The 115,343-nt window shown below is 64.3% G+C and carries 102 protein-coding genes, 1 pseudogene and 2 riboswitches (2 of these 105 cut by a window edge); of the genes and pseudogenes, 61 read left to right on the top strand and 42 right to left on the bottom strand.

Annotated features, from left to right (window positions below; genetic code table 11):
• Positions 1-80 carry the beginning of a C40 family peptidase gene (locus tag QYS36_RS09145; RefSeq protein WP_308839170.1) on the bottom strand. The gene continues 463 nt to the left of window position 1, outside the view, so 80 of the gene's 543 nt are visible here — the first part of the coding sequence; the start codon lies at positions 78-80; its stop codon lies beyond the left edge, outside the window.
• Between the two features lie 254 nt (positions 81-334).
• Between QYS36_RS09145 and choX the strand changes: the two genes are divergently transcribed.
• Positions 335-1,261 (top strand): choline ABC transporter substrate-binding protein, encoded by a 927-nt coding sequence (gene choX, locus QYS36_RS09140; protein WP_308839169.1) that lies wholly within the window; start codon positions 335-337, stop codon positions 1,259-1,261.
• Positions 1,262-1,306: 45 nt separating this feature from the next.
• Here the strand turns inward: choX and QYS36_RS09135 are convergent, their stop codons facing one another.
• From QYS36_RS09135 to QYS36_RS09120, 4 genes are all read right to left on the bottom strand, one after another.
• The gene (locus tag QYS36_RS09135; RefSeq protein ID WP_308839168.1) at positions 1,307-1,573 is read right to left on the bottom strand and encodes a PilZ domain-containing protein; all 267 of its coding nucleotides are present in this window, start codon (positions 1,571-1,573) and stop codon (positions 1,307-1,309) included.
• A 96-nt stretch (positions 1,574-1,669) separates the two neighbouring features.
• Entirely contained in the window at positions 1,670-2,557 is an 888-nt protein-coding gene (locus QYS36_RS09130) for a lysophospholipid acyltransferase (RefSeq protein WP_308839167.1), read from the bottom strand.
• A gap of 87 nt (positions 2,558-2,644) precedes the next feature.
• Positions 2,645-3,259 (bottom strand): pyridoxamine 5'-phosphate oxidase family protein, encoded by a 615-nt coding sequence (locus QYS36_RS09125; RefSeq protein ID WP_308839166.1) that lies wholly within the window; start codon positions 3,257-3,259, stop codon positions 2,645-2,647.
• The gene (locus QYS36_RS09120; RefSeq protein WP_308839165.1) at positions 3,256-3,819 is read right to left on the bottom strand and encodes a DNA-3-methyladenine glycosylase I; all 564 of its coding nucleotides are present in this window, start codon (positions 3,817-3,819) and stop codon (positions 3,256-3,258) included. Before QYS36_RS09120 ends, QYS36_RS09125 begins: the two co-directional genes overlap by 4 nt.
• Before the next feature lie 452 nt (positions 3,820-4,271).
• Between QYS36_RS09120 and glyQ the strand changes: the two genes are divergently transcribed.
• From glyQ to QYS36_RS09070, 10 genes are all read left to right on the top strand, one after another.
• A complete protein-coding gene (glyQ, locus tag QYS36_RS09115; protein ID WP_308839164.1) occupies positions 4,272-5,219 on the top strand; it encodes a glycine--tRNA ligase subunit alpha in 948 nt (315 codons plus the stop codon).
• A complete protein-coding gene (gene glyS, locus QYS36_RS09110) occupies positions 5,216-7,270 on the top strand; it encodes a glycine--tRNA ligase subunit beta (RefSeq protein ID WP_308839163.1) in 2,055 nt (684 codons plus the stop codon). Before glyQ ends, glyS begins: the two co-directional genes overlap by 4 nt.
• Positions 7,271-7,313: 43 nt before the next feature.
• Positions 7,314-7,844, top strand: a complete 531-nt coding sequence (gene gmhB / locus QYS36_RS09105) for a D-glycero-beta-D-manno-heptose 1,7-bisphosphate 7-phosphatase (protein ID WP_308839162.1) — start codon at positions 7,314-7,316, stop codon at positions 7,842-7,844.
• Positions 7,845-7,879: 35 nt separating this feature from the next.
• A complete protein-coding gene (locus tag QYS36_RS09100) occupies positions 7,880-8,656 on the top strand; it encodes a lysophospholipid acyltransferase family protein (RefSeq protein WP_308839161.1) in 777 nt (258 codons plus the stop codon).
• Positions 8,657-9,084: 428 nt separating this feature from the next.
• The gene (locus QYS36_RS09095) at positions 9,085-9,702 is read left to right on the top strand and encodes a CDP-alcohol phosphatidyltransferase family protein (protein ID WP_308839160.1); all 618 of its coding nucleotides are present in this window, start codon (positions 9,085-9,087) and stop codon (positions 9,700-9,702) included.
• 10 nt (positions 9,703-9,712) lie between these two features.
• Positions 9,713-11,614, top strand: a complete 1,902-nt coding sequence (locus QYS36_RS09090; RefSeq protein ID WP_308839159.1) for a bifunctional alpha/beta hydrolase/class I SAM-dependent methyltransferase — start codon at positions 9,713-9,715, stop codon at positions 11,612-11,614.
• Positions 11,614-12,963 carry a phosphatase PAP2/dual specificity phosphatase family protein gene (locus tag QYS36_RS09085; protein ID WP_308839158.1) on the top strand — a complete coding sequence of 450 codons (1,350 nt, stop codon included), beginning with the start codon at positions 11,614-11,616 and terminating at the stop codon, positions 12,961-12,963. Before QYS36_RS09090 ends, QYS36_RS09085 begins: the two co-directional genes overlap by 1 nt.
• Positions 12,953-13,408: a hypothetical protein gene (locus tag QYS36_RS09080; RefSeq protein ID WP_308839157.1), complete on the top strand. Its 456-nt coding sequence runs from the start codon at positions 12,953-12,955 to the stop codon at positions 13,406-13,408. The genes QYS36_RS09085 and QYS36_RS09080 overlap by 11 nt, the downstream gene beginning before the upstream one ends.
• A 10-nt stretch (positions 13,409-13,418) precedes the next feature.
• Positions 13,419-14,039 carry a lysophospholipid acyltransferase family protein gene (locus QYS36_RS09075; protein ID WP_308839156.1) on the top strand — a complete coding sequence of 207 codons (621 nt, stop codon included), beginning with the start codon at positions 13,419-13,421 and terminating at the stop codon, positions 14,037-14,039.
• A gap of 1 nt (position 14,040) precedes the next feature.
• Positions 14,041-14,973, top strand: coding sequence for a phosphatidate cytidylyltransferase (locus QYS36_RS09070; RefSeq protein ID WP_308839155.1), 933 nt, complete (start codon positions 14,041-14,043; stop codon positions 14,971-14,973).
• Between the two features lie 74 nt (positions 14,974-15,047).
• Here QYS36_RS09070 and gyrB read toward each other — a convergent pair whose 3' ends face one another.
• The 4 genes from gyrB to dnaA all read right to left on the bottom strand — a co-directional run bounded on the left by gyrB (position 15,048) and on the right by dnaA (position 21,348).
• A complete protein-coding gene (gene gyrB / locus QYS36_RS09065; RefSeq protein ID WP_308839154.1) occupies positions 15,048-17,465 on the bottom strand; it encodes a DNA topoisomerase (ATP-hydrolyzing) subunit B in 2,418 nt (805 codons plus the stop codon).
• The gene (recF, locus tag QYS36_RS09060) at positions 17,462-18,571 is read right to left on the bottom strand and encodes a DNA replication/repair protein RecF (protein ID WP_073263649.1); all 1,110 of its coding nucleotides are present in this window, start codon (positions 18,569-18,571) and stop codon (positions 17,462-17,464) included. The genes gyrB and recF overlap by 4 nt, the downstream gene beginning before the upstream one ends.
• Positions 18,572-18,709: 138 nt before the next feature.
• Positions 18,710-19,813 (bottom strand): DNA polymerase III subunit beta, encoded by a 1,104-nt coding sequence (dnaN, locus tag QYS36_RS09055; protein ID WP_111462960.1) that lies wholly within the window; start codon positions 19,811-19,813, stop codon positions 18,710-18,712.
• A 35-nt stretch (positions 19,814-19,848) separates the two neighbouring features.
• A complete protein-coding gene (gene dnaA / locus QYS36_RS09050; protein WP_308839153.1) occupies positions 19,849-21,348 on the bottom strand; it encodes a chromosomal replication initiator protein DnaA in 1,500 nt (499 codons plus the stop codon).
• Between the two features lie 522 nt (positions 21,349-21,870).
• On the opposite strand from dnaA, the gene rpmH reads away from it, so the two are divergent.
• The 22 genes from rpmH to QYS36_RS08940 all read left to right on the top strand — a co-directional run bounded on the left by rpmH (position 21,871) and on the right by QYS36_RS08940 (position 43,056).
• On the top strand, positions 21,871-22,005 hold the full coding sequence (rpmH, locus tag QYS36_RS09045) for a 50S ribosomal protein L34 (RefSeq protein ID WP_003213577.1): 135 nt from the start codon (positions 21,871-21,873) through the stop codon (positions 22,003-22,005).
• Positions 22,006-22,020: 15 nt separating this feature from the next.
• Positions 22,021-22,422 (top strand): ribonuclease P protein component, encoded by a 402-nt coding sequence (rnpA, locus tag QYS36_RS09040; RefSeq protein ID WP_308839152.1) that lies wholly within the window; start codon positions 22,021-22,023, stop codon positions 22,420-22,422.
• Positions 22,415-22,660, top strand: coding sequence for a membrane protein insertion efficiency factor YidD (gene yidD / locus QYS36_RS09035; RefSeq protein ID WP_075929009.1), 246 nt, complete (start codon positions 22,415-22,417; stop codon positions 22,658-22,660). Before rnpA ends, yidD begins: the two co-directional genes overlap by 8 nt.
• Before the next feature lie 2 nt (positions 22,661-22,662).
• A complete protein-coding gene (gene yidC, locus QYS36_RS09030; RefSeq protein ID WP_308839151.1) occupies positions 22,663-24,402 on the top strand; it encodes a membrane protein insertase YidC in 1,740 nt (579 codons plus the stop codon).
• 73 nt (positions 24,403-24,475) lie between these two features.
• Positions 24,476-25,843, top strand: a complete 1,368-nt coding sequence (mnmE, locus tag QYS36_RS09025; RefSeq protein ID WP_308839150.1) for a tRNA uridine-5-carboxymethylaminomethyl(34) synthesis GTPase MnmE — start codon at positions 24,476-24,478, stop codon at positions 25,841-25,843.
• A gap of 731 nt (positions 25,844-26,574) precedes the next feature.
• Positions 26,575-28,467: a tRNA uridine-5-carboxymethylaminomethyl(34) synthesis enzyme MnmG gene (gene mnmG / locus QYS36_RS09020; RefSeq protein ID WP_308839149.1), complete on the top strand. Its 1,893-nt coding sequence runs from the start codon at positions 26,575-26,577 to the stop codon at positions 28,465-28,467.
• A complete protein-coding gene (gene rsmG / locus QYS36_RS09015; protein WP_374990431.1) occupies positions 28,467-29,111 on the top strand; it encodes a 16S rRNA (guanine(527)-N(7))-methyltransferase RsmG in 645 nt (214 codons plus the stop codon). Before mnmG ends, rsmG begins: the two co-directional genes overlap by 1 nt.
• A gap of 13 nt (positions 29,112-29,124) precedes the next feature.
• Positions 29,125-29,913 carry a ParA family protein gene (locus tag QYS36_RS09010; RefSeq protein WP_308839148.1) on the top strand — a complete coding sequence of 263 codons (789 nt, stop codon included), beginning with the start codon at positions 29,125-29,127 and terminating at the stop codon, positions 29,911-29,913.
• 11 nt (positions 29,914-29,924) lie between these two features.
• Complete coding sequence (locus QYS36_RS09005) at positions 29,925-30,797, top strand: ParB/RepB/Spo0J family partition protein (protein WP_308839147.1); 873 nt, start codon at positions 29,925-29,927, stop codon at positions 30,795-30,797.
• A gap of 157 nt (positions 30,798-30,954) precedes the next feature.
• Positions 30,955-31,347, top strand: a complete 393-nt coding sequence (locus QYS36_RS09000; RefSeq protein WP_308839146.1) for a F0F1 ATP synthase subunit I — start codon at positions 30,955-30,957, stop codon at positions 31,345-31,347.
• Positions 31,348-31,378: 31 nt separating this feature from the next.
• Positions 31,379-32,248 carry a F0F1 ATP synthase subunit A gene (atpB, locus tag QYS36_RS08995; protein WP_308839145.1) on the top strand — a complete coding sequence of 290 codons (870 nt, stop codon included), beginning with the start codon at positions 31,379-31,381 and terminating at the stop codon, positions 32,246-32,248.
• A 152-nt stretch (positions 32,249-32,400) separates the two neighbouring features.
• Entirely contained in the window at positions 32,401-32,658 is a 258-nt protein-coding gene (gene atpE / locus QYS36_RS08990) for a F0F1 ATP synthase subunit C (RefSeq protein ID WP_003097235.1), read from the top strand.
• A gap of 58 nt (positions 32,659-32,716) precedes the next feature.
• Positions 32,717-33,187 (top strand): F0F1 ATP synthase subunit B, encoded by a 471-nt coding sequence (locus QYS36_RS08985; RefSeq protein WP_070884868.1) that lies wholly within the window; start codon positions 32,717-32,719, stop codon positions 33,185-33,187.
• A 14-nt stretch (positions 33,188-33,201) separates the two neighbouring features.
• A complete protein-coding gene (locus QYS36_RS08980) occupies positions 33,202-33,738 on the top strand; it encodes a F0F1 ATP synthase subunit delta (RefSeq protein WP_070884869.1) in 537 nt (178 codons plus the stop codon).
• A gap of 21 nt (positions 33,739-33,759) precedes the next feature.
• The gene (gene atpA / locus QYS36_RS08975; RefSeq protein WP_111462949.1) at positions 33,760-35,304 is read left to right on the top strand and encodes a F0F1 ATP synthase subunit alpha; all 1,545 of its coding nucleotides are present in this window, start codon (positions 33,760-33,762) and stop codon (positions 35,302-35,304) included.
• 50 nt (positions 35,305-35,354) lie between these two features.
• Positions 35,355-36,215 (top strand): F0F1 ATP synthase subunit gamma, encoded by an 861-nt coding sequence (atpG, locus tag QYS36_RS08970; RefSeq protein WP_308839144.1) that lies wholly within the window; start codon positions 35,355-35,357, stop codon positions 36,213-36,215.
• Positions 36,216-36,242: 27 nt separating this feature from the next.
• Positions 36,243-37,619 carry a F0F1 ATP synthase subunit beta gene (gene atpD / locus QYS36_RS08965; RefSeq protein WP_073263617.1) on the top strand — a complete coding sequence of 459 codons (1,377 nt, stop codon included), beginning with the start codon at positions 36,243-36,245 and terminating at the stop codon, positions 37,617-37,619.
• Positions 37,620-37,661: 42 nt separating this feature from the next.
• Complete coding sequence (locus QYS36_RS08960; protein ID WP_070884871.1) at positions 37,662-38,090, top strand: F0F1 ATP synthase subunit epsilon; 429 nt, start codon at positions 37,662-37,664, stop codon at positions 38,088-38,090.
• 198 nt (positions 38,091-38,288) lie between these two features.
• On the top strand, positions 38,289-39,653 hold the full coding sequence (gene glmU, locus QYS36_RS08955) for a bifunctional UDP-N-acetylglucosamine diphosphorylase/glucosamine-1-phosphate N-acetyltransferase GlmU (RefSeq protein WP_308839143.1): 1,365 nt from the start codon (positions 38,289-38,291) through the stop codon (positions 39,651-39,653).
• A 133-nt stretch (positions 39,654-39,786) separates the two neighbouring features.
• Entirely contained in the window at positions 39,787-40,560 is a 774-nt protein-coding gene (locus tag QYS36_RS08950) for a DeoR family transcriptional regulator (RefSeq protein ID WP_308839142.1), read from the top strand.
• A gap of 10 nt (positions 40,561-40,570) precedes the next feature.
• Positions 40,571-42,409 carry a glutamine--fructose-6-phosphate transaminase (isomerizing) gene (gene glmS, locus QYS36_RS08945; RefSeq protein ID WP_308839141.1) on the top strand — a complete coding sequence of 613 codons (1,839 nt, stop codon included), beginning with the start codon at positions 40,571-40,573 and terminating at the stop codon, positions 42,407-42,409.
• Positions 42,409-43,056 carry a YitT family protein gene (locus QYS36_RS08940; protein ID WP_111462945.1) on the top strand — a complete coding sequence of 216 codons (648 nt, stop codon included), beginning with the start codon at positions 42,409-42,411 and terminating at the stop codon, positions 43,054-43,056. Before glmS ends, QYS36_RS08940 begins: the two co-directional genes overlap by 1 nt.
• A 69-nt stretch (positions 43,057-43,125) precedes the next feature.
• Here QYS36_RS08940 and map read toward each other — a convergent pair whose 3' ends face one another.
• Positions 43,126-43,893, bottom strand: coding sequence for a type I methionyl aminopeptidase (map, locus tag QYS36_RS08935; protein ID WP_308839140.1), 768 nt, complete (start codon positions 43,891-43,893; stop codon positions 43,126-43,128).
• Positions 43,890-44,099: a ParD-like family protein gene (locus QYS36_RS08930; RefSeq protein ID WP_308839139.1), complete on the bottom strand. Its 210-nt coding sequence runs from the start codon at positions 44,097-44,099 to the stop codon at positions 43,890-43,892. Before QYS36_RS08930 ends, map begins: the two co-directional genes overlap by 4 nt.
• Before the next feature lie 415 nt (positions 44,100-44,514).
• Between QYS36_RS08930 and QYS36_RS08925 the strand changes: the two genes are divergently transcribed.
• Positions 44,515-46,407 (top strand): PhoX family phosphatase, encoded by a 1,893-nt coding sequence (locus QYS36_RS08925; RefSeq protein WP_308839138.1) that lies wholly within the window; start codon positions 44,515-44,517, stop codon positions 46,405-46,407.
• A gap of 11 nt (positions 46,408-46,418) precedes the next feature.
• Here QYS36_RS08925 and QYS36_RS08920 read toward each other — a convergent pair whose 3' ends face one another.
• From QYS36_RS08920 to zwf, 4 genes are all read right to left on the bottom strand, one after another.
• Complete coding sequence (locus tag QYS36_RS08920; RefSeq protein ID WP_308839137.1) at positions 46,419-46,967, bottom strand: pilus assembly protein; 549 nt, start codon at positions 46,965-46,967, stop codon at positions 46,419-46,421.
• 8 nt (positions 46,968-46,975) lie between these two features.
• Entirely contained in the window at positions 46,976-49,051 is a 2,076-nt protein-coding gene (locus QYS36_RS08915; RefSeq protein ID WP_308839136.1) for a pilus assembly protein TadG-related protein, read from the bottom strand.
• A gap of 2 nt (positions 49,052-49,053) precedes the next feature.
• Positions 49,054-49,515: a TadE/TadG family type IV pilus assembly protein gene (locus QYS36_RS08910; protein ID WP_192426842.1), complete on the bottom strand. Its 462-nt coding sequence runs from the start codon at positions 49,513-49,515 to the stop codon at positions 49,054-49,056.
• A gap of 242 nt (positions 49,516-49,757) precedes the next feature.
• Positions 49,758-51,212: a glucose-6-phosphate dehydrogenase gene (gene zwf / locus QYS36_RS08905; protein ID WP_308839135.1), complete on the bottom strand. Its 1,455-nt coding sequence runs from the start codon at positions 51,210-51,212 to the stop codon at positions 49,758-49,760.
• Between the two features lie 155 nt (positions 51,213-51,367).
• Between zwf and hexR the strand changes: the two genes are divergently transcribed.
• From hexR to QYS36_RS08890, 3 genes are all read left to right on the top strand, one after another.
• Entirely contained in the window at positions 51,368-52,240 is an 873-nt protein-coding gene (gene hexR / locus QYS36_RS08900; RefSeq protein WP_249909953.1) for a transcriptional regulator HexR, read from the top strand.
• A gap of 93 nt (positions 52,241-52,333) precedes the next feature.
• Positions 52,334-52,522 carry a PA3496 family putative envelope integrity protein gene (locus QYS36_RS08895; protein WP_111462933.1) on the top strand — a complete coding sequence of 63 codons (189 nt, stop codon included), beginning with the start codon at positions 52,334-52,336 and terminating at the stop codon, positions 52,520-52,522.
• Between the two features lie 85 nt (positions 52,523-52,607).
• A complete protein-coding gene (locus tag QYS36_RS08890; RefSeq protein WP_308839134.1) occupies positions 52,608-54,791 on the top strand; it encodes a patatin-like phospholipase family protein in 2,184 nt (727 codons plus the stop codon).
• A 51-nt stretch (positions 54,792-54,842) separates the two neighbouring features.
• Here the strand turns inward: QYS36_RS08890 and QYS36_RS08885 are convergent, their stop codons facing one another.
• Positions 54,843-57,557 (bottom strand): AAA domain-containing protein, encoded by a 2,715-nt coding sequence (locus tag QYS36_RS08885; RefSeq protein ID WP_308839133.1) that lies wholly within the window; start codon positions 57,555-57,557, stop codon positions 54,843-54,845.
• A 233-nt stretch (positions 57,558-57,790) separates the two neighbouring features.
• Here QYS36_RS08885 and QYS36_RS08880 point away from each other — a divergent pair, with 233 nt between their 5' ends.
• Genes QYS36_RS08880 through QYS36_RS08870 form a run of 3 tightly spaced genes read left to right on the top strand, consistent with a single transcriptional unit; the run spans position 57,791 to position 63,341 of the window.
• Positions 57,791-58,897, top strand: coding sequence for an efflux RND transporter periplasmic adaptor subunit (locus QYS36_RS08880; protein ID WP_308839132.1), 1,107 nt, complete (start codon positions 57,791-57,793; stop codon positions 58,895-58,897).
• Positions 58,894-61,980, top strand: coding sequence for an efflux RND transporter permease subunit (locus QYS36_RS08875; RefSeq protein WP_308839131.1), 3,087 nt, complete (start codon positions 58,894-58,896; stop codon positions 61,978-61,980). Before QYS36_RS08880 ends, QYS36_RS08875 begins: the two co-directional genes overlap by 4 nt.
• Positions 61,977-63,341, top strand: a complete 1,365-nt coding sequence (locus QYS36_RS08870) for a TolC family protein (protein ID WP_308839130.1) — start codon at positions 61,977-61,979, stop codon at positions 63,339-63,341. Before QYS36_RS08875 ends, QYS36_RS08870 begins: the two co-directional genes overlap by 4 nt.
• A gap of 49 nt (positions 63,342-63,390) precedes the next feature.
• Here the strand turns inward: QYS36_RS08870 and QYS36_RS08865 are convergent, their stop codons facing one another.
• Positions 63,391-63,780 carry a response regulator gene (locus QYS36_RS08865; RefSeq protein ID WP_308839129.1) on the bottom strand — a complete coding sequence of 130 codons (390 nt, stop codon included), beginning with the start codon at positions 63,778-63,780 and terminating at the stop codon, positions 63,391-63,393.
• Positions 63,781-63,825: 45 nt separating this feature from the next.
• Positions 63,826-64,041: a Flp family type IVb pilin gene (locus tag QYS36_RS08860; protein ID WP_308839128.1), complete on the bottom strand. Its 216-nt coding sequence runs from the start codon at positions 64,039-64,041 to the stop codon at positions 63,826-63,828.
• A 391-nt stretch (positions 64,042-64,432) separates the two neighbouring features.
• Here QYS36_RS08860 and cpaB point away from each other — a divergent pair, with 391 nt between their 5' ends.
• The 8 genes from cpaB to QYS36_RS08820 are packed head-to-tail and all read left to right on the top strand — an operon-like array spanning position 64,433 to position 72,512.
• A complete protein-coding gene (gene cpaB / locus QYS36_RS08855) occupies positions 64,433-65,383 on the top strand; it encodes a Flp pilus assembly protein CpaB (RefSeq protein WP_308839127.1) in 951 nt (316 codons plus the stop codon).
• Between the two features lie 19 nt (positions 65,384-65,402).
• Positions 65,403-66,638 (top strand): type II and III secretion system protein family protein, encoded by a 1,236-nt coding sequence (locus QYS36_RS08850; protein WP_308839126.1) that lies wholly within the window; start codon positions 65,403-65,405, stop codon positions 66,636-66,638.
• 9 nt (positions 66,639-66,647) lie between these two features.
• A complete protein-coding gene (locus QYS36_RS08845; protein ID WP_308839125.1) occupies positions 66,648-67,814 on the top strand; it encodes a pilus assembly protein in 1,167 nt (388 codons plus the stop codon).
• Positions 67,814-69,055: a CpaF family protein gene (locus QYS36_RS08840; RefSeq protein ID WP_192426871.1), complete on the top strand. Its 1,242-nt coding sequence runs from the start codon at positions 67,814-67,816 to the stop codon at positions 69,053-69,055. Before QYS36_RS08845 ends, QYS36_RS08840 begins: the two co-directional genes overlap by 1 nt.
• Positions 69,056-69,085: 30 nt before the next feature.
• Entirely contained in the window at positions 69,086-69,967 is an 882-nt protein-coding gene (locus tag QYS36_RS08835) for a type II secretion system F family protein (RefSeq protein WP_192426881.1), read from the top strand.
• Positions 69,967-70,857 (top strand): type II secretion system F family protein, encoded by an 891-nt coding sequence (locus QYS36_RS08830; RefSeq protein WP_308839124.1) that lies wholly within the window; start codon positions 69,967-69,969, stop codon positions 70,855-70,857. The genes QYS36_RS08835 and QYS36_RS08830 overlap by 1 nt, the downstream gene beginning before the upstream one ends.
• Positions 70,854-72,197 (top strand): tetratricopeptide repeat protein, encoded by a 1,344-nt coding sequence (locus tag QYS36_RS08825; RefSeq protein WP_308839123.1) that lies wholly within the window; start codon positions 70,854-70,856, stop codon positions 72,195-72,197. The genes QYS36_RS08830 and QYS36_RS08825 overlap by 4 nt, the downstream gene beginning before the upstream one ends.
• A 36-nt stretch (positions 72,198-72,233) precedes the next feature.
• The gene (locus QYS36_RS08820) at positions 72,234-72,512 is read left to right on the top strand and encodes a DUF3613 domain-containing protein (protein WP_308839122.1); all 279 of its coding nucleotides are present in this window, start codon (positions 72,234-72,236) and stop codon (positions 72,510-72,512) included.
• A gap of 102 nt (positions 72,513-72,614) precedes the next feature.
• Here the strand turns inward: QYS36_RS08820 and QYS36_RS08815 are convergent, their stop codons facing one another.
• Together QYS36_RS08815 and QYS36_RS08810 are read right to left on the bottom strand one after the other, a co-directional pair.
• Positions 72,615-73,337 carry a response regulator transcription factor gene (locus QYS36_RS08815; protein ID WP_230125384.1) on the bottom strand — a complete coding sequence of 241 codons (723 nt, stop codon included), beginning with the start codon at positions 73,335-73,337 and terminating at the stop codon, positions 72,615-72,617.
• 161 nt (positions 73,338-73,498) lie between these two features.
• Positions 73,499-73,969, bottom strand: a complete 471-nt coding sequence (locus QYS36_RS08810) for a prepilin peptidase (RefSeq protein WP_308839121.1) — start codon at positions 73,967-73,969, stop codon at positions 73,499-73,501.
• Between the two features lie 100 nt (positions 73,970-74,069).
• Here QYS36_RS08810 and QYS36_RS08805 point away from each other — a divergent pair, with 100 nt between their 5' ends.
• Positions 74,070-76,802, top strand: coding sequence for a PAS domain-containing protein (locus QYS36_RS08805; RefSeq protein ID WP_308839120.1), 2,733 nt, complete (start codon positions 74,070-74,072; stop codon positions 76,800-76,802).
• A gap of 1 nt (position 76,803) precedes the next feature.
• Positions 76,804-77,109, top strand: a complete 306-nt coding sequence (locus tag QYS36_RS08800) for a hypothetical protein (protein WP_308839119.1) — start codon at positions 76,804-76,806, stop codon at positions 77,107-77,109.
• Here QYS36_RS08800 and cobM read toward each other — a convergent pair.
• From cobM to QYS36_RS08780, 4 genes are read right to left on the bottom strand one after another with little or no spacing between them, the layout of a single operon-like run.
• Complete coding sequence (gene cobM / locus QYS36_RS08795; RefSeq protein ID WP_308839118.1) at positions 77,072-77,845, bottom strand: precorrin-4 C(11)-methyltransferase; 774 nt, start codon at positions 77,843-77,845, stop codon at positions 77,072-77,074. The genes QYS36_RS08800 and cobM overlap by 38 nt on opposite strands.
• Positions 77,846-77,895: 50 nt before the next feature.
• Positions 77,896-78,303, bottom strand: coding sequence for a cobalamin biosynthesis protein (locus QYS36_RS08790; protein WP_308839117.1), 408 nt, complete (start codon positions 78,301-78,303; stop codon positions 77,896-77,898).
• Positions 78,300-79,013 carry a CbtA family protein gene (locus QYS36_RS08785; RefSeq protein ID WP_308839116.1) on the bottom strand — a complete coding sequence of 238 codons (714 nt, stop codon included), beginning with the start codon at positions 79,011-79,013 and terminating at the stop codon, positions 78,300-78,302. The genes QYS36_RS08790 and QYS36_RS08785 overlap by 4 nt, the downstream gene beginning before the upstream one ends.
• Before the next feature lie 10 nt (positions 79,014-79,023).
• The gene (locus QYS36_RS08780) at positions 79,024-79,209 is read right to left on the bottom strand and encodes a CbtB domain-containing protein (RefSeq protein WP_111462915.1); all 186 of its coding nucleotides are present in this window, start codon (positions 79,207-79,209) and stop codon (positions 79,024-79,026) included.
• 95 nt (positions 79,210-79,304) lie between these two features.
• Positions 79,305-79,507, bottom strand: a riboswitch (cobalamin riboswitch).
• 71 nt (positions 79,508-79,578) lie between these two features.
• Positions 79,579-79,770, top strand: a riboswitch (cobalamin riboswitch).
• A gap of 96 nt (positions 79,771-79,866) precedes the next feature.
• On the opposite strand from QYS36_RS08780, the gene cobW reads away from it, so the two are divergent.
• The 3 genes from cobW to QYS36_RS08765 all read left to right on the top strand — a co-directional run bounded on the left by cobW (position 79,867) and on the right by QYS36_RS08765 (position 86,896).
• A complete protein-coding gene (gene cobW, locus QYS36_RS08775) occupies positions 79,867-80,916 on the top strand; it encodes a cobalamin biosynthesis protein CobW (protein WP_308839115.1) in 1,050 nt (349 codons plus the stop codon).
• 12 nt (positions 80,917-80,928) lie between these two features.
• Positions 80,929-84,657, top strand: coding sequence for a cobaltochelatase subunit CobN (gene cobN / locus QYS36_RS08770; protein ID WP_308839114.1), 3,729 nt, complete (start codon positions 80,929-80,931; stop codon positions 84,655-84,657).
• A gap of 628 nt (positions 84,658-85,285) precedes the next feature.
• Positions 85,286-86,896, top strand: a complete 1,611-nt coding sequence (locus QYS36_RS08765; RefSeq protein WP_308839113.1) for an ATP-binding cassette domain-containing protein — start codon at positions 85,286-85,288, stop codon at positions 86,894-86,896.
• A 91-nt stretch (positions 86,897-86,987) separates the two neighbouring features.
• Here QYS36_RS08765 and QYS36_RS08760 read toward each other — a convergent pair whose 3' ends face one another.
• The 3 genes from QYS36_RS08760 to QYS36_RS08750 all read right to left on the bottom strand — a co-directional run bounded on the left by QYS36_RS08760 (position 86,988) and on the right by QYS36_RS08750 (position 89,236).
• Positions 86,988-88,076, bottom strand: coding sequence for a 3-deoxy-7-phosphoheptulonate synthase (locus QYS36_RS08760; RefSeq protein WP_308839112.1), 1,089 nt, complete (start codon positions 88,074-88,076; stop codon positions 86,988-86,990).
• A gap of 271 nt (positions 88,077-88,347) precedes the next feature.
• Positions 88,348-88,479, bottom strand: coding sequence for a hypothetical protein (locus QYS36_RS08755; protein WP_308839111.1), 132 nt, complete (start codon positions 88,477-88,479; stop codon positions 88,348-88,350).
• Positions 88,480-88,657: 178 nt separating this feature from the next.
• Positions 88,658-89,236, bottom strand: a complete 579-nt coding sequence (locus QYS36_RS08750) for a TIGR00730 family Rossman fold protein (protein WP_308839110.1) — start codon at positions 89,234-89,236, stop codon at positions 88,658-88,660.
• A 122-nt stretch (positions 89,237-89,358) separates the two neighbouring features.
• On the opposite strand from QYS36_RS08750, the gene QYS36_RS08745 reads away from it, so the two are divergent.
• The 3 genes from QYS36_RS08745 to QYS36_RS08735 all read left to right on the top strand — a co-directional run bounded on the left by QYS36_RS08745 (position 89,359) and on the right by QYS36_RS08735 (position 92,421).
• Positions 89,359-90,369 carry an AAA family ATPase gene (locus QYS36_RS08745; RefSeq protein WP_308839109.1) on the top strand — a complete coding sequence of 337 codons (1,011 nt, stop codon included), beginning with the start codon at positions 89,359-89,361 and terminating at the stop codon, positions 90,367-90,369.
• Positions 90,351-91,043: a VWA domain-containing protein gene (locus tag QYS36_RS08740; RefSeq protein ID WP_308839264.1), complete on the top strand. Its 693-nt coding sequence runs from the start codon at positions 90,351-90,353 to the stop codon at positions 91,041-91,043. Before QYS36_RS08745 ends, QYS36_RS08740 begins: the two co-directional genes overlap by 19 nt.
• Before the next feature lie 67 nt (positions 91,044-91,110).
• A complete protein-coding gene (locus QYS36_RS08735) occupies positions 91,111-92,421 on the top strand; it encodes a leucine-rich repeat-containing protein kinase family protein (RefSeq protein ID WP_308839108.1) in 1,311 nt (436 codons plus the stop codon).
• Positions 92,422-92,429: 8 nt separating this feature from the next.
• Here QYS36_RS08735 and QYS36_RS08730 read toward each other — a convergent pair whose 3' ends face one another.
• The 13 genes and pseudogenes from QYS36_RS08730 to QYS36_RS08670 all read right to left on the bottom strand — a co-directional run bounded on the left by QYS36_RS08730 (position 92,430) and on the right by QYS36_RS08670 (position 106,400).
• Entirely contained in the window at positions 92,430-93,746 is a 1,317-nt protein-coding gene (locus tag QYS36_RS08730; protein WP_308839107.1) for an MFS transporter, read from the bottom strand.
• 424 nt (positions 93,747-94,170) lie between these two features.
• Positions 94,171-95,751, bottom strand: coding sequence for an aldehyde dehydrogenase (NADP(+)) (locus QYS36_RS08725; RefSeq protein WP_308839106.1), 1,581 nt, complete (start codon positions 95,749-95,751; stop codon positions 94,171-94,173).
• Positions 95,752-95,867: 116 nt separating this feature from the next.
• Positions 95,868-97,178 carry a TRAP transporter large permease subunit gene (locus tag QYS36_RS08720; protein ID WP_308839105.1) on the bottom strand — a complete coding sequence of 437 codons (1,311 nt, stop codon included), beginning with the start codon at positions 97,176-97,178 and terminating at the stop codon, positions 95,868-95,870.
• Between the two features lie 3 nt (positions 97,179-97,181).
• Positions 97,182-97,688: a TRAP transporter small permease subunit gene (locus tag QYS36_RS08715; RefSeq protein ID WP_308839104.1), complete on the bottom strand. Its 507-nt coding sequence runs from the start codon at positions 97,686-97,688 to the stop codon at positions 97,182-97,184.
• Between the two features lie 48 nt (positions 97,689-97,736).
• On the bottom strand, positions 97,737-98,789 hold the full coding sequence (gene dctP, locus QYS36_RS08710; RefSeq protein ID WP_308839103.1) for a TRAP transporter substrate-binding protein DctP: 1,053 nt from the start codon (positions 98,787-98,789) through the stop codon (positions 97,737-97,739).
• A gap of 141 nt (positions 98,790-98,930) precedes the next feature.
• Entirely contained in the window at positions 98,931-99,878 is a 948-nt protein-coding gene (locus QYS36_RS08705; RefSeq protein ID WP_308839102.1) for a dihydrodipicolinate synthase family protein, read from the bottom strand.
• 174 nt (positions 99,879-100,052) lie between these two features.
• Positions 100,053-100,157 (bottom strand): annotated as a pseudogene (locus QYS36_RS08700) (amino acid ABC transporter substrate-binding protein); the annotation flags it as partial.
• A 223-nt stretch (positions 100,158-100,380) separates the two neighbouring features.
• Positions 100,381-101,130: an AraC family transcriptional regulator gene (locus QYS36_RS08695; protein WP_308839101.1), complete on the bottom strand. Its 750-nt coding sequence runs from the start codon at positions 101,128-101,130 to the stop codon at positions 100,381-100,383.
• A gap of 641 nt (positions 101,131-101,771) precedes the next feature.
• Complete coding sequence (locus QYS36_RS08690; protein ID WP_308839100.1) at positions 101,772-103,031, bottom strand: FAD/NAD(P)-binding oxidoreductase; 1,260 nt, start codon at positions 103,029-103,031, stop codon at positions 101,772-101,774.
• On the bottom strand, positions 103,028-103,264 hold the full coding sequence (locus tag QYS36_RS08685; protein WP_308839099.1) for a (2Fe-2S)-binding protein: 237 nt from the start codon (positions 103,262-103,264) through the stop codon (positions 103,028-103,030). The genes QYS36_RS08690 and QYS36_RS08685 overlap by 4 nt, the downstream gene beginning before the upstream one ends.
• Entirely contained in the window at positions 103,257-104,372 is a 1,116-nt protein-coding gene (locus QYS36_RS08680; RefSeq protein ID WP_308839098.1) for an FAD-dependent oxidoreductase, read from the bottom strand. The genes QYS36_RS08685 and QYS36_RS08680 overlap by 8 nt, the downstream gene beginning before the upstream one ends.
• A complete protein-coding gene (locus QYS36_RS08675) occupies positions 104,369-105,442 on the bottom strand; it encodes a proline racemase family protein (protein ID WP_308839097.1) in 1,074 nt (357 codons plus the stop codon). The genes QYS36_RS08680 and QYS36_RS08675 overlap by 4 nt, the downstream gene beginning before the upstream one ends.
• A 244-nt stretch (positions 105,443-105,686) precedes the next feature.
• Positions 105,687-106,400 carry a murein L,D-transpeptidase catalytic domain family protein gene (locus QYS36_RS08670; RefSeq protein WP_308839096.1) on the bottom strand — a complete coding sequence of 238 codons (714 nt, stop codon included), beginning with the start codon at positions 106,398-106,400 and terminating at the stop codon, positions 105,687-105,689.
• A gap of 152 nt (positions 106,401-106,552) precedes the next feature.
• Between QYS36_RS08670 and QYS36_RS08665 the strand changes: the two genes are divergently transcribed.
• Positions 106,553-108,166 (top strand): L,D-transpeptidase family protein, encoded by a 1,614-nt coding sequence (locus QYS36_RS08665; protein ID WP_308839095.1) that lies wholly within the window; start codon positions 106,553-106,555, stop codon positions 108,164-108,166.
• A gap of 158 nt (positions 108,167-108,324) precedes the next feature.
• Here QYS36_RS08665 and QYS36_RS08660 read toward each other — a convergent pair whose 3' ends face one another.
• The gene (locus QYS36_RS08660; protein WP_374990434.1) at positions 108,325-108,981 is read right to left on the bottom strand and encodes a GntR family transcriptional regulator; all 657 of its coding nucleotides are present in this window, start codon (positions 108,979-108,981) and stop codon (positions 108,325-108,327) included.
• Positions 108,982-109,044: 63 nt separating this feature from the next.
• Positions 109,045-109,995, bottom strand: a complete 951-nt coding sequence (locus QYS36_RS08655) for a LysR family transcriptional regulator (RefSeq protein ID WP_308839263.1) — start codon at positions 109,993-109,995, stop codon at positions 109,045-109,047.
• A 187-nt stretch (positions 109,996-110,182) separates the two neighbouring features.
• On the opposite strand from QYS36_RS08655, the gene QYS36_RS08650 reads away from it, so the two are divergent.
• From QYS36_RS08650 to QYS36_RS08635, 4 genes are all read left to right on the top strand, one after another.
• A complete protein-coding gene (locus QYS36_RS08650; protein ID WP_308839093.1) occupies positions 110,183-111,598 on the top strand; it encodes an acetyl-CoA carboxylase biotin carboxylase subunit in 1,416 nt (471 codons plus the stop codon).
• Positions 111,599-111,608: 10 nt separating this feature from the next.
• Positions 111,609-113,420, top strand: a complete 1,812-nt coding sequence (gene oadA / locus QYS36_RS08645) for a sodium-extruding oxaloacetate decarboxylase subunit alpha (RefSeq protein ID WP_308839092.1) — start codon at positions 111,609-111,611, stop codon at positions 113,418-113,420.
• Between the two features lie 364 nt (positions 113,421-113,784).
• Complete coding sequence (locus tag QYS36_RS08640; protein WP_308839091.1) at positions 113,785-114,456, top strand: hypothetical protein; 672 nt, start codon at positions 113,785-113,787, stop codon at positions 114,454-114,456.
• 106 nt (positions 114,457-114,562) lie between these two features.
• Positions 114,563-115,343: the 5' portion of a YeeE/YedE family protein gene (locus QYS36_RS08635; RefSeq protein WP_308839090.1), read on the top strand. 434 nt of this gene lie beyond the right edge of the window; the window shows 781 of its 1,215 coding nt (coding positions 1-781); its start codon is at positions 114,563-114,565; its stop codon lies beyond the right edge, outside the window.

Below are 115,343 nucleotides of genomic sequence, written 5' to 3'. Positions count from 1 at the left end.
CGGAAGCTGGCGGATGCGTTGCCAGCTGCAGCACATAACAGGGTGCTGCCTAAAATCAGAGAGACGATAAATTTATTCAATTCGTTGACCCAGAAAAAAAGACTCAAGCCAAGCCGCCGCGAATCCCTTCCTGAATCAGCCACTTGCAACCTAAACAATGAAATATGAGAGTGCTCCGCACGTCCTGTGGACGGACAGCCCATGACAGCGATGGGTTCAATTCTGCTCATCTCAAGCGACGAACGGTATGCCCTCAGGGTGACCTGCCACGGTCGCAAAAATCACCCCTGCATCTGCTAGGGTTACAGCTTCCTCACGCACAAGGACACCGCCGATGAAGCCCTTCAAGACCGTGATCACTGCCAGTCTGCTGGCCCTGAGCGCCAGCCTGTACGCCCAGGCCGAAGACCCCAAATGCGCCAGCGTCAGCCTCGCCGACCCGGGCTGGAGCGACATCGCGGTCACCAATGGCATCGCCAGCCTGCTGCTCGATGGCCTGGGCTACAAACCGCAGACCCGCACCCTGGCCGTGCCGATCATCTTCGCCGGCCTGCAGAAAGGCCAGGTGGACGTGTTTCTCGGCAACTGGATGCCGGCCGGCCAGCACGACTATGACCGCTACGTGGCCAGCGGGCAGATCGACAAGGTGGTGGAAAACCTCGGCGGCACCGAATACACCCTGGCCGTGCCGACCTACGCCTACGAAGAGGGCGTGCAGGACTTCAAGGACCTGAACAAATTTGCCGCCCGCTTCGGCAAGAAGATTTACGGCATCGGCTCAGGCTCGCCGGCCAACGACTACATCCGCCAGATGATCGCCAATAACGAATTCGACCTGGGTGACTGGCAACTGGTGGAGTCGAGCGAGCAGGCCATGCTGGTGCAGGTAGGCCGCGCCGAGAAACGCGGCCAGTTCATAGTGTTCCTCGGCTGGACACCGCACCCGATGAACGTGCAGTTCGACATGCAGTACCTCAAGGGTGGCGAGAAATTCTTTGGCAGCACCGGCTCGGTGAATACCCTGGCGCGCAAGGGCTTTGTTGCCGAATGCCCGAACGTCGGCAAGCTGCTGACCAACCTGAAGTTCACCCAGGAGATGGAGAACACCATCATGGATGACGTGCTCAACCGCAAGGTGGCCAACGCCACGGCGATCAGGAACTGGATCAAGGCCAACCCCGAGGTGCTCGATGGCTGGCTGGAGGGCGTGAAAACCCGCGACGGTGGCGATGCGCTGGCGGCGGTGAAGGCCAAGCTGTAGGCACGACGAACGAGGCCGGCGGAGCAGGGCGCCGGCCGGTCGAGTTCAGTCTCGAATGAAGCGCAGCCCCACGCCCTCAGGGGTGACGCGCATGACTTCCATTTCCAGGATCGGCGCCTCGATGGGCAGGTCCTGCACCTGGCCGGTCACCCGCGTGCCAGGCTCGAGCCCAGCCAGCGCCTCGTGCTTGACGTACACGCCGCCATCGGAGAGATCGCGGGTCTGGGCGACCAGCTCACCGAAGCTCGGATGGCAGATCTTGATGCGGCACTTCATCGGTGTGCGCGGGTGCTGGCGCTGGTTGGCGGACATGTCCTGACAGCCTCGAGAAAGATGTGCCCTGTTAATAACTCAAATCGCCGAACCAGCGCCAGCGCAGCGGCGCCGTGTTGCGAGGCGCCGCCGGTTTCAGTACCAGCGCTCTTCGCCCTCGGGGCGTTTCTTGAAGCGCTTCATGCTCCACATGTACTGGCTGGGGTAGGCGCGCACGTACTTCTCGACCACGCCACTCATGGCCGCCACGGCGGTGTAGGTGTCGTCGCTGTACATGCCTTCCGGCGCGGCTTCGAGGATCACCTTGTAGCCGGAGCCGTCTTCCAGGCGCAGGGCATGCAGGAACACGCCGACGGCCTTGCCACCGGCGAGCATGCCCGGCACGAACTTGCTGGTCAGTGCCAGGGTGCCGCAGAAGGGCACGAACATGCCGGATGATAGGCTCGGCTCCGGGTCGGCCGGAATGCCCACCGCGCCGCCCTTGCGCACTTCCTTGATGACGCTGAGGATGCCTTCCTTGGTCGACGGCGCCACGCGGTTGCCCAGTTGCACACGCTGCTCGCGCAGCAGGTCATCGACCGCCTTGAGCTTCGGTGGGCGGTAGAAAATGATCGGTTTGCACTGCGAGCAGTAGAAATGGTTGAGCACTTCCCAGTTGCCCAGGTGGCTAGTGATGCCAACCACGCCCTTGCCGGAGGCGAGCGCGGCTTCGAGCACTTCCAGGCCCTCGACTTCGCGCACGCGGGCCAGCGACTTGTGGGCTGGCCAGACCCAGGCGCAGGCGCTCTCGGTCAGGGTGCGGCCGATGTCCATCAGGCTGCGGCCGACCAGCTTGTCGTGCTCGGCGGCGTTCAGTTCAGGGAAGCACTTGGCCAGGTTGATGCGCACGACTTCACGGGAGCCGTTGGGCAACTTCCACATCAGCCAGCCGATCATTGCGCCGAGCGATTGCACTGCCCGCCAGGGCAGGAGGGCGAACAAGCGCAGGGAACCGACCACCAGCGCGCCTTTGAGCTTTTCCACAAGCTGCTCCCATCGAAAAAGGGCGCACAGTGTAACCGTCCGGGGCCAGACTGGCTGTTACATACACGAGCAGAAACGACGAAACGTTCAATAAAGCCTGGTTTTCAGGCGCTCCTGCATCTCGCGCTCGTAGGCCTGCACATCGAACGATGGGTCCATGACCGACTGAAGGATCTCGCCTGGCGACGGCAGGCTGGCGCGCTCGACGCGCCGCTCGGGATCCCACAGCCCGGAGCGCACGGCCGCCTTGGAGCACTGGAAATAGCAGGTGTCGACGCTGATGCGCAGCACGCTGCGTGGCAGCTTGCCTTGCGCCTCGCACAGCGCCAGCAACTCGGGCTCCAGCGAGATGGTCGCGCGGCCGTTGACCCGGAAGCTTTCGCCCACCCCGGGGATCAGGAACAGCAGCGCCACGTGGGGGTCGTGGATGATATTGCGCAGGCTGTCGATGCGGTTGTTGCCCGGGCGATCCGGCAGCAGCAGGGTGCGTTCATCGACGATGCGCACGAAGCCCGGTGCATCGCCGCGTGGCGAGCAGTCCAGCCCGTCCGGGCCATGGGTAGCCAGCACCACGAACGGCGAGGCGGCGACCAGGGCCTGATAAGGCGCGCTCAGGTACGTCAGTTCCTTGCGCAGCGAGCGCTCATGGGGCACGCCATACAGCGCCTGGAGTTGTTCGAGGGTGTCGATGGTGGCGCTCATGGCTGCTTCTCCGTTTGCAGTTGTGCGTAGCGATCGCAGTCGCGGGTGTGGTCCATGACCATGCCGGTGGCCTGCATGAAGGCGTAGCAGATGGTTGGCCCGACAAAGGTGAAGCCGGCCTTTTTCAGCGCCTTGCTCATGGCTTCGGCCTCGGCCGTGACCGCCGGTACATCGCCGCGGCCGGTGAAATGGTTGATCTTCGGCTGGCCACCGACGAACGACCAGAGCAGCGCCACCGGATCGTCGAGACGCAGCCAGGCCTGGGCGTTCTTGCGCGCGGCCTGCAGCTTGAGGCGGTTGCGGATGATGCCGGGATCCTGCATCAGGGTTTCGATGTAGTCGTCGCTCATCGCCGCCAGGCGCTCGGCATCGAAGCCGAACAGCACTTCACGGTAGCGCTCGCGCTTTTTCAGCACGGTAATCCACGACAGCCCGGCCTGGGCACCTTCGAGCAGCAGCATCTCGAACAGGTGCTGTGGATCGCGTGACGGCACGCCCCATTCCCGGTCGTGATAGGCCTGATACAGCGGGTCGTCGTTACACCAGAAACAGCGGGGCATGGCAGTCGGCTCGGCGGTGGGCGAGGGCAGACTATAACCGCGGACTATCAGCGCCTGTAGCCTGGGTGAAACCCGGGAAGCGATATTGGCCCGACCGCCAGGTTTCCTGCCTAAGGGCTGCTGACGATTTCGCGCGCATGGCGCGTTCCCACAAAAAGCACCAGCTCCGTATAGCCGAAAAGCGGTATCGAGCCGGGCCGCCAGGATTTTTCGCCGAAATGCTGCTGACCGTTTTGTCCGCACGCCGGGCTCCCACAAGGGCCGGGGCGAGTCGCCGCTGGAGGGGCTCAGCACTCGCTGGCGATAGAGTCGGCGATGCCTCGACGATATCCACAACCGCATGCTCGGCGCTGCGCCACGTTTGTCAGTCAACACGGCGCTGCATGCGGCCTGCACCTCGCTTCGGGTATACTCCCCGGCTTTCTGTCGCAGCCCCAACAGGTGAATTTTTCGTGAGCCAGACAACGCCTGCCGTGCGCACCTTCCAGGATCTGATCCTCGCCCTGCAACAATACTGGGCCGAGCAAGGCTGTGTGGTACTGCAACCCTATGACATGGAAGTGGGCGCCGGCACCTTTCATACCGCCACTTTCCTGCGTGCCATCGGCCCGGAAACCTGGAACGCCGCCTACGTGCAGCCATCGCGCCGCCCGACCGACGGCCGCTACGGCGAGAACCCCAACCGCCTGCAGCACTACTACCAGTTCCAGGTGGTGCTCAAGCCCAACCCGGAAAACTTCCAGGAGCTGTACCTCGGTTCGCTGAAGGCCATCGGCCTCGACCCTGAAGTGCACGACATCCGCTTCGTCGAAGACAACTGGGAATCGCCGACCCTCGGCGCCTGGGGTCTGGGCTGGGAAATCTGGCTCAACGGCATGGAAGTCACCCAGTTCACCTACTTCCAGCAGGTCGGTGGTATCGAGTGCTACCCGGTCACCGGCGAGATCACCTACGGGCTCGAGCGCCTGGCCATGTACCTGCAGGGCGTCGACTCGGTCTACGACCTGGTGTGGACCGACGGCCAGTTCGGCAAGGTCACCTACGGCGACGTGTTCCACCAGAACGAAGTGGAGCAGTCGACCTACAACTTCGAACACGCCAACGTCGACAAGCTGTTCGAGCTGTTCGATTTCTACGAGAGCGAAGCCAACCGCCTGATCGAGCTGGAGCTGCCGCTGCCGACCTATGAAATGGTCCTCAAGGCTTCGCACACCTTCAACCTGCTGGATGCCCGCCGCGCCATTTCGGTGACCGCGCGCCAGCAGTACATCCTGCGCGTGCGCACCCTGGCCCGCGCCGTGGCGCAGAGTTATCTGCAGGCCCGCCGCCGCCTGGGCTTCCCGCTCGCCGCCCCCGATCTGCGTGATGAAGTACTGGCCAAGCTGGAGGCAGCAGAATGAGTGCGCTCGATTTTCTGGTTGAACTGGGCACCGAAGAGCTGCCACCCAAAGCCCTGAAAACCCTCGGCGAATCCTTTCTCGCCGGTGTCGAGAAAGGCCTCAAGGCCGCCGGCCTGAGCTACCGCGGCGCGCGTTACTACGCCGCGCCGCGGCGCCTGGCGGTGCTGGTCGAGCAACTGGCCAGCGAACAGCCGGACCGCACCGTCAACCTCGACGGCCCGCCCGTACAGGCTGCCTTCGACGCCGACGGCAACCCGACCCAGGCCGCCCTGGGCTTCGCCAAGAAGTGCGGTGTGGAGCTTGCGGCCATCGACCAGAGCGGGCCGAAGCTGAAGTTCAGCCAGCATATCCCTGGCCAGCGTGCCTACACGCTGCTGCCCGGCATCGTGGAAAACTCGCTGAACGAGCTGCCGATTCCCAAGCGCATGCGCTGGGGCGCGCGCAAGACCGAATTCGTCCGCCCGAGCCAGTGGCTGGTGATGCTGTTCGGCGACCAGATCGTCGACTGCGAAATCCTCGCCCAGAAGGCCGGTCGCGTGTCACGCGGCCACCGCTTCCATGCCAACCATGACGTGCGCATTTCCGCGCCGGCCATGTACGCCCAGGAGCTGCGCGCCGCCTACGTGATCGCCGACGCCGCCGAGCGCCGCGAGCAGATCGCCAAGCGCATTGAACAGTTGGCCGCCGAGCAGCAGGGCACCGCCATCGTGCCGCCGGCACTGCTCGACGAAGTCAGCGCCCTGGTCGAATGGCCGGTGCCGCTGGTCTGCTCCTTCGAGGAACGCTTCCTGGAAGTGCCCCAGGAAGCGCTGATCACCACCATGCAGGACAACCAGAAGTACTTCTGCCTGCTCGATGCCAACGGCAAGCTGCTGCCGCGCTTCATCACCGTGGCCAACGTCGAGAGCAAGGATCCGGCGCAGATCGTCTCCGGCAACGAGAAGGTGGTACGCCCACGCCTCACCGACGCCGAGTTCTTCTTCAAGCAGGACAAGAAGCAGCCGCTGGAAGCCTTCAATCAGCGCCTGGCCAACGTGGTGTTCCAGGCCCAGCTCGGCACCGTCTATGACAAGGCCCAGCGTATTTCCGCCCTGGCCGGCTTCATCGCCGGGCGCATCGGCGGCGACGCCAAGCGTGGCGCCCGTGCCGGCCTGCTGAGCAAGTGCGACCTGGCCAGTGAAATGGTCGGCGAATTCCCGGAGATGCAGGGCATCGCCGGTTACTACTACGCCCTGAACGACGGCGAGCCGGAAGACGTCGCCCTGGCCCTGAACGAGCAGTACATGCCGCGCGGCGCCGGCGCCGAACTGCCAAGCACCCTGACCGGTGCAGCGGTAGCCCTGGCTGACAAGCTGGACACCCTGGTGGGTATCTTCGGTATCGGCATGCTGCCCACCGGCAGCAAGGACCCCTACGCGCTGCGCCGTGCCGCCCTGGGCGTGCTGCGCATCCTGATCGAGAAGGGTCTGGAGCTGGACCTGGGCGCCACCGTCGAGTTCGCCGTGCGCCAGTACGGCGGCAAGGTCAAGGCTGCCGGCCTGGCCCCGCAGGTGCTGGAGTTCATCTTCGACCGCCTGCGTGCGCGCTACGAAGACGAAGGCGTGGACGTGTCGGTCTACCAGGCCGTGCGTGCGGTGAACCCGATGTCGCCATTGGACTTCGACCAGCGCGTGCAGGCCGTGCAGGCCTTCCGCACGCTGCCCGAAGCCGAGGCCCTGGCCGCTGCCAACAAGCGCGTGTCCAACCTGCTGAGCAAGGCCGACGGCCAGATCGCCAACAGCATCGAAGCCCATTACTTCGATACGCCGGCCGAGTTCGCCCTCAACGCCGCCATCCAGAAGGCCGACAACGCCGTGCAGCCCCTGGCGCAGTCACGCCAGTACCGCGAGGCGCTGGCCCAACTGGCCTCGCTGCGCACGCCGGTGGATGACTTCTTCGCCAACGCCATGGTCAACGCCGAAGACCCCAAGGTGCGTGCCAACCGCTATGCACTGCTGGCCCGCCTGCGTGGCCTGTTCCTGGGTGTCGCCGATATCTCGGTACTGGGCTGATGACCTTGCCCTCTCCACAAGGAGAGGGCACTGAGGAACATGCGTGAAGCTGATCATTCTTGACCGCGACGGGGTCATCAACCATGACTCCGACGCCTATATCAAAAGCATCGAGGAGTGGATTCCGATCCCCGGCTCCATCGAGGCCATCGCTGCGCTGAGCAAGGCCGGCTGGACCGTGGCCGTGGCCACCAACCAGTCCGGCATCGCCCGCGGCTATTATTCGCTGAGCGTGCTGGAAGCCATGCACGCCCGGTTGCGCGAACGGGTGGCCGAGCAGGGCGGTGAAGTCGGCCTGATCGTGCAGTGCCCCCATGGCCCGGACGATGGCTGCGAGTGCCGCAAACCCAAGCCCGGCATGCTGCGCCAGATCGGCGACCACTACGGCGTACCGCTGAGCGGCATCTGGTTCGTCGGCGACAGCGCCAGTGACCTGGAAACGGCGCGCGCCGTCGATTGTCAGCCTGTGCTGGTGAAAACCGGCAAGGGCCAACGCACCCTGGCCAAGGCATTGCCAGCGGGCACCCTGGTATTCGATGACCTGGCGGCCGTGGCTGCCCAGCTTCTTTCCTGATAGCGCAGGCCAGGCCTGCAACGGTAATTGCTCACATGTCGACAGTGCAGTTGTTCAGAACCTTCCTTTTCTACCTGTTGCTGTCTTCCAGCTCGTTCGTCTGGTGCATCATCAGCGTGTTCGTCGCGCCGTTCCTGCCGTTCCGTGCGCGCTATCGCTTCGTGGTACAGGCCTGGTGCCGCTGCGCGGTGTGGCTGGCGAAAGTGGTCGCCGGCATCAAGTACGAGATCAGGGGCGAAGAAAACATCCCCGAGCGGCCCTGCGTGATCCTCGCCAAGCATCAGAGCACCTGGGAGACCTTCTTCCTGTGCGCCTACTTCGAGCCGCTGAGCCAGGTGATCAAGCGCGAGCTGATGTACGTGCCGTTCTTCGGCTGGGCGCTGGCCATGCTCAAACCCATCGCCATTGACCGCAACAACCCCAAGGCCGCGCTCAAGCAACTCGCCCAACAGGGCCGCACGCGCCTGGAGCAGGGCGCCTGGGTACTGGTTTTCCCGGAGGGCACGCGCATCCCGGACGGCCAGATCGGCAAGTTCTCCCGGGGCGGTACCGCCCTGGCGGTGAACAGCAACCTGCCGGTGCTGCCGATTGCCCACAACGCCGGGCAGTTCTGGCCGAAAGACGGCTGGAGCAAGAAGCCGGGCGTGGTGCAGGTGGTGATCGGCCCCGCCATGTACGCGGAAGGCGAAGGCCCACGGGCGATCGCCAACCTCAACGAGCGGGCATTCCAGTGGGTCAGCCAGGCGCAATGTGAAATCGGTGCACTCAGCCCACAGGCCGAAGCGGTGGAAACGGCCAACGACTTGGCGTGAACCGGCGCATCTGTGGATAACCTGTTGAACAATTTCCTTTTTAAGTGAATTTACGCTCCCAATTTACTGATAAATAAGGATTTTTATCAGTACCTGATCTGTCGATAAATTGGGCATAAGTTTTTGCGTGGCACATGACGATGTTCACGTTGGCGTATCGCCTAGCAGGTGCCTGACCGGCTAAGCTGGCGCAACTTATTGCAGAACGTGTTCACAGCCTCGCGAACTATCGCGGTGCAAGGCAAACGCGGGCGAGGAAGCGACGTTTACTGCGGTAAATGAGCATGACTCGCTCCGCTCGCCCCTTCGGGGCCGCACTGAAGTGCGTTGGCCGCAGGCGGCTTTAAGCCCGCGTTTAACGCCGCAGCGCGGACGCGCAGCAGGCTGTGGCACGTTTTGAGAAACATGGCGAAACGGAGTTCGTATACATGCTTTCCATCTATCAGCTGAAACCGCGCTTTCAGAACCTCTTGCGGCCTCTGGTGCAGCGCCTGTTCGACCGCGGCGTAAGCGCCAACCAGGTGACGCTCGGCGCTGCCATCGTGTCGGTGCTGCTTGGCCTGCTACTGGCCCTGTTTCCCGACCGCCTCTGGCTGTTCGCGTTGATCCCGCTGTGGATGATTCTGCGCATGGCGCTCAATGCCGTGGACGGCATGCTGGCCCGCGAGTTCGGCCAGCAATCGACCCTTGGCGCCTACCTCAACGAGCTGTGCGACGTGATCGCCGATGCCGCGTTGTTCCTGCCGTTCGCCCTGCTGCCGGGCGTGTCTCCAGCGCTGGTGGTGGTGCTGGTGCTGTTTGCGCTGATCAGTGAATACGCCGGCGTCATGGGGCCGATGGTCGGCGCCTCGCGCCGCTATGACGGGCCGATGGGCAAGAGCGACCGCGCCTTCTGCTTTGGCGTGCTCGGTGCCGGGGTGGCGACCACGCTGCTGCCGCTGAGCTGGATCAACCCGATTCTCGCGGTGATCACCGCGCTGCTGCTGTACACGCTGTTCAACCGCGTACGCCAAGGCCTGGCGCAAGCGTCTTCTTCTGCGCAATAGGAATGCACTGATGATCGAAGTTCGCTCCAATACCTTCACGACCCACGACGGCGTCAGCCTGTTCTACCGCCACTGGCCTGCGGCCGATGTGCAGCCCGACGCAGGCCGGCGCGCCATCGTCATGTTCCACCGCGGCCATGAGCACGGCGGGCGCATGGCGCATCTGGTCGAGGAGCTGGGCCTGCAGGGCTTCGACTTCTTCGCCTGGGATGCCCGCGGCCACGGTGAGTCGCCGGGCGAGCGGGGCGACAGCCCGAGCTTCGCCACCAGCGTGCGCGACGTGCAGACCTTTATCGATCACATCACGGACAGTCACGGTATCGCCAGCGAAGACATGCTGGTGCTGGCGCAAAGCGTTGGCGCGGTGGTGGTTTCCACCTGGGCCCACGACTATGCGCCGAAGATCCGCGCGCTGGTGCTCGCCTCGCCGGCGTTCAAGGTCAAGCTGTACGTGCCCCTGGCGCGCCCGGGCCTGAAGCTGATGCGCGCCTGGCGTGGCAATTTCTTCGTCAACAGCTACGTCAAGGCCAAGTTCCTCAGCCACGACCCGCAGCGCATCGCCTCGTTCGACAACGACCCGCTGATCACCCGCGCCATTTCGGTGAACATGCTGCTGGGCCTGTACGACGCCGCCGAGCGGGTGGTCGCCGATGCCCAGGCGATTCAGATTCCCACCCAGCTGCTGATCTCCGGCAGTGATTTCGTGGTGCACCGCAAACCCCAGGAGCAGTTCTTCCAGCGCCTGGGCAGCCTGGACAAGGAAATGCACATCCTGCCCGGGTTCTTCCACGACACCCTGGGCGAGCGCGACCGGGCCCATGCGCTGAGCCGCATTCGCCGCTTCGTGCTGAAAGCCTTCGAGCAGCCGCTGCAGCGCCCCTCGCTGCTGGACGCCGACCGCCTGGGCTGGAGCTGCGCCGAAGCCGAAGAGCTGGCGGCGCCGCTGCCGAAGAACTCGCCGCGTGATCTCTACTGGCGCGCCACCCGGGCCAGCATGCGCCTCGGCAGCAGTGTTTCGGCAGGCGTGAAACTCGGTTTCGAGACCGGCTTCGACTCGGGCAGCACCCTGGATTACGTGTACCGCAACACGCCGACCGGCAGCTCGCCGATTGGCCGGCTGATCGACCGCAACTACCTGAACTCCATCGGCTGGCGGGGCATTCGCCAGCGCAAGGTGCACGCCGAGGAGTTGCTGCGCCTGGCCATGGGCAAACTCCGTGAGAGCGGCCGCCAGGTGCGTATCGTCGATATCGCCGCCGGGCATGGCCGCTACATTCTCGAAGCACTGGAGCAGGGCAGCGACAAGCCGGATTCGATCCTGCTGCGCGACTACAGCGACATCAACGTGCGCGACGGTGCGGCGCTGATCGAGCAGAAAGGTCTGGCCAGCATCGCCCGCTTCGTCAAAGGCGATGCCTTCGACAAGGCCGATCTGGCCGCGCTGGATCTCAGCAGGCCGTTGCAAAACGTAGGCGAGGCAGCCGATGCAAGGCAAAAAGAGGCGAGAGAGCGCAGTTTACAAGGGGTAAATGAGCATCTTGAGCCTGTTTTTAACGAAGCAGCGGCAACGCAGGTATTTTTGCAACAGCCTGCGAAACCGACGCTGGCGGTAGTCTCCGGCCTCTATGAACTGTTCGGCAGCAACCAGATGATCGGCGACTCCCTGGCAGGCCTGGCGGCAGCGGTGGAAGAGGGCGGTTACCTGATCTACACCGGTCAACCGTGGCACCCGCAGCTGGAACTGATCGCCCGTGCGCTGACCAGCCACCGGGGCGGCGAGGCCTGGGTGATGCGCCGGCGCAGCCAGGCGGAGATGGATCAGCTGGTCGAGGCGGCAGGCTTTCGCAAGCTGACCCAGCGCGTCGATGAGTGGGGCATCTTCAGCGTGTCCCTGGCACAGCGGGTGTCCTGATGGCGCCCGCCGCGGTCGTCCGCGAAAGCGGATTATGGAAGCGCGGCATCCTCTGGCTGCTGCTGCTCGCGCCGCTGTTCTTCGGCACCTATGGCTTCGCCAACTGGTTCACCGGCCAGCGTGACGACGTCGGCAGCCTGGTGTTCGGCTGGGAGCGACAGATTCCCCTGTGGCCGTGGACGATCATTCCCTACTGGTCGATCGACCTGCTCTACGGCCTGGCCTTCCTGCTGCCGGCCACCCGTGCGGCGGTGGATCGGCTCGGCCTGCGGCTGCTCACCGCCCAGGTGATCTGCATCAGCTGCTTCCTGCTCTGGCCGCTGCGTTTCACCTTCGAGCGGCCCGCGCTGGATGGGCTGTTCGGGATGATGTTCGACGTGCTGATGGGCTTCGACAAACCCTTCAACCAGGCGCCATCGCTGCATATCACCCTGCTGGTGGTGCTCTGGGCGTGCTTTGCCCAGCACGCCAGCGGCCTGTGGCGTGCAGTCGTGCATATCTGGTTCTGGCTGATCGGCCTGTCGGTGCTGACCACCTGGCAGCACCATTTCATCGACGTACCGACCGGCATGCTGGCTGGCTTCCTGTGCCTGTGGCTGTGGCCCAGCGAAGGGCGCAGCCCACTATTTACCTGGCGCCTGGCCCGCGACCCGCAGCGCTGGCGGCTGGCCCTGCGCTACAGCTTCGGCGCAGCCTTGTGCAGCGCCCTGGCGATCCATTTCGGCGGCTTCGCGTTGTGGCTGTTGTGGCCGGCCTTGTCGCTGCTGATGGTCGCGCTGAACTACGCACTGTTCGGTGCCAAGGGTTTTCAGAAGCGCGCCGACGGCCGCCTCAGCGCTGCCAGCAGCTGGCTGTTGGCGCCCTATCTGCTGGGCGCCTGGATCAACTCACGGGCCTGGACCCGCAACCATCCACAGCCTGATGAAGTAGCGGGCGGCGTCTGGCTCGGTCGCATTCCCGGCAAAGCAAAAGGGCAGGCTTTCGCAGCCATCGCCGACCTGTGTGCCGAGCTGCCATGCCGGGTGGAAGGCAAGGTCTACCGCGAACTGGCGAGCCTCGATCTGATCGCGCCGAGCCGCCAACAGTGCCTGCAGGCGGCCGTGGCCATCGAAGACCTGCGGCGCCACGGGCCGGTGCTGGTGTGCTGTGCCCTGGGCTATTCGCGCAGCGCTACCGCCATCGCCGCCTGGCTGCTGCACAGCGGCCGCTGCAGGAGCGTCGCAGAGGCGGTTTCGCTACTGCGACGGGCTCGCCCACAGGTAGTACTGGGAGAAGCGCATCTGCAGGCCCTGGAAGGCGTTTTAAGCCACTCGATAGTCACCGTGGGAGGCACATTACATGGCCAGTGAAATGCAACTGCAGCTGGTCGCCGGGCTGCTGCGCCGTGGCAAGTGCCTCGATCGCCTGTCGGGCGCGCTGAGCTTGCTCGCCTTGGTCATCGGCCTGGGGCCATTGCTCGGCTTCATGGCGCTCAGCACCGGCGCCGCCGTGTGCATCGCGCTGCTGCTCTGCGGCCTGATCCAGAAGTACTACGCCCTGCGCGTCGCCCTCGATGCCGAGCTGTTTGCCACCCTGGCCGCCGCCCCCGAACAGCTCGAGCGGCGCACCGCCGAGCTCGATCAGGCCTTGCTGTCGCTGGGCCGCAAAGCCGGGCCAGCGCGCTCCTGGGAACAACGCAGCCAGGGCGCCCTGCACCTGCTGCGTCTGCAGGGGCTGTGGCTGGTCCTGCAACTGCTGGTCGCCCTGGCGGCCATCGTGCTGATGCCGTGGCTCTCACACATTCGATTCGGATAAGGAACTGTCCATGCTCGCGTCCCTGGTCGCTTTTTTCATCACCTCCGGTGCGCGGCTGCTCACCGGTGCCCGGGCTCTTTGGCTCGGTAGCACCGCGCAGCCGGTACAACGCATCTACTACGCCAACCACAGCAGCCACGGCGACTTCGTGCTGCTCTGGGCATCGCTGCCCGCGGAGCTGCGCAAGCGCACCCGCCCGGTGGCCGGCGCCGATTACTGGATGAAGGGCGCGCTGCGCAGCTTCCTGATCCAGCGGGTGTTCAACGGCGTGCTGGTCGACCGCCAGCGCAGCGATCCCAACGCCAATCCGCTGCAGGCGATGCTCGATGCGCTGGGCGAGGGCGACTCACTGATCGTCTTCCCGGAAGGCACACGCAATTTGGAAGACGACCTGCTGCCGTTCAAGGCAGGCCTCTATCACCTGGCCAAGGCGCGCCCGGATGTGGAGGTGATCCCGGTATGGATCGCCAACCTCAACCGGGTGATGCCCAAGGGCCGAGCGCTGCCGCTGCCGCTGTTGTGCACCCTGAATTTCGGCGCGCCACTGGGCATGGGCGAGGAGGAGGGCAAAGAGGCCTTCCTCGAGCGCGCCCGCAGCACCCTGCTGGCCCTGGCCCCCGAGGAGGTTTGAGATGGATCGCAATACCTTGCTGTTGTTCGCCGGCATCGGCGGCATTCTGCTCCTCGCCAGCCTGATCGGCTGGCTGCTGAAACTGCGCGCCGGCCCTGGCCAACACGCGGTGATCGACAACCTCAACGCGCGCATCAATGCCTGGTGGGCGATGGTGCTGGTGATCGGCTTCGCCTTCCTGTTCGGCAATACCGGCGTGGTGGTGCTGTTCTACTGCGTATCGTTCTACGCCCTGCGCGAGTTCATGACGCTGACGCCAACCCGGCGCAGTGATTACCCGGCGCTGGTTGCCGCGTTCTACTTCGCGCTGCCCATGCAGTACCTGCTGATCGGCATCGGCTGGTACGGCCTGTTCGCCATCTTCATTCCGGTTTATGTGTTCCTGCTGCTGCCGATCCTGTCGTCCCTGGGCGGCGATACCACGCGCTTCCTGGAACGTACCTCGAAGGTGCAGTGGGGCCTGATGATTGCGGTGTACTGCATCTCCACCGTACCGGCGCTGCTGACCCTGGAGATCGCCGGCTACGAGGGCCGCAACCTGCTGCTGATCGCCTGGCTGGTGATCGTCGTGCAGATCTCCGACGTGCTGCAGTACGTGTGCGGCAAGCTGGCCGGCAAGCACAAGATCGCCCCCAACCTGTCGCCCTCGAAAACCGTTGAAGGCTTCTTTGGTGGCGTGGCCCTGGCCACCCTGGTCGGCGCCTCGCTGTACTGGATCACCCCGTTCGCCTTCTGGCAGGCCGGCCTGTTCGCCCTGTTGGTGTGCCTGCTCGGCTTTGCCGGTGGCCTGGTGATGTCGGCGATCAAACGCGACCGCGGCGTGAAGGACTGGGGCCACATGATCGAAGGCCACGGCGGCATGCTCGACCGCCTCGACTCGGTATGCTTCGCCGCCCCGGTGTTCTTCCATATGGTGCGCTACTGGTGGGCGTGATCGGCCTTTAAGCAATCGATCGGCAATAAAAAACCCGGCACCAGGCCGGGTTTTTCATGCACTGCGATAGGCAATCAAACGTCCAGGTTGGACACCGCCAGGGCGTTGGTCTCGATGAAGTCGCGGCGCGGTTCTACTTCGTCGCCCATCAGGGTGTTGAAGATCTGATCGGCGGCGATGGCGTCTTCGATACGCACCTTGAGCATGCGGCGCACTTCCGGGTCCATGGTGGTTTCCCACAGCTGGTCCGGGTTCATCTCGCCAAGACCCTTGTAGCGCTGGATGCTGTGGCGCTTGGTGCTCTCGGTCATCAGCCAGCTCAGCGCCTCCTTGAAGGTGGTGACCGGCTTCTTGCGCTCGCCACGCTGCACGTAGGCACCTTCTTCGAGCAGACTGTTCAGCTGGTCGCCCAGGCTGGTGACAGTCTTGTAGTCGTTGCTGGTGAAGAAATCACGGTTGAAGGTGATGTAGCTGGAGTTGCCGTGGGAGATCAGCTCGACCTCGGGCAGCCACAGGTGACGCTCGGTGTCTTCGCGCAGGCTGGTCTTGTAGGCCAGGCCGGAGCGATCCATGGTCTTCAGACGGGCATCGAACTTCAGGCGCCAGGCTTCCATGACATCATGGTCCGCGAGCATGTCCTGGGTCACGCCTTCGAGATAAACGAAGTGCTCGGTGATTTCTTCCGGGTACAGGCGCGACAGACGCTTGAGGGTTTTCATCACGGTACGGTAATCACCGACCAGCGCCTGCAGGGAAGCGCCCGACAGACCTGGAGCCGCTTCGTTGACGTGCAGACTGGCATCTTCCAGGGCCGATTGGGTCATGTATTCCTCCATGGCCTCGTCGTCCTTGATGTACTGCTCCTGCTTGCCCTTCTTGACCTTGTACAGCGGCGGCTGGGCGATATAGATGTAGCCGCGCTCGACCAGCTCCGGCAACTGACGGAAGAAGAAGGTCAGCAGCAGGGTGCGGATGTGCGAACCGTCGACGTCAGCATCGGTCATGATGATGATGTTGTGGTAGCGCAGCTTGTCGATGTTGTATTCCTCGCGGCCGATGCCACAGCCCAGGGCGGTGATCAGCGTGCCGACTTCCTGGGAGGAAATCATGCGATCGAAACGCGCACGCTCGACGTTGAGGATCTTGCCCTTGAGCGGCAGGATCGCCTGGGTCTTGCGGTTACGGCCCTGCTTGGCAGAACCGCCCGCGGAGTCACCCTCCACGATGTACAGTTCGGAGAGGGCAGGGTCCTTCTCCTGGCAGTCAGCCAGTTTGCCCGGCAGGCCTGCGATATCCAGCGCACCTTTACGGCGGGTCATCTCACGGGCTTTACGCGCCGCTTCACGGGCGCGGGCAGCGTCGATCATCTTGCCGACGATCAGTTTGGCTTCGTTCGGGTGCTCGAGCAGGAAGTCAGAGAAGAACTTGCCCATCTCTTGCTCGACCGCAGTTTTCACTTCGGAGGAGACCAGCTTGTCCTTGGTCTGCGAGCTGAATTTCGGGTCTGGCACCTTCACCGAAATGATCGCGGTCAAGCCTTCGCGGGCGTCGTCGCCGGTGGTCGCGACCTTGTGCTTCTTGGCCAGACCTTCCTGCTCGATGTAGTTGTTCAGGTTACGCGTCAGCGCCGAACGGAAGCCCGCCAGGTGGGTACCACCGTCACGCTGAGGAATGTTGTTGGTGAAGCACAGCAGGTTCTCGTTGAAGCTGTCGTTCCACTGCAGCGCCACTTCCACACCCACGCCGTCATCACGCTGTACGGAGAAGTGGAACACCTGGTTCACAGCGGTCTTGTTGACGTTCAGGTATTCGACGAATGCGCGCAGGCCGCCCTCGTACTTGAACAGTTCTTCCTTGGCGGTGCGCTCGTCCTTCAGGAGGATGCCGACGCCGGAGTTGAGGAACGACAGTTCGCGCAGACGCTTGGCCAGGATGTCCCAGCTGAAGTGAATGTTGGCGAAGGTTTCTTCGGACGGCTTGAAGTGGATCTGCGTACCGGTGGTATCGCTGTCACCCACCGCTGCGATCGGCGCCTGCGGCACACCGTGCACGTAGGTCTGCTCCCAGATCTTGCCGCTACGGCGGATGGTCAGCACCAGCTCCTTGGAGAGTGCGTTGACCACCGAAACACCCACGCCGTGCAGGCCGCCAGACACCTTGTAGCTGTTGTCGTCGAACTTACCGCCGGCGTGCAGCACGGTCATGATGACCTCTGCCGCGGAGACGCCTTCTTCCTTGTGGATATCGACCGGAATACCACGGCCATTGTCGCGAACACTGATCGACTCATCCGGGTGGATGGTGATGGTGATTTCGCTGCAATGCCCCGCCAGGGCTTCGTCGATGGAGTTATCGACCACCTCGAAGACCATATGGTGCAGACCGCTGCCATCATCGGTGTCGCCGATGTACATGCCAGGCCGCTTGCGTACGGCATCCAGGCCCTTGAGGACCTTAATGTTATTGGAGTCGTACGTTTGGTTTTCGCTCATGCTTCACTCCTGGTGGTCGAGGTCTGGGTGATACGTCCATGTTCCACGTGGAACATGGAAACCGGCGTATCCGTTTGCCAGCCATCGCTCAACAATTCATGGTCTACACAGGTGATGAATACCTGGCAGTTCAAATCTTCCAACAACCGGCACAATGCGCGGCGATGCTGCTCATCCAGTTCTGACGGCAAGTCATCCACCAGATAGATGCATTGGCCACGCTTGGCCTGATCAACCAAATGCCCCTGGGCGATCCGCAGGGCGCACACCACCAACTTCTGTTGGCCGCGGGACAAGATGTCCGCCGCGTTGTGGGCGCCAAGCCTCAGCCTGAGGTCCGCTCGCTGCGGGCCAGACTGGGTATGCCCAATCTGCTGATCACGCAACAACGACGACGTGAGCACTTCACTGAGGGGGCGCTCTTTATCCCAGCCCCGGTAGTAGCTCAGCGTCAGCCCTTCGAGCGCCACCAGCTCGCTCAGCGTCTGCTCGAATACCGGCTTGAGCTGCTGTATGTAGGACCGCCGATAACCATCAATTTCATCGCTGGCCAGGCACAACTCACGATCCCAGGCCGCTTGAGAAACGGCATCAAGTGTACCACGGCGCAGCCACGAGTTCCGCTGCTTGAGGGCCTTCTGCAGGCGCTGCCAGGCCGGCAAGAAACGAGGTTCCACGTGGAACACACCCCAATCGAGAAACTGCCGGCGAATCTTCGGCGAGCCTTCCAGCAGGCGGAAGCTGTCCGGATTGATCAGCTGCAACGGCAGGGTTTCGGCAAGCTGCGCCGCACTGCGCGCATTCTGCCCGTCGATGCGAATCTGGAAATCGCCCTGGCGATCGCGTGACACACCGAGATTGCTCTGCCGGCCATCCGCCAGGCTCACCTGGCCGAACAGGGTGCAGGTCTGCTGCTCGTACTGGATGACCGGCAGCAAGCGCGCGCTACGAAACGAACGGGCGAGACCGAGCAGATGAATACCCTCGAGCACGCTGGTTTTGCCGCTGCCATTCGCACCATAGAGAATATTGATGCGTGGTGAAGGCAGCAGCGTCGACGGCTGAAGGTTACGGACGGCAGTGAAATTGATGCGAGTCAGAGACATGAACTGGCCGGAGAAGAGGGCAGAAGTATCCACTGCCTTAAACGAAATCAGCCTTGGATGTTACGGATTGGAACTGCATCCGAACATACCAAGGCTGATTATCTGACGCTGGTTAGCTGCCTTGATCAGCAGCTGAAATTACAGGCGCATCGGCATGACGACGTAAGCGGAGTCATCATTGTCGGCTTCCTGTACCAGCGCACTGCTGTTGGAATCGGAGAGGATCAGACGCACCTGCTCGGTGGTCATCACGCCCAGCACGTCGAGCAGGTAACTGACGTTGAAACCGATTTCCAGCGCGCTGCCGTTGTAATCGACCGCGATCTCTTCTTCGGCTTCTTCCTGCTCCGGGTTGTTGGCCTGGATTTTCAGCAGGCCAGCGGCCAGTTGCAGGCGAATACCGCGGTACTTTTCATTCGACAGAATGGCAGTACGGCTGAAGGCTTCACGCAGGCCCTGACGGTCGGCGACCACCAACTTGTCACCGCCGCGTGGCAGCACACGCTCGTAATCCGGGAACTTGCCGTCGACCAGTTTCGAGGTGAAGGTGAATTCGCCGGTGGTGGCGCGGATGTGGTGTTGGCCGAGCACGATGGACACTTCACCATCCTGTTCGGTCAGCAGGCGCGCCAGCTCGAGAATCCCCTTACGCGGCACGATGACCTGGTGCTTGCCTTCATGCTCGATGGCAGCCTCCATGGAGCACATCGCCAGGCGGTGACCATCGGTGGCGACCGCACGCAGGATGCCGGTCTGCACTTCGATCAGCATGCCGTTGAGGTAGTAGCGCACGTCCTGCTGGGCCATGGCGAAGCTGGTGCGTTCGATCAAGCGGCGCAGTTTGCTTTGCACCAGGTTGAAGGTCAGCGAACCCGGGCCTTCCTCGACGGTAGGGAAGTCGTTGGCGGGCAGGGTGGACAGGGTGAAACGGCTACGCCCGGCCTTGACCAGCAGCTTCTGCTCGTCGACGCGAATGTCGATCAGTGCATCACTGGGCAGGCTCTTGCAGATGTCCATCAGCTTGCGCGCCGGCACGGTGATTTCACCGGGCTCGGCAGCGTCTTCCAGTGCCACGCGACCAACCAGCTCGACCTCCAGGTCGGTACCGGTCAGCGACAGTTGCTGGCCTTCGACGACCAGCAGTACGTTGGACAGAACCGGCAAGGTCTGGCGGCGTTCCACGACGCCGGCGACCAGTTGCAGGGGTTTCAACAGGGCTTCGCGTTGAATGGTGAAGTGCATGGTCTAGTCCCTTGCCTCGTGCATGGAGTTGCGTATCAAGTGGTCAGTGTACGCAGCAGGTTCTTGTAATCCTCGCGGATGTCCGCGTCGGATCCCCTAAGTTCAGCAATCTTACGACAGGCGTGCAACACAGTGGTGTGATCACGACCGCCGAACGCCACACCGATTTCCGGCAGGCTGTGGTTGGTGAGTTCCTTGGACAGCGCCATGGCCACCTGACGCGGCCTGGCGATGGAACGCGAACGCCGTTTGGACAACAGATCGGTGATCTTGATCTTGTAGTACTCGGCCGTGGTGCGCTGGATATTGTCGATGCTGACCAGCTTGTCCTGCAGGGCCAGCAGGTCCTTGAGAGATTCGCGAATCAGCTCGATGGTGATATCACGGCCCATGAAGTGCGAGTGGGCGATCACCCGCTTCAGGGCACCTTCCAGCTCTCGCACGTTGGAGCGAATACGCTGGGCGATGAAGAAGGCTGCATCATGGGGCAGATCGACCTTGGCCTGGTCGGCCTTCTTCATCAGGATCGCCACACGGGTTTCCAGCTCGGGCGGCTCGACTGCCACCGTCAGGCCCCAGCCAAAGCGCGACTTCAAGCGCTCTTCCAGGCCTTCGATTTCCTTCGGGTAGCGGTCGCTGGTGAGAATCACCTGCTGGCCACCTTCGAGCAATGCGTTGAAGGTGTGGAAGAACTCTTCCTGGGAACGCTCCTTCTTGGCGAAGAACTGAATGTCATCGATCAGCAGTGCATCCACCGAGCGGTAGAAACGCTTGAATTCGTTGATGGCATTGAGCTGCAGCGCCTTGACCATGTCGGCCACGAACCGCTCGGAGTGCAGGTAGACCACCTTGGCATTCGGATTCTTGGCCAGCAGGTGGTTACCCACCGCGTGCATCAGGTGCGTCTTGCCGAGGCCGACGCCCCCATAAAGGAACAACGGGTTGTAACCGTGCTTGGGGTTGTCGGCGACCTGCCAGGCCGCAGCGCGAGCGAGCTGGTTCGACTTGCCCTCGACGAAGTTGTCGAAGGTAAAGGTCCGGTTCAGATAACTGGTGTGCTTGAGGCCACCTTCTACCTGCACGTTGCGCTCGGTGCGCGCGGGCGCCGCAATGGGCGTAGCGCCGGCCATGGAATCGAAGCTGGCCCGCGACGGCTCGGCCTGCACCGGCAGCTTGGGCGGCGGCGCACTGACTTGAGGTGCAGGAGCCGGGGCGGGCGCGGATGATGGCGGGCTGTTATAGCTGGAAACCGACGGCGAGGGGGTCAGCACGGCACGTGGCGCTGAGCTGCGGCGGCTGCCGATCAGCAGCGAAATGGCCGGCACCAGACCGGCCGCACGCTCGCCAAGCAGCTCGAGCATACGGCCCATGTACTTTTCATTGACCCAGTCGAGAACGAAACGATTGGGTGCGTAGACACGCAGCTCGTCGCCTTCGGCTTCTACCTGTAGTGGACGGATCCAGGTGTTGAATTGCTGGGCAGGCAGTTCGTCGCGCAGGAGTTCCACGCACTGCTGCCAAAGTTCCACGGACACGGACATCCCCTGTTTGAAAACGCTGAGGCAAAAACAGTGGCTATTGTAGCTTCAAGAACTGGAGTTATCCACATAGGAAAGCCAATCAGTACAAGACAAATCAAGGTGTTAGGCAATTTGCCACACGTCGGATAAGGCGCATTTAAAGTCTGTGGATAACGCTCCTTGGGCAACGTGTAAAAGCCAGGGGAAAAGCCATGGGATATCTGCCCTGTGGGTAACTAGCCAATCGATCCCCAGGCGATGCCCAGCAAGCGAACATGCGCAGCACCGCTTTCTGACAGGCTTTTGCCGCGCTGAAAGCATCATGGGTATTGCCCTCCAGGAACTTATCCACAGAAACGGGAGCACGCATTTATAAGAAACATAACAAGCCTTTCTAAAAAGATTCTTTCCTTTATATTTCTCTATCTGCAAAACAACTGGTTGGAAATTGACCTGGCCTGCGGCTTTCTCTAGAATCGCCGGTCTCTTAAAACGGGGACCATTCCGGTCCGTTGTCGACAACCAGGTAACCGCATCATGAAACGCACTTTCCAACCCAGCACCATCAAACGCGCTCGTACCCACGGCTTCCGTGCTCGCATGGCTACCAAGAACGGCCGTGCCGTCCTGTCGCGTCGTCGCGCCAAGGGCCGTGCTCGTCTCGCAGTCTGATTTTCCAGTCTTGTGGTGAGTCGAGGCTTCGGCCGGGAGAAGCGCCTGCTCACTCCCCGGCAATTCAAGGCAGTCTTCGACTCTCCAAGCGGCAAAGCGCCGGGCAAGAGTGTCCTGCTGCTTGCGCGCAACAATGAGCTTGATCATTCTCGCCTCGGTCTGGTGATCGGCAAGAAGAGCGTCAAGCTTTCTGTTGAGCGCAACCGCCTGAAACGCCAAATCCGCGAATCGTTCCGCCTCAACCAGGACAACCTGGTGGGCTGGGACATCGTGGTAGTTGCGCGTAAAGGCCTGGGTGATCTACAGAACGCCGAGCTGGCTCAACAGTTCGGCAAGCTGTGGAAACGCCTGGCACGCAGCAAGCCCAGCCAACCGGCCAATGCCCAGACCGGGGTGAACGACAATCCCCATGCGTAAACTGGTTCAAGCTCCAATCCGGTTTTACCAGTACGCCATCAGTCCGATGATGGCCAGTCATTGTCGTTTCTACCCCTCTTGTTCCTGCTACGCGCTTGAAGCCATCGAAACCCATGGCGTCCTGCGTGGTGGCTGGCTGACCGTTCGTCGTCTGGGACGCTGCCACCCCTGGCATCCCGGAGGCTACGATCCGGTGCCCCTCGCGAAACACTCCCGTTCCTCTTCGATGGCCGAATAATCATGGATATCAAACGTTCGATCCTGATCGTCGCCCTGGCAGTCGTGTCCTACATGATGGTTCTTCAATGGAACCAGGACTACGGCCAGGCCGCTCTGCCGAATCAGACCGCTTCGACCAGCAAACCCGCACCGAGTCTGCCGGAAACCGCTTCGGTGGGCAGCAATGACGATGTGCCCACGGCCAATGCCGGCGGCACCGAGCCAAGCCCGGTGGAAACCGTTGCGGTCAGCGACGAGCTGATTCAGGTCAAGACCGACGTACTGGATCTGGCCATCGATCCGCGTGGTGGTGACGTGGTTCGCCTGAGCCTGCCGCACTACCCACGCCGCCAGGACCGCCCGGACGTTCCGTTCCAGCTGTTCGACAATGGCAACGAGCACCTGTACCTGGCCCAGAGCGGCCTGACCGGTGCCAATGGCCCGGATGCGCGCGCCAATGGTCGCCCGCTGTACAGCAGCGAGCAGCGCGTCTACCAGCTGGCTGACGGCCAGGATCAGCTGGTGGTCGACCTGAAGTTCAGCGAGGCTGGCGTCAACTACACCAAGCGTTTCACCTTCAACCGCGGCCTGGACACCAGCTGCTCGGCCAAGGAAGTGGAACAGAAGAAAACCGGCTGCATCACCGGCAATGGTTACCAGATCGGCGTCACCTACCTGATCGACAACCAGAGCGCCAATGCCTGGACGGGCAACCTGTTCGCCCAGCTCAAGCGCGACAACAGCGGTGACCCGTCCTCCAGCACCGCCACCGGCACCGCCACCTACCTGGGTGCTGCGCTGTGGACCCCGGAGAAGCCGTACACCAAGGTGTCGATGAAAGACATCGACAAGCAGAGCCTCAAGGAAACCGTGCAGGGCGGCTGGGTTGCCTGGCTGCAACACTATTTCGTGACCGCCTGGGTGCCGGCCAAGGACGACACCAACGTGGTGCAGACCCGCAAGGACAGCCAGGGTAACTACATCATCGGTTACACCGGCCCTGCACTGAACGTACCTGCCGGTGCCGAAGGCCAGACCAGCACCACGCTGTATGCCGGCCCGAAGATCCAGAAGGACCTCGCCGCGCTGTCGCCTGGTCTGGACAAGACCGTCGACTACGGCATCCTGTGGTTCCTCGCCGAGCCGATCTTCTGGCTGCTGGAACATATCCACAACCTGCTGGGTAACTGGGGCTTCTCGATCATCGTGCTGACGCTGATCATCAAGCTGGCGTTCTTCCCGCTGTCGGCTGCCAGCTACCGTTCCATGGCGCGCATGCGTGCCGTATCGCCGCGTCTGCAAGCGCTGAAAGAGCAGTTCGGTGACGATCGCCAGAAGATGTCCCAGGCGATGATGGAGCTGTACAAGAAAGAGAAGATCAACCCGCTGGGCGGCTGTTTGCCGATCCTGGTGCAGATGCCGGTGTTCCTGGCCCTGTACTGGACCCTGCTGGAATCCGTGGAAATGCGTCAGGCACCGTGGATCCTGTGGATCACCGACCTGTCGATCAAGGATCCGTACTTCATCCTGCCGATCATCATGGGCGCCACCATGTTCATCCAGCAGCAGCTCAACCCGACACCGCCGGACCCCATGCAGGCACGCGTGATGAAGATGATGCCGATCATCTTCACCTTCTTCTTCCTGTGGTTCCCGGCGGGCCTGGTGCTGTACTGGGTGGTCAACAACGTCCTGTCCATCGCTCAGCAGTGGTACATTACCCGCAAGATCGAAGCGCAGACCAAGGCCTCCGCGGCCTGATCCGATACGCTTCCACAGCTACACAGAACGCCCCCTCGTGGGGCGTTCTGCTATCCAGCGTTTGGAGAACCTTATGTCCGTATCCCGAGAAACCATCGCCGCCGTTGCTACCGCCCAGGGTCGTGGTGGTGTGGGCATCGTGCGGGTCTCAGGGCCACGTGCACGGATGATCGCCATCACCCTGAGCGGTATCGAACCCAAGCCGCGCCACGCTCACCACGGCGCCTGGCACGATGATGCCGGGGAGGTGATCGACGAAGGCCTGCTGCTGTTCTTTCCCGGCCCCCATTCGTTCACCGGCGAAGACGTGCTCGAGCTGCAGGGCCACGGTGGCCCGGTGGTGCTGGACATGCTCCTGCAGCGCTGCCTGGAGCTGGGCGCACGTCAGGCCCGGCCGGGCGAATTCAGCGAGCGGGCGTTCCTCAACGACAAGCTCGACCTGGCCCAGGCCGAGGCGATTGCCGACCTGATCGAAGCCAGTTCCGCCGAGGCGGCGCGCAATGCCGTGCGCTCGCTACAGGGCGAGTTCTCGCGACGGGTGCACGAGCTGACCGAACAGCTGATTGCCTTGCGCATCTACGTCGAGGCGGCCATCGACTTCCCCGAAGAGGAAATCGACTTCCTTGCCGATGGCCATGTACTGAGCCTGCTCGAGGGCGTGCGCGCGCAGTTATCCACAGTATTGCGCGAAGCCGGGCAGGGTGCCTTGCTGCGCGACGGCATGACGGTGGTCATCGCCGGCCGGCCGAACGCCGGCAAATCCAGCCTGCTCAATGCCCTGGCCGGGCGCGAGGCGGCCATCGTCACCGACATTGCCGGCACCACCCGCGACGTGCTGCGCGAACATATCCACATCGATGGCATGCCCCTGCATGTGGTCGATACCGCCGGCCTGCGCGACACCGACGACCAGGTCGAGCGAATTGGTGTGGAGCGCGCATTGAAGGCGATAAACGAAGCCGATCGCGTATTGCTGGTCGTCGACTCGACGGCGCCGGAAGCCGCCGACCCCTTCGCGCTGTGGCCCGAATTCCTGCAGCAGCGGCCGGATCCGGCCCGGGTCACGCTGGTTCGCAACAAGGCGGATCTATCCGCCGAGCCGGTGGCCCTGCACAGCGCCGCCGATGGCCAGGCCACTCTGGCGCTCTCGGCCAAGTCCAGCGAAGGCCTGGAGCTGCTGCGTGAGCACCTGAAGGCCTGCATGGGCTTCCAGCAAACCGCGGAGAGCGGCTTCAGCGCGCGCCGCCGCCACCTCGATGCGCTGCATCAGGCGCAAGCCCATCTCGACCATGGTCACGCTCAATTGACTCAGGCCGGCGCCGGCGAACTGCTTGCCGAAGACTTGCGCCAGGCGCAGCAAGCCCTGGGCGAAATCACCGGCGCATTCAGCTCCGACGACCTGCTGGGCCGCATCTTTTCCAGTTTCTGCATCGGCAAATAGCCTCTCTCCCCTTCGCTGTGGATAACCTTTTTCGCCGTTATCGGGGCTCGATAGCGGCGAAGGCATTGCTCAACGCACCGCCAGGCTCAGCCTGAATCTCGCCTGCATCCCAGCCTCTCAGGAACAGCCAAACCAGCTGCGCCTCCACCGGCGAGCGGCATCTGGCCGCTTGATAGTGCCCATACGACGCTAAAAAACGCGAGCCTGGCTGATTTACCCACGGATACCCTCGCGTAAGGCTGCTGGCCGGGCAGCCATGAGCCTGTTCAGCCCTGCATCCACAGGCCAGATAAACCCTGTGGAAAACCCCACTTGAGGCCTGCCCATAAGCCGGTGACTAACCGAGGGATAAATCGCCCTGTGTATAACCTGCCCTTTTACACACAGGCTGATCACCGCTGCCGCACACCCGCCGCCCAGGATAACCGCGCTTTCATACATCGCTGTACATACGATGAATAAAGGGCTGTAGCCATCTATCCACAGATAATGGCGGAACCATTTATAAACATAAAAACAAGCCTTTTAAAAAAATCATTCTTTTTCTTTATTTATGTTCCAGCCCCGAACGACACCACGGCATGCAAGCGGGTGACGAGTGAACACTCGGCCGTTAGACGCACCAGTGGTTGGCTATTTTTTGTGCAAAAGGCTTCTTTCAGCCGGGCTAAATCCCTATACTTGCCGCCCTTTCCTAGAAGCTCCCTTTCTCAACAGGCACGAGGTGCGTGGTGGATTTCCCTTCCCGTTTTCAAGTGATCGTCATCGGCGGCGGTCATGCCGGTACCGAGGCTGCGCTTGCAGCGGCGCGCATGGGGGTGAAAACCCTGTTGCTGACCCATAACGTGGAAACCCTCGGGCAGATGAGCTGCAACCCGGCCATCGGCGGAATCGGCAAGAGCCACCTGGTCAAGGAAATCGACGCCCTGGGTGGCGCCATGGCCACCGCTACCGACCTGGGCGGCATCCAGTTCCGCGTGCTCAACAGCCGCAAGGGCCCTGCCGTGCGGGCAACCCGCGCCCAGGCAGACCGCATCCTCTACAAGGCAGCGGTGCGCGAGATTCTCGAGAACCAGCCCAACCTGTGGATATTCCAGCAGGCAGCCGATGACCTGATCGTCGAGCAGGACGAGGTCAAGGGCGTGGTCACCCAGATGGGGCTGCGCTTCTTCGCCGACTCCGTGGTGCTGACCACCGGCACCTTCCTTGGTGGACTTATCCACATCGGCATGCAGAACTACTCCGGCGGCCGTGCCGGTGACCCGCCTGCGAATGCCCTGGCCAAGCGCATGCGTGAACTGCCGCTGCGCGTGGGTCGCCTGAAGACCGGTACGCCGCCGCGCATCGATGGCCGTTCGGTGGACTTCTCGGTAATGACCGAGCAGCCAGGCGACACGCCGATTCCGGTGATGTCGTTCATGGGCCACAAAGCGCAGCACCCGCGTCAGGTGAGCTGCTGGATTACCCACACCAATGCGCGCACCCACGAAATCATCGCTGCCAACCTCGACCGGTCGCCAATGTACTCCGGGGTCATCGAGGGCGTGGGGCCGCGCTACTGCCCGTCGATCGAAGACAAGATCCACCGCTTCGCCGACAAGCAAAGCCACCAGGTGTTCATCGAGCCGGAAGGCCTGACCACCCATGAGCTGTACCCCAACGGGATTTCCACCTCGCTGCCGTTCGATGTGCAGTTGCAGATCGTGCAGAGCATCCGCGGCATGGAGAACGCCCATATCGTGCGCCCCGGTTACGCCATCGAGTACGACTACTTCGACCCGCGCGACCTCAAGTACAGCCTGGAAACCAAGGTCATCGGCGGGCTGTTCTTCGCCGGCCAGATCAACGGCACCACCGGTTACGAAGAAGCCGGTGCCCAGGGTCTGCTGGCCGGTGCCAATGCCGCGTTGCGCGCCCAGGGCCGCGACAGCTGGTGCCCGCGGCGCGACGAGGCCTACATCGGCGTGCTGGTCGACGACCTGATCACCCTGGGTACCCAGGAGCCGTATCGGATGTTCACCTCGCGGGCCGAGTACCGCCTGATCCTGCGTGAAGACAACGCCGATCTGCGCCTGACCGAGAAGGGCCGCGAGCTGGGCCTGGTCGACGACGCTCGCTGGGCGGCATTCGAGGCCAAGCGCGAAAGCATCGCCACGGAAGAGCAGCGCCTGAAAAGCACCTGGGTACGGCCGAACACGCCGCAAGGCGAAGCCATCGTCGAGCGCTTCGGCACACCGCTGACCCACGAGTACAACCTGCTCAACCTGCTGTCGCGCCCGGAGATCGATTACGCCGGCCTGGTCGAGGTCACCGGTGCAGGTGCCGAAGACCCGCAGGTGGCCGAGCAGGTCGAGATCAAGACCAAGTACGCCGGTTACATCGAGCGTCAGCAGGACGAGATCGCCCGCCTGCGCGCCAGTGAAGAAACCGCACTGCCTGTGGATATCGACTACGCGACGATTTCCGGGCTGTCCAAGGAGATCCAGCACAAGCTTGGCGACGCCAGGCCGCAGACCCTGGGCCAGGCTTCGCGCATCCCGGGCGTTACCCCGGCGGCGATTTCCCTGCTGCTGATCCACCTGAAGAAACGTGGCGCCGGTCGCCAGCTGGAGCAGAGCGCCTGATGTCCGTTACCGCTCGCCACGCCGAAGAATTGCAACAAGGTGCCCGCGAACTGGCGGTCACCCTGTCCGACCAGCAACACCAGCAACTGCTCGCCTACCTGGCATTGCTGATCAAGTGGAACAAGGCCTACAACCTGACCGCCGTGCGCGACCCCGACGAAATGGTCTCGCGGCATCTGCTCGACAGCCTCAGTGTGGTGCCCTTCGTCGCCGAGGCTGGGGATAAGTGGCTGGACGTCGGCAGTGGCGGTGGCATGCCGGGCATTCCGCTGGCCATCCTGTTTCCAGAGCGGCGTTTCACCCTGCTGGATTCCAATGGCAAGAAAACCCGCTTCCTGACCCAGGTGAAGCTCGAGCTCAAACTGGCCAACCTGGAAGTTATCCACAGCCGGGTCGAAGGGTTCACGCCCGAGCAGCCGTTCAGTGGTATCTGTTCGCGGGCGTTCAGCTCCCTGGAAGACTTCGCCAACTGGACGCGTCACCTCGGCGATGGCCAGACCCGCTGGCTGGCGATGAAGGGCGTGCACCCGGATGACGAACTGCAGGCGCTGCCGGCGGACTTCAGCCTGGCTGCAACCCAGGTGCTCAAGGTTCCCGGTTGCCAAGGTCAGCGCCATCTGTTGATACTGCGTCGCTCGGTTTAGGGGGAACGGCAACATGGCTAAAGTATTCGCAATCGCCAACCAGAAGGGCGGCGTGGGCAAGACCACGACCTGCATCAACCTGGCGGCTTCCCTGGTTGCGACCAAACGCCGTGTGCTGCTCATCGACCTCGACCCCCAGGGCAACGCCACCACCGGCAGCGGTATCGACAAGCAGACGCTGGAGCACTCGATCTACGACGTGCTGGTCGGTGAATGCAACCTGGTCGAAGCCATGCAGTTCTCCGAGCACGGCGGCTATCAGCTGCTGCCGGCCAACCGCGACCTGACCGCCGCGGAAGTGGGCTTGCTGGAAATGAAGATGAAGGAAAGCCGCCTGCGTTATGCACTGGCGCCGATCCGCGAGAATTACGATTACATCCTCATCGACTGCCCACCGGCGTTGTCGATGCTGACGGTCAACGCCCTGGTCGCCGCCGACGGGGTGATCATCCCCATGCAGTGCGAGTACTACGCACTCGAGGGCTTGAGCGACCTGGTCAACAGCATCCAGCGCATCGGCAAGCTGCTCAACCCGACGCTGAAGATCGAAGGCCTGCTGCGTACCATGTACGATCCGCGCATCAGCCTGACCAGCGACGTGTCTGCCCAGCTCAAGGAACATTTCCCCGACACGCTCTATCAAACCGTGATCCCGCGTAACGTGCGACTGGCCGAAGCCCCCAGCTTCGGCATGCCGGCGCTGGTCTACGACAAGCAATCCCGTGGTGCGATCGCCTACCTGGCGCTGGCTGGCGAGCTGGTTCGCCGCCAGCGCGCGAACGCCCACACCGCAACCGTATAAGGAATCTGTGCATGGCTGCCAAGAAACGTGGGCTCGGACGAGGCCTGGACGCCCTGCTGGGGGGCTCCAGTGTCGAGTCCCTGGAAGAAGAAGCCGTCAAGGTCGATACCAGTGAGCTGCAGCACCTGCCGCTGGACCTGATCCAGCGCGGCAAATACCAGCCGCGCCGCGACATGGACGTCACCGCCCTCGAAGAACTCGCGCAGTCGATCAAGACCCACGGCGTGATGCAGCCCATCGTGGTGCGCCCCGTGGGTGACGGCCGCTACGAGATCGTCGCCGGTGAGCGCCGCTGGCGGGCTACCCAGCAGGCCGGCCTGGAGCGCATTCCGGCCCTGGTGCGCGAGCTGCCCGACGAAGCCGCCATCGCCATGGCGCTGATCGAGAACATCCAGCGCGAAGACCTCAACCCCATCGAGGAAGCCATGGCCCTGCAGCGCCTGCAGCAGGAGTTCCAACTGACCCAGCAACAGGTCGCCGAAGCGGTCGGCAAGTCGCGCGTGACCATCACCAACCTGCTGCGCCTGATCGCACTGCCGGAGGAAGTGAAAACCCTGCTCTCCCACGGCGATCTGGAAATGGGCCATGCGCGTGCGCTGCTGGGCCTGCCGGTGGAACAGCAGACCGAAGGTGCGCGACATGTTGTCGCACGCGGCCTGACCGTGCGCCAGACCGAGGCACTGGTGCGTCAGTGGTTGACTACCCAGGAGCGGCCAACTGCCACTACCAAGGTCGATCCGGACATCAGTCGGCTCGAACAGCGCCTGGCTGAGCGGCTGGGCTCTCCGGTACAGATCAAGCATGGTCAGAAGGGCAAGGGCCAACTGGTAATTCGCTACAACTCCCTCGACGAACTTCAGGGCGTTCTAGCCCACATTCGCTGAAACAATTGCTCCTGGAGCACTACGGCGAAAAGGCTTTCGGGCAGTTGAACGGGGTGGGAACCGCCCCTATACTCTGCGCGCATTTCGGCGGCATAAACTATGCCAACGCATTGATTCTTTTGGCGCCGATACCATGAGGGCCAACCCAGGTAATTCGATGGATATCCGCACGCCAAAACGCTTGCCCTTCCATCGCCTGCCGGTTTTTCCGGTGCTCCTGGCCCAGCTGATTGCATTGGTTTTGTTCGCCGCTGTGTTCTGGCAATGGCGAGGGGATGTTGCCGGTTACTCCGGCTTGTGCGGCGGGCTGATCGCCTGGCTGCCGAATCTGTACTTTGCCCACAAGGCATTCCGGTTCTCCGGAGCGCGGGCAGCCCAGGCCATCGTCCGGTCGTTCTACGCCGGCGAAGCAGGGAAACTGGTTTTGACAGCGGTGCTTTTCGCACTGGTGTTTGCAGGTGTGAAGCCTTTGGATGCGGCGGCCTTGTTCGGCGTATTCCTGCTGACCCAACTGGTCAACTGGTTCGCACCCTTGCTGATGAAGAGATGATTTTTAAAGCCTTAGAGCGTTTGAGGGATTTATGGCAGCTGCAGAAACCGCTTCGGGTTATATCCAGCATCACTTGCAGAACCTGACCTTCGGTCAGCACCCGGTCAATGGCTGGGGGTTCGCCCACACGGCCCAGGAAGCCAAAGAGATGGGCTTCTGGGCATTCCACCTCGATACCCTGGGTATCTCCGTGGTGCTGGGGCTGATCTTCATCTTCCTGTTCAAGGCTGCTGCCAAGCGCGCGACCTCCGGCCAGCCCGGCGGTCTGCAGAACTTCGTCGAAGTGCTGGTCGAGTTCGTCGACGGCAGCGTCAAGGACACCTTCCACGGCCGTAATGCCCTGATCGCGCCGCTGGCCCTGACCATCTTCGTCTGGATCTTCCTGATGAACCTGATGGACCTGGTGCCGGTAGACTGGATCCCGATGGCTGCCGCCAAGATCGTCGGTGACGAGCACCTGTTCTTCCGTGCCGTGCCGACCACCGACCCGAACGCCACCCTGGGCATGGCCCTGTCGGTATTCGCGCTGATCATCTTCTACAGCATCAAGGTCAAGGGCATCGGCGGCTTCCTCGGCGAGCTGACCCTGCACCCGTTCAGCGCCAAGAACATCTTCGTCAAGATCCTGCTGATCCCGGTCAACTTCCTGCTGGAGTTCGTGACCCTGATCGCCAAGCCGGTTTCCCTGGCCCTGCGACTGTTCGGCAACCTGTATGCCGGCGAGCTGATCTTCATCCTCATCGCGGTCATGTTCGGCGGCGGCATTCTGTTGGCAGCACTGGCAGGCGTTCTGCAGTGGGCCTGGGCAGTCTTCCACCTGATCATCATCACGCTGCAGGCCTTCATCTTCATGATGCTGACCATCGTCTATCTGTCGATGGCGCACGAAGACAGCCATTGATGGACGTGTCGCGCATCGACGATGCGCGGCGTTCACGATGGATCCGGCCTCGGCTGGAACGCCCGCAAGGGCACTGGAAGTAACGGTTTTGCTTTACCGCTTTACCCTTAGAAAAACCTTAACCAATACGACGTAAAAAGTCGGGAGGAAAGATGGAAACTGTAGTTGGTCTGACCGCGATCGCTGTTGCTCTGCTGATTGGCCTGGGCGCTCTGGGTACCGCCATTGGCTTCGGCCTGCTGGGCGGCAAGTTCCTGGAAGGCGCTGCGCGTCAGCCGGAAATGGTTCCGATGCTGCAAGTGAAAATGTTCATCGTCGCCGGCCTGCTCGACGCCGTGACCATGATCGGTGTTGGTATCGCACTGTTCTTCACCTTCGCGAACCCCTTCGTTGGTCAAATCGCTGGCTGATCACTCGAATTTTTCGAGTTGATTGGTGTGATGGACAACGAACGAGCGAGGTGTTGGCGTGAACATTAATGCAACCCTGATTGGCCAGTCCGTTGCCTTCTTCATCTTCGTGCTGTTCTGCATGAAGTTCGTATGGCCTCCGGTCATTGCGGCTTTGCAAGAGCGTCAGAAGAAGATTGCTGAAGGTCTGGACGCTGCCAGTCGTGCGGCTCGTGATCTGGAGTTGGCCCAAGAGAAAGTGGGTCAGCAACTGCGCGAAGCCAAGACACAGGCTGCTGAAATCATCGAGCAAGCCAAGAAACGCGCGAACCAGATCGTCGATGAAGCCCGTGATCAGGCTCGCGTCGAGGCGGATCGTGTGAAGGCTCAGGCTCAGGCCGAGATCGAACAGGAAATCAACAGCGTCAAAGACGCCCTGCGTGCCCAAGTGGGTGCTCTGGCCGTCGGCGGTGCCGAGAAGATCCTGGGCGCATCCATCGACCAAAACGCGCATGCGGAGCTGGTTTCCAAACTGGCCGCCGAAATTTAAGCGAGGGCGCGATCATGGCAGAACTGACCACGTTGGCCCGACCTTATGCCAAGGCGGCTTTCGAATACGCCCAGGCCCACCAGCAGCTGGCCTCTTGGTCAGCCATGCTCGGCCTGGCAGCGGCGGTGTCGCAAGACGCCACCCTGCAAAGCGTGTTCAAGGCCCCGCGTTTGACGAGTACAGACAAGGCCACCACCTTCGTCGAGGTGTGTGGTGACAAGTTCGACGCCCAGGTACGCAATTTCATCCACGTTGTCGCAGAGAACGATCGTCTGGCCCTGTTGCCGGAAATCTTCGCGCTGTTCGAGCTGTACAAGGCCGAGCAGGAGAAGTCGATCGACGTGGACGTTACCAGTGCCTTCGCATTGAGCGATGAACAGCAAGACAAACTCGCCAAGGTTCTCAGTGCACGGCTCGGCCGGGAAGTGCGCCTGCACGCTGCGGAGGATGCCACCTTGATTGGTGGTGTCGTAATCCGCGCCGGCGACCTGGTTATCGATGGCTCAGTTCGCGGCAAAATCGCGAAGCTGGCCGAAGCATTGAAATCTTGAGTTTGAAGGGGCAGCAGAGCTATGCAGCAACTCAATCCTTCCGAAATTAGTGAAATCATCAAGGGGCGTATCGAGAAACTCGACGTCTCTTCCCAAGCCCGTAACGAAGGCACCATCGTCAGCGTATCCGACGGTATCGTGCGTATTCACGGTCTCGCCGACGTCATGTACGGCGAAATGATCGAGTTCCCGGGCAGCGTCTACGGTATGGCACTGAACCTGGAGCAAGACTCCGTCGGTGCCGTTGTCCTGGGTGCGTACACCACCCTGGCCGAAGGCATGAGCGCCAAGTGCACCGGCCGCATCCTGGAAGTTCCGGTTGGTCCGGAACTGCTGGGCCGCGTCGTCGACGCCCTGGGCAACCCGATCGATGGCAAGGGCCCGATCAACACCGCCGCTACCGACGCTGTCGAGAAAGTGGCTCCAGGTGTGATCTGGCGCAAGTCGGTCGACCAGCCGGTACAGACTGGCTACAAGTCGGTCGATGCCATGATCCCGGTAGGCCGTGGCCAGCGCGAGCTGATCATCGGTGACCGTCAGATCGGCAAGACCGCCCTGGCCGTCGACGCCATCATCAACCAGAAGAACAGCGGCATCTTCTGCGTCTACGTCGCTGTTGGTCAGAAGCAATCGACCATCGCCAACGTGGTGCGCAAGCTGGAAGAGTCCGGTGCCCTGGCCAACACCATCGTGGTGGCTGCCTCGGCTTCCGAGTCGGCTGCGCTGCAGTTCCTGGCTCCTTACGCCGGCTGCACCATGGGCGAATACTTCCGCGACCGCGGTGAAGATGCGCTGATCGTTTATGACGATCTGTCCAAGCAAGCAGTGGCTTACCGCCAGATTTCCCTGCTGCTGCGCCGTCCGCCAGGCCGTGAAGCCTACCCGGGCGACGTGTTCTATCTCCACAGCCGTCTGCTGGAGCGTGCATCGCGCGTTTCCGAAGAGTACGTCGAGAAGTTCACCAATGGCGCCGTGACCGGCAAGACCGGTTCCCTGACCGCTCTGCCGATCATCGAAACCCAGGCTGGCGACGTTTCCGCGTTCGTTCCGACCAACGTGATTTCCATCACCGACGGTCAGATCTTCCTGGAATCGGCCATGTTCAACTCGGGTATCCGTCCGGCCGTCAACGCCGGTATCTCGGTATCCCGTGTGGGTGGTGCTGCGCAGACCAAGATCATCAAGAAGCTCTCCGGTGGTATCCGTACCGCTCTGGCTCAGTACCGTGAACTGGCGGCATTCGCCCAGTTCGCTTCTGACCTGGACGAAGCCACCCGCAAGCAGCTCGAGCATGGTCAGCGCGTTACCGAGCTGATGAAGCAGAAGCAATACGCTCCGATGTCCATCGCGGACATGGCGCTGTCGCTGTATGCCGCCGAGCGTGGTTTCCTGACCGACATCGAAGTCGCCAAGATCATCAGCTTCGAGCAGGCTCTGATCGCCTTCTTCAACCGTGATCACGCCGCTCTGATGGCGAAGATCAACGAGAAGGGTGACTTCAATGACGACATCGATGGCCAGCTGAAAGCCGGTATCGAGAAGTTCAAAGCCACCCAAACCTGGTAAGCCGCAGCGGGCGTCGAGAGACGCCCGCCTGCTAACCCGATAGGTGTGAAATGGCAGGCGCAAAAGAGATTCGCAGCAAGATTGCGAGCATCAAAAGCACGCAGAAGATCACCAGCGCCATGGAAAAGGTGGCGGTCAGCAAGATGCGCAAGGCACAACAGCGCATGGCAGCTAGCCGTCCCTACGCGGAGCGTATCCGCCAGGTTATTGGTCATCTGGCCAACGCCAACCCCGAGTACCGTCATCCCTTCATGATCGAACGCGAAGTCAAGCGCGTCGGTTATGTGGTGGTGAGTTCGGACCGTGGTCTGTGCGGTGGCTTGAATACCAACCTGTTCAAGGCCCTGGTCAAGGACATGTCGGCAAACCGCGAGCGCGGCGTGGAGATCGATCTCTGCGTAGTTGGCAGCAAGGGTGCGGCATTCTTCCGCAACTTTGGTGGCAACGTCGTCGCTGCGATCAGCCACCTCGGCGAAGAGCCGTCGATCAACGATCTGATCGGCAGCGTCAAGGTGATGCTCGATGCTTACCTGGAAGGGCGCATCGACCGTTTGTCCGTGGTTTCCAACAAGTTCATCAATACCATGACCCAGAAGCCGACCGTGGAGCAGTTGATTCCACTGGTGGCCGACTCGGATCAGGAACTGAAACACCACTGGGACTACCTGTACGAACCCGACGCCAAGCAGCTGCTTGACGGGCTGATGGTGCGCTACGTGGAGTCGCAGGTGTACCAGGCAGTGGTCGAGAACAACGCAGCCGAACAGGCCGCGCGGATGATCGCGATGAAGAACGCCACCGATAACGCGGGCGACCTCATCAAAGACCTGCAGTTGATCTACAACAAGGCACGTCAGGCAGCGATCACCCAGGAAATTTCGGAAATCGTCGGCGGCGCTGCCGCGGTTTAACGGTTCAAATATTCAGAGGAACCAAAGATGAGTAGCGGACGTATCGTTCAAATCATCGGCGCCGTCATCGACGTGGAATTCCCGCGTGACAAGGTGCCGAGTGTTTATGAAGCGCTGAAAGTAGTCGGCGCCGAAACCACTCTGGAAGTTCAGCAGCAGCTGGGCGACGGCGTGGTGCGTACCATTGCGATGGGTTCGACCGAAGGCCTCAAGCGTGGCCTGGACGTCGACAGCACTGGCGCAGGCATCCAGGTACCGGTCGGGGTCAAGACCCTGGGCCGTATCATGGACGTACTGGGCAACCCGATCGACGAAGCTGGCCCGATTGGCGAAGAAGAGCGTTGGGGCATTCACCGTCCTGCGCCGACCTACGCCGAGCAGGCAGGCTCCAACGAGCTGCTGGAAACCGGCATCAAGGTCATCGACCTGGTTTGCCCGTTCGCCAAGGGCGGTAAGGTCGGTCTGTTCGGTGGTGCCGGTGTCGGCAAGACCGTCAACATGATGGAGCTGATCCGTAACATCGCCATCGAGCACAGCGGTTATTCCGTGTTCGCCGGTGTGGGTGAGCGTACTCGTGAGGGTAACGACTTCTACCACGAGATGAAGGACTCCAACGTTCTCGACAAGGTAGCCCTGGTCTACGGTCAGATGAACGAGCCACCAGGCAACCGTCTGCGCGTCGCCCTGACCGGCCTGACCATGGCCGAGAAGTTCCGTGACGAAGGCCGTGACGTGCTGTTCTTCGTGGACAACATCTACCGCTACACCCTGGCCGGTACCGAAGTATCCGCACTGCTCGGCCGTATGCCATCGGCAGTAGGTTACCAGCCGACCCTGGCTGAAGAGATGGGCGTTCTGCAAGAGCGCATCACTTCGACCAAGACCGGTTCGATCACCTCGATCCAGGCCGTCTACGTACCTGCGGACGACCTCACCGACCCGAGCCCGGCGACCACCTTCGCCCACTTGGACGCCACCGTCGTACTGTCCCGTGACATCGCTTCCCTGGGTATCTACCCGGCGGTCGATCCACTGGACTCGACCTCGCGCCAGCTGGACCCGAACGTGATCGGCCAGGAGCACTACGACACCGCTCGCGGCGTTCAGTACGTGCTGCAGCGCTACAAGGAGCTGAAGGACATCATCGCGATCCTCGGCATGGACGAACTGTCGGAAGAAGACAAGCAGCTGGTATCCCGTGCTCGTAAGATCCAGCGCTTCCTGTCCCAGCCGTTCTTCGTTGCTGAAGTGTTCACCGGTTCGCCAGGCAAGTACGTTTCCCTGAAGGACACCATCGCTGGTTTCAGCGGCATCCTCAAAGGTGAGTACGATCACCTGCCGGAGCAGGCGTTCTACATGGTCGGTGGCATCGAAGAAGCCATCGAGAAAGCGAAGAAACTGTAATCACCCGTGCGCCCGGCAACGGGCGCTTACGTGAGGCTAGATATGGCTATGACAGTCCATTGCGACATCGTCAGCGCAGAAGGCGAGATCTTCTCCGGTCTGGTCGAAATGGTGATCGCCCACGGCAACCTGGGTGATCTGGGGATTTCCCCAGGCCACGCACCGTTGATCACCGACCTCAAGCCGGGCCCGATTCGTCTGGTCAAGCAGGGTGGCGATACCGAGGTGTTCTACATCTCCGGTGGCTTCCTGGAAGTGCAGCCAAGCATGGTCAAGGTTCTTGCCGACACCGTGCAGCGCGCTGCCGACCTGGACGAAGCCTCCGCTCAGGAAGCCGTCAAGGCTGCCGAGAAGGCGCTGAGCGAGCAGGGAGCCGAGTTCGACTACGGTTCCGCCGCTGCTCGTCTGGCCGAGGCCGCAGCCCAGCTGCGCACCGTCCAGCAAATGCGCAAGAAGTTCGGCGGTAGCTGATACCGACGCTCTTCATCGTTGCTTGGAAAAAGGGTAGCCTTGGCTACCCTTTTTCTTGTCCGCGATTTAACCGATGTTGTGGATAACTCGATCATGTGGGAGCGGCTTCAGCCGCGATGGATGTATCACTGATCGACACTCACGCAACGGATTGCTGTGAACCATCTTTCTTTCCGCTCTCGTTTATCTGGATCTGCCATGTCCCTCGATATCGTCATTCTCGCCGCCGGCCAGGGCACCCGCATGCGTTCGGCCCTGCCCAAGGTGCTGCACCCGGTGGCTCACAAGCCGATGCTCGGCCACGTCATCGACACCGCCCGCAGCCTGCAGCCGCAGAGCATTCAGGTGGTGATCGGCCATGGCGCCGAGAAGGTACGCGAGCGCCTGGGGGCCGACGACCTGAATTTCGTGATCCAGGCCGAGCAGCTGGGTACCGGCCATGCGGTGGCCCAGGCGCAGCCTGCGCTGAGTGCCGATAAGGTATTGATCCTCTATGGCGACGTGCCGCTGATCGAGCCGGCGACCCTGCAGCGCCTGCTGGAGCTGGTCAACGACAACCAGCTCGGCCTGCTCACCGTCAATCTGGCCGACCCGACCGGCTACGGCCGTATCGTGCGTAACGAGCAGGGCGCGGTGCAGGCCATCGTCGAGCACAAGGACGCCAGCGAGGCGCAGCGGCAGATCCGCGAAGGCAATACCGGGATTCTCGCCGTGCCCGGCAAGCGCCTGGGCGACTGGCTGGGGCGCCTGTCGAACAGCAACGCCCAGGGCGAGTACTACCTCACCGACGTGATCGCCATGGCGGTGGCCGACGGCCTGGTGGTGGCCACCGCCACCGCCGCCGACGAGATGGAAGTGCTCGGTGCCAACGACCGCATCCAGTTGTCGCAGCTCGAATGCCATTACCAGCAGCGCATGGCGCGCCGCCTGATGGCCCAGGGCGTGACCCTGCGCGATCCCCATCGCTTCGACGTACGCGGTGAAGTGACCGTGGGCCGCGACGTGACCATCGATATCAACGTGATCCTCGAAGGTCGCGTGGTCATCGAGGACTTTGTTTCGATCGGCCCCAACTGCGTGATCAAGGACAGCACCCTGCGCAAGGGCGCCATCGTCAAGGCCAACAGCCACCTGGAAGGTGCCGAAGTGGGTGAGGGTGCCGATTGCGGTCCGTTCGCCCGTCTGCGCCCAGGCAGCGTGCTGGGCGCCAAGGCCCATGTGGGTAACTTCGTGGAGCTGAAGAATGCCGTGCTGGGCGAGGGTGCCAAGGCCGGCCACCTGAGCTACCTGGGCGACGCCGAGATCGGTGCGCGGACCAACATCGGCGCCGGCACCATCACCTGCAATTACGATGGCGCCAACAAGCACCGCACCGTAATGGGTGAGGATGTTTTCATTGGCTCGAACAGCGCGCTGGTTGCGCCGGTCACCCTTGGCGATGGCGTTACCACCGCCGCGGGTTCGGTGGTCACCTCGGACGTGCCGGCCAACAATCTCGCCGTTGCCCGCGGTCGCCAGCGCAATATCGAAGGCTGGCAGCGTCCGACCAAGAAGAAGCCCTGATCCTGCGCTGTGGATAACCTGGCTACCGCGTCAGGCGGGAGGCAAATAGGTTATCCACAGCCGGTTTGCTCTTGACGCCGAAAGCGCCTTGAGTTTTGATTCGCACCATTATCTTTCGAATCGAAACTTAGATATGTCCAAACGCAACACACCGCAACGTCGCCATACCATTCTTGCCTTGCTCGCCGAGCAGGGCGAGGTGAGCGTCGACGCCCTGGCCAAGCGTTTCGCCACCTCCGAAGTGACCATTCGCAAGGACCTCGCCGCACTGGAAGCCAACGGCCTGCTGTTGCGCCGCTATGGCGGTGCGGTGCCGCTGCCCCAGGAAATGATGGTCGAAAGCAGCCAGCCGGTTTCCCGCTACAAGCAGGCGATCGCCCGGGCAGGGGTGGCGCGCATCCGTGAGCACGCGCGGATCATCATCGACAGCGGCACCACCACCGCCGCGATGATCCCCGAACTGGGCCACAAGCCCGGGCTGGTGGTGATGACCAATTCGCTGAACGTGGCCAACGCCCTGCGCGACATCGAGCATGAACCGGTGCTGCTGATGACCGGCGGCACCTGGGATCCGCATTCGGAATCCTTCCAGGGCCAGGTCGCCGAGCAGGTGCTGCGCTCCTATGATTTCGACCAGCTGTTCATCGGTGCCGACGGCATCGACCTGCAGCGCGGTACCACCACCTTCAACGAACTGCTGGGCCTGTCGCGAGTGATGGCCGAAGTGGCCCGTGAAGTGATCGTCATGGTCGAGAGCGACAAGATCGGCCGGCGCATTCCCAATCTCGAACTGCCCTGGGGCAGCGTGCACACCCTGATTACCGACGAGCGCCTCGCTGACGAGGCGCGCGAACAACTCTTGGCCCGCGGGATCCAGCTGATCTGCGCGGCCACTGACGCATCCTGAGGAGAACCTTATGTGTGGCATCGTAGGCGCCATCGCTGAACGCAACATCACCGCCGTGCTGGTCGAGGGCCTCAAGCGCCTCGAGTACCGTGGCTATGACAGTGCCGGTGTGGCGCTGATCGATGACCTGGGCACCCTGCAGCGTCGGCGTCGCGTGGGCAAGGTCAGCGAGCTGGAAGCGGCACTGGACAGCGAACCGCTGCCGGGCCGCCTGGGCATCGCCCACACCCGCTGGGCCACCCATGGCGTGCCGACCGAAAACAATGCTCACCCGCACTTCTCCGCGGATCACCTGGCGGTGGTGCACAACGGCATCATCGAAAACCATGGCCCGCTGCGCGAGCAGCTGCAGGGCCTGGGTTACCACTTCAGCTCGGATACCGATACCGAAGTCATCGTCCACCTGCTCGATCACACCCTGAAGAGCCACAGTGACCTGGCCGACGCCCTCAAGGCGGTGGTCAAGCAGCTGCGCGGCGCCTATGGCCTGGCGGTGATCAGTGCAGCCAACCCGGATCGCCTGCTGGCCGCGCGCAGTGGCAGCCCGCTGGTGATCGGTCTGGGCCTGGGCGAGAACTTCCTCGCCTCCGACCAACTGGCCCTGCGCCAGGTCACCGACCGCTTCATGTACCTGGAAGAGGGCGATATCGCCGAGATCCGCCGCGACAGCGTGCAGATCTGGGACACCCACGGCAAGCCGGTGCAGCGCGAAGCGGTGCAGTACCACGAAGGCGCCGATGCCGCCGACAAGGGCGCGTTCCGCCACTTCATGCTCAAGGAGATCCATGAGCAGCCCACCGTCGTGCAGCGCACCCTGGAAGGCCGCCTGGGCACTGACCATGTACTGGTGCAGGCGTTCGGCCCGCAGGCTGCCGAGTTGTTCGCCAAGGTGCGCAACGTGCAGATCGTCGCCTGCGGCACCAGCTACCACGCCGGCATGGTCGCCCGTTACTGGCTCGAAGAACTGGCCGGCATCCCCTGCCAGGTCGAGGTGGCCAGCGAGTTCCGCTATCGCCGCGTCGCGGTGCAGCCGGACACCCTGTTCGTGAGCATCTCCCAGTCCGGTGAAACCGCCGACACCCTGGCCGCCCTGCGCAATGCCAAGGCCGATGGCGGCTACCTGGCCAGCCTGGCGATCTGCAACGTCGGCATCAGCTCGCTGGTGCGTGAGTCCGACCTGACCCTGCTGACCCATGCCGGCCCCGAGATCGGCGTCGCCTCCACCAAAGCCTTCACCACCCAGCTGGTCGGCCTGATGCTGCTGACCCTGGCCCTCGGCCAGGTCAAGGGCTCGCTGCAAGCGGGTGTCGCCGCCGAGCTGGTCGACGAGCTGCGCCGCCTGCCGGCGCGCCTGGACGAAGCCCTGGCGATGGACAAGATCATCGAGAAAGTCTCCGAGCTGTTCGCCGAGAAGCACCACACCCTGTTCCTCGGCCGTGGTGCGCAATACCCGGTGGCGATGGAAGGCGCCCTCAAGCTCAAGGAAATCTCCTACATCCACGCCGAAGCCTACCCGGCCGGTGAGCTCAAGCACGGCCCGCTGGCCCTGGTCGACGCCGACATGCCGGTGGTCACCGTGGCGCCCAACAACGACCTGCTCGACAAGCTCAAGTCCAACCTGCAGGTGGTGCGTGCCCGCGGTGGCGAGCTGCTGGTATTCGCAGACGAGCAGGCTGGCATGAGCAATGGCGAGGGCACCCACGTGGTGAACATGCCGCACATTCATGACGCGCTGGCACCGATCCTCTACACCCTGCCGCTGCAGCTGCTGTCGTACCACGTGGCGGTGCTGCGCGGCACCGATGTGGATCAGCCGCGCAACCTGGCCAAGTCGGTCACGGTGGAGTGATGCGCAACAAGGTCGCGCTGGCCCAGCTCGGGCCACTGGCGCAACTGCGTGCCGGCAACCTGCCGCTGCGTCTGCTGCAGCTGTTCGTCGGCCTGGCCTTCTTCGGCATTTCCATGGCGATGATGATTCGCGGCAACCTGGGGCTATCGCCCTGGGATGCGCTGCATGTCGGCCTGGCCAAGTTGTTGCCGTTGAGCTTTGGCTGGATCGTGGTCGGCGTGTCCTTCCTGGTGCTGCTGCTGTGGATTCCGCTGCGCGAAATCCCCGGTCTCGGCACCCTCGCCAACGCCGTGGTGATCGGCCTGGTGGCGGACTTCACCCTGCAGTTGCTGGTGGCGCCGGAAGGCTTCATCTGGCGCCTGCTGCTGACCCTGGGCGGCGTGCTGCTGTGCGGTCTCGGCTCGGCGCTGTACATCGGCGCCCAGCTCGGCCGTGGCCCCCGTGATGGGCTGATGACCGGCCTGCATCGGGTGACCGGTTACTCGCTGCGCTCCATGCGCACCGCCATCGAGTTGAGCGTGCTGCTGGTCGGCACCCTGCTCGCCGGCTACAAGGTGCTGGGCATCGGCACCCTGCTGTTCGCCTTCGGCATCGGCCCGCTGACCCAGCTGATGCTGCCGTGGGTGCTGGTGAAGTTGGATACCTGACGGGGCGCGGCCACGGGCTGAATATGTAGGCCGGCGATTTGCGGCTGGCTTCCTTTGAGCGTTTGATGCTCAGCGCAGCGGCGTTTCGTCCGCTCGCAGGGTCAGCACCCGCACGCCGTCGGCCGTGACCGCCACCGTGTGCTCGAACTGCGCGGACAACAGGCCGTCGGTGGTCACTACCGTCCAGCCGTCACCAAGGGTTCTGGTGGCGGGTTTGCCCTGGTTGATCATCGGCTCGATGGTAAAGGTCATGCCTTCGCGCAGGGTCAGGCCGGTTCCGGCCTTGCCCCAGTGCAGCACTTCCGGCGCTTCGTGCATCTGCTTGCCGATGCCATGGCCGCAATATTCGCGCACCACCGAATAACCGTGGGCGCGGGCATGCCGTTCGATGGCGTGGCCAATGTCGCCCAAGCGGCCGCCCGGGCGCACCACAGCGATGCCCTTCCACAGGGCTTCGTAGGTCACCCGGCTGAGCCGCTGCGCTTCGGGCGACACGTCGCCGATCAGGTAGGTCTTGCTGGAGTCGGCGATATAGCCGTTCTTTTCCAGGGTGATATCGAAATTCACCAGATCGCCGTTGTGCAATAGTTCGGCAGCGCTGGGCACGCCGTGGCAGACCACCTGATTGCGCGAGGCATTCAAGGCATAGGCATAGCCGTATTGCCCCTTGCTCGCCGGGCGCGCCTGAAGGCTGTGGACAATGAAGTTATCCACAAGGTCATTGACCTGCATGGTCGACATACCGCTCAGATCCAGCTGATCGAGATGGCCGAATACCAGCGCCAGCAGCCTGCCGGACTCGGCCATCAGGGCGATTTCTTCCGGTGTCTTGATCACGACGCATCCGCCAGGCCAGGCGCCGAGACACCCGCGGCGCGCAGTTCGGCAGCCATTACCTCGTTGAAGCTCAGGGTCGGATTCATTTCGCAGAGCATGCCGATACGAATCCAGAACCCGGCCTGGGCGTTGATGGAGCGATGCGACACGCTGCTCGCCCGGCGGATCTGGTCGTGCAGTGCATCTTCGATATTGACGATACCCATGGTGAAACCTCTATACGGTTCATATATGAATCATATAGTGGTTTCAGGGAAGTGCCCAGGTGATCTGTCGCGTAACGGGGCCAAATAGGCTGTTCAAGGATTGATCAGCCTGTTTGAAAGCACCGTAATTACTGGCCTGTGCAACTATATCCACAGGTGATGAAAGATCTTATCCAGGGTATCTGTGCATAACCGATGCCGGATGCTCAATTCCTGATCAATGCCATGGATTCCGCGTGGCACTAGGCGTGTAAGCGACCGCTACCAGCTTATCCACAGCTTCGATCACGATAAATGTGTATAGCTTCCAGTGGTGTCGTTTGCCCTGTCGAGGGCCAATTCACAGAATAGTCATCCAATCGTCATCATATTTGCCTAGCGTGCCTGCGCATCAGAACAACGCTGGAGCGCCGTGATGCATGATGACCAATTGACCGACCTCGAACGCCTGACTCTTTCCCGTCGCCGTTTCATCGGTGCCGGGGCGCTGACCGGCGCGGCCCTGTTTCTCGGCGGTGGTTTGCTGAGCCGCAGCGTACTGGCCGATTCGATCAAGGCCAGCGTGCCCAGCCCGCTGCTGGGTTTTGGCAACCTGGCTGCTTCCACGGCCGACACCATCACCCTGCCGCCCGGCTATTCGTTCCGCCCGCTGATCAGCTGGGGCCAGCCGTTGCATGCCGGCGGCCCGGCGTTCAAGGGCGACGGCAGCAACACTGCGGCCGAGCAGCTGCTGCAGTTCGGTGACAATACCGATGGCATGAGCTTCTTCCCCTGGCCCGGCGACCCGGATCGCGCGCTGATGGCCATCAATAACGAATACGTGAATTACCGCTATCTGCTGGCCCATGGCGGCCTGCCGAAATCCGCCGAGGACGTGCGCAAGGCGCAGAACGCCGAGGGCGTGACGGTGATCGAGGTGCGTCGCGCTGGGGACGGCTGGGCCTTCGTGCAGGGCTCGCCTTACAACCGTCGGGTGCACGGCAACCTGCCGATCGAAGTGAGCGGCCCGGCCCGCGGCCATGAGCTGCTCAAGACCGCGGCCGACCCGCTCGGTATCGAAGTGCTGGGTACCTTCCAGAACTGCTCCAGCGGCCAGACGCCCTGGGGCACCTACCTGACCTGTGAAGAGAACTTCAGCGACTGCTTTGGCAGCAGCGATGCCAACCTGCAGTTCACCCCCGACCAGAAGCGCTTCAGCGTGCTGCATGCCAGTGCCGAGAACGAGTGGCACCGCTTCGACCCGCGCTTCGATATCGCCAAGAATCCCAACGAGCTGAACCGCCATGGCTGGATCGTCGAGATCGACCCCTTCGACCCGACCGCCAAGCCGATCAAGCGTACCGCCCTGGGCCGCTTCAAGCATGAGAACGCGGCACTGACCACCACCCGCGATGGCCGCGTGGTGGTGTACATGGGCGATGACGAGCGCGGTGAGTTCATCTACAAGTTCATCACCCGCGATCGTCTGGACCGCGACGACGCCAAGGCCAACCGCCATATCCTCGACCAGGGCACGCTGTACGTGGCGCGTTTCGACGAGGGCAACGGCGACGCCGATCATCCCAAAGGCCGCGGTCGCTGGATCGAGCTCACCGCCGGCAAGCATGGCCTGACCGCCGAACACGGCTTTGCCAACCAGGCCGAGGTGGTGATTCGCGCGCGGCAGGCCGGCACCCATGTAGGCGCTACACGCATGGACCGCCCCGAGTGGATCACCGTCAGCCCCAAGGACGGTCAGGTCTATTGCACCCTCACCAACAACAGCAAGCGCGGCGAGCCCGGGCAACCGGTGGGCGGCCCGAACCCGCGGGCCAACAACCTGTACGGGCAGATCCTGCGCTGGCGCGAGCACGGTGACGATGCCGCCGCGATGGATTTCGACTGGGACCTGTTCGTGGTCGCCGGCAACCCGGTGGTGCACGCCGGCACGCCCCAGGCGGGTAGCCACGCGATCAATGCCGACAACATGTTCAACAGCCCGGACGGCGTCGGCTTCGACGGCGGCGGCCGGCTGTGGATCCAGACCGACGGCAAGTACAGCAACAAGGGCGACTACGCCGGCATGGGCAACAACCAGATGCTCTGCGCCGACCCGCACACGGGCGAGATCCGCCGTTTCATGGTTGGCCCGGTGGGCTGCGAGGTGACCGGGCTGGCCTTCTCGCCGGACTACAAGAGCATGTTCGTGGGCATTCAGCACCCGGGCGAAGAGGGCGGCTCGAGCTTCCCCGACCACCAGGCCGGCGTGCATCCGCGCTCGACGGTGGTGGTGATCAGCCGCGACGACGGCGGGGTGATCGGCGCCTGACCGCGGCCCGCTCAGAGGGTGACGGTGGTGGCGCCGCGGATGACCACCTCGCCGTTCTCTTCGGGCAGGCTGGGAATGCTGATCCCCAGTAGCCGCAAGGTGGGCAGGATGGCCCGTTGGTCGCTGGGGCCAGCGTGGTTGTAACCACGTTGCAGGCACACGTGCAGCACATAGCGCGGTGCGCTCGGGTTGCGGTTGTCGAGGGCGATATTGCCGTAGGACGGTTGGCCGTCATGCCCTGGCAACGGGCTCCAGTCGAGGCCGGCGGCGTCCTGCTCGGGCGCCGGGCAATCGCCGCTGCGCCAGCTTTCCGGTAGCCAGCTGCGTTGTACCACCGCCGTGATTTCCCGGCTGAGCAGCTGGCTATAGGCGGCATTGCCTGGATCGACGCGCAACGTCGCGCGGGCCGCATCGGCGCTGACCTGCTTGAAGGTCAGCAGCAACAGCATGGGAATGCTGTAGGCGATGATCCCGTACACCACCACGAAGAACACCGCGAACAGCATGGCGAACTCGATGGCGACGGCGCCTTGCTGGGTTTTTCTCGTCCCTTTTTTCATCGCCCACCTCAGCGGATCAACTGCGGGATGCCGCAGCTGATGCTATGTACCTTGATTTCGCTTTTGCCGAGATCCAGGCCAAGGTCTGTGAGCAGGCTGCTGACGTTGTTGCCCACAGCGTTGAGCACTGGCTTGAGCGCATCGAGAAGCGGATTCAGGATGGTGAGCAAGAGGGGTTGGGAGTTACCGCTCAGGCCAAGGGATGATGCCAGGCTGGTGAGCACGTTGTTGAGCAGCCCACCCTGCGGTTTGCTCTGCAACGAGGTGATCAGCTCAGTGCGGCATTGCGCCGTGTTCGTGGTGCAATTGGTCAGCAGCAACTTGTTGTACCACTCATCGGGCATCGTGGTATCCAGCAGGAGCGCTACCGGGCGAGGCCAGGTCAGCCCGTCCGCTTTCATGGCCGCGCGAATGGCCTCCTTGTTGGCATAGGTCGCCAGGTACCTGTCGGCGATTTGCGCCGCCTGGGTAGGCGTGAAGCCGGGGTATCCATCGGCCCCTTTCGGCGCGCCGACGCCGATCATCTTGCTGACCTGGGAGAACAGGTTGGTAATCGAGTCGCCGATTTTCAGGTTATTGACCTGGGTGATGTCGGACTCATCCTCGGCGAGGGTCAGTTCATCGCGAACCGGATTGTTGCCGGTAGCGATCAGCGGTACGGCGGCCTTGCCCTTGATCAGGTCGAGGTTCAGCAGCCTGAGAATGCTGGCGTCCTGCAGGTTCGCCTCGGTGCAACTGGCGCGAGTAGACCACAGCGAACCACTGGGCAGGTTGCCGATGCAGATGTTGCCGACGGTGGATTCGATTTCGATGGTCGCTTCGGGCTCGGCTCGGGAGCAGTCGATGGCGGTCAGCTCACCTTTGGCGCTCGCCAGGTCGAGAATGATCGGCAGCTTGATCGAGGTGCCGAGCATATCGAGCAGAGGGCTGGCCAGGGGCATGCCGGCGCTGTCGATATCGATATGCAGGCGAGTTTGTGCGTTGAAGGCGGTGGTACCCAGCGGGCCGATACCGATGGAGGGCGGCTCGATGATGCCAAGCTCCACCTTCACCAGGCCGAGAAGATTCAGTTGATCCATCAACAGACCGCGCCCTTGAACGGCCGTCATCAGGCCTGTGGATAACACATCGCCGAGTGTCAGCCTGGCATCCAGCGCCGACCCCAGCGCCTGGCCAGGACCGGTTACCAGCTTCAACAGGCCGGGGCGTTGCTCGGTCGCCAACAGGTTTACCGTGGCGTTGTTCAACTGCGAATTTGCCAACCTGACGCCCAGTGCCTGGATGTCAGCGGCCAGCGCCTGGTTGTGATTGGCCAGGTTGGCAGAAACATCGAGCAGCCTCTGAATACCCAGCGCGCCGACCTGGGTATCCACCAGATTCGCCAGGCCCTCCGGGGTAAGCGCCTTCAACTGGTTGACGCCGACATTCACACCCAGCGCCTGCAGCAAACCGGCCGGGGTGATCTGGGTATTCGCCAGCCCCTGCGAGTCGAGCACCGTCAGCCCGCTGACGTTCACCCCGGCGGCTGTGAGTAACCTGGGCAACAGCCCATTGGCATTGAGGTCCAGCAGCTGCGCACCGACGCTGAAGACCGTCAGCGGGTCGCTGTCTTTCTCGGCTACCGCGACGGCTTGCAGGCTTACGCTGTCATTGTCGCTGAGCCCGAACAGGCCGCCGGTGCGCACCACGATGCTGGCAGGCACCCGGCTGCTGGTCACCACGCGAACCGCCCGGCCATTGGCGGCGTCTGCGACCGGTACGCGCAGGCCGTCGATGATCGAGACGCTTACGCAGGATGAACTCAGCGAGCGCCCGGCGCCTGCGACGAAGCCATAGGACGCGGCATTTTCAACGGCATAGACCTGGGCGAGGGCGGTATCCAGCGCGCAGTTGCCGGAGGCGAGCCGCGATATGGATTCCAGGGCCGCGGTGTCCGCCAGTTTTTGCAGCTTGCGCTGTTCGAGATACAGGCGGCCACTGTCGATCACCAGGGCCAGGAACAGGATGGCCATGACCAGGGTCGCCGCGCTCAGCATGCTGAAGGCACCTCGCTGGCGGCCATGTCCAGAGCGATAGCGCGGCATGCTCAGCCCCCCGTCCCGTACAGGCGAATTTTCGCTTCGCCGCGAATTTCGTCCGGCAGTTGCGGTACCTTCCAGCCGAAGATCGAGAAGGGCGGCATGATGCGTTCCGGCTCGCTATGGCGCACGCACACGCTCCATACCGCGCCAGTTTTCAGGAAGCCGTCATAACCCTCGCAGGGTTGCGCCCAGGCTGACGGCAGCCACGAGTTGCGCACGCTCTGCTGCACGCGTTGCTGATGCAGGGTGATCTGTTCGGGTGTGGGCGCGCGGGTATCGGGGGAGCGGATGGCATCACGCAGGGCTTCGGTGGCCAGCTCCTGGTAAGTGGCGCCGAGCAGAAACGGGATGCTGTAGCCGACCAGCCCGTAGAGGATCAGGAAGAAGAGGATGAAGGCGATCGAGAACTCGACGGCGGCAGCGCCGCGCTGCCGGTAAGCCGAGCCAGTCCCAGCTGAGTGAGGCACTTCCCTGATCCCCGTGAGCGGTCAAGTCCACGTGTTTTGGCGCCCGTGGCCGGCCTGTGGATATGTTTACTGCATGCCGGCTGGCAGGGTACAGCGCCAGCGCCAATGGCTTTGTAATAGCACGCGCCAAAGCAGCTCTCCATCGCACTTTGTGATTAATCTGCAGCGCTGGGATGCACGCTCGGAGATCGCTCGGTACCGGCGCGTGGGAAACGGGCCGTCAGTAACAGCCCGCCTATTGTTTATTCGGACTCATTGCTCCATTGCCGGCCATGACGCTCCAGCAGGTGCTGGAGTTGCTCCGGGCCATTGCTGCCCGCCGCATAGGGGCGCGGGCTCTGGTAATGCTGCTGCCAGCCCTTGATGATCGGGTCGACCCATTGCCAGGCCGCTTCGACCTCGTCGCGGCGCATGAACAGCGTCGAGTCGCCCTCGATCACGTCCAGCAGCAGCCGCTCGTAGGCCTCCCAGCGGCGTTGCTTGCTGAAAGCGTCGGCCAGGTTCAGGTCCAGTTCCACCGGTTGCAGGTGCATGCCCTTGCCCGGGTTCTTGGCCATCAGCTGCAGGCTGATGCGCTCTTCGGGCTGCAGGCGAATCAGCAGCTGGTTGGCCTCGCCGTTGCCGAACAGCTGGTGGGGCACCGGCTTGAACTGGATGAGGATTTCCGAGCTCTTGCTGGCCAGGCGCTTGCCGGTGCGCAGGTAGAACGGCACGCCTGCCCAGCGCCAGTTGTTGATCTCGGCCTGCACGGCGACGAAGGTTTCGGTGTCGCTGTCGTTATCGACGTGCTTCTCGAAGTAGTAGGCCGGCACTTCCTGGCCGCCGATCTTGCCGGCGGTGTACTGGCCGCGCACGGTCTTGTCGCGCACGTCCAGCCCGGTGATGGGCTTGAGGGCCTCGAGAATCTTCACCTTTTCATTGCGCACCGATTCGGCATCGAAACGCACGGGCGCCTCCATGGCCACCAGGCAGAGCAACTGCAACAGGTGGTTCTGGATCATGTCGCGCATGGCGCCGGCGTTGTCGTAGTAGGCGCCGCGGTTTTCCACCCCCAGGGTCTCGCACACGCTGATCTGCACGTGGTCGATGTGCCCGGCCCGCCACACCGGCTCGAACAGCGCATTGGCGAAACGCAGTGCCATCAGGTTCTGCACGGTTTCCTTGCCCAGGTAATGGTCGATGCGAAACACCTGGGATTCGTCGAACACCGCGCCGATGCCGGCGTTGATCGCCTGGGCGGACTGCAGCGAATGGCCGATGGGTTTTTCCAGCACGATACGCGCCCCCGCGCCGGCCAGGCCGGCGACCTTGAGGTGCGTGGCAATGGCTTCGAACAGATCCGGTGCGGTGGCCAGGTAATAGACCCTGATGCGCTCCCGGTCGCCGCCCAGGGACTTGGCCAGGCGGCCGAAGTCGGCACTTTGCGAGGCGTCCATGGGAAAGTAGTCCAGGCGCTCGGCGAAGCTGCGCCAGGTGTCATCGTCGAAATCGGCACGGGCCACCTGGGCGCGGCAATGACGCTCGGCGAGGGCTTGATAGGCGGCCCGGGTATGGGTACTGCGGGCCAGGGCGAGGATCCGCGTATCGCGGTGCAGGCGACCGCCGCGATGCAGGTAATAGAGGGCTGGTAGCAGCTTGTGCAGGGCGAGGTCGCCCGTGCCGCCGAACACCAGCATGTCGCAACAATTGCTCTGCATGGGAACTCCGATTCGGTTTGTCCGTGCGAGGTCGCCAGGCTTGTAGTATAACTACAAGCTCACTACAGCCCGGCGGCGTCCCTCGATCATAACCGAGTCGCGACGCGCAAATATCCAGCCGGCGTGTCCATTCTTTGCCAGTCGAGTCTCAGCCAGTGAATTTGTTGCAGCACATCGCCCAGTCACGTCACCTCCTGCGCAAGTCGGAACTCAAGGTGGCCGATCATGTGCTTCTCGATCCTGCGGCGGTCATGCACAGCTCCATGGCCGAGCTCGCGCACCTGGTGGGCATCAGCGAGCCGACCATCGTGCGCTTCTGCCGCGCCATCGGCTGCAGCGGCTTTCAGGATCTCAAGCTCAAGCTGGCGCAAAGCCTGGCCGCCGGCGCCAGCTTCGGCCAGTTCGCGATCCACGAGGACGACTCGGTCGCCGACTTCAGCATGAAGATCTTCGACACCACCCTGCATACCCTGATCGAAGTGCGCGAGAAGCTCGATCCGGTGGCGCTGGAAAAGGCCATTGGCCTTTGCTCCCAGGCGCAGCGTATCGAGTTCTACGGCTTTGGTGCGTCTGGCGCGGTGGCGGCGGATGCCCAGCACAAATTCTTCCGCCTGCTGCTCAACGCCGCGGCCTATTCCGACCCGCACATGCAGGCGATGTCGGCGATCACCCTCAAGCCTTCCGATGTGGCGGTGTGCATCTCCCAGTCCGGGCGCTCCAAGGATCTGCTGATTACCGCCAATGTGGTGCGTGAAGCCGGCGCCTCGCTGATCGCCCTGTGCCCCGGGCAGACGCCGCTGGCCGAACTGGCCACGGTGAACCTGGCCATCGACGTGCAGGAAGACACCGAGATCTACACGCCACTGGCCTCGCGTATCGCCCACCTGGTGGTGATCGACGTGCTCGCCATGGGCGTGGCCATGGCCCGTGGGCCGAGCCTGGTCAACCACCTCAAGAGCGTCAAACGCAGCTTGCGCAGCCTGCGGCTGTCGGCCAAGTCGGTGAAAGCCCACGAAGAAGGCGCCTGAGCAAGGTCGTCACCCAGGCGTCACGCTTGCTTCCTCAAACTGTCATGGCCTTCGCTGAAGCTGGTCTCCCGTAATTCAACCTGGAGACCTGCCATGGCTCGCCATGTGGATGAAGCGTTGCACCCGGACCAGAGCGTGGTGAAAGCCCGCCGCAAGCTGCTCGACGAGCAGCGCATGCGTTACCGTCGCGCCATCGAGGCCTATGGCGAGAATCGTCGCCTGCAATCGGAAATCTCCAGTTTCCACGACCCTCTGGCCGGCGAGGCCCGTCGCCTGCACTGATTGCAACCGAGTATTTGCACGGCGCACATCCCGGGCGAGGAGGCTCCTATAATGGCGCCTTTTCGCCCCACGCCAGGGATGTGCCATGCGTCGTCTGCTCGTTCTCCTGTTCCTTTTGTTTCCCCTTCTCGGTGCCGCGCAAGAGGCCCAGCCCAAGGTCGGCCTGGTGCTGTCCGGTGGTGCCGCGCGTGGGCTGGCCCATATCGGGGTGCTCAAGGCGCTGGAGGAGCAGGGCGTGCGCATCGATGCCATTGCCGGCACCAGCATGGGCGCGGTGATCGGCGGCCTGTACGCCTCGGGCTACAGCATCGCCGAGCTCGAGGACGTGGCGCTGACCATGGATTGGCGGCAGGTGCTCTCCGATGATCCACCGCGCACCGACGTGCCGTTTCGGCGCAAGCAGGATGACCGCGATTTCCTCATCAAGCAGCGCCTGAGCTTTCGTGATGACGGCAGCCTCGGCCTGCCGCTGGGCGTGATCCAGGGCCAGAACCTGGCACTGTTGCTCGAACGCCTGCTGGTACGCAGCAGCGACATCCGCGACTTCGACCGCCTGCCGATTCCCTTCCGCGCCGTGGCCACCGATATCGCCAATGACCAGAAGGTGGTGTTTCGCAGCGGTCATTTACCCCAGGTGATTCGCGCCAGCATGTCGATTCCGGCGGTGTTCGCGCCGGTCGAGCTGGATGGCCGGTTGCTGGTCGACGGCGGCATGGTCGACAACATCCCCGTCGATGTAGCGCGCGAAATGGGTGTCGATCGGGTGATCGTCGTCGATATCGGCACGCCGCTGAAACCGCGCAAGGAGCTGCTCACCGTGGTCGACGTGCTCAACCAGTCGATCACCATGATGACCCGGCGTAATTCCGAGGAGCAGCTGGCCACCCTGCACGACAGCGACGTGCTGGTACAGCCGGACATGGCCAGCTTCGGGGTGACCGACTTTGGCCGCGGCGAGGAAATGATCGATGCCGGCTACCAGGCCGCCCGAGCCCTGCAGCCGCGTTTCGCGGAGCTGGTACCGCGTGGCGGCGGCAACCCCGCCCTGAGCCTGGCGCGCAGCGCCCAGCAGCGCGCCCCGGTGATCCACGCCATCCAGGTCGACAACGACTCCAAGGTCGGCGACGAGGTGATCCGCAACTACATCCGCCAGCCCATCGGCAAGCCACTGGACATGGCCAAGCTGCAGCGCGACATGGGCACCCTGTACGGCCTCGATTACTTCGAGCGTGTGCAGTACCGGGTGGTCAACAGCGATGAGCGCAACACCCTGGTGATCGATGCCCGGGAAAAGCGCACCGGCACCGACTACCTGCGCCTGGGGCTCAACCTCTCCGACGATTTCAATGGCGACAGCGTCTTCAACCTGGGCGCGAGCTTTCGCAAGAATGGTATCAACCGCCTTGGCGCGGAGTGGCTCACCAGGGTGCAACTGGGCGATCGCCAGGAGCTGTTCAGCGAGTTCTACCAGCCGCTCGACGTCGGCTCGCGCTGGTTCGTGGCGCCCAACCTGCATGCCGAGGCCTGGAACCTCGAATCCGTGCTGAACAACGATCCGATCGCCGAATACCGGGTACAGCGCTATGGCTATGGGTTCGACCTCGGCCGGCAGATCGCCAACAACGGCGAGCTGCGCTTCGGTATAGGCCAGGCCTGGGGTGATGCCGAGGTGCGTATCGGCGAACGCGATCAGCCGGAGTTCAGCTTTACCGAGGGCTACTACGAGCTGCAGTACGCCTTCGACACCCTGGACAACGTCGACTTCCCCCACGAGGGCGAGGAGATCAGCCTGAACCTGCGCCAGTACGACGCCAGCCTCGGGGCCGACGACCGCTACCGACAATGGCAGATCAAGCTCGACAAGGCGTTCAACCAGGGGCCGCACAGCCTGGTGATCGGTGGGCGCTACGGGCGCACCCTGGACGACGCGGAAATCGTCACCTCCAGCTTCCAGCTGGGCGGTGCGCAGCAACTGTCGGGCTTCCGCCAGGACGCCCTGGCCGGGCAGAACGTCAGCCTTGGGCGGATGGTGTACTACCGACGCATGACGCCGCGCTCGTTCCTGCCGCTGGATTTCCCGCTCTACCTCGGCGCCTCCCTGGAACGCGGCCGGGTATGGAACAACGACAATGCCTTCGACAGCGGCTACATCAACGCGGCGAGCGTGTTCCTGGGTTACGAAACGCCGCTGGGGCCGCTGAATTTCAGCTATGGCCTCAATGACGAGGATGAAAAGGCCCTGTACCTGAACCTCGGGCACAGCTTCTGAATAGCGCCCGTGGGCGGCGAATGGTTCGCTGCCCAAGGGGCCTGAGCGGCACTAGAGCCGCTTGAGCAAGGCCTGCAGGGCCAGCTCCGGCTCCTGGCTCCACAGGGCGTAGCTCAGCGGCAGGATTTCCAGGCCGGCGCGCGCCAGCACCCGATAGCGCTCCAGTTCCAGGAAGCCTTCGCCTTCGCCGGGAAAGCCGATCAGGTCGATGGCAAGGCATTTGTCACCGCGCTGGCAGAACACGTCCAGTAGCAGCCCGGCCAGTGGATAAAGCGTCCAGGTGGCCACACCCTGGGCCTGCAGTGCGCTGCACAGCGCGCGCTCGAACTCGTCCTGATCGGGTTGAGTAGCCACGCTCATCGGCTGCTCGGCAAAGCTCTGCAGATAGCGGCGCAGCAGATGATCCTCCGCCAGCAGCCGCTCATCGCCGCTGAACAGCGCCACCTGGCGCTCGCGGGCCCGGGTGATGGCGACGTTGAACATGTCCTGGCGGTTCAGGTACACCGCGGCCTGGCTGGCGCTGGCATCGATGGCGAAGCTGATGATCATCAGGTCGCGTTCCTCGCCCTGGAAGCCGTAGGGCGTGTCCACCAGCACGCGGAAATCGCGCAGGCGCTGCAGGTCGAGGCCGGCGACGCGCTGGCGGATGGCCTCGACCTGATCACGAAATGGCGATACCACACCGATGCTCGGCTTTACCGGGCTGTCGGCGTAGCGGTGGATATGTTCGTCGATCAAGTGCAGGACGTGTTCGAGCTCCCTCTGATTGACGCCATTGCGCGTGCGCTCGCCGTCCAGGCGTTGCAACTGCAGGCTGTCGCAATTGGCCAGGCCTGGGCGCTCCTTCATCACCCGCAAGCGGTTGTCGTAGAAGCGCTGGTTGCTGAAGCGAATCAGCGCCGGGCGGCTGCGAAAGTGTTCGTCGAGAAAGGTCAGGGCGTTCTGTTCAGGCAGGTGCAGGCCGACCAGATCCAGCACGCTGCTGTCGCGGTAGCTCCAGCGCTCGCGCTCCTCGGCCGGCAGGCCGCTGCGCTGCAGCAACTGCGTTTCGCGGCTGCGCGACAGGAACGACAGGTGGCGCAGCTGCCTGGCATCACCGGTGATCACCGCGCGGCGGCAGCGCTGGAAGGCCGGCAGGGCCGAGGCGATATCGCATTGGGTGGCTTCGTCCATGACCATCACGTCGAACAGGCCGGTGCGTAGTGGCAGCAGCTTGTGCAGTTCCTCGAGGGTCACCACCCAGATCGGGAAGGCAGCCAGCAGGCGCTGCGGGTCGACATCCTCGAACAGCGCCAGCTGGCGCTGCGACTGGCGCGCGCGAATCGCCTGGTTGTACTGCACGAACAGCTGTCGGTCAGCGGCCAGCAGGCGTTGCAGTCGCGCAGCGCGTCGGGTGTTGAGGTAGTCGCGGCTCAACTGCTCGCGGCGTTGCTGGCACTCGCGCAACTCATCGAGCAGCACCCAGGGTCGCACGCTGCCGCGTACGCGCCGACGCACCCAGGGCAGCAGCAGATGGCGTTGCCAGAAACCCAGGGCACCGCGGTCGGCGCGCAGGATCAGCCGGCTCCAGCGCAGTGCCTGCTCGTTGCGCTGGCCAAGGGCTTTGGCCAGGCGCCGCTCCTCGTCGATCAGCTTGCGCAGGGCTTGCTCCTGCTGCGCTTCGGCCTGCTCGTCAACGCTCGTCAGTTCACCCTGCAGCAAACTGGAGAGACGCTCGCGCAGGGTTTGCTGGAGGCTGCCGCTGCTGCTCTCGAGTACCGCATCACGCAGGCCGAAATCCTCGCGCAGTTTCTGGCCGATGACCCGCACCGCCTGTTCGCTGCGGCTGACCAGCAGCACCGACTCGCCATGCAGATAGCGATCCAGGGCAAGCGCCGCCAGGGTGTAGCTCTTGCCGGTGCCGGGCGGGCCGGATATCTGGCTGAGCGGGTAGTGCGCCGCGTTGGCCAGGGCTCGGCTCTGCGCAGCGCTGAGTTGGGCCGGCAGGGCGTGGGGCGTGCTGGCGCCGGGCTCGGCCGCGGGTAACGTGGCACCGAGCAACTGACGCAATGGCGGCGACCAGTCCTTGGCTTCCTGCAATTGCTGCAACTCGTGCACGATGCCCCTGCTACCACTGCCTCGTGGTACCAGCGCCACCAGCGCCGCTGCCCGCAGCGACAGGCTGCGGCGGCGCAGTGCCTTGTCCACCGCATCCTGGCTCTCCAGCGCCGGGAAGCCGCTGGCGGACAGCACATCGGCAACCTGGGTGCGTTGTCTGACCCAGCTCAGCAGGTCACCGAGCACGTGGGCGTCGATGGGCGCATCGCTCAGCGGCAGGTCATCGAGCGAGGCGTTGTCACCCTCTACCAGTAGCTGGCGCAGCAGTCGCCAGTTCAGCAGCGGCTGATGGGTATCGATGGCCAGCAGGTGCGCATCGCCTTCGCTGCCGCTGCTCAGGTTGGCCTCGTAGTACACCAGCGGTGCGCAGAACGCGGTCGCCGGGCCTTCGCCATTGCCCAGACGGCCGCACACCGGCAGCACGCCATAGACCAGCTGCAGTTCGCGTTGGTAAAGGCGCTGCTGACGCTCCAGCTCGGCGCCGACGCTCGGTGCCAGCGCCAGCAGCGGCAGGGCGCCACTGGCCAGTTCGTCACGGCCATCGAGCCAGGCCAGGCGCCCGGCTGCCAGCGTGGACAGATTGTCGAGGTTCAGGTCGCGGCTGTCAGCCAGGTAGGCGCTGCGGTAGAAGGCCAGCAGGCGGGCGATCCGTGCGTCGTGTTCCTGCATCATGGGTCCGGAGCGGCCTGGGTAAGGCGGCGACTCTACCGCTGCGGCGCCATGCTGTCATCGGACGACGGGCAGGTGCTGCAATGCACTGTCATGTAAATTTGGCAAGCAATGGGGGATTTAACCCGCAAAATCCGTTAAAACGTCCGATTGCAGTAAAACCGCAAGTGCCGATTTCCTCCCTCTTAATTATTGCGAAGACCCGCATGGCCCCCTCCCGAACAGTGTCGCTCGTGGTTTGCATCCTGCTGGTCGGCGCCGGGCTTGCGTGGTGGCTTCGCCCGTCGCCCACCGCCGTTGCCCAGACGCCCGCGGCGGTACCGGTGGTGGTGCACGAGGTGGTAGCTGCCGACATCCCGGTGCTGCTGCGTACGCTGGGTCGGGTGCGGGCGCTGAACAGCGTGGAAATCCGTGCCCAGGTCGACGCCACGCTGGTCGAATTGCCGGTTGCCGAGGGGCAGCAGGTACGCAAGGGGCAGTTGCTGGCTCGGCTCGATGACCGCAGCCTGCGCGCCGCACTGCAGCAGGCCCAGGCCGAGCGCAACGTGACCCGGGCGGAACTGGATATCGCCCGGGTCGACTTGCAGCGTTACCAGAACCTGGTGCGCGAGCGTGCCTCGCCTGCGCAGACCCTCGATCAACAGAAGGCTCTGGTGGCGCGTCTGCAGGCCACGCTGGCGACCCGTGACGCCGCGGTGAATGCCGCTCAGGTGCAGCTTTCCCATACGCGAATCGAGTCGCCCATCGATGGTCGCCTGGGCATTCGCAACGTGGATGTCGGCAGTTTGCTCAGGGCCAATGACAGCGTCAGCCTGTTTTCGGTGGTGCAGATCGACCCCATCGATGTGGAAGCCACATTGCCCCAGCGCCGTCTGCCCGAGCTGCAGCGTCTGCTAGGCGGCGCACAGAAGGCGCCAGTGCAGGCCTTTCGCGAGGACGGCGGCGCGCTGCTCGGCACCGGCACCCTGGCGCTGATCGACAACCGGGTTGCGCTGGACACGGGCACGCTGCGGTTCAAGGCACGGTTCGACAATGCCCGGGAGCAGCTGTGGCCGGATCAGTCGGTGGTGGTCACCCTGCAGACCGGGCTGCTCGAGCAGGCGCTGTCGGTGCCGCTCGAGGCCATCCGTCAGCGCACCGAGGGCACCTTCGTGTGGCGCGTCGAAGGCGAGCAGGTGCAACCCGTAGCAGTCAAGGTGCTGCACGAGGACGAGCAGCGGGCGGTCGTTGCGGGCTTGGCGGCCGGGGATCGGATCGTCACCGATGGCCAGTCACGGTTGCGCCCTGGGGTTACCGTCAGGCGCGCCGAGCCGGTGCCCGTTGGCGGAGATCAGCCTTGAGGCGGTCACGCGGCTTCTACGCGCTATGCATCGCCCACCCGATTGGCATGATTCTGCTCGCCATGGCCCTGATCCTGGGGGGCGTCATCGCTTTTGCGCGGCTGCCGCTGGCGCCGCTGCCGGAGGTGGATGCGCCGACCATCGAGATTTCCGCACAGATGCCCGGTGCCAGCGCCGAAACCATGGCCTCGTCGGTCGCCACCCCCCTCGAGGTGCAGCTCAGCGCCATCCCGGGTGTGGACGACATGACCTCGACCAGCTCCCTGGGCCGGGTCGAACTGATCCTGCAGTTCAACCTCGACAAGGACATCGACGCTGCCGCCCAGGAAGTCCAGGCGGCGATCAACGCTGCCTCGTCGCGCCTGCCCAGCCAGCTCCCCGAGCTGCCGGTGTGGCGCAAGATCAACCCGGCCGACACACCGATCCTGATCCTCTCGGTCACCTCCGATACCCTCTCGCCCTATGAAGTCAGCGACCTGGCCGAGTCGGCCATCGCCCGCCAGCTGAGCCAGATCGAAGGCGTGGGGATGATCCGCCTCAACGGCCTGCAGCGCCCGGCGATCCGCATCCAGGCACGGCCAGAGCGGCTGGTGGCGGCCGGCGTCACCCTGGCGGACATCCGCGGTGCGGTGCAGCGCGCCAGCGGCAACCGGCCAACCGGCGCGCTGGTCGGTCAGTATCGACTGTCGACCCTGGACAGCAACGGCCAGCTGTTCGAAGCCGGTGAATACGCCGACCTGATCGTCGCCTACCGCAACGGTGCGGCCATACGCCTGGGGGATGTGGCGAGGGTGGTGTCCGCTGCGGAAAACGCCTACACCCAGGCCACGCCCAATGGCAAACCCGGCGTGGCGGTGGTGATCCGCCGTCAGCCGGGCGCCAATATCGTCGCCACTGCGGATGCGGTAACGGCGGCGCTGCCCGAACTCACCGCCGGTCTCCCGGCCGATCTCGAGGTCAAGGTGCTCAACGACCGCACCCGAACCATCCGCGCGTCGCTGCACGAGGCCGAGTTGACCCTGCTGATCGCCGTCGCGCTGGTGATCGGCATCATGGCGCTGTTCCTGCGCCAGTGGTCGGCGACCCTGGTGGTGTTCGCCGTGCTGGCGACCTCGGTGATCGGTTCCTGCGCGGCCATGCTGGCGTTCGGCTTGTCGCTCAACAACCTGACGCTGGTGGCGATCATCGTCGCCGTGGGCTTCATCGTCGACGACGCCATCGTCGTCGTGGAGAACATCCACCGGCACCTGGAGCGTGGTGTCGGCCGGGTTCAGGCGGCCCTCGACGGGGTGCGCGAGATCGGTTTCACGGTGGTGTCCATCAGCCTGTCGCTGGTGGCGGTGTTCATTCCGCTGTTCTTCATGAGCGGCTACGTGGGCCGCCTGTTTCGCGAGTTCGCCCTGGCGGCCACCTCGGCGGTCATGATTTCGGTGGTCATCTGCCTGACCCTGGCGCCGGCCCTGGCCGCCCTGTGCATGCGCCCGCTGGCGAACCATGACGGGCCCGGGCCGACCATGCGCCGTGTGCTACGCGGTTACGAGCGCACGCTGGTATGGGCGCTGGATCATCCGCGCGCGATCCTGACGGCGTTCTTCGCCTGCATCGCCATCAGTGTTGGTGGCTTCGCGCTGATGCCCAAGGGCTTCTTCCCGCTGCAGGACACCGGCTTCATGAACGGCACGGTGCAGGCCTCGGCGGATATTTCCTTTGCGGCGATGCGTGCCAAGAGCCGGCAGGTTGTGGATATCCTGCGTAACGACCCGGACGTCGTGGCCTTCAACGCCGACATCGGCAATGACGGCAGCTACAGTGTCGGTGGCCTGGCCGTGGTGCTGACCGATCCGGATGATCGCTCGCTAAGCGTCGAGCAAGTCATCGACCGGCTGCGTCCCCAGTTCGCCGCCATCCCCGACCTGCGCGTGACCCTGCGGGCGGGGCAGGACATCAACCTCGGCTCCCGGGCGTCGCGTGCGCAATACCAGTACATCCTGCGCAGTCGTTCGCTGGACGAGCTGGCGCTCTGGACACCGCGCCTGACCGAGCGCTTGCAGCAGCAGCCGATGTTTCGCGACGTGAACAACGACCTGCAGTTCGACGCCTCGATAACGCCGGTGCAGATCGATCGCCAGGCCGCCTCGCGCTATGGCTTCTCGGCAGCGGATGTCGACGAGGCGCTGTATGACGCCTTTGGGCAACGGCGGATCAACGAGATCCAGACCGCGTCCAACCAGTACCAGGTAGTGCTGGAATTGAGCAGCAGCCAGCTTCAGCGGGTGCAAAGCCTCGAGCTGTTCCAGCTGCGTTCTCCGGCAACCGGCCAGCTGGTGCCGCTTAGCACCTTCGTGCAGGTGCTGCCAGCCAAGCCGGCGCCGGTCAGCATCAACCACAGCGGCATGCTGCCCTCGGCCAACCTGTCATTCAATCTGGCGCCCGGCGTGGCCCTTGGCGACGCGGTGGCGGTGTTGCGCCAGCTCGAGCAGGACATCGGCATGCCGGCCAGCATCGGTGGGCGGTTCGGCGGCGCCGCCCAGGCCTTCCAGCAGACCCTGGCCTCGCAACCCTGGCTGATCCTGGCGGCGCTGGTCGCCGTATACATCATTCTGGGCGTGCTCTATGAAAGCCTGGTGCACCCGCTGACCATCCTCTCGACCATTCCGTCGGCCGGTATCGGCGCCTTGCTGCTGCTCTGGTTGTGGGGCCTGGATTTTTCCATCATGGCGCTGATCGGCCTGATTCTGCTGATCGGCATCGTCAAGAAGAACGGCATCCTGCTGGTCGATTTCGCCCTGCAGGCGCAGCGCCAGGGCATGGCGCCGCGCGAGGCCATCCACCAGGCATGCATGGCGCGCTTCCGGCCGATCCTGATGACCACCCTGGCCGCGATGTTCGGTGCGGTGCCGCTGATGCTTGCCTTCGGTACCGGCGCCGAGCTGCGTGAGCCACTGGGGGTTGCCGTGGTCGGCGGTCTGCTGTTCAGCCAGGTGCTCACCCTGCTGACCACGCCGGTGGTCTACCTGATGATGGATCGCCACCTGTCCGCGCGCCGCGCGCCTGGCATAGCGCACCCGGAGGGCGCAGCATGAGGGTTTTGGTGCTGGCGCTGGGCTGTCTTGCGCTTTTGGCCTGCAGCAGCCGCGAGCCAATGCCGCCAGCACCCTTGCCGGCCCAGGCGGTGGCCGCGCTGCCCCAGGCCTGGTGGCAAAGCCTGCAGGATCCTGCGCTGGATCAGCTGGTGGCGCTGGCGCTGCGCGACAACCTCGACCTGGCCACGGCAGCCCAGCGTATTCGCGAGCAGCGTGCGCTGCGTCGCCAGGCTGCAGGCAACCGTTATCCGAATCTGAATATTACGGGTAGCCACGAGCGGGGGCGTAGCGCCAGCGAGGGCCATGACGAGGACTATTTCTACGGCCTGGACCTGAGCTGGGAAACCGACCTGTTCGGGCGCCTGGGTGCGCTGCAACGCGCTGCCGAGGCCAACCTGCAGGCGGTGCGCGCCGACTACCAGGCGTTACGCGTCAGCCTGATCGCCGAAGTGGCCAGCACCTACCTGAACTATCGCCTGGCACAGCGCGAGGTGGACATCGCCAGCCGCGCTGCCGACAGCCAGGCGCAGATCGCCCGAATCACCCGGGTACGTTTCGACCAGGGCACCGCCAGTGGCTTCGATGTCGAGCGTCTCGATACCCAGGTGGCGATCACCCGAGCGGTCGTTCCGCAGGCGCGCCAACGTGCTGAAGCAGCGCGCTACGCACTGGCCTATCTGCTCAACGCCGAACAATCGCGGATCGACGCGCTGCTGGCCGAACAGGCGCAACCCTTGGCACCGCGTGACGAGCGCCTGCTCCCGTTGCTGCAGCTTCCCGCCAGCAGCCTGCGTGCGCGCGCCGACGTGCGTGCAGCCGAACTGCGCCTGCTGGCGGCGGATAGCAGCCTGGATGCGGCACAGGCGCTGCGTTATCCACAACTGACCCTCGGCGCACTGGTGGGCTTCGAACAGGGCGCGAGCGTGCCGGCCTGGACGCTCAGTGCGCAGGCGCTGCAACCGCTGTTCGATTTCGGTCGCATCCGCGCCGGCATCGAAGCCGGTGACGCACGCCGCGAGCAAGCCTGGCTTGGCTATCAGGCCAGCCTGGTTGAGGCACTCAGGGAGACCCGCAGCGCCATCAGCGCTTACCTCGAGGGCCTCGATCGGCAACGCCTGCTGGACACCGCCAGCCGCTCCGCTGCCAGCGCCACCGCTCTGGCGCAACGGCAGTACGACGCGGGTACCTTGTCGATGATCGAGGTGCTGGATGCCCAGCGCACCCAGTTCGATACGCAGCTTGAACAACAACGGGCCGCCAGTGACGTTGCACTGCGCTGGGTCGAGATATACCGCACCCTGGGATTGGCGCCCCCTGAGCCCGCAGCCTGGCGTGGCGACGCCGCGCAAGCGCCCGACTGAGCCATTACACCCTGGGGGGCGCGAGCGGACTGCGTGCTAGCCGGTTCTGTCAGCAATTAATCGTTTGGGAAATTGGAAAGCGCTGATTGAGCACTTCGATCAGGCGTTCCTGGTAGATCGGCTTGGGCAGGAAGTCCACCACCTGCAGGGGCAGCAGGCCGATCACGTCGTTCATGTCGGCATGCCCCGACATGACGATGATCGGCAAGGTGGCGTAACGGGGCGTGGCGCGCAGGTTCTGGATCAGGCGCAGGCCGCTTTCATCGGGCATGCGCAGGTCGGTGATCAGCAGCGCGATATCCGGCCAGGTGGCCATGCAGGCCATCGCGGAGGCGACGTTGGTGGCGCAGTGGCACTGGAAGCCTTCGCCCTCGAGCAACTCACCGAGTTCTTCGAGGGCGTCGGCTTCGTCATCTACCAGCAGGATATGTTGGCGCATAAGTCGAAACCTTGCTCAGTTGAACAGCCCGCGTGGTTCTGGGTATCAGGAACCGGAAGGAGCTGCAGGAGCCGATGTGCCCTTTAATGCGTCACTTATATCTCCAAATACGGAGTTGATCTGATCGCCGACGTCGCCCGCAGCGGTGACAATAACCACCGCAATCAATGCCGCAATAATCGAGTATTCGATCGCCGAGGCGCCTTCTTCGTTTTTAAGGAAGGCGCGGATTTTTTCGCGAAGGATGATGAGCGTGAACATGGGTACTTCCTCTGTAGCCAGGGCAGGCAGGGACGCCTGTGTGGGACTTGCAGGGAAAGTGTGAAATCACAATGGGGTGTTCGCAAACTTACCTTGGTATTACATCCAAGGTATTAGTCACAAGTGTTACTTCTAATAAATTCAATAGCTAAGGCACTATCATCGGCGGTGCCAAAATAGCGACGAGGAAAATAACAGGTTATCAGCGACGAACGGTATGTACTATCTTGATGCGTATAACCGCTATAAGTTTCCCAATAAATAATTCCTAAACCAGAATGAACAGAGGCCGATAACTCAGGCGAGTTTTCCACCTGTTCTTCTGGTTGGTCAGCATGAAGCGGGTTGTCCCGAGTGCTTGCCGGTGTATGGCAACAAGGAGCGTGCTGTCATGAATAGCCGATTGACGCTGGTGCTGGCCGGCGTACTGCTGGTGGGCGCAGTCATTACCGGGTATTGGGGCATCACCCTCAGTCGTCAGCCCGGGCAGTCGGCTGCTGGGCCTGCGGCGCCTGCCGTGGCACCGGCGGCGGCGGTCGGCAGCCAGTTGCAGGCGCAGGTCGATGAGCAGCAGCGCGTCAATGTGGTGGTGCTGGCCAGGGCGGTGCAGCCGCTGGTGGCCATCAGCCGTGAGGATCTTGCCGTGGAGCGCCTGCGTATCGCGCCGCCGGGCAGTTTTGCCAGCCCTGAGCAATTGATCGGGCGCACCCTGTGGCAGCCCATGCCGGCCGGCAGCGTACTGAATCAGGCCGCGTTCGACATGGCCGGGCCGCTGGCACGGATGATTCGCCCCCATGAGCGGGCGCTGGCCGTGGCGGTCGACGAGGTGATCGGCGGTGGCGGTCACCTGAGCCCCGGCGACTACGTCGATGTGTTGCTCTATCTGCGCCAGGGCGAAGGCAATACCGAGCAGACCGCCCAGGTGGTGATTCCGGCACTGCGGCTGCTCAGCGTGGGCGACACCCTGGGCATTACCAACGCAGGGGAGGCCGCCCAATTGCCGGCCGATGCCGATGAGGAGCGCCGGCGCCGGCGCAACGCACCGAGCACCGCCGTGCTGGCTGTTCCCGAAGCCCTGCTCACCCGTTTCATGCTGGCTACCCAGGTAGGCAGCCTGCGCCTGGCGGTGCGCAGCGCGGATGAAAAGCGCCTGGCCGATTACTACGCTGGAAAGGAGCCCGAAGCCAATGTCGGCGAGGCGCAACGGCAATTGTTCCAGTTCGAGCAACTGGCCCTGGGTGGGGTGGCGCCCGCGCCCCGCGTGCAATCCGCCCCGGCCAGCCAGGCGCCTGCCGGCATCCCCGTGTACCGCGGCAATAACGCCACCCGGCAAACTCCCTGACCGGCAAGGAAGCAACACGATGAACGAAGGTCTGCGCATTTCCCGTCTGCTGACCAGCCTGGTGGCCCTGTTCGCGTTGCCTGGGGCGGCGTTCGCCTCCTGCGCCGGCCTGGAGCCGGTGCCGGCGGTGCTGGATGTGACCCAGGGCATGCAGCAAGAGCTGCGCTTTCCCGTGCCCATCACCCGGCTGGCGATCGGCGACCCTGAGGTGGCGGACGTAAGCCTGCACAGCAAGGACAGCTTCCTGCTGGTCGGCAAGCGCGGCGGCAGCACCAGCCTGCTGGTGTGGACGGCCTGCGATCGCGAGCCGCGACAGAGCCAGGTGGTGGTGCAGGGCGTCGCTGCGGCGGCGATGGCCGAGCCGCTGGTGCGCTTCGATGAAGAGGGGGTGCCGAGCCAGGTGCAGACCGATATCCGTTTCGTCGAGGTGCGGCGCAGCAAGCTGCGTGAAGTCGGGATGCGCATCTTCGGCACCGGCTCCAACAACTTTCTGATCGGCGCACCCGGCACCGGGCCGGCGACGGTGCCGGTCGGCGGTGTCGGCGGCGTGGGTTCCGGCGCGCCGTTTCCGTTGGTCAGGGATGGCTTCAACATTCTCTGGGGCGGTGGCAGCAGCAAGTTCCTGCTCGGCCTCGACGCCCTGGAAAACAGCGGTTTCGCCTACACCCTGGCGCAGCCCAGCCTGGTGGCCCTCAATGGCCAGAGCGCCAGCTTTCTGGCCGGCGGCGAATTCCCGATCCCGGTGCCCAGCAGTGGCAGTGATTCGCTGTCCATCGAATACAAGGAGTTCGGCGTGCGCCTGACCATCACCCCCACCGTGGTGGGGCGCAATCGCATCAGCCTGAAGGTGGCGCCCGAGGTCAGCGAACTCGACTTCACTGCCGGTATCACCATCGCCGGCACCCAGGTGCCGGCCCTCAACGTGCGGCGCACCGACACCAGCGTGTCGCTGGCCGATGGCGAAAGCTTCGTGATCAGCGGGCTGATCTCCACCAACAGTTCCTCGGCTGTGGACAAGTTGCCGTTTCTCGGCGACGTGCCGGTGCTCGGCGCGTTCTTTCGCTCCTCGCGTATCGAGCGCGAGGAGCGCGAGTTGTTGATGGTGGTCACCCCGCACCTGGTACAGCCGCTGGCGGCCAATGCCCAGCTACCGGATCTGCCGGGCGAACAGTTGCGCAATTACGACCCGGGCGTGTTCCGCCAGCTGTTCCTCGAGAACGGCGATTTCCACCGAGCTGATGGCCTGTCGCGCTAGGGAGCGTTCATGGAGCAGATTTTCCTCGCACAGACCCGCCGCAAGCAGGACCTGGAATGGCTGCAGGCCGCGCTGGCCGGCCAGGGCCAGGTGCTCAACGTCGGCGAAACCCTCGACGAGGTGCTGGGCCTGATGGACATGACCGGTAGTTGCCTGGTGTTCGTCGGCCTCAGCCGCGAGGGGCAGACCGCTCAGTGCGCGCTGATCGAGGCGCTGCTCGACATGCGCCCGATGATGGTGGTGGTGGCCCTGGGCGACGGCCTGGACAACCAGCTGGTGCTCAACGCCATGCGCGCCGGTGCCCGGGACTTCATCGCCTACGGCTCGCGCAGCAGCGAGGTGCTCGGGCTGGTGCGCCGCCTCACCCAGCGCCTACCGCAGCTGCCGCCGTCCCGCGAGCAGGGCGAGCTGACCCTGCTCTACGGCGTGCAGCCGGATGCCGATGCCGCGCTGCTGGCGGTGCACCTGGCGTTGCAGATCCAGGCCCGCGGCCAGCGCACGCTGTACGTCGATCTGGGCGTGCCGCGCGGCGAGAGCCTGGAGCTGTTCGGCATGGAATCGTCGTTCTGCTTTGGCGATGCGCTACGGCATATCCGCCGCCTGGATTCGAACCTGATCGAAAGCGCCTTCGCCCGCCATCCCGACGGCCTGCGGGTGCTGCCCCACGGCCCGGATGACGAGGCCCTGGAGCGCTTCAGCCTCGGCGAGCTGTTCCTCTTGCTGGGCAGCCTGCGCCAGCACTTTCAGCACGTGCTGGTGAACCTCTGTGGGCAGCCGGACTGCGACGGTTTGCGCTCTTTCGCCAACCACGCCCAGCGGCTGTTCTGGTGCGTCGATCAGAGCGTACCCAACTGCCGGCGCAACCTGGCGCTGCTGGGCCTGTGGCGCAGCAAGGGCATCAAGCTCGATCACGCGCGGCTGCTGGTCGACCGTTATCAACCAGCCGTGGCACCCGGTTTGCCGGAGCTGAGCAAGACCTTCGCGCTGCCGCTCGAGGCCGGCCTGCCGCTCAGCCCGGTCACCCGGCTCAAGGCCAAGAATCAGGGCGTGCCCTTGTTCGAGTTCGCCCCCCGTGACGGCCTGACCCAGGGCCTGCTGACCCTGGCCAACGGGCTGTTCGAGCCAGGCCATGGTGCGGCAGGGCCGTTGTGGCGACGTTTGCTGAGGATTAAATGATGCCCATAGGTCCATTTGGCGGTAGTGCCACGCGAGTCGGTGTTCAGGATCTCAAGCCCGTGCTGCATCGCTACCTGATCGATGCACTGGAGGACAAGGGCGAAAACCTGCTGGAAGGCACCCGCAACTCCCTGGCGTTGTTCGTCTCGGAGCAGGTTGGCGAGTACGTCAGCCGTCGACAGATCGCCATCTCCCGCTACGAGGTGGATCGCCTGGCCGAGGAACTGGTCGATGAGCTCACCGGCTTCGGCCCGCTGGAAATCCTCCTCAAGGATGAAGGGGTCAGCGAAATTCTGGTCAATGGCCCGCACCGGGTGTTCGTCGAGCGCAACGGCGTGTTGCAGCTCAGTGACCTGCGTTTCATCGATGACCAGCACGTGCTGCGGGTCATCCAGCGCATTCTCGCGCCAGTGGGCCGGCGCCTCGACGAGTCCTCGCCGATGGTCGATGCGCGCATGCCTGACGGCAGCCGTATCAACGCGATCATTCCGCCGGTGGCGCTGGACGGCCCGTGCATTTCGGTGCGCAAGTTTCGCAAGGACATGCTGCGCAGCGCCGATCTGCTGGCCAGCAACTCGCTGGACCAGGCCATTCTCAGCTGCCTGGAGCTGATGGTCAGGCGCCGTTGCAACATCATGGTCAGTGGCGGTACCGGCACCGGCAAGACCACGTTGCTGAACATGCTCAGCCAGATGATCGACCCCCGCGAGCGTATCGTCACCATCGAAGACACCGCCGAGCTGGAGCTGCTGCACGACCATGTGGTGCGCCTGGAAACCCGGCCGCCGAACGCCGAGGGCTTCGGCCAGATCGCCGCCCGCGAGCTGGTGCGCAACGCCCTGCGCATGCGCCCGGACCGCATCGTGCTGGGCGAGATTCGCGGCGCCGAGGTGCTCGACGTGCTGACCGCCATGAACACCGGCCACGACGGCTCGATGAGCACGGTGCACGCCAACAATGCCCAGGATGCCTTGCTGCGCCTGGAAACCCTGGTCGGGTTCTCCGGCGCCAAGGTGGGCGAGCGCACCTTGCGGCAGACCATCTGCGCGGCGCTCGACGTGGTGATTCAACTGACCCGCCTGCCCGATGGCCGCCGCTGCATCAGCGAAGTGGTCGAGGTGCTCGGCTTGCGTGAGGATCAGTACGTGACCAATACCCTGTTCCGCCTCGATCGCTCGGGCAGCGGCACCTTTTGCCGCGACGCACCGAACCCGGCCGGGCACAAGTTGCGCCGTGACTGACATCGCTGCCGCAGGCAAGGGAGGACCGGGATGAACGCGTCGATGCTGCTGTGGGGGATCTGCCTGACCCTGTTGGCCCTGGGCCTGCTGATGCTGCGCAGAAGCCGCGAGCAGGCCGCCTCCGAGCAAGTGCTCCAGCGCCTGCTGGCCGATCAGCCGGAGCCGCTGCACGGGGCCTCCATCAGCCACCTGGACAAGCTGTTGCTGCGTGCCGGCTTCAGCAAGCCACGCCAGGGCCTCGGCCTGTGGCTGTTCATCTGGCTGCTGGGCGCCGTGCTGGGGTTGCTCGTCGGGCACTGGCTGGGCCTATTGATCATGCTGCTGGGGCCATTGCTCGCCGGCCGCGTGTTCATCGCGCTGCGTTACCGGCGCCGGGTGCTGCGCATGATCGAGCAACTGCCGGTATTTCTCGACCAGGTGATTCGCAGCCTCAAGTCTGGCCGTGCGCTGGGCGACGCGTTGATGTTGGCCATGGAAAACGCGCCGCAACCGCTCCAGGGGGCCATGGCGCGTACACGCCGCAACGTGCAGCGCGGCATGGCGCTGGGCGACGCGCTGCAGGACTTCGCCGACCTTTACGAGCGCGACGAATTTCAGGTGCTGGCCCTGGGCGTGCGGGTCAACCAGCGTTATGGCGGCAACAGCAGCGAGTTGCTCAACAACCTGATCCGGCTGATTCGCGAGCGTGAGCAGAGCGCTCGCCGGCTGCGTGCACTGACCGGCGAAACGCGCATCAGCGCCTACGTGATGGGTGGCCTGCCGCTGGCCCTGGCCCTGTACATCTTCATCACCAACCCGCAATTCATGTTGGGCATGTGGCAGGCGTCTTCGGGGCGCATGGTGCTGCTGCTGGCGTTCATCCTGCAGGCGGTCGGCAGCCTGGCGCTGTGGCGCATGCTGAGGAGCCTGTGATGGGCGCGTTGCTGCTGCTCAGTGCCGTGCTGCAACTGGCGCTGGCGCTGCTGTTCCTGTACCTGGCCTATGCCGATCTGCGTGCCCGGCGCCAGTTCAGCCAGCGCATGGGCACCCTGTCGCGGGTCTCGGGTGGCGGTGTGATGCGCGGCATCGGCGGCAGCTCCCTGGGCCGCCGTACCCTGAGCATGGACAGCGAAACCCTGCAGCTGCTCAACCGCCTGGGCTGGCGCAAGCGCAGCCAGCAATCGATGTTCTCGTTCATTCAACTGGGCACGCCAGTCGCGCTGCTGCTGATCGTCATCGTCGTCCAGTTGCTGATGAGCCGGCCGCCACAACCTGCCTGGTTGGCGCCGATCTTTGCCCTCGGCGTCGGTTACCTGCTGCCCAAACGCTGGCTGGCCTGGGCGGCGAAAAGTCGCCAGGAAGCCTTGGCCGAGGAAGTGACCACCTTCATCCCACTGCTGCGCATCCTCTTCGATGTCGGCATGACCGTCGAACAGGGTTTGCGGGTGCTCGCCAAGGAGGCCGATGGCATCCTGCCCAACCTGAGCGGCGAACTGCGCCAGGTGCTGGCCCGCGTCGATGCGGGGCTGGAATTGGGCCGTGAACTACGTGACATGGCGGCCACCTTGGAAGTCTACGAGGTGACCGATTGCGTGGTGATCCTCGAACAGCTTATCGTCCAGGGCGGCGGCGCCATGGCCTCGTTGTTGCGGCTCAAGGAGCTGATCGATGACCGTCATCACACGGCGCTCGAGGAAAGGGTTTCCAAACTGTCCGGCAAGATGTCCGTCATCATGATGGTGTTTCTGTTTCCGGCGTTGTTGATCGTATTGGCGGGGCCCGGCTTCATTGCCATTGTCGGTGCCCTGGGGGAGTTGAGATGAAACGTGTTGTGACCGTGGTTGGGGTGATGGGGCTGTTGGCAGGTTGCGCGAGCGGCCCGGCCCAGTCGCCCTGGCTGACCGGCAAGGCCCAGGCGACGCCGATGGCCTGTGCGCCGTTGTCTCAGGAGCAGGAGCTGGCGCTGAACCTCGCCCAGAAGACGGCCGAGGAAGGGCGTTTGCATGCGGCACTGGCCAACCTGGAGCGTTTGCCGGCCAATATGCCCCAGGCTCGCCTGGCCAAGGCGCGCATCCTGCGCTCGCTGAATCGTCCGGACGCAGGCGAACTCTACGCCAGCCTCACCCGCACCTGCCTCAAGGCCCAGGGTGAACAGGGCCTCGGCCAACTGGCCAGCGCGGCGGGGCGCTACCCCGAAGCACTCGAGCATTTGCGCCTGGCGGCCAGCCTGGACCCGACCAGTGCGTCGATCCGCAACGACCTCGGCGTGGTGTACATGAACCTCGGGCGTCTGGACGAAGCGCGTTTCGAACTGCTGACCGCACTGGAGCTCAACGAGACCGAGCAGCAGCCAGCGCTCAACCTGCTGACGCTGCTGATCTACCAGGGCATGCGCCCGCAGGCCAATGCCCTGGCCGAGCGCATGGGCTTCTCGGCAGGCCAGTTGCGCGCCGCCGAAGAGCGCGCCCAGGCGCTGCGCGGCAAGAGCGCCGCCCAGCCGACGCCTGCGGCAGCGCTCGCGCCGGCGCCTGCCGCCAAGGTGCCTGGGGCCCGGGTGAGTGCGCCAGTGCCCGCAGCACCAGCCCGCGCCGCGGCGGTTATGCCGGTGGTCGTGGCGCCGGTAAAAGCGGCACCGGTCAGCCAACCCGTGATGCCTGCCGGGCAGCCCGCTGTGGCGGCGACGCCTGCCGTGCCCGCGCCGCGGCTGTCCAACTTCCGCCCGACGCCCGTGGTGCCCTTGTCCCTGGCCAGTGCAGCATCCAGGCCGCCGGTCACGGCGCAAGCCGTCGCAGGCAGCGCCGACTCGGCTCCACGCGCCAGCACGCCGCCTGCACCTGCCGTCGCCCGCGCTGCTGTTGCACCAGCGGTGGCAGCGGCACCCGTTATCGCTCGCGCACCAGCGCCTGTCGTCGCGCCCCCTGCTGCCGCGCCTCAGCCGGCGCCTGCAGCCGCTCCAGCACCGCGTGAAGTGGCCGTGGCGCCCAAGGCGGCCAGCCCGGCAGGCGTGCCGACTCCGCCTGCTCGAGTGGTCGCCAGTGCGCCTGCTGCCACGGTGCCAGTGCGTGCCGGTATCGAAATGCGCGCGGGCCGCCTGATCGTGCCGGACGATGGTGGCTTCGTGCGCGTGGTTCCGCTCGAGGAAACGTCCGCCAGCGTCAACTGAACCCCGGCCACCGCCGGCTGCCAGGAGGAGAGCAGCATGAAAGGATTGATCATCGGCTGTGCGTTGCTGGCAGCCCTGCCGGTTGTCTGCCTGGCCGCGGACGAGGGCGGTGGCCGCCCGCTGGTGAGCACTGAGGTGCAAACCCAGACCGCTCACTGGCTGCGCCTGCAGCGTGAGGGCCGGTTGGCTTCGCCGCACCCACAGGTTTCCACCCCCGCCGAGCGGGAGCTGGCGCTGCAGCGTTGGCTCGACAGCCACAAGCATCCGATCCCGGAGTTCTTCGAACAGGATGCAGGCGGGGAACTGGGTGACTAGGCGAACGGGCCGTTCAACGCATTATTGAAGTCGTACAGCCAAACGGTCTGCACAATTTATTGATGTCATGGACGGTCGGCGTTATTCAGGCGTTTACAAACTTTACCCATGGGAAGGGTAGGACAGGGCCAATTGCGTTCTGTTATGAACGCGGGTCAGTCTCAATATCTGGGAAACGTAAAGCTTCACGGTATTTTCCGTAATGCCCAACTCGCAGGATATCTGGTAATTGGTCATTCCTTTGGCGATAAGTTGCGCAACGGCCAATTGCCGGCGTGACAACTTGTCGAAGGGCTCGGGAACGGTATCGGCGGTGGCGCTCATCTGCGCGACGTTCTTGATCGCGATGGTGGGTATCAGCTCACTGTGCATTTCATGCAGCGAAGCGGCGAGATCCTGTATCTGCTGGCGGATCTGCTGCTCCTTGAGCTTCTGCTCGACACGCTCCTGCAGGCGCTTCACCCCCGCCTCCAGCTCCTGCAGGTTCACCGGCTTCTGGTAGTAGTCGCTCACCCCGGCGCGCAGGGCAAGAATGACGTCCTGCTTGTCGGTGCTGCCGGTGAAAATGGCCGTTTCGTAGAGGCGCCCAGGCCGTCCCAGCCTGGCCAGCTCAGCCACCAGTTGCACCCCGGTAAGCCCTGGCATATGCATGTCGCTGAGCACGATGGCGATGCGCTCATCTGCCTGGAAGGCCTGCAAGGCATCGTGGGTGTTATTGCATGACGTCACCTCATAACCCAGCTGCTCGAGAAACTCGGCGAGTTCCTCGACGATATGGGGTTCGTCGTCAACGATCATTATTCGCAGGGTGTTAATGCGGTCCATGCGAAGCACTGCCTATTTAAAAGTAACCACCTGGAGAGTAGCAGCGGCGCATATCGTGTCAAAAATGATTGTTTGTACAGGTTTCGCCTAAGTCGACTTATCACTTTAGTGTTATAGGAAAAGTTTGGTCGCTTGGCTATCCTGATTTAATAACGTGCCTGTTATATCCAAAACCAGATGTCTGCCAGTGCAAAACCTGCAAATAAAAAGGGGGCGTAGGGCGCCTTCTTGGCTGTGACGGTTCGCAAGAACAGCCATTTCTCGGGAAGCGCCAGGCCGATGCGCGGCTTGGCGCGCAGCAGCAGTAGCCAGCCGACTTGCGCCAGCGCCGCGCCGATCACGCTGAACAACACATGGCTGCTGTCGCTGGCGGCGCCCAGGGCGAGCAGCATCTTCACGTCGGCGGCGCCCATCTGGCGGGTCAGGTAGCCGGGCAGCGACAGCAGGCACGCCACGCCCATCGCCAGGGCGGCGGCCTGCACGCCAGCACCGGTGAAGCTGCTGCCAAAGGCCAGCAGATGGAGCAGGGCGGCAGCGAGAGCGCCCAGGGTCAGCAGGTTGCTGATGCGCCGGTGTTGCGCATCTTGCAGTGCACAGGCAGCCAGCCAGCCGAGCAGTACGAAGTAGGCCATGGCGACAACGGGTATCCAGGGAAGAAGGGCGTGGCAGCCCGATTCATGTTGGCGGAGTTTCATCCGCCCGCGGCGCTAATCATGGTAGGTGGGCCGGACAATGCAAGTGTTCAAGGATTGGTTCAAACGTGGCGATGATCCGCATTCGCCGCTCGACACCGGCGCGCTTTCAGCGCCCCCGACACCCATATCGGCCAACAGCCCCTGCCTGAACCTGTCCATCGACGCCCTGGGGCGCGTGTTCGAGGTCTCCGGCAACCTGGCCGATCGCCTGCCGATCGCGGTTTCCCAGGTCTTGCCGCTGGAGCAGCTGCTGCACGGGCAGAGCCGTTACCTGGTCACCGACCTGGCAGCCTTCGTGCAGCAGATGCTCGATCTGTCCTTCGTTACCCGTGACGGCGGCATCCTGCATACCCGCGGCTGGCTCAAGGCCGAGGTACAGGGCTGGTCGCTGCAGGCCTTCGAGGTGGGCGATTTCCTGGCCCGGCTGCATGCCTGCGAGCAGCGCCTGCAGGTGTTCTCGCAGCTCAGCACCGTGGCGCAGGCCGTGCGCGGCACCGAGCGCGTCGAATTTCCCCGCCACATTCACGACTGGCTGGGTGCCATGGCCCAGGCCCTGCGCATGGCCTGCGTGGCCTTGGCGCTGCCGGATAGCCTGCGCGGCGGCTGGCAGGTCGTCGGTCATTACCGGGACGCCCTGACGCCGGTGTTCTGGGACGACGGCCAACACCTGCCGCGAGAGTTGCAGCACTATGCCGGCGACCAGCCGGTGCAGTGGCTGCGTGGTGATGCCGGGATGGCCGAGTGGCATGCCGCGGATTCGGTGTGGCTGGTGCCTTACGCCGATCACCAGGGCATCCGCGCCTGGCTGTTGTGCTCACCGTACGTCGCCCACCAGAGCATGCCGGAGCTCAACACCCGGGATTGGCTGGATCTTTTCGCCCATATCGCGGCGCCTTTGCTGCAGCGCCTCGACGAACAGACGCGCAAGGTGCACGGCGAGCGTGTGGATATCCTGCAGGACCTGCTCGGTACCGGCTGGTGGGAGTACGTGCCACGCAGCGGCGCCTTTCTGCTGGCGCCCTGCCTGATGCAGCGCTTCGGTTTCACCCAGGGCGCGGCGGTCACCCTGGCCGATTGGCTGGAGCTGCTCACCCTGGCCGATCGCGACGAGTTTCGCATCCGCCTGGGTGATGCCGAGCTCAGTGGCCGCGCCTTCGAGCAGGTGGTGCGCCTGCGCGATGCCGACGACGCGCTGTGCTGGTTCCGCATTCACACTCGGGTGGTCAATGCCAACGGCCAACGGCGCATCGTTGGTGCCGTGCTGGACATCAACGACATGAAGCTCAAGGAGGTCGAGGCCGACGCCGCCACCACGCGCCTGAAGAGCCTGGTCGCCAGTGCGCCGGCGGTGATCTATGTGCATCGCTACGACGAGGGCGCCTTCGTGCCGGTGTTCTGCAGCGACAGCAGCAGCGCGCTGCTGGGCTGGACCCTGGACGACTTCGTGCAGCGCAGCGTGGCTGACTTCATCCACCCCGATGACCGCGACATCTACTTCGCCCATACCCGCACCTTGCTCAGCCAGGGTGTGGCCAGCTGCCGTTACCGCTTGATCGACCGCGAGGGCCGCTACCACTGGCTGCAGGACGAGGCCAAGCTGCTGCGTGACGAGCGCGGCATCCCTATCGAGGCGGTCGGCCTGTGCCTGGACGTGACCGACGCGGCCCAGGCCGCCGAGCGAGTGCGCGAGAGCGAGGAGCGCTATCGCATCCTGGTCGAGGATTCGCCGGCGATCATCTGTCGCTATCGCCCCGACCTCACCCTGGTCTACGCCAACCGGCCGCTGGCCCAGTACCTGGACATTCGCCAGGAAAACCTGCCCGGCACCAGCCTGGCCACCTACCTGTCGGCCCAGGAGCTGACCCAGTTTCGCGAGCGCCACCGCCAGCTGACGCCCGAGGAGCCAGTCGGTACCGCGCTGGTGCGCATGGACCTGCCCGGCCGCGAGCACATCTGGTGGGTGCTGTCCGAGCGCGGGGTGTTCGACGAGCAGGGCAAGCTGCTCGAGGTGCAGGCCGTCGGCCGCGACGACACCGAGCTGCAGAAGGCCCGGCAGATGCTCAACCAGAGCGCCAAGATGGCGGTGCTCGGCGAGATGGCCACCGGGCTTGCCCATGAGATCAACCAGCCGCTCAACGTCATGCGCATCGCCCTGACCAATACCCTCAAGGGCGTGGAAAACGGCTCGGCCAACCCCGAGTACCTGAAGAACAAGCTGGGGCGTATCGAGCAGCAGATCACCCGTGCCGCGAAGATCATCAACCACATGCGCATCTTCGGCCGGCGCTCCGAGGTCGAAGACGACCTGTTCAGCCCGGACGATGCCATCGAGGGCGCCGTGACCCTGATCCGCGAGGGCGAGCTGGTGCGTGACATCGACCTGACCCTGCAGCTGTGCGGCACGCCCCAGGTGCGCGGGCATGCCGACCAGCTCGAGCAGGTGATCATCAACCTGCTGGTCAACGCCAAGGACGCGCTGCTCGGTGCCCGGGACAAGCATCCCGAACTGGAGCCCAGTATCCTGCTGCGCAGTGACTGCGAGGGCGACAAGGTGATCGTGCAGGTGCAGGACAACGCCGGGGGCATCGACCCGCTGCTGCTGGATCGGGTCTTCGACCCGTTCTTCACCACCAAACCGGTGGGCAAGGGCACGGGCCTGGGACTGTCGGTCAGTTATGGCCTGGTCAATCAGATGGGCGGCAAGCTGAGCGTGAGCAACCAGCATGGCGGCGCCTGTTTCCGCATCGAACTGCCGGTGGTCGCCAGTTGATATGAACAAATGGCTGGATACGCTGCACGCCTATTGCGCGGCTGTACTGCAGGGGGATCAGCAACTGATCGAACGGCTGCGCGCGGCCGGCTTCGATTGCCATCAAGGCAAGTGGAGCTTTCATCTGCTCGCGCTGCATGCCTGGTTGTTCGGCCAGCATGGCGCCCCCGATTACCCGACCTTTCTCAAGCAGTTGTACGCCAGCGACCTCAACCAGCGCCTGGCCCGCCAGGGCGCGCAGATCACCATCGCCGAAAACTGCGGCAAGCTCAGCGAGAGTCTGTATCGTCTGCAGCACCTGTCCTGAACAGGTGGCGGTGGCCTTCGTTGTAGAGCGCCGAGTCGGCGAAATCTTGCGCCCCCAGTACCTGGCCGACGAGGATCAGCGCGGTACGTTTGAAGCCCTTGGCGCTGACCTTCGCTTCGATATCCGCCAGGGTGCCGAGCACCCAGTCCTGATCCGGCCAGCTGGCACGGTGCACCACCGCGATCGGGCAACTGGCGCCGTAGTGCGGTAGCAGCTCGGCGACGATCCTTGCCAGGTGCTGCACGCCCAGGTGAATCGCCATGGTCGCGCCGTGACGGGCCAGGTCATGCAGCTGTTCGCCGGCGGGCATCGGCGACTTGCTGGCGTAGCGAGTGAGGATCACCGTTTGCGCTACGTCTGGCAGGGTCAGCTCGCTTTCCAGCAGCGCCGCGCAGGCTGCCGTGGCGGTGACGCCGGGAATGATCTCGAAGGGGATGGCCAGTGCACGCAAATGACGAATCTGCTCGCCGATGGCGCCATACAGCGACGGGTCGCCGGAATGCACCCGGGCCACGTCCTCGCCACGCGCGTGGGCGGCGCGCAGCAGGGCGACGATCTCATCCAGATGCAATTCGGCGGTGTTCACCACCTGGTTGGCCTGATGCCCGTCGAGCAGCGCTTCCGGCACCAGCGAGCCGGCGTAGAGAATCACCGGGCAGCTGCGGATCAGGCGCTGGCCCTTGACGGTGATCAGCTCGGGGTCGCCAGGGCCGGCGCCGATGAAATAGACGGTCATGGGGTTCCTGAATGTGAGGGCAAGGCGGCAGTGCTCGAGCGTGATCCAGCCTAGCGGTGAACACGGGCGACAGCCACGGTGGCAGCGGCGCTCTTGCGCTTGGTTATCCACAGGCGAGCGGGTTGGCCGCTCAGCTGTTCGGCCAGGGCCAGGGCGCTGGCTTCGGCCACGCCAGGCGTGCCGGTCACCTGTAACGCCTTGGCCGAGGTTTCGCTCAGGCGCCCATGGTAACCCGCCAATACCTCGGCGGGCAGGAAGCGGATCGGCAGGTTCAGGTGCGCGGCCAACCGTTGCAGGCCTGGCTCATCCGCCTTGTGGGCGCTGCTGGCCAGGGCCGCCAGCTCGGCCGGGTTCGAGCCGTGCTCGGCCAGCGTGCTGTCGAGCAACGCCAACAGCTCATCGAGCGAGCAATCGCGCCGGCAACCCAGGCCGGCGACGAGGGTCGGGCGCTCGCTCATGCGCCCTGGCGATTGCGCCGGTAGAACCAAGCAGCGGCCAGGCCCAGCGCCGCCCAGAACGCCGCATTGGTGAATAGCGAGGCAAGGATGAACTGCTGCTCCAGTGCTTCGGGCGCCAGGCTTGCATGCACCTCGGGCTGCGGTGCGCCGACCACATGCGGCAGGGCGAGAATCATCACACCGAGAATGCGCAGCATCCAGTTGCTGCCGAACGCCAGCAACGCCAGGCCAGCGGCGGTCGATGCCGCGGTGCCGATCCACCAGTACTGGCGCAGCAGCAGTTCTGCCGCAGCGGTACCTGGCAATTCCGGCGGCAAGCCGCTGGCCGGCGCCAGCACGAAGGTGGCGAAACCGGCCAGGCCCCAGAGCAGGCCCTGCCAGGTTTTCTCGGGGGCGCGCAGGGTGAACAGGCCGGCGAGCATCAGCGCAAAGCCGACGGCTACCACGAGGTTGCTCAGGCCTGTGGATAACAGCCGCTGCCAGCCGTCCTGCGGTGCCCAGGCTTCGCCATCGTGGCTGTGGCCGCCTGCGGCGTCGTGCCCGTGGGCGGCGTTGGCCTCGTGGTGGTGTTCGATGGCGGCAGGCTCGCCGACCTCGAAGCTTTCCGCCTGCAGAATCAGCGGGGTTACCCACAGGCTCTGCAGCAGCGTCAGTACGATGGCGGCGAGCAGGCCGGCGAAACCGGCGGTCTGGGCGATGCGCTTGATCATTCTGGCGTCCTCAGTGGCACGGGAACGCGGCGCTATGCCGGGTATCGTGGGCGGCGTTGTGCAGGGCTTCGACGTGGGAGAAGCCGGCGAAGAAAATCAGCACGGCGCCCAGCACGCAGCTGCCGACGGCGAGCAGGATACGTTGCGACAGGGGCAGCGCGGAGGCGCTGGAAGTGGAAAGGACGCTGCTGGACATGATCGTAGACCTCAGGGGGTAAACGGCACAGCAGGACACGGCGAGACTACCCGCACGGGCGGGCGATAGTCGGCGCGTGCCCGCCCACCGCGGGTTGCCAAACAGAGGATTCAGGCCGGTCTCCGGGCTCACGACGATCACCTGGCGGTGATAAGGATCGGCCTTCCCATGCCTGCGCACAGTGGCCAAAACGATCCTGGCATTCGCTTACCGTTGCGGGGGCAGCGCCGGACTCGAACCGGCTTCCCGTTTCACCTCACGCGCGGCGGCGTGAGACACCTGAAACAACCGGGCAAGAACACCACGAAGCAGGCAGAGCGTCAATATGCTGTAGGTTGCGCCGCGATTGACCCTGCCTCGGCCTCTGCGTAGCCTTGCGGTGTTCGAGGTTCTCCATGGGTTGCCATGGAGCTAAGAGGGAACACGGAATGCCGTGGCTGCCCCCGCAACTGTGAACGACTGAATCCTTTTCAAGGCCACTGCGATGACGCGGGAAGGCGAAGGAATCGCGCTATGCGCCAGTCGCAAGCCAGGAGACCTGCCTCGATAACGCTTTCGACAACCGGGCGGGGTGATCCGGTGATGCCTTCGCGCCAGCCTGCTCGCGCCTGCCATCCTATCGCCCGCTCGCCGTTTATGCAGACGCCAGGGGCCATCATGAAAACGCTCGCCAAACTTCCCGTCACCATCGTCACCGGCTTTCTCGGTGCCGGTAAGACCACCTTGCTGCGCCACATGCTGGAAAACGCCGAGGGCCGGCGCATCGCGGTGATCGTCAACGAATTCGGCGAACTGGGCATCGACGGTGAAATCCTCCAGCAGTGCACCATCGGCTGCAGCGAGGAAGAGGCCAACGGCCGGGTTTATGAGTTGGCCAACGGCTGCCTGTGCTGCACCGTGCAGGAAGAGTTCTTCCCGGTGATGCGCGAGCTGGTGGAGCGCCGTGGCGACCTCGACCATATCCTCATCGAAACCAGCGGCCTGGCCCTGCCCAAACCGCTGGTGCAGGCCTTCAACTGGCCGGAAATTCGCAACGCCTGCACCGTCGATGCGGTGATCACCGTGGTCGACAGCCCGGCGGTAGCGGCCGGCACCTTCGCGGCTTTCCCCGATCAGGTCGACGCCCAGCGCAAGCTCGACCCCAACCTCGACCATGAGTCGCCGCTGCATGAGCTGTTCGCCGACCAGCTGGCCAGCGCCGACCTGGTGATCCTCAACAAGGCCGACCTGCTGGATGCCGATGCGTTGGCCGCGGTGCGCGCCGAAGTGGGCGAAGAGCTGCCGCCGGCGGTCAAGGTGGTCGAGGCCCACGGCGGCTCGCTGCCGCTCAATGTGCTGCTGGGCCTGAACAGCGAGACCGAGCTACATATCGAAGGCCGCAAGACCCACCACGACAACGAGGATGAAGACCACGATCACGACGAATTCGACTCGTTCCACGTGGAACTACCGGAAACAGACGAGGCGCGCCTGTTGAGCGCACTGAAGGAAGTCGTCGGCAAACACGGCATCCTGCGGGTGAAAGGTTTCGTCGCGGTGCCGAACAAGCCCATGCGCTTGCTGCTGCAGGGCGTTGGTCAGCGCTTCGACAAGCATTTCGACCGCGCCTGGAAGCCTGACGAAGCCCGGGTGACTCGCCTCATCGTGATCGGCCAGGCGCTCGATCACACGGCGATCACGGCCGAGCTGAAAGCGGCGCTGGCGTAACCGGCGCCCGTCATGCACCTGCTGCGTACCCAGCCCGGCCAGTCGCTGCCGGCCGACAGCATCGCCGACCTCGGCCAGACCCCCGCCGAGCTGGTGGTGCTGTGCACCGGCGATTCGCACCTGTCGCTGCTGGCCGAAGTTGCCCGCCATCTGCCCGAGGATTACCCCAGCCTGCGCCTGGCCAGCCCGGCGCAACTGGGCAACAACGCCTCGGTGGACTTCTACGTCGAGCAGGTGCTCAGGCACGCCAAGGTCATCATGATTTCCGTGCATGGTGGCGTCAGCTACTGGCGCTACGGTATCGAGCGGCTGGTGGAGCTGGCGGGGCAGGGCAAGACGCTGATCCTGGTGCCGGGCTGCGATAACCCCGACCCCGAGCTCACGGCGCTGGGCAACGTGACCGCCGAGGATGCCGAGCGGCTCTGGCAGTACCTGCGCCAGGGCGGGGTGGATAACGCACGGCAGTTCTTCAACTGCATCGCCGAGCGCTACCTGGGCCGTGACTACCGTTGGCAGCCGCCGCACCCGCTGCCGCGGGTCGGCCTGTATCACCCACGGCCGGGCAATGCCACGCTGCAGGACTGGCGCGCCGACTGGCAGGCCGATGCACCGGTGGCCGCGTTGCTGTTCTATCGCACCCATGTGCAGGCGGCCAACACCGCCTTCGTCGACACCTTCTGCCAGCGCCTGCAGGCCCAGGGCCTCAACCCGTTGCCCATCGCCGTGGCCAGTCTCAAGGAGGCGGCCTGCATGGCCCAGGTCGAGAGCTGGCTCGACGAAGTGGGCGCCAGCGTGATCATCAACACCACCGGTTTTGCCCAGTCCAACCCGGAGTCGCCCCAGGCGCGGCCGTTCCGCCGTGACGTGCCGGTGCTGCAGGCGCTCTGTGCGCTGGACAGCGAGGAGCAATGGCAAGGCAACGCCCAGGGCCTCGGCCCCCGCGACCTGGCCATGCATATCGCGCTGCCGGAACTGGACGGCCGGCTGATCACCCGGCCGATCAGCTTCAAGGGCCTGGCCTTTCGCAGCGAGCGCAGCCAGAGCGATGTGGTCTGTTACCGCGCGCACCTGCCCGGCATGGATTTCGTCGCCGAACTGGCGCGCCGTCAGGCCGATTTGCAGCGCCTTCCGGCTGTGGATAAGCGCATCGCCCTGGTACTGGCCAACTACCCGACCCGCGACGGCCGTATCGGCAACGGCGTCGGCCTGGATACGCCAGCGGCGGCACTGAATATTCTCCAGGCCCTGCAGCAGCAGGGGTATCCGGTCGAGGCGCTGCCGGACAGCGGCACGGCGCTGATCCACCAGCTGCTCGGCGGCGTGACCAACGATCTCGACAACCTCGACCTGCGGCCCTGCGCGCAAAGCCTGGTGCTGGACGACTACCAGCATTTCTTTGCCACCCTGCCCGAAGCCAATCGCCAGGCGGTGCTGGAGCGCTGGGGCTCGCCCGAGAACGATCCGATGTTCCGCGCAGGCCGGCTGATGATCGCCGGCCTGCGTTTTGGCCTGACCTTCGTCGGCATCCAGCCGGCCCGTGGCTATCAGGTCGATGCCGCGGCGGTCTATCACGACCCGGATCTGGTGCCGCCGCACGGCTACCTGGCCTTCTATTTCTGGATGCGCCAGGTATACGAGGCCAATGCGGTGATCCACGTCGGCAAGCACGGCAACCTGGAGTGGTTGCCGGGCAAGAGCGTCGGCCTGTCGGAAAGCTGCTGGCCGACGGCAATTCTCGGTGCGCTGCCGAATATCTACCCGTTCATCGTCAACGACCCCGGCGAAGGTGCCCAGGCCAAGCGGCGCACCCAGGCGGTGATCATCGACCACCTGATGCCGCCGCTGACCCGTGCCGAGAGCTACGGCCCGCTGCGTGACCTGGAGCGGCTGGCCGACGAGTACTACGACGCCAGCCAGCTCGACCTGCGCCGCGCCAGTGAGCTGCGTGGCGAGATTCTGCACAAGGTGCGCGAGGCCAGCCTCGACCGTGAGCTGGGCCTGCAGCTCAATGACGACCCCGCCAGTTGGCTGCCGCAACTCGACGCCTACCTGTGCGACCTCAAGGAGTCGCAGATCCGTGATGGCCTGCATGTGTTCGGCGAATCGCCGAGCGGCACCCTGCGCCGCGATACCTTGCTGGCGCTGCTGCGCATTCCGCGTGGCGACGGGCAGGGCAGCAATGCCAGCCTGCTGCGCGCGCTGGCCGATGATCTGGCCCTTGACTTCGACCCCCTCGATTGCGAGATGGCGGCGCCGTGGATGGGCCCGCGTCCGGAGATTTTGGCTGATCTGAGCGATGAGCCCTGGCGCAGTTTTGGCGACACCCGTGAGCGACTCGAGCTGTTGGGCTTGCGACTGATCGAAGGTGGCGAATCTGTCGGCCCGATCAGTGAAACGGTGCTGCACAGCCTGCGCAGCCATATCGCGCCGTTGCTGGATGCTTGTGGCGATGCCGAGATGCACGGTCTGCTCGACGCCCTCGATGGCCGCTTCGTGCCCTCCGGCCCCAGTGGTGCGCCGAGCCGTGGGCGCCTCGATGTGCTGCCGACCGGGCGCAATTTCTACTCCGTGGATGTGCGCAACCTGCCCACGCCCACCGCCTGGCGCCTCGGCGTGCAGGCCGCCGACCGCTTGCTCGAACGGCACCTGCAGGATCAAGGCGACCACCTGCGCCAGCTTGGCCTGTCGGTGTGGGGCACCGCGACCATGCGCACCGGCGGCGACGATATCGCCCAGGCCATGGCGCTGATGGGCGTGCGCCCGATTTGGCAGGCCGGCAGCGGGCGGGTCGAGCGTTTCGAAGTGCTGCCCCTGGAGCAGCTCGGTCGCCCGCGTGTCGACGTGACCCTGCGGGTATCCGGGTTCTTCCGTGATGCCTTCGCCAATCTGATCCGCCTGTTCGACGATGCCGTGCAGACGGTCGCCGATCTGGACGAGGCGCCGGACATGAACCCGCTGTCCGCCCGGGTCTGGCAGGAAGCCCTGACGCTGCAGGATGGCGGGCTGGACGAGCTCGAGGCACGGCGCCAGGCCGGCTGGCGGATCTTCGGCTCCAAGCCCGGCGCCTATGGCGCCGGCGTGCAGAACGCCATCGAAGAACGCCTGTGGGAAAACCGCGCGGACCTGGCCGAGGTGTACCTGAACTGGGGCGGCTACGCCTACGGCAAGGGCGCGGAGGGCGCGCCGGCCCGCGAGCAGTTCGCCGAGCGCCTGGAGCGCATGCAGGCGGTGCTGCACAACCAGGACAACCGCGAGCACGACATCCTCGATTCCAACGACTACTACCAGTTCCAGGGCGGCATGCTGGCGGCCGTGGAAACCCTGCGTGGTGGCAAGGTGGCCAGCTACTTCGGTGACAACAGCCAGCCCGACACCCCGCGCATCCGCACCCTCAAGCAGGAGCTGGGGCGGGTGGTGCGCGCCCGCGCGGCCAACCCCAAGTGGATCGAGGGCATGAAGCGCCACGGCTACAAGGGCGCCTTCGAACTGGCCGCGACCATCGACTACCTGTTCGCCTTCGACGCCACCAGCGAGCTGGTCGACGACCACCAGTACGCCCTGCTCACCGACGCCTACCTGATGGACAGAGGCACCCGCGATTTCATCCAGCAGCACAACCCCGGCGCCCTGCAGGATATTATCGAGCGCCTGCTCGAAGCCCAGCAACGCGGCCTGTGGCAGAAGCCGGGCGAGTACCGTGAAGCCCTGGAAAACCTGCTGCTCGATAGCGAAGAAAGCTGAGGTCTGTTGGCGCGTTGGCCGGAAAGTGGCGCTAGCGGCCGTAAGACCTCTATCTGTGGGAGCGGGCCATGCCCGCGAAAATAATGGACATAGCCCATTCCTCCAGAATTAGCCCGCTAGCATTACCGAGTTGCTTGTGCGCTCGGTTCCGCTCTGGCGAGCGGGTTTCTTTTGGCATTGCCCCAAAAGAAACCAAAAGGTCTAGCCCCGACATCCGGCCCCGGCTTCGCCGGGGTTCCCTCGCTTCATCATTGTTCCGAGGGCCCGCCGCGAAGGGCCATCCTTGGCCCATCGCGGCTCTCGCGACATCCATGTCGCTCAACCCTCTCCACAACGATTCCACTCGGCCTCCTGAAGGGGCGATTGGCGTCGTCAGTTACTTTTGCACAAGAAAGACATTACAAAGCCAGCGATGACCGCCAGCTCTTGCCTTGAAGCTTCCTTCGGCGTTTTTTCGGTTTTACAAGTCGCCTCGGTTGCCCTGACCTGACCTTGGGTTTAGCCTAACCGTCCATTCCCCTGCGGAGTTTCGTCCAATGCGCCAGTAATGCCGTCGTGCTCGCACGACCTGTGATCTTTCGTCGTGGCCTTGTGCCGCGCGTTTTCACGGCATTGCCTGGAGTCATTCATGACGAACTCGCCTGTTATCGCGCTCGAGCGCGTGTCCTTTCATTTTTCCAACGGCCAGCCGCTGTTCGATGAACTGAGCGAAACCTTCGATACCCGGCACACCGGCCTGGTGGGGCGCAATGGCGCCGGCAAGAGCGTGCTCGGCCGTCTGCTCGCCGGGCGCTTGCAGCCGAGCGCAGGGCGCATCACCGGGCAGGCGCAGGTCGCCTATCTGCCTCAGGATATCGAGGTGGCCGATGGAACGCGGGTGGTCGACCTGCTGGGTTTTGCTGCGCCGTTCGATGCGCTGGGTCGCGTCTCTGCAGGCTGCATGGACGAGGACGATGTCGAGACGCTCGAAGGCCGCTGGGATATCGCCGAGCGTCTGCACGCGGCGTTGCGCGACGAGGGCCTTGGTCACCTCTCCCTGCAAACCCCGGCCGCCATGCTCAGCGGCGGCGAGCGCACGCGGGTGGTGCTGCTTGGCATGTTTTTCAGCGGCGCCGACCTGCTGATTCTCGATGAGCCCAGCAACCACCTGGATCAAGCCAGCCGTCAGCGTCTGTATGAGCGCCTGCAGCAGTGGCCGGGAGGCCTGCTGGTGATCAGCCATGATCGGCAACTGCTCGACGGCATGCAGCGTATCGTCGAACTGTCGCCAGGCGGGCTGCGCGGCTACGGCGGCAATTACAGCGTCTACCGGGACGCTCTGTTACGTGAGCGACAAGCCGCCCAGCATGCATTGGGGCATGCCCGTACCGAACGCAAACGGGGCGAGCGGGCGTTGCAGGCACAGCAGCAGCGCCAGCAGCGTAGAGCTGCCAACGGAGCGCGAGGCGCACGGGACAGCAACCAGGCGCCAATCCTCCTGGGTCAGCAGAAGAGCCGTAGCGAGAACAGCGCCGGCCGTTTGCAGCAGCGCCTGCAAGAAGCTCGTAGCGGGCTCGATGGCGCGGTGCGTGAGGCCGCCGCGCAGGTCGATGAGAACCAGGGAATCCAGCTGCATGGCGGTGCTGTAACCCTGCCCGAGGGCAAGCGGGTGTTGAGCCTGCGCGCTGTGCAAGCGCCGTTCTCGGCTGCCAGCCTGCCGGATATCGACCTGTTCGGCCCACGCCGGCTGGCGATCACCGGGCCCAACGGTTGTGGCAAGTCGAGCGTACTGGCGATGCTCGCCGGTAGGCTATCAGCCGTTGCCGGAGCGTGTCGGGTCGAGGTGCCGCTGGCCTACCTGGATCAACAACTGTCCTGCCTGCCCGCGGCGCAAAGCGCGCTCGAGCACTTGCGCCGGTGCAACCACGGGTTGCCCGAAGCGCTGGCCCGCACTCGGCTGATGCACCTGGGACTGGATGCTCATCGGGCGTTGCTGCCCTGTGCACGGCTCAGTGGTGGTGAACGCCTGAAGCTGGCGCTGGCCGGGGTGATCGATAGCGAGCCGGCGGCGCCGCTGTTGCTGCTCGACGAGCCCGACAACCATATCGATCTCGATTCGCTGTTGGCCGTCGAAACCATGCTGCGCGACTACCGTGGGGCGCTGATCGTGGTCTCCCACGACGCGGCCTTCATCGAGGCATTGGCGATCACCGATCGCCTGCAGTGGACGGCGCAGGGTTGGCAGTACCAGAGGGCGTGATCGATGGGCTGTCGTAGCCTGGGTCGAGCGTAGCGACACCCGGGAAGTGCGCCCCTGGGTATCGCTGCGCTCAACGCCAGGCTACCGGTGGTCAGACCAAGTGGCGCATACGGATGGCAGCGTCCACCAGCATGCGCTCGGTGCCCGCCCAGCCGAGGCAGCCGTCGGTGATCGATACACCGTAGCGCAACTCGCCGCCAAGGCTCTGGGCACCGTCGAACAGGTGGCTTTCGATCATCACCGCACGCAGGGCGCCGTCGCCGGCCAGGCGCTGGTCAAGCACGTTGCTCAGTACCTCGGGCTGGCGCAGCGGGTTCTTGCCGCTGTTGGCATGGCTGCAGTCGACCATGATCCGCGGCGCGATGCCCTGGCGCTGCAGTTCGGCGCGGGCGGTGGCGACACTGGCGGCGTCGTAGTTCGGCCCCGCGTGGCCGCCGCGCAGCACCAGGTGGGTGTCCGGGTTGCCGTGGGTGTGCACCAGTGCCGGGCGGCCATGGCCATCGACGCCGAAGTGCTGATGGGCATGGGCTGCCGAGCGCATGGCGTCGCAGGCGATGCCGAGGCTGCCGTCGGTTCCGTTCTTGAAGCCCACCGGCATTTCCAAACCGCTGACCAGCTCGCGATGCACCTGGGATTCACTGGTGCGTGCGCCGATCGCCGCCCAGCCGAGCAGGTCGTCGAAGTAGCCGGCCACCAGTGGCTGGAGGATCTCGCTGGCCAACGGCAGGCCCAGCTCCAGCAGCCTGAGCATCAATTTGCGCGAGCGGCGCAGGCCTTCGGCCATGTCGCCGCTGCCATCCAGCGCCGGGTCGTAGACCAGGCCCTTCCAGCCCACCGTGGTGCGCGGTTTCTCGACGTAGGCGCGCATCACCAGCAGCAGGCGATCACCCACCCGCTGGCTGAGGGCGGCCAGGCGCTCGGCGTATTCGAGTACCGCTGCATCGTCGTGCAGGGAGCAGGGGCCGACCACCACCAGCAGGCGCGGGTCGTGACCGTCGAGAATGGCGCGGATCGAGTGGCGCTGTTGCTGCACCTGGCGGGCAAGGGCCGCGGAGAGGGGCAGTTCTTCGCGCAACTGGCTGGCGGTTGGCAGTGGCGAGGTGTGGCGGCGGCTCGGCTGGGCGACCAGGTGCAGGTCGGCGGCTTTGGCGGTGGAGCGGGAGTTGACGGCTACGGACATGGTGATTTCCTCGGCCGGCGCGGACATTACCGCGCGCGGCGCACTATCTGGCTCGATGGGATGTTCGATTGAGTGGTTGAGCGGCGTGAGCGCCGATAAATCGCCAGCTGTAGCGGTAATAGGTTTGGTAGGTGGTGTAGGCGGTCATGGTGAAATCCTCTGTGAACAATCGATGTGCCGGAAAAAACAAAACCCCCGGTCGGGAGGCCGACCGGGGGTTTCGAGAAACTGTCTGGTGGCGACCCTGGGTTACTAGGGCGCCTGTGGGGTATCAGGCGCGCCTGTAGCTAAACCAATACCCATAAAAATACGAAGCTGCAGCGACCACCGATGCCTGGGCACGCGCGATCACGATGCAGGCTGCATCGAGGCGGGTGGCGTTCAGGATCAGGGATGTGGACATGTGCGGCTCCGTTGAATGGCTCGAAAGTAATCCAGGGTGTGTGTGATTGCAAGCGTCGGTAGTGAATGGACTCTGTTATTCCAAGAGGTACAAGGGGTTATGTGGGAGCGGGCGGGGACGCCCAGTCCATGCCCGCGATTCGCGCGCATGGCGCGCTCCCACAGTCACTGAGTCGTAATCAGGTTTCCTGCCGACCGATCCATTTGCCCACCTGCGGTGCTTCATAGCCATCGATCGCTGCCAGCAGCGCGTCGATATCCTGCTCGACGATCAGCATCTCGCGGTGCGGCGCCTTGACGAAGGCTTCGTCGACCATGTGATCGAGAAACCCGGCGAGGCGGTCGTAGTAGCCGTTGATATTGAGCAGCGCGCAGGGCTTCTGGTGGTGGCCGAGTTGTGCCCAGGTCCACACCTCGAACAATTCTTCCAGGGTGCCGACGCCGCCGGGCAGGGCGATGAAGCCGTCCGACAGGTCGGCCATCAGCGCCTTGCGCTGGTGCATGGAGTCGACGATACGCAGGTCATCGAGGCCGGTATGGGCCACCTCCTTTTCCCACAGCGAGCGCGGGATTACGCCGATCACCTCGCCGCCTGCCTCCAGCGCGGCGTTGGCCACCGCGCCCATCAGGCCGACGGAGGCGCCGCCGTACACCAGGCCGATGCCGGCCTTGGCGAGGGTTTGGCCGAGGCGGGTAGCCGCCTGGAGATAGACGGGATTGGTGCCCGCATTGGAACCGCAGAAAATGCACAGGCGCATCTGAGTCTCCCTGGATGAATCGCACGCGACAGCATCGCTAAACCGCCGACCATAGCAGAACAGCGGGGTGGGATTCGACCGCCCGCTGCTACAATGGCGGCTTTGCCCAGCCGGATTGCGCCATGACCGATAACGCCCACTTCCCCCTTGCCGCCGTGGTCGGCGCCGACGCGCTGAAGCTGGCGCTGTGCCTGGTGGCGGTCGATCCGGCGATTGGCGGCGTGCTGATCGAAGGCCCGCGCGGCATGGCCAAATCGACCCTGGCGCGCGGCCTGGCCGCGCTGCTGGAAAGCGGCGTTTTCGTCACCCTGCCGCTGGGCGCCAGTGAAGAGCGCATCGTCGGTACGCTCGACCTGGACGCCGCACTGGGTGAGAGCCGTGCGCAGTTCTCGCCCGGGCTGCTGAGCAAGGCCGATGGCGGCGTGCTGTACGTCGATGAGGTCAATCTGCTGCCCGATCACCTGGTCGACCTGCTGCTCGATGCGGCGGCCAGCGGCGTCAACCATGTCGAGCGCGATGGCATCTCCCACCGCCACGATGCGCGCTTCATTCTGATCGGCACCATGAATGCAGAAGAGGGTGAACTGCGCCCGCAACTGCTCGACCGCTTCGGTCTCAACCTGGCGCTGGATGGCCAGCCGCAGCCGGGCGCGCGGGCCGAGATCGTCCGTCGTCGCCTGGCCTTCGATGCCGACCCGCAAGGCTTTATCGCCACCTGGGCTGGGCAGCAGCAGGCATTGGCCGAGCGCTGTGTGCAGGCGCGTGCCCGGGTGGCGAGTATCCCTCTCGATGACAGGGCGCTGGAGGCGATCACCGGGCGCTGCTTCGAGGCCGGTGTCGATGGCCTGCGCGCTGACCTCGTCTGGCTGCGCGCCGCCCGTGCCCATGCCGCCTGGCGCGGCGCTGAAGCCATCAGCGAGGAGGATATCGAGGCCGTGGCCGACTTCGTGCTGCGCCATCGGCGGCGCCACACGCCGCCGCAGCAGCAGCAGGCGCAACCGCCGGCCAGCCCGCCGCCTCAGGCGCCGAGCGAACAGCCAGCAGCAGGCGAGGGCCATTGGGGCGAGCTGCCGGCGCAAGCGCAAACTACCGGCGAGCGCCGTGAGCCGCCGCGCTGGGCAAAAAAGCCCTAGGCATTCCCCCGCGCGCCAAGGCGGGGACGGATGCCAGACCCACACCAGGCAAACACTCAGGCGGGCACAGCGGTGCCAGGCGCTCGGGCGACAGCGGGGCCATCGATTGGCTCGCCACCTTGCTGCAAGGCAAACCCAGGCGCCGCGCCGATCTGCAGCGCCGGCCGCGCAGCAACGCACCCACCCAGCTGTGGCTGATCGTCGTCGACGCTTCGGCCTCGACCCGCCGCCATGGCGCCTTGAGCAAGGCCAAGGGCTTGCTCGCCGAACTGTTCGAGCGTGCTTATCGGGACCGTGCGCGTATCGCCGTACTCGACGCCCATGGCGCCCAGCCGCAGTGGCACTGGCAGGGCCAAAAGGCATCCGGCGCGCTGCAGCAGTGGTTGCGCGAACTCGGCGCTGGCGGTGGCAGCCCGTTGATCCCCGCCTTGCAGCAGGCCCACGACTGGCTGCAGCGTCGCCAGCGCCTCAAACCTGGGGAGCAGCAACGCCTGCTGGTGATTACCGACGGGCGCCTGCGCGAATGGCCAACGCTCCCCACCAGCCCGTGCCCGGCGACCCTGGTGGATATCGAATGCGCGCCGATCCGCCTGGGGCGCGCCGTGCAGCTGGCGGACGAGCTCGGTGCGGACTACCAGCATATCGATGCGCTGCCCCAACCATCGCGGCGCTGAGCGTTTCCTCGCCGACAAGGCGTTGACGTAGACTGCTGGGCTCACTCAGTTACAGGGCCTTTCCTCGATGCACACCCTCGACCAATTGCGCGCCGGCCAGCTCAAGGGCATCAGCCGCCTCGATCTGTCCGCGTCGCTCACGCAGTTTCCCGAGGAAATATTCGACCTGGCCGACAGCCTGGAGGTGCTCAACCTGAGTGGCAACCAGTTGAGTGACCTGCCGCAGGACTTGCACCGGTTGCATCGGCTGCAGGTGCTGTTCTGCTCGAACAACAATTTCGAGCATGTGCCGGAGTCGGTGGGCCGCTGCCAGTCGCTGCGCATGGTCGGCTTCAAGTCCAACCGCATCCGCGAGCTGTCTGCCAGGGCGCTGCCGCCGCGCCTGCGCTGGTTGATCCTGACCGACAACTGCCTGGGAACCCTGCCCGACGAGCTGGGTGACTGCACTGATCTGCAGAAGCTGATGCTCGCCGGTAATCGCTTGCGTGAGTTGCCGGCGAGCCTGGCGCGACTGCACAAGCTGGAGCTGCTGCGCATCGCTGCCAATCAGCTAGCCGCCTTGCCGGAGTTCCTGCTGCAACTGCCCAGCCTGGCGTGGCTGGCCCATGGGGGAAACCCGTTCGAGGTTGACGCGCCCGCGTCGGGCACGCCTGACGTGCGCTGGGCCGATCTGCAAATCGGTGAGGTGCTGGGGCAGGGCGCGTCCGGGATCATTCACCGCGCGGATTGGCAGCGGGCCGATGGCCAGCGCGAGGCCGTGGCCCTGAAGCTGTTCAAGGGGCAGATGACCAGCGATGGCACGCCGCAGAGCGAAATGGCCGCGTGCCTGACCGTGGGGCAGCATGCCAACCTGATCGGCGCGATTGGTCGCGTGGTCGAGCACCCGCAGGGTCAGCAGGGCTTGCTGCTGAGCCTGGTCGAGCCGCGCTTCGGCATCCTGGCCGGGCCGCCGAGCCTGCAAAGCTGCAGCCGCGATAGCTACCCGAGCGACTGGCGCCTGCCGTTCGACCAGGCCCTGCGGGTGGCCAGCGGGATCGCCTCGGCGCTGCGCCACCTGCACGCCCGTGGCGTGACCCACGGCGACCTGTATGGCCATAACATCCTGATCGACGACATCGGCCATGCGCTGCTTGGCGACTTTGGCGCGGCGTCCTTCCTGCCCGCTGACGCGCCATCTCAGCAGGGGTTGCTGCAACGTATCGAGGTGCGCGCGTTTGGCATCCTGCTCGAGGAGTTGCTACAGCGCTGCGAGGTGCCGGGCGAGCATGCCGCGCAGTTGGCCGAGCTGGTGCGGCGTTGCCAGCAACCGGAGGTTGGCGCCCGCCCGGGCTTCGACGAGATCGTCAGCACCTTGGCAGCGCTGCGCCTAAACGAGTAACCCGACGGTCAGGTCATCGGCTCATCCAGCGAGCGCTTCGACGACTCCGGCAGCGACAGGCCGCCGGCCAGGGCCAGCAGGGCGATGGCGATCAGGTAGTAGGCCGGCGACATGCGGTTGCCGGTCGCCTCGATCAGCCAGGTGGCGACCAGCGGCGCGGTGCCGCCGAACACCGTGTAGGCCAGGTTGTAGGTGAACGCCGAGGCGGTGTAGCGCACCCGGGTGGGGAATTGCTCGGAGAGCAGCACCGCTGTCACCACGCCGCAGATCACCGCGCCGACGGCCAGCAACATGGCGCCTATGGCAGAAGCCAGCAGGGTGCCCGAAGCGGCCAGGGTGAAGGCTGGATACACCGCGACGATCAGCGCGATGCCGGCAGTCAGGATGGTGCGCCGGCGGCCGACGCGATCCGAATAGCGGCCCACGAAGGGGCACAGCAACGCGGCGAACAGCAATGCCATCAGGCTGGCGAGCAGGGCCGTCGGCCGTGCCGCGCCACCGACCACCTGCATGTAGGTGGTCAGGTAGGTGGTGAACATGTAGAACGACAGCGCCGTGGCGGAGATGAACGCCGACAGGCACAGCACGGTGGCGCCGTGTTCGCGCAGGGTTTCGCGCAGCGGCGAATGTTCGGGGTGGGCTTGTGCCGCCAGGGCCTGGAAGGCCGGCGACTCGTCCAGGCGCAGGCGCATGTACAGGCCGACCAGGCCCAGCGGTGCGGCGATCAGGAACGGCACGCGCCAGCCCCAGGCCTGCATCTGCGCTTCGTCCAGCCAGAAGCCCATGCCGAACACCAGCCCGGCTGCGCAGGCGAAGGCCGCGAAGGTGGACACCGGCACGAAGCTGCCATAGCGGGCCTTCTGCTCGGTGGGTGCATGCTCCATCACGAAGGCGCAGGCACCGGCGTATTCACCACCGGCGGAGAAGCCTTGCAGGCAGCGCGCCAGGGCCAGCAGCAGCGGGGCGACCAGGCCGATGCTGGCGTAGGTGGGCAGCAGGCCGATCAGGGTGGTGGCGCCGGCCATCAACAGCACGGTGATCGACAGCACACGCTTGCGGCCGATACGGTCACCGAGAATGCCGAAGACGATGCCGCCCAGCGGGCGCAGGGCGAAGGACACGGCGAACACCGCGAAGGTTTGCAGCAGCGCCAGGGTCGGGTTGCCGGGTGGGAAGAACAGCGAGGCGATGGTCACGGCGAGAAAGCCGTAGACCGCGAAGTCGAACCATTCGACGAAGTTGCCGATGGCCGAGGCGGCGATCACCTTGCGCAAGGTACGCAGATCGACCGGCACAGCCGATTGTGGATAAGTCGTGACGCTCATGGCGGCCTCCGCGCGATTACTCCAACGTGCGGACGCGCCTGGCCTCGGCCTTGGCGTCCATCTGTGGATAACCTACGTGGCTGGCCGGCTGTGGCGGGATTCGAGTGCGACCTGGGAGTAGTCGTGAGCGACAGTTGCAGGCCATGGAGCCGGCTTGGGTGCTGAGACTGCGGTGGATAAGCTTCGCGTTATCCACCCTACGGGCTGGCTGGGGCGGGGATTAGCGAGGCATCGGGTTGAAGGGATAGCGCAGGTAGTAAGTGCCATCACGCCTTTGTGGGAGCGCGCCATGCGCGCGAATCGCGGGCATGGCCGCTCCCACAAGAGCACCTTAGCCCGGGTCGAGCGCAGCGACACCCGGGAGAACGCCGCCCACAAAAAGCCGACCCGGAGGTCGGCTTTCTCGCTGCAACCTAGCGGGCGCTTACAGCGCGTCGCGGCTGCTGGCGCCATCTACCAGGCGGGCGATGCCCAGCGGGTTGGCGTTCTTCAACGCGTCGGGCAGCAGGGCGTCCGGGCAGTTCTGGTAGCACACCGGGCGCAGGAAGCGGTCGATGGCCAGGGTGCCGACCGAGGTGCCACGGGCGTCGGAGGTCGCCGGGTACGGGCCGCCATGAACCATGGCGTCGCAGACTTCCACGCCAGTCGGGTAGCCGTTGAACAGCACACGGCCAACTTTCTGCTCGAGCAGTGCGAACAGCTCTTCGCTACCGGCCAGGTCGCCCGGCTCGGTGAGCAGGGTGGCGGTCAGCTGACCGTGCAGGCCGTTGATGGCCTTGAGCAGCTCGGCCTTGTCAGCCACTTCGACGACGATGGTGGTCGGGCCGAAGACTTCTTCCTGCAGCAGCTCGTCACCATTCAGCAGCAGGCTGACGTCGGCCTTGAACAGCTGCGGACGCGCCTGGTTGCCTTCTTGCTTGGCGCCGGTCAGGTGGGTGATGCCGGAGTGCGCGTTGAGCGCGTCCAGGCCTTTCACGTAGCTCTTCAGGGTGCCGGCGTTGAGCATGGTCTGCGGCTGCTGCTCGGCCATCTTGGCGGTGAAGCTTGCCAGGAAGGCGCTGAACTCGGGCGAACGGATACCGATCACCAGGCCCGGGTTGGTGCAGAACTGGCCACAGCCCATGACCACCGAACCGGCCAGCTCGCCGGCGATTTTCTCGCCACGGGCCTTGGCAGCCTCGGGCAGCAGGATGACCGGGTTGATGCTGCTCATCTCGGCGAATACCGGGATCGGCTGCGGGCGCGCTGCGGCCATGTCGCACAGGGCGCGGCCGCCTTTCAGCGAGCCGGTGAAACCGACGGCCTGGATGGCCGGGTGCTTGACCAGCGCCTCGCCAACGCCGGCACCGTAGATCATGTTGAACACGCCTTTGGGCATGGCGGTTTTCTCGGCGGCGCGCAGGATGGCTTCACCCACGTGGGCGGCGGTGGTCATGTGGCCGCTGTGGGCCTTGAACACCACCGGGCAACCAGCGGCGAGGGCGGCGGCGGTGTCACCACCGGCGGTGGAGAAGGCCAGCGGGAAGTTGCTGGCGCCAAACACGGCCACCGGGCCGAGGCCGATGCGGTACTGGCGCAGATCCGGGCGCGGCAACGGCTGGCGATCCGGCAGGGCACGGTCGATGCGCGCACCGTAGAAGTCGCCACGGCGCAGCACCTTGGCAAACAGGCGCATCTGGCCGCTGGTACGGCCGCGCTCACCCTGGATACGGGCGCTCGGCAGAGCGGTTTCGCGGCATACGGTGGCGACGAATTCGTCGCCCAGGGCATCCAGCTCGTCGGCGATGGCATCGAGGAACGCGGCGCGCTTTGCAGCCGGCAGGCTGCGGTAGGTCGGGTAGGCGGCGGCGGCGGCTTTGGCGGCGGCGTCGACTTCCTCAGGCGTGGCCTGGATGAAGTCGTGGGGCAGGGCTTCGCCAGTGCTGGCGTCATGACTCTTGTGAACGACGGAGCCGGCTGCGCTGTACGCGCCGCCGATGATGTTGTGGCCGATGGTAGCGGGCATTGTTAGCTCCTGTTGGGACGTTTACACGTACGGAAAAGGCTTTGATTGTACGATGTCTGATCAGTTGCGCAAGTCTGCCGTGGATCAGCCCGGATTCACGGGCTGATTCAACAGACCTAGAACAATTGCTTTGGCAGCCACGTTGCGATCCCTGGCATTGCCAGGATCAGCAGGAACAGCAGCAACTGGATGGCGATGAAGGGCAGTACACCACGGTACATCACGCCATAGCCGTAACCCGGCGGGGCAATGGACTTGAGGTAGAACACCGAGGGCGCCAGGGGCGGCGTCAGGTAGCAGGTCTGCACCACTACCATGAACATCACTGCAAACCAGACCGGGTCGATGCCGGCAGCCTTCACCAGTGGGGTGAAGATCGGCACGAAGATCAGCACCAGAGAGATCCAGTCCAGCACCATACCCGCGAAGAACACCATGGCCATGAGAATCAGGATGAGTACATAAGGGCTGAAATTCATCTCATCCATGAATTCGCCAATCATCCAGCCTCCACCGCTGGCGGCGAAGATGGCAGTGAACATGATGCCCCCCGCAACGATCAGCATGATCATCGAGGTGATCTTGATGGTCGAAACCAGCGCCTCGATCAGCCGCTGAATGCTCAACTCGCGGAACCAGATAGCCAGGACCGCGGCACCGAAGGCGCCCACCGCAGCCGACTCGGTGGGCGAGGCGATACCAGCGAGCATCGAGCCGAGCACTGCGGCGATCAGCAGCAGTGGCGGAATCAGTGCACTGAGGGTGATCTTCAGCTTTTCGCCCAGCGGCGTGGCCTTCATCTCTGGCACGGCAGGTGCCAGTGAAGGCTTCAACCAGCAGATGACGATGATGTAGAGCAGGAACAGGCCGAGCATCAGCAGGCCGGGAAACAGGGTGGCAGCGAACAGCTGGCCGATCGACAGCTGCGCCATCGACGCGTACACCACGACGATCACCGAGGGCGGAATGATCGCGCCCAGTGAGCCGCCGCCGCAGATGGTGCCGGAGATGAGTGCGCGGTCGTAGTTGTATTTGGACATGGCCGGAATGGCCATCATGCCCACGACGATTTCCACTGCTCCAACCACACCGGAACTGGCAGCGAAGATGCCGCACATCAACATCGAGGAAATCGCCAGGCCACCGGAAAACCCGCCGAGCCATAACTGCATCGCGCTGAACAGCCGTTGTGCCAGGCCGGTGCGTTCGAGGATCGCACCCATCAGCACAAACAGCGGAATGGCCGATAGGGCGAAGTTGGTCGAGGCCTGCAGCAGCGAGCCATACATCTGCTGCAGGATGTTGTCGCCGAACAGGAACAGGCCGAACAGGCACGACACGCTGATCAACGAAAAGGACACGGGGATACCGAGGAATATCAACAGGAACAGCAGGGCGAACATCAGCAGGGGTATGGATTCCATCATCGGTCAGTGTTCCTTGTGGCCGGGCTGCTTGCGATTGCCGATGAACAACGCGGCATCCACGATGAGCTGATAGGTCAGGCCCGCCAGGCCCAGCGCGAGAGCCAGGTAGAACGGCCACATGAGCGGCGCCCAGGCACTGACGTGCTCGACCTCGCCGTTGACAAAGGCATGCCAGGCGCGACGGCCAGCAACGTAGGTCAGGCCACCGATGATCGGTGTCAGCACCAGCAGGTAGAAGCCGGCGTTGAACCACCGCTGCACCGCTGGCGGCATGCGTGAGGACAGAAAGTCGACGCGCACATGGGTTTCTTCCTTCAGCGCGTAGGCGCAGCCTAGCAGGAAGATGCAGCCGTTGAGCATGTAGGAAATATCGAAGGCCCAGAGCGTCGGACTGTTGAGGGCATAACGCGAGAACACTTCGTAGATCATCGCCAGCACCATGATCAGTGCCATGCTGGCTGCCAGGCACAGCAGCGCTTGCGCTGGCCAGTCGTACCATCTGTTTTTCATAACGCCTCCTTAGCCGGCCGGCCACCCGAGGGCGGCTGACCGCGCCGATCAGTGTCTGTAGAGATAGGAGGAGTTTTCCGACCAGCGTTGCATGTAGTCGCTGTAGTCCTTGAAGATGGCCTTGGCGTCGATGTCGTCGGCTTTGCGCGCTTCCAGCTTGTCGGTGATCAGTTGGTTGCCACGCCGGGCCAGGTCATCGGTGATGCTCTTGTCCAGCTCGATGATTTCGATGCCGGCCTTGCGATAGGTCTGCATGGCCTTCATGTCGCTGTCGAGGAAGTGGAAGTAGCTTTGCATCGTGGTCAGCTTGGCTGCCTCTTCCAGTTTGGTGCGGGTCTTCTCGTCGATGGCGTTCCAGTTCTCCTCGGTCATGAAGAATTCCCAGACGAAGGAGGGCTGGTGCACACCAGGCGTGAGCAGGTAAGGCGCCACTTCATGGAAGCCTTCGGTCAGGTTGGCACCTGGAGTCGCCCACTCGACGGCGTCTACGCCCTTGCGTTGCAGCAGGGTGTAGATCTCGCCCGGCGGCACTACGGTGGGTGATGCGCCGACCTGCTGAATCACCTCGGCCCAGGCACCGGCGGTACGGAATTTCAGGCCTTTGAAGTCTTCGAGCTTCTCGATCTTCTTGTTGGAGTGGGCCAGCACTTCGGTGCTGCCGACGCCGACCACCAGGCTGTGCAGGCCCATGTTCTTGCGGCGAAACTCCTGCAGGTACTTCAGGCCGTTGCCTTCATACAGCCAGGTAAGGGTTTCCTCGCCTGACATGCCGCCTGGAAAGCCGGCGAACACGTTGTTCAGCGGGTCCTGATTGACCAGGTAGGTGGGCGTCGAATGGCCCGCCTTGAGCACACCGTTCTGTACCGACTCGTAAACCTGGAATGGCGGCACGATGACGCCCGCGCCAATCGGGCGGATCTTCACCTCGCCGTCGGTGAGCAGGGCGGCGTTGCTGGCGAAGCGTTTGAGGAAGTTGTCGAAGAAGAAACTGCCTTCCGGCACCGAAGTCGGTACCGAATAGGTGTAGGTGGCCGCCTGGCTGGTGGCGCAGCAAAGCGCCAGGCCGAGAGCGGCAAAGAGCTGAGTGGTCTTGTTGATCATCCTGTTCCCCTTGGTTTTTATGTGTTTGCCAGGTGCGCGGCGTGCGCAGTAGTCAGGCAAGGCAGGTGTGGCCAAAGAAGCGGGAGCCGTGCCTCCCGCACCCATGCGTTGGTAACGCCCGTTGCAGGTCGGCTGTCCCGATCAGGCGGCGCTCTGCTGTGTCGACCAGTTGGCGTACCACTGGCGGAACAGCCTGTACTGGGTCTCGGCGTAGTTACGCTGGGCGTCGCTGAGGGCATCGGTTTCGTAGAAATGCAGGGCGTACTCCTGGTCGCCGCCCAGCACCATCAGGTGCTTGTAGTAGAGAACCAGGTCGGTGCCTTCGTCGAAGGACGACAGCACGTTCAGCGCCTCGGACAGCTCCAGCGCGCGACGGCGGGCGACGGCATCGCCCTTGGCGGCCTGCTTGCTCAGCTCGACCAGTTGCAGCACTTCGCGGGGCAGGGCGTTGCCGATCCCGGTGATGGCGCCCGTCGCGCCGCAATTGACGAAGCCGTGCACCACCTGGGTGTCGACGCCGGCCATCAGGATCACGTCCTTGTCCTGGGAGGTGATGTGCTCGGCGGCGTAGCGCATGTCGGCGGCGCCGCCGAATTCCTTGAAGCCGATCAGGTTGGGGTACTTGCGACGCAGCTTGAAGAACAGCTCGGCGCGGGTGGCGAAGCCGTAGTACGGGCTGTTGTAGATCACCGCCGGCAGCTTCGGCGCCGCTTCGAGAATGGCGGCGAAGTGGGCTTCCTGGGCGGCTGGCGAAGCCCCTCGGGACAACACGCGCGGGATGACCATCAGACCATGGGCGCCGACCTTGGCAGCATGGGCAGCGTGGGACACCGCTTCGCGGCTGTTCACCGCCCCGGTGCCGACGATGGTCGGGATGCCGGCAGCCACCAGGCGTGCCACGCCTTCCTGGCGCTGAGCCTCGGTAAGCAGCGGCCAGTCGCCCATGGAGCCGCAGTAGACCACCGCGCTCATGCCGGCCTCGATCAGTTGTTTACCCTTGCGCACCAGGGCGTCGAAGTCCGGCTGGCGGTCGACGGTGCACGGGGTCATCAGGGCGGGAATGGTACCGGTGAAGATGGTGCTGCTCATGGTGCTGCCTCCTGGGTGAATTCAAAATATTTCGTATACGAAAGCAGGGAGTCGAGATAGGCCCTCTGTTTTCCGTTGTTGGCCGTACGTTCGGTCAGTACCGGCGAGCCGGCATGTTCAAGTCTTCAGCGCGTCTTACCGCTTCAGCTCCAAGGGTCATATGTGCCGGGGGAATTTGCCGGGCTCGATGAGCGGGTCGGGTTTGTCGGCGTGCGCGGTGCCGATCAGGGTGGTGCTGAGTACTGCGCTGAGGGCTACGGCAAAAGCCGGGTTTTTCACAGGAGCCTCGGAAACGGTGCGGGCAATCGCTATAGGTGATTTCGTATACGATATTTAATATGCAACCGCTGTGCCTGTTCTGCGGCGTGAGGCTGCAGGCCGCGGACCGTGGCGGCTCGGGAGGGGATGAGGGGCAAATGGGGCAGTCAAGAGCCCAGGTCGGGTGTTACAGATGGGAGCGATAGCCGCGCGCTGCCGCCCTGTTTCGGAACAGCCGTTGGTATCAGCCGGTGTGCGATTCGCGGAATTGACTCGGCGTCAGCCCGGTCAGCGCACGGAACTGGCGGCTGAAGGCGCTGTGGTCGGTGTAACCGCAGCGCAGGGCGATCTCGGTGATTGGCAGGTCGTGCTGCAGCAGGCGGCTGGCTTCGCCGAGGCGCGCCTTGTGGATCATCTGTCGCGGGGTGAGTTGGAAGATGCGCTTGCAGTGGCGCTCCAGTTGCGCCACCGACAATCCGGCCAGCTCGGTGAGCTCGGCCAGGCTGATCGGCCGGGCGAAGTGCTCGCGGATATGGGCATCCACCGCCGCAAGCTTCGGGTAGGCCGGGTGGCCCGATTGCGGCAGCTGCACATCCCGGGAGATGCCGGCCAGGCCGATGATGTCTCCGCTTCTGTTGCGCAGCGCCAGCTTGTGGGTCAGGCACCAGACCGGCTGGTTGCCGTAATAAAGGTGCAGCTCCAGCTGGTCGTCGAGCTGAGTGCCGCCATCCAATACGCGGCGATCCTGCGCCGTGTAGGAGGGCCCGAAGCTGGCCGGGAACACCTGTTCGGCGGTCATCCCCACCAGCTTGTCCTTGCTCTTGAAGCCCAGCCGCTGGGCCAGGGTCTGGTTGACCAGGGCATAGCGGGTCTGCGTGTCCTTGATGAAGAACACCACCTCGGGCATGGCATCGAGCAACGGCTCGATCTGCATGAGGGTGCTGATCAATGTCGGCAGGTCGGGATGAGGCGAGTTCGGGAGCAGGCTGTGCATGGCTGGCTGCAGACAGTTTGAATAGCTGCAGAGCCTAGCGCGTTATCGAAAGGCAGGCAGCTATTGAGTCCGTGGGGCTGCAAGAACGCGCGGTACGCGGGGAAGGCGGCTGGCACAAACGCCAGAAAGCAGAAAGGGGAGCCGAGGCTCCCCTAAATCTTGTTCGAATCATCGTTCTTGTTAGTGCTAACGGCCTATTGTTGTTGTTTTAGCCGAGGCCTCCAAAGGAGGCCAAGAGCGAACGGATTTGTTTGGACGCTGATGTTGCCGTGATCCTGAGATCCAACCCGTCTGTCGCTGCCTTGCAAAGCAGTTTTATTGTTCTAGACCCGGTTGCGGTACAAGCCCGAGGGCGGTCCTCTCCAAAGAAATCAGTTAGCTGCGTCTCTGCGTTTTTGTCTTTCTTATGCTAGAGCCGTTGTCTTGTTCTTGTTATGGGGTGCGTCTTGTTATTTTTGTTGTGCGGGAGATAGAGCATAACCTGTGCCAATTTTTGAATATCTTTATTTATCAATAACTTAAGATTTTCAGCGTTTTTCTGACTGTGCTGCGGGGCACAAAAGCGTTACCGCGCTACCCGTTTTGTTACCGTTTGATGTGTGCGGCTCATGGGGCGTCGGAAAATGGCCCCCATTGCTGTGTCACTCGCTCTGCAACGCCTCTTCCAGCCTGATAAGCGTGTCGATGCGTGCCGGGCTGAAGGGCGGCCGGGGTGCTGGCGGCTGCCAACCGAACAGATGATGGGCAGCGGCGGCGCACACCCGCCCCTGGCAGGCGCCCATGCCGCAGCGGGTCGCCAGTTTCGCCTCACGCCAGCTGCCGTGCGTGGCCACGGCGCCATAGGGCACGTCTTCGCAGCGGCACAGCAGGGTGTCTGGTTGCGCCAGGTGTTTGAGCGCGGGATCCAGCGCGAAGTGCTTGTTCAGCGCATCGGCAAAGCGTTGCCAGCGGGCACGGGTTGCCCGCAACTGCCGCGCGGCCTCGCGGTTGCCGGCGGCGGCGTGGCCGGCAATGCGGCCTTCGACCAGGGCCAGTTCGCTGCCGCCGAAACCGGTGCATTCGCCCGCCGCGTAGATGCCGGCCACATCGGTCGCCTGCCAGGCGTCCACCTTGATGGCGCCGTTACCCAGCGCACAGCCGAGCGCCTGCCCCAGCTGCACGTTGGGGATCAGGCCGAAACCGCAGGCAAGGCGCTCGCACGCCAGCTCTTCGAGCTTGCCGTCACGCCTCAGGCGCACGCCTTCCAGGCGATCCTGCCCCAGCGCGGCGACGATGCGCGTGCCTGGGCGGTAACCGCCATCGAGCAGGCCGAAGGACTGCAACAGCTTGTGCGGCCAGCGCGGCAGTTGCAGGGCGAAGGCGGCGACGGCACCTGTTGATGCCTGCTCGGCAATGCGTAACACCTGAGCGCCGGCCTGTTTCGCGGTGCTCGCGCTGGCCAGCAGCAGCGGGCCGCCGCCGGCGATCACGATGCGCTCACCGGCCACCGGCAGGCCGCCCTTGATCAACGCCTGCAGGCCGCCGGCACCGGTAACACCGGGCAACGTCCAGCCGGGAAACGGCAGCAACAACTCGCGCGCGCCGGTGCACAGGATCAGCTTGCGATAGGCGATCACCCAGCCGCGCTCGGCACCTTCCACCAGCAGCGCATGGCTGCCGGCGCAGGCCACCACGCGGGTGGCGGCGTGGCGCTGGATACTGGCGTGGTTATCCACAGCATCGCGCAGGCGGCGCGCCTGGGCAGGCACCTTGGCTCCCGCGCCATCGCGCCAGATCTGCCCGCCGGGCAATGGATTGTCGTCGAGCAGCACCACCTGCATACCGTCGCCTGCAGCGGCCAGCGCGGCGGACAGGCCGGCCGGGCCGGCGCCGATGATCAGCAGGTCAGCCTGTTCGCTCATGGCCATGTCTCCACCTGCATGCCATCGCGGCACAGGGTCTGGCAGGCCAGGCGGCGCAGGCCGTCGACGGTTACCCGGCATTCCTGGCAGATGCCCATGCCGCACAGCGGCGCCCGGCGCTGGCCGCTGACCGAGGTGCGTGTGCTGCCGTCGCCGCCCAGGGCGAGCGCGGCAGCGACCGTGGTGCCCGGCGCTACGCTGAGCGGGCGCCCATCGTGGTGCAGGTCAGGCATGGGCGGTTTCTCCAAGGTAACGCCGGGGCGCATAGGCGGCGGCGGGAATGGGTTCGGCCTCGCCCCACAGCAGCGCCGCGAGCAGGCCGGCGGTGCCCGGCGCGGCGGTAACGCCCAGCCCCTCATGGCCGACCGCCAGCCACAGGCCTGGCTGCCCGGGATGTTCGCCAATCAGCGGCATGCCGTCTGGCGTGGCGGCGCGAAAGCCGGCCCAGGCGCGGATGCCATTGAGCTGTGCCAGGCCCGGCGCGTAGCTCGCGGCGTGCTTGAGCATGCGCGCCAGCAGCCAGCCGTCGACCTCGGGGTCGAGGCTGTCGAATTGCCGCGAGGTGCCGATGAACAGCTGGCCGGTCGGCCGCGGCTGGATATTGCAGGCCACCGAGGCGCCACTGCTGTTGTGCACGCTGCTCAGGTAGCTCAGCTCGGTGATGGTGTGGGTGACCGGGTGCGGGTAGCGGTCGGTGATCAGCAGGTGGCCCTTCTTCGCCGAGATGGGCAGCTCCGGGCAGAGCTCCACGGCCTGGATGCCATTGGCGAGCACCACGGCATCGGCGCCTAGCCAACTGCCGTCTTCGAGGCGCACGCGGTTGCCGTCCAGCTCCGTGACCTTGGCGCGCCGCTGGGTGATGCGCGGGTTGTCGAGCATCCAGCGTGCAGTGTTCGGTGCGTAGAGAATGCCGTCGTCGGGCAGGCGCAGGGCGCCGTGCAAGCCGTCGCGCAGGATCGGTTCCATGGCCTGCAGCGCGTGGCCGGGCACCATCTCGCAGCGTATTCCCTCGGCGCGCAGGTTGCCGCTCTTGGCTTCTGCCGCTGCCAGCTCTTCTTCGTTGGCGGCCAACCACAGCGTACCGTTGTTGCGATACGCGCAGTCGTCCGGCAATTGCGGGCCCAGCTCACGCCAGCGGCTCAGCGAATAGCGGCTGATATCCAGTTCGGCCTGGTTGTCGTCGAGCACCAGCAAGTGGCCCATGCCGGCGGCGGTAGCACCCCGCAGGCCCGCATCGATGACCAGTACCTGCTGGCCGCGGCGGGCCAGTTCGCGGGCGCAGGCAGCGCCGATGATGCCGGCGCCGATGACGATCACATCGGCGACCCGCAGCGGGCTCACGGGCGGATGCCCCAGGCGAACGGGTCGTCCTGTTCGAGCAGCAGGGTGGCTTCGGCGCTGATATTGGCGCGCCCGCGGATGGTCGGGATCACCTTGTCACCCTGCCATTGGTACGAGCCTTCGAACAGGCTGCCGATCACGCTGGCCTGGCGCCAGATCTGTCCGGGTTGCAGCTTGCCGTCGGCCGCCAGGCAGGCCAGCTTGGCGCTGGTGCCGGTGCCGCAGGGCGAGCGGTCGTAGGCCTTGCCTGGGCAAAGCACGAAATTCCGGCTGTCGGCTCGCAGCGAAGCTGCTGCGCTCGATGATGCGGCGTTGGGAGCTGGCGAAAAATGCTCCTTTACAGCCAGTAAACTGCGCTTTTTCGCCAGCTCCCGCCTTGCCTCCTCTTCGCTCGCGACGCTTGGCTGCGAGCCTTCCGGCTGTTCATTTTCCGCAAACAGCTCGATATGGTCGATAAGGCCGCCGTCCTCGCCGCGAACGCCCTGGTCTTCCAGCGCCTTTTGCACGGCGTAGGTGTAGGCGGTCAGCGCTTCGACGTTGTCGCCGGCGATGCGCTGGCCATGCTCGGCGATCAGGAAGAACCAGTTGCCGCCCCAGGCGATATCGCCCCGCACCAGGCCGTAGCCCGGCACCTGCAGGTCGACGGCCTGGCGGTAACGGTAGGACGGCACGTTGCGCACGCTGACCGAGCGATCCTCGTGCAGGGTCGCCTCCACCGTGCCCACTGGCGTTTCGATCTTGTGCACGCCAGGGCCGATGCGGCCCATATGGGCCAGCGATACCACCAGGCCGATGGTGCCGTGCCCGCACATGCCGAGGTAGCCGGTGTTGTTGAAGAAGATCACGCCGGCACAGGCGCTGGGGTCTACCGGCTCGCAGAGCAGGGCGCCGACCAGTACATCGTTGCCGCGCGGCTCGAGAATGCAGGCGGCGCGCCAGGCATCGTGCTCGCTGGCCAGCCGCTGTTTGCGCTCGGCCATGCTGCCCGTGCCGAGATCAGGAAAGCCGCTGACCACCAGGCGGGTCGGCTCGCCGCCGGTATGGGAGTCGATCACTTCGATGCGTTTCATGGGCGCTGCGCCTGTATGCCGATTGAATGGCTACAGGGTGACGCGAGGCGAGCCAGACGGCTTGAAGGATTTGCGCCGGTGCGATGACGAAATCGGCACAGTGAGCCAGGCCGTTCCTCACGCTTGGGTGGAATCATCCAGCTAGGCTTGTTCGGCTGAAGCGCGTTGCCGCCCATCCCACCTACGACATGTGCACCCCGTAGGGTGGGCTTCAGCCCACCAATGCTGGCCGCATTAGCGAATTTCAGCCCTCTTTGGCGCTGACGATCCCGGCGACCAGAGCCGGCTTGCAATTGATGAACGCCGAGCCCTTCAGCCAGCGTTTGTCCGGGTAGTAGGAGAACATGAATTGGCCGCCCTTGAGGCTGTCCACCACCATGCGGGCGACCTCCGGGCGTACCGCCGGGCAACCCTGGCTGCGGCCGATGCGGCCCTGGGTCTTGATCCAGGCCGGGTTCACGTAGTCGGCGGGGTGGATGACGATGGCGCGCTGGCGAGCGAGGTCGTTGAAGCCGGGCTCCAGGCCGTCCATGCGCAACGAGTAGCCGTGTTTGCCGGTATAGCTTTCGCTGGTGCGGAACAGGCCGATGCTGGACTGGTGGCTGCCTTCACGGTTGGAAAAACGCGTGGCGAAGTTGTCGCCGGACTGCTGGCCGTGGGCGACCAGGTCGTGCAGCAACACGCGCTTGCTGCTCAGGTCGAAGATCCACAGGCGGCGTTCACTGGACGGTTTGGAGAAGTCGATCACGGCCAGACGCTGGGCAGGCACGGCACCATTATTGATGGCACAGCGCATCGCGTCGAGGGCGTGGTTGAGCACCTTGCGATCGAGCGCCGGGGCTTGTGCTGACAGGCCCTCCAACAACGGATCCGGCGCCAGGGTGGCGGCCATCACGGACGGAACGGGCAATGCCAGGCAAAGAAAGGCTAAGCAAATTCGCTGAATCGTGGTCATCATTTCAAGTCTCTGAGCTTCGGCCATCGATGGCGCGCGCCTTCGCCAGGCGATGCGGGCACAACAAAGCCCGCGATTCTAGCAGCCGAGTTCCCTTGTCCCGCGGGCCATTCCGACGGGCTGTCATTCACTCTGTCGTAAATTGGAGCGGCGCCTTGTTTTCTCCCTCTGCAACCGCTGCCTGGGCACTGGCCCTTGCGGCACCCCTGGCGCTGGCCGATGCGCTGCCGCCCAGCCCGCTTCAGGAGCAGCTCGCCGAGCCCGCACTGAGCTGTGTCACGCCCGTGCTTGAGCTGTCTGCCAAGGATCGTGAGTGGCTCGAGCCGTTCTACCTGCTGCGCGGCGCGCAGCCCGTGTGGAACCAGGAAAACCTGCCCGTGCTGTTCGCCCAGCTTGAGGCCTTGGGCGACGATGGCCTGGAGCCGCGCGCCTATCACCTGGAGCCGCTGCGCGAACTGGCGGCGGTCGACGATCCATCGCCGCGGCTATCGGCCTGCGTCGAGGTGCTGGCCACCACGGCGTATCTGCAGGCGTTGCGCGATCTGGCCTACGGGCGCCTGGAGCAGGCCAAGGTGGAGCCACTCTGGGAGCCCGAGAGCATGGCCGTGCAGCAGAGCCAGGCGCCGCTGCTGGCGATTGCCCAGGCTGGGCTGGCTGATCCGACGCAGGCCTTCGAACAGGCGCGGCCGGATTTCGGCCCCTACCAGCAATTGCGCCAGCGCTACGCCGAATTGCGGCGCCAGGAACTGCCGCAGTGGCTGGCGATCCCCGGCGGCACGCTGCTCAAGCCTGGCGCCGTGGATGGCCGGGTGCCCTTGCTGGAGCAGCGCCTGCAGCTGCATGGCGATCTGTCCCAGGGTGCGCCGGCACTGGTCGCCGAGCAGACCTCGGTGTATTCCACGGCGCTGGTCGAGGCGGTCAAGGCCTTCCAGCGCAACCACCTGCTCAAGCCCGACGGGGTGGTCGGCCCCGGTACGCTGGCCGAGCTGAACCGTTCGGCCAGCGAGCGCATGGACCAGATCCGCATCAACCTGGAGCGCCTGCGCTGGCTGTCCCACGAGATCGAGCCGACCAGCGTGCTGATCGACGTGGCGGGCGCCGAGGTGATGTTCCTGCGTGACCATGCCGTCGCCTGGCAGGCGCGCACTCAGGTCGGTCGCCCGGCCCGGCCGACACCGCTGCTGCGCTCGCGCATCACCCACCTGACGCTCAACCCGACCTGGACCATTCCGCCGACCATCCTGAAGGAGGACAAGCTGCCCGAGCTGCGCCGTGACGCGGCAGGCTATCTGGCCGCCAACCATATGCAGGTGATCGATTACGACGGCAACCCGGTGGACCCGCGTGGCGTCGACTGGGAGCGCCCCGGTCGGGTGATGATCCGCCAGTCGGCAGGCGCTCACAGCCCGCTGGGCAAGGTGGCGATCCGCTTCCCCAACCCCTTCTCGGTGTACCTGCACGACACGCCGAGTCAGCGCCTGTTCGACAACCTGCCGCGGTTGTTCAGCTCGGGCTGCGTGCGCATCGAGCGGGTCACCGAACTGGTCGACCAACTGCTCGTCGGCGCCTCGCCCAGCGAGCGTGCGCGGATCACCAGGCAGTGGGACAGCGGCCGCACCCTGCGCGCCGACCTGCCACGCCCGGTACCGATCCTCATGGCCTACTGGACGGCCCAGGTTGGCGCCGATGGCCAGGTGCAATTCCGCCCGGATATCTACGGCCACGACGCCCGTTTGCTCAAGGCGCTGGAGGCGTCCAACCGCATCTAGGATGAGTCGCAGCTTGTCGAGGAGTGGAGCGATATCCGGTACGCGGATTTGATGATGCTCGCGCTCCAGGTAGGGTGGACAACGCTGTTTTTGTCCACCATCAAGGCATAGGAGCGGTGGACGGTTAAAGCGTCGTCCAGCCTACGAAGGCTGCCGACTCAGCGATGCCCAGGCAACTGCTCGAACAGGCTGCGGCACACGCCGGTGATGTGCTCTTCGAGTAGCCTGGCGGCCCGCTCGATGTCGCGGGCGCGGCAGGCGGCGAGGATTTCGCGGTGCTCGTGATCGGCGCGGTCCTTGCCCTCGGACAGGCTCATCTGCATGCGCAGGTAGCGTTCCAGCTTGTCGTGGATGGAGCGGATCAGGCTGACCAGAAATGGCCGCTGCGCCGGTTCGTACAGGCAGGCATGCAACGCCCAGTTGAGCTCGGCCCAGCGGCCGACATCGTCTTCGCCGATGAACTCCTCGCAGATGCGCTCGGCACGGGCGAAGGTGGCTTCGTCCATATTGGGAATCGCCAGGCGCAGCACCTTGTCTTCGAGCAGGATGCGCACCTCGAACATCTGCGCCAGGTCCGGCTCGGAGATGCGCGTGACCACCGCGCCCTTGTTGCGCTGGAACACCACCAGCCCCTCGGCCTCCAGGCGCTTGAGCGCTTCGCGCACGGGGATCTTGCTGACGTTGAACAGCTTGGCGATATCGTCCTGGCGCACCGGCTCGTCTTCGGCGAAATGCCCGGCGACGATGGCGTCGCGCAGGTGCTTGGTGATCACCTCGGAGGCAGATGGGGTAATGCCCAGGTTTGGGGCATTCAGGGGAGGTAACGGCACGTGGGTGCACCTGCTAAAAAGGGCTTTTGGATATGATATACGAAAGCCCTACAGCGAATTGCCCACGCCACTGAACTGTTCGGCCAGCGCGCCGATCTGCTTGCGCTGGTCGCGCACGAAGTTGAAGAACGCCTGGGCCACTGGCGACAGGTACTTGCCCCGAGGGTGCAGCACGCACCAGCTGCGCAGCAGCGGCAGTTCGGCGACCGGCAACTCGCGCAGCAGGCCCAGTTGCAGCTCGCGGCGTACCGCGTGGCGCGGAATCAGCGCCAGGCCCAGGCCCGCCAGCACGCCTTCACGCTGGCCCTCCATGGAGCCAACCTCCTGGATCTGCGCGAAGTGCGCGCGCTTCTGGTGGCAATACTCCTCGCAGGCGCGGCGGGTACCCGAGCCCGGCTCGCGTACCAGCAGCGGCCACTCGCACAGATCCTGCAATTGCAGGGCCTCGGCCTGGCTCAGCGGATGATCCGCCGGCGCCACGGCGATGATCGGGTTGTTGAGAAAGGGCAGAAATTCCAGGGCCATGTCCGACGGCACCTGGGACATGATCAGCAGGTCGTCGCGGTTGGCGCTCAGCCGCCTGACCGCCTGGGTATGGTTGACCACGGTGAGTTGCAGGCTGACTTCCGGGTGCTCGCGGCGAAAGGCGGCGAACAGATGGGGAACGAAGTACTTGGCGCTGGATTCGATGGCCAGGCTCAGTTGCCCCTGCAGCGAGCCCTTGAGGTCGGCCAGCTGCATGTCGAGGCTTTCCAGGCGCCCGAAGATATCCTCGCTGGCGCGCTGCAGCGCTTCGGCGGCTTCGGTCAGGTACAGCTTCTTGCCGACGTAGTCGAACAGCGGCTGGCCGAGCAGCTCTTCGAGCTGGCGAATCTGCAGGCTCACTGCCGGTTGAGTCAGGGCCATTTCCTCGGCGGCGCGGCTGTAGGAACGGTGATCGCACACCGAGCGGAATACCTGAAGCTGGCGAAAGGTCATGCGTAACAATGACTTGCGAATTTTATTCACCACTGTGGTGGTTTGTTGTTCGCAGAGCATAAGTTTTTACTTATGCACAACCCAACAAATATTGATTTTGGTTAATTGTTACAGCGGCGTAGGGTTGATCGCAAGATCGGGCGGACATATCCGGTCATATCTCGACCCTCAATGGGTTGCCTGTTCACGTGATCGAGGATGCTGGCTCGTGATCAAGAAAATCCTGATCGCCAACCGTGGCGAGATTGCGGTGCGCATCGTGCGGGCCTGTGCCGAAATGAACATTCGTTCGGTGGCCATCTATTCGGATGCCGACCGCCAGGCGCTGCACGTCAAGCGTGCCGATGAGGCGTATGGCATCGGTGACGACCCGCTGGCCGGGTACCTGAACCCACGCAAGCTGGTGAACCTGGCGGTGGAAACCGGTTGCGATGCGTTGCATCCCGGTTACGGCTTTCTCTCCGAGAACGCCGAGCTGGCGGAAATCTGCGCCGAGCGCGGCATCAAGTTCATCGGCCCGAGTGCCGAGGTCATCCGCCGCATGGGCGACAAGACCGAAGCGCGGCGCAGCATGATCAAGGCCGGCGTGCCGGTCACGCCGGGCACCGAGGGCAACGTGGCGGATATCGCCGAAGCATTGCGCGAAGGCGACCGCATCGGCTACCCGGTGATGCTCAAGGCCACCTCCGGTGGTGGTGGCCGCGGTATCCGTCGCTGCAACAGCCGCGAGGAACTGGAGCAGGCGTTTCCGCGGGTGATCTCCGAGGCGACCAAGGCCTTTGGCAGCGCGGAAGTGTTCCTGGAAAAATGCATCGTCAATCCCAAGCATATCGAAGCGCAGATCCTCGCCGACAGCTTCGGCAACACCGTGCACCTGTACGAGCGTGACTGCTCGATCCAGCGCCGCAACCAGAAGCTCATCGAGATCGCCCCCAGCCCGCAGCTCACCCCCGAGCAGCGCGCCTACATCGGCGACCTGGCGGTGCGCGCCGCCCAGGCGGTCGGCTACGAGAACGCCGGTACCGTGGAGTTCCTGCTCGCCGAGGGCGAGGTGTACTTCATGGAGATGAATACCCGGGTGCAGGTGGAACACACCATCACCGAGGAAATCACCGGCATCGATATCGTCCGCGAGCAGATTCGCATCGCCTCGGGCTTGCCGCTTTCCATCAAGCAGGAAGATATCCAGTACCGCGGCTTCGCCCTGCAGTTCCGGATCAACGCCGAGGACCCGCGCAACAACTTCCTGCCCTCGTTCGGCAAGATCACCCGCTACTACGCCCCCGGTGGCCCCGGCGTGCGTACCGACACGGCGATCTACACCGGCTACACCATTCCGCCGTACTACGACTCCATGTGCCTGAAGCTGATCGTCTGGGCACTGACCTGGGAAGAAGCCCTGGCCCGTGGCTCCCGCGCGCTGGACGACATGCGCGTGCAGGGCGTGAAGACCACGGCCACCTACTACCAGCAGATTCTCGCCAACGACGAATTCCGCAGTGGGCGCTTCAACACCAGCTTCGTCGACAACCACCCCGAGCTGTTGAACTACTCGATCAAACGCAAGCCGGGCGAACTGGCCCTGGCCATCGCCGCCGCCATCGCCGCCCATGCCGGCCTGTGAGGAACGCACCATGACAAGAAAGATCACGGTTACCGACACCATCCTGCGCGACGCTCATCAGTCCCTGCTGGCCACCCGCATGCGCACCGAAGACATGCTGCCGATCTGCGACAAGCTCGACAAGGTCGGCTACTGGTCGCTGGAAGTCTGGGGCGGCGCGACCTTCGACGCCTGCGTGCGCTTCCTCAAGGAAGACCCGTGGGAGCGTCTGCGCCAGCTGCGCGCGGCGCTGCCCAACACCCGCCTGCAGATGCTCCTGCGCGGCCAGAACCTGCTCGGCTATCGCCACTACAGCGATGACGTGGTGCGCGCCTTCGTCGCCAAGGCGGCAGAGAGCGGCATCGACGTGTTCCGCATCTTCGATGCGATGAACGACGTGCGTAACCTGCAGGTGGCCATCGAGGCGGTGAAGGCCAGCGGCAAGCATGCCCAGGGCACCATCGCCTACACCACCAGCCCGGTGCACACCGTGGCGGCGTTCGTCGCCCAGGGCAAGGCCATGCAGGCCATGGGCATCGACTCCATCGCCATCAAGGACATGGCCGGTCTGCTCACGCCGTACGCCACGGCCGATCTGGTCAAGGCGCTGAAGGCCGAGATCGACCTGCCGGTGTTCATCCACAGCCACGACACCGCCGGCCTGGGTTCGATGTGCCAGCTCAAGGCCATCGAGGCCGGCGCCGACCATATCGACACGGCCATCTCCAGCTTCGCCTGGGGTACCAGCCACCCGGGTACCGAGTCGATGGTCGCCGCGCTCAAGGGCAGCGAATACGACACCGGCCTGGATCTGTCGCTGATCCAGGAGATCGGCATGTACTTCCACGCGGTGCGCAAGAAGTACCACCAGTTCGAAAGCGAGTTCACCGCCGTCGACACCCGCGTGCAGGTCAACCAGGTGCCGGGCGGGATGATTTCCAACTTGGCCAACCAGCTCAAGGAGCAGGGCGCGCTGAACCGCATGAACGAAGTGCTGGCGGAGATTCCGCGGGTGCGCGAAGACCTCGGCTTCCCGCCGCTGGTCACGCCGACCTCGCAGATCGTCGGTACCCAGGCGTTCTTCAACGTGCTGGCCGGTGAGCGCTACAAGACCATCACCAACGAGGTGAAGCTGTACCTGCAGGGCGGCTACGGCCAGGCACCGGGCAAGGTCAACGAGCAGCTGCGCAAGCAGGCCATCGGCAGCGAAGAGGTCATCGACGTGCGCCCGGCCGACCTGCTCAAGCCGGAGATGGACAACCTGCGCGGGCAGATCGGCGACCTGGCCAAGTCCGAAGAGGACGTGCTGACCTTCGCCATGTTCCCGGACATCGGCCGCAAGTTCCTCGAAGAGCGCGAGGCCGGCACCCTGCAACCCGAAGCCCTGCTGCCGATTCCCGATGGCACTGGCGTGGCCGCAGCGGGCGGCGCGGGCGTACCGACCGAATTCATCATCGACGTGCACGGCGAGAGCTACCGCGTGGACATCACCGGCGTCGGCGTGAAGGGCGAGGGCAAGCGGCACTTCTACCTGTCCATCGACGGCATGCCCGAGGAAGTGGTGTTCGAGGCACTCAACGACTACGTCGCCGGTGGCACCGGCAGCAAGCGCCGCAGCGCCAGCGCGCCGGGCGACGTGAGCACCAGCATGCCGGGCAATATCGTCGACGTGCTGGTCAAGGAGGGCGACACCGTCAAGGCCGGCCAGGCGGTGCTGATCACCGAAGCGATGAAGATGGAAACCGAAGTGCAGGCGCCGATCGCCGGCACCGTCAAGGCCGTGCACGTGGCCAAGGGCGACCGCGTCAACCCGGGCGAAGTGCTGATCGAAGTCGAAGCCTGACCGTTACCGATTAACCTCTGGGGGCCGCAAGGCCCCTTTTTTTGTCTGGCCGTTGGCCAAGGCCAGCTGAAACCGCGACCCACTTCGCCATGGCAACAACCTCGACGCTCACCATTGCCTGCAAAAAACCGTGGGAGCGAGCGGGGCGCCCAGGACATGCCCGCGAGTTATTCGGGCGCATGGCGCCCTCCCACAATGACTTGGGTGTACATCGGCTGGCCGCCATCGCTTGCAATGGTGCCTAGGCTCCAGCACCATATCTGGGCCTGAAGTGGCATACTGCCAGTATCTGGGTTGTGGCGATTGCCGCTCTGCCTGCCGGCGCCTGCAATGCGCCGGCTCGACCTCTTTATAAGGATATTCCATGCTGCGTCGTTGCGTTCTACTCATCCTGCTGTTCAGCCTGGCCGCCTGTTCCAATGGCCGCAAGATCGACTATTCCCAGGCCTACCCCGTGGTGCCGCAAACCTTCACCAAGGCCGTCGAGGTGCAGGTGATCGATGAGCGTCCCTACGTGGTTTCCGGCAACAAGAAGGGGCATTTCGTTGGTCTGATCCGCGGCAGCTACTACATCCCCTATGACGTCAACACGCGCTCCGGCGAGCCGCTGGCTCAGGAGCTGCAGAAGTCGCTGCTCGGTGGCTTGCAGCGCAAGGGCGTCGCCGCCCGCGGCGTGGATGGCACGGTGCGCCAGGCGTCTTCTGCCGACGCCATGCTGCTGTCGGTTCGGGTGCGTGAATGGAAGAGCGAAAGCTTCATGGGCGTGGTGCTGACCCACGCGCTGACTGCCGACGTGTTCGATAGCCGCGGCCAGCGCCTGGCGTCGGTGCCGCTGCAGGGTTCATCGAGCGTCTATGACTTTACCGACTCGGGCAAGGCCATCCTGTCCAGCGTGCTGACCCAGCAGTACGTGCAGAAGGCGCTTAATGGCGAGCAGGTCGAGGTGGTCGAGGCAGCCGAGATCGAAGAGGGTTCGGTGCGTCGTGATCCTGCCGGATTGTTCACGCCGCCGATTGCCCGTGACGGCGTGTTCTGAAGGCTGCCGCTTGCAGGCATAACCTTTTCAGCAATCGTTCTAAGCATCCGCATGCCGGGGCGGGCTAAAATAGCCGACCGTTTCAATTGGTTATTCGAAGGTCTATATGAGTCTGTCCATTCCTGCCGCAGCGCCGGCCAATCGCCCGGGTACGCCATTGGTGGCCATCGGGCTGCTGCTGGCCGGCGCGCTGCTGCTGACCTTTGCGGTCAGCGGTCGCCAGGCGTTGTTGTTCATCGTCGGTGGCGCGCTGGGCCTGGTGCTCTATCACGCCGCATTCGGCTTCACCTCGGCCTGGCGCGTGTTGCTCAACGAGCGCCGTGGCGCCGGCCTGCGGGCGCAGATGGTGATGCTGGCCATCGCCGTGCTGCTGTTCTTCCCCGCTCTCTCGGCCGGCACCCTGTTCGGCGAGCCGGTCAGGGGCCTGGTGGCACCGGCGGGTACCTCGGTGATCGTCGGCGCGTTCATCTTCGGTATCGGCATGCAGCTGGGCGGCGGTTGTGCCTCCGGCACGCTGTTCACCGTGGGTGGCGGCAATGCGCGGATGCTGGTGACGCTGCTGTTCTTCATCATTGGTGGGGTTGGCGCGACCCATCACCTGGAGTGGTGGTCGGCGCTGCCGAGCCTGCCGCCGACCTCCATCGTCAGCAGCCTGGGCCTGGTGCCCGCGCTGATCGTCAGCCTGGCCTTGTTCGCCGCCATCGCGGCAATCAGCGCCCGCCTGGAGCTGCGTCGCCACGGCAGCCTGGAACGTGCGGCGCCGAGCGAGCACCAGGGCTGGCAGCGTTTCCTGCGTGGCCCCTGGCCGCTGATCTGGGGTGCGGTGCTGCTGGCGCTGCTCAACTTCGCCACCCTGGCGCTGGCCGGTCGCCCCTGGGGCATCACCT

It is taken from the genome of Pseudomonas sp. G34 (assembly GCF_031119625.1).
In the GTDB taxonomy this organism is placed as follows: Bacteria; Pseudomonadota; Gammaproteobacteria; order Pseudomonadales; family Pseudomonadaceae; genus Aquipseudomonas.
Note: the sequence above shows the minus strand (reverse complement) of the source record. Positions and strands in the feature narration are given on the sequence as shown.

Coding starts and splice junctions, on each gene's coding strand:
- QYS36_RS09085 (WP_308839158.1), top strand. CDS start 11,614: ATGGCGCCCGCCGCGGTCGTCCGCGAAAGCGGATTATGGAAGCGCGGC.
- QYS36_RS08885 (WP_308839133.1), bottom strand. CDS start 57,557: ATGCAGGAACACGACGCACGGATCGCCCGCCTGCTGGCCTTCTACCGC.
- mnmE (WP_308839150.1), top strand. CDS start 24,476: ATGTCCGTATCCCGAGAAACCATCGCCGCCGTTGCTACCGCCCAGGGT.
- recF (WP_073263649.1), bottom strand. CDS start 18,571: ATGTCTCTGACTCGCATCAATTTCACTGCCGTCCGTAACCTTCAGCCG.
- QYS36_RS08835 (WP_192426881.1), top strand. CDS start 69,086: ATGAACGCGTCGATGCTGCTGTGGGGGATCTGCCTGACCCTGTTGGCC.
- QYS36_RS09005 (WP_308839147.1), top strand. CDS start 29,925: ATGGCTGCCAAGAAACGTGGGCTCGGACGAGGCCTGGACGCCCTGCTG.
- QYS36_RS08675 (WP_308839097.1), bottom strand. CDS start 105,442: ATGAAACGCATCGAAGTGATCGACTCCCATACCGGCGGCGAGCCGACC.
- QYS36_RS09075 (WP_308839156.1), top strand. CDS start 13,419: ATGCTCGCGTCCCTGGTCGCTTTTTTCATCACCTCCGGTGCGCGGCTG.
- QYS36_RS08695 (WP_308839101.1), bottom strand. CDS start 101,130: ATGCACAGCCTGCTCCCGAACTCGCCTCATCCCGACCTGCCGACATTG.
- QYS36_RS08820 (WP_308839122.1), top strand. CDS start 72,234: ATGAAAGGATTGATCATCGGCTGTGCGTTGCTGGCAGCCCTGCCGGTT.
- QYS36_RS08940 (WP_111462945.1), top strand. CDS start 42,409: ATGCGCAACAAGGTCGCGCTGGCCCAGCTCGGGCCACTGGCGCAACTG.
- QYS36_RS08730 (WP_308839107.1), bottom strand. CDS start 93,746: ATGAGCGTCACGACTTATCCACAATCGGCTGTGCCGGTCGATCTGCGT.
- QYS36_RS08890 (WP_308839134.1), top strand. CDS start 52,608: ATGCGTCGTCTGCTCGTTCTCCTGTTCCTTTTGTTTCCCCTTCTCGGT.
- QYS36_RS08735 (WP_308839108.1), top strand. CDS start 91,111: ATGCACACCCTCGACCAATTGCGCGCCGGCCAGCTCAAGGGCATCAGC.
- yidC (WP_308839151.1), top strand. CDS start 22,663: ATGGATATCAAACGTTCGATCCTGATCGTCGCCCTGGCAGTCGTGTCC.
- QYS36_RS08725 (WP_308839106.1), bottom strand. CDS start 95,751: ATGCCCGCTACCATCGGCCACAACATCATCGGCGGCGCGTACAGCGCA.
- QYS36_RS08805 (WP_308839120.1), top strand. CDS start 74,070: ATGCAAGTGTTCAAGGATTGGTTCAAACGTGGCGATGATCCGCATTCG.
- cpaB (WP_308839127.1), top strand. CDS start 64,433: ATGAATAGCCGATTGACGCTGGTGCTGGCCGGCGTACTGCTGGTGGGC.
- QYS36_RS08830 (WP_308839124.1), top strand. CDS start 69,967: ATGGGCGCGTTGCTGCTGCTCAGTGCCGTGCTGCAACTGGCGCTGGCG.
- QYS36_RS08790 (WP_308839117.1), bottom strand. CDS start 78,303: ATGAGCGAGCGCCCGACCCTCGTCGCCGGCCTGGGTTGCCGGCGCGAT.
- gyrB (WP_308839154.1), bottom strand. CDS start 17,465: ATGAGCGAAAACCAAACGTACGACTCCAATAACATTAAGGTCCTCAAG.
- atpB (WP_308839145.1), top strand. CDS start 31,379: ATGGCAGCTGCAGAAACCGCTTCGGGTTATATCCAGCATCACTTGCAG.
- QYS36_RS08825 (WP_308839123.1), top strand. CDS start 70,854: ATGAAACGTGTTGTGACCGTGGTTGGGGTGATGGGGCTGTTGGCAGGT.
- QYS36_RS09070 (WP_308839155.1), top strand. CDS start 14,041: ATGGATCGCAATACCTTGCTGTTGTTCGCCGGCATCGGCGGCATTCTG.
- atpA (WP_111462949.1), top strand. CDS start 33,760: ATGCAGCAACTCAATCCTTCCGAAATTAGTGAAATCATCAAGGGGCGT.
- QYS36_RS08720 (WP_308839105.1), bottom strand. CDS start 97,178: ATGATGGAATCCATACCCCTGCTGATGTTCGCCCTGCTGTTCCTGTTG.
- atpD (WP_073263617.1), top strand. CDS start 36,243: ATGAGTAGCGGACGTATCGTTCAAATCATCGGCGCCGTCATCGACGTG.
- QYS36_RS08640 (WP_308839091.1), top strand. CDS start 113,785: ATGCTGCGTCGTTGCGTTCTACTCATCCTGCTGTTCAGCCTGGCCGCC.
- QYS36_RS09010 (WP_308839148.1), top strand. CDS start 29,125: ATGGCTAAAGTATTCGCAATCGCCAACCAGAAGGGCGGCGTGGGCAAG.
- QYS36_RS08895 (WP_111462933.1), top strand. CDS start 52,334: ATGGCTCGCCATGTGGATGAAGCGTTGCACCCGGACCAGAGCGTGGTG.
- QYS36_RS09135 (WP_308839168.1), bottom strand. CDS start 1,573: ATGTCCGCCAACCAGCGCCAGCACCCGCGCACACCGATGAAGTGCCGC.
- QYS36_RS09090 (WP_308839159.1), top strand. CDS start 9,713: ATGATCGAAGTTCGCTCCAATACCTTCACGACCCACGACGGCGTCAGC.
- QYS36_RS08705 (WP_308839102.1), bottom strand. CDS start 99,878: ATGAGCAGCACCATCTTCACCGGTACCATTCCCGCCCTGATGACCCCG.
- QYS36_RS08685 (WP_308839099.1), bottom strand. CDS start 103,264: ATGCCTGACCTGCACCACGATGGGCGCCCGCTCAGCGTAGCGCCGGGC.
- QYS36_RS08915 (WP_308839136.1), bottom strand. CDS start 49,051: ATGCCGCGCTATCGCTCTGGACATGGCCGCCAGCGAGGTGCCTTCAGC.
- QYS36_RS09125 (WP_308839166.1), bottom strand. CDS start 3,259: ATGAGCGCCACCATCGACACCCTCGAACAACTCCAGGCGCTGTATGGC.
- glmS (WP_308839141.1), top strand. CDS start 40,571: ATGTGTGGCATCGTAGGCGCCATCGCTGAACGCAACATCACCGCCGTG.
- QYS36_RS08920 (WP_308839137.1), bottom strand. CDS start 46,967: ATGAAAAAAGGGACGAGAAAAACCCAGCAAGGCGCCGTCGCCATCGAG.
- atpE (WP_003097235.1), top strand. CDS start 32,401: ATGGAAACTGTAGTTGGTCTGACCGCGATCGCTGTTGCTCTGCTGATT.
- rpmH (WP_003213577.1), top strand. CDS start 21,871: ATGAAACGCACTTTCCAACCCAGCACCATCAAACGCGCTCGTACCCAC.
- QYS36_RS08840 (WP_192426871.1), top strand. CDS start 67,814: ATGCCCATAGGTCCATTTGGCGGTAGTGCCACGCGAGTCGGTGTTCAG.
- cobW (WP_308839115.1), top strand. CDS start 79,867: ATGAAAACGCTCGCCAAACTTCCCGTCACCATCGTCACCGGCTTTCTC.
- QYS36_RS08785 (WP_308839116.1), bottom strand. CDS start 79,013: ATGATCAAGCGCATCGCCCAGACCGCCGGTTTCGCCGGCCTGCTCGCC.
- QYS36_RS08870 (WP_308839130.1), top strand. CDS start 61,977: ATGAGGGTTTTGGTGCTGGCGCTGGGCTGTCTTGCGCTTTTGGCCTGC.
- rsmG (WP_374990431.1), top strand. CDS start 28,467: ATGTCCGTTACCGCTCGCCACGCCGAAGAATTGCAACAAGGTGCCCGC.
- QYS36_RS08715 (WP_308839104.1), bottom strand. CDS start 97,688: ATGAAAAACAGATGGTACGACTGGCCAGCGCAAGCGCTGCTGTGCCTG.
- glyS (WP_308839163.1), top strand. CDS start 5,216: ATGAGTGCGCTCGATTTTCTGGTTGAACTGGGCACCGAAGAGCTGCCA.
- QYS36_RS08980 (WP_070884869.1), top strand. CDS start 33,202: ATGGCAGAACTGACCACGTTGGCCCGACCTTATGCCAAGGCGGCTTTC.
- QYS36_RS08690 (WP_308839100.1), bottom strand. CDS start 103,031: ATGAGCGAACAGGCTGACCTGCTGATCATCGGCGCCGGCCCGGCCGGC.
- QYS36_RS08755 (WP_308839111.1), bottom strand. CDS start 88,479: ATGTCCACATCCCTGATCCTGAACGCCACCCGCCTCGATGCAGCCTGC.
- cobM (WP_308839118.1), bottom strand. CDS start 77,845: ATGACCGTCTATTTCATCGGCGCCGGCCCTGGCGACCCCGAGCTGATC.
- QYS36_RS09100 (WP_308839161.1), top strand. CDS start 7,880: ATGTCGACAGTGCAGTTGTTCAGAACCTTCCTTTTCTACCTGTTGCTG.
- QYS36_RS08760 (WP_308839112.1), bottom strand. CDS start 88,076: ATGTCCGTAGCCGTCAACTCCCGCTCCACCGCCAAAGCCGCCGACCTG.
- QYS36_RS08765 (WP_308839113.1), top strand. CDS start 85,286: ATGACGAACTCGCCTGTTATCGCGCTCGAGCGCGTGTCCTTTCATTTT.
- zwf (WP_308839135.1), bottom strand. CDS start 51,212: ATGCAGAGCAATTGTTGCGACATGCTGGTGTTCGGCGGCACGGGCGAC.
- oadA (WP_308839092.1), top strand. CDS start 111,609: ATGACAAGAAAGATCACGGTTACCGACACCATCCTGCGCGACGCTCAT.
- QYS36_RS08815 (WP_230125384.1), bottom strand. CDS start 73,337: ATGGACCGCATTAACACCCTGCGAATAATGATCGTTGACGACGAACCC.
- QYS36_RS08845 (WP_308839125.1), top strand. CDS start 66,648: ATGGAGCAGATTTTCCTCGCACAGACCCGCCGCAAGCAGGACCTGGAA.
- QYS36_RS08670 (WP_308839096.1), bottom strand. CDS start 106,400: ATGATGACCACGATTCAGCGAATTTGCTTAGCCTTTCTTTGCCTGGCA.
- yidD (WP_075929009.1), top strand. CDS start 22,415: ATGCGTAAACTGGTTCAAGCTCCAATCCGGTTTTACCAGTACGCCATC.
- choX (WP_308839169.1), top strand. CDS start 335: ATGAAGCCCTTCAAGACCGTGATCACTGCCAGTCTGCTGGCCCTGAGC.
- atpG (WP_308839144.1), top strand. CDS start 35,355: ATGGCAGGCGCAAAAGAGATTCGCAGCAAGATTGCGAGCATCAAAAGC.
- QYS36_RS09080 (WP_308839157.1), top strand. CDS start 12,953: ATGGCCAGTGAAATGCAACTGCAGCTGGTCGCCGGGCTGCTGCGCCGT.
- QYS36_RS08860 (WP_308839128.1), bottom strand. CDS start 64,041: ATGTTCACGCTCATCATCCTTCGCGAAAAAATCCGCGCCTTCCTTAAA.
- QYS36_RS08960 (WP_070884871.1), top strand. CDS start 37,662: ATGGCTATGACAGTCCATTGCGACATCGTCAGCGCAGAAGGCGAGATC.
- dctP (WP_308839103.1), bottom strand. CDS start 98,789: ATGATCAACAAGACCACTCAGCTCTTTGCCGCTCTCGGCCTGGCGCTT.
- QYS36_RS08745 (WP_308839109.1), top strand. CDS start 89,359: ATGACCGATAACGCCCACTTCCCCCTTGCCGCCGTGGTCGGCGCCGAC.
- dnaN (WP_111462960.1), bottom strand. CDS start 19,813: ATGCACTTCACCATTCAACGCGAAGCCCTGTTGAAACCCCTGCAACTG.
- QYS36_RS08930 (WP_308839139.1), bottom strand. CDS start 44,099: ATGGGTATCGTCAATATCGAAGATGCACTGCACGACCAGATCCGCCGG.
- QYS36_RS08950 (WP_308839142.1), top strand. CDS start 39,787: ATGTCCAAACGCAACACACCGCAACGTCGCCATACCATTCTTGCCTTG.
- QYS36_RS08850 (WP_308839126.1), top strand. CDS start 65,403: ATGAACGAAGGTCTGCGCATTTCCCGTCTGCTGACCAGCCTGGTGGCC.
- QYS36_RS09095 (WP_308839160.1), top strand. CDS start 9,085: ATGCTTTCCATCTATCAGCTGAAACCGCGCTTTCAGAACCTCTTGCGG.
- QYS36_RS08925 (WP_308839138.1), top strand. CDS start 44,515: ATGCATGATGACCAATTGACCGACCTCGAACGCCTGACTCTTTCCCGT.
- glmU (WP_308839143.1), top strand. CDS start 38,289: ATGTCCCTCGATATCGTCATTCTCGCCGCCGGCCAGGGCACCCGCATG.
- QYS36_RS09120 (WP_308839165.1), bottom strand. CDS start 3,819: ATGCCCCGCTGTTTCTGGTGTAACGACGACCCGCTGTATCAGGCCTAT.
- QYS36_RS08750 (WP_308839110.1), bottom strand. CDS start 89,236: ATGCGCCTGTGCATTTTCTGCGGTTCCAATGCGGGCACCAATCCCGTC.
- QYS36_RS08780 (WP_111462915.1), bottom strand. CDS start 79,209: ATGTCCAGCAGCGTCCTTTCCACTTCCAGCGCCTCCGCGCTGCCCCTG.
- cobN (WP_308839114.1), top strand. CDS start 80,929: ATGCACCTGCTGCGTACCCAGCCCGGCCAGTCGCTGCCGGCCGACAGC.
- QYS36_RS08800 (WP_308839119.1), top strand. CDS start 76,804: ATGAACAAATGGCTGGATACGCTGCACGCCTATTGCGCGGCTGTACTG.
- QYS36_RS09000 (WP_308839146.1), top strand. CDS start 30,955: ATGGATATCCGCACGCCAAAACGCTTGCCCTTCCATCGCCTGCCGGTT.
- QYS36_RS08810 (WP_308839121.1), bottom strand. CDS start 73,969: ATGGCCTACTTCGTACTGCTCGGCTGGCTGGCTGCCTGTGCACTGCAA.
- QYS36_RS08865 (WP_308839129.1), bottom strand. CDS start 63,780: ATGCGCCAACATATCCTGCTGGTAGATGACGAAGCCGACGCCCTCGAA.